General features: G+C 73.4%; 80 protein-coding genes, 1 pseudogene and 1 riboswitch (1 of these 82 running past the window's edge). Of the genes and pseudogenes, 51 read left to right on the top strand and 30 right to left on the bottom strand.

Annotation, left to right across the window (positions count from 1 at the left end):
* Positions 1–1,023 precede the first annotated feature (1,023 nt).
* A complete protein-coding gene (locus AC3CHW_RS07525; protein WP_488469972.1) occupies positions 1,024–1,896 on the bottom strand; it encodes an Fpg/Nei family DNA glycosylase in 873 nt (290 codons plus the stop codon).
* 140 nt (positions 1,897–2,036) lie between these two features.
* On the bottom strand, positions 2,037–7,010 hold the full coding sequence (locus AC3CHW_RS07520) for an Lhr family ATP-dependent helicase (RefSeq protein WP_488469971.1): 4,974 nt from the start codon (positions 7,008–7,010) through the stop codon (positions 2,037–2,039).
* 136 nt (positions 7,011–7,146) lie between these two features.
* On the opposite strand from AC3CHW_RS07520, the gene AC3CHW_RS07515 reads away from it, so the two are divergent.
* The 3 genes from AC3CHW_RS07515 to AC3CHW_RS07505 all read left to right on the top strand — a co-directional run bounded on the left by AC3CHW_RS07515 (position 7,147) and on the right by AC3CHW_RS07505 (position 9,565).
* Complete coding sequence (locus tag AC3CHW_RS07515; RefSeq protein ID WP_488469970.1) at positions 7,147–7,986, top strand: AraC family transcriptional regulator; 840 nt, start codon at positions 7,147–7,149, stop codon at positions 7,984–7,986.
* 428 nt (positions 7,987–8,414) lie between these two features.
* On the top strand, positions 8,415–9,260 hold the full coding sequence (locus AC3CHW_RS07510) for an AzlC family ABC transporter permease (protein WP_488470992.1): 846 nt from the start codon (positions 8,415–8,417) through the stop codon (positions 9,258–9,260).
* Complete coding sequence (locus AC3CHW_RS07505; protein WP_398612107.1) at positions 9,257–9,565, top strand: AzlD domain-containing protein; 309 nt, start codon at positions 9,257–9,259, stop codon at positions 9,563–9,565. The genes AC3CHW_RS07510 and AC3CHW_RS07505 overlap by 4 nt, the downstream gene beginning before the upstream one ends.
* A 303-nt stretch (positions 9,566–9,868) precedes the next feature.
* Here the strand turns inward: AC3CHW_RS07505 and AC3CHW_RS07500 are convergent, their stop codons facing one another.
* On the bottom strand, positions 9,869–10,810 hold the full coding sequence (locus tag AC3CHW_RS07500; RefSeq protein ID WP_466297163.1) for a hypothetical protein: 942 nt from the start codon (positions 10,808–10,810) through the stop codon (positions 9,869–9,871).
* An 80-nt stretch (positions 10,811–10,890) separates the two neighbouring features.
* Between AC3CHW_RS07500 and AC3CHW_RS07495 the strand changes: the two genes are divergently transcribed.
* From AC3CHW_RS07495 to recX, 4 genes are all read left to right on the top strand, one after another.
* Entirely contained in the window at positions 10,891–11,085 is a 195-nt protein-coding gene (locus AC3CHW_RS07495) for a DUF3046 domain-containing protein (RefSeq protein ID WP_187060964.1), read from the top strand.
* 290 nt (positions 11,086–11,375) lie between these two features.
* The gene (locus AC3CHW_RS07490) at positions 11,376–12,809 is read left to right on the top strand and encodes an AI-2E family transporter (protein WP_488469969.1); all 1,434 of its coding nucleotides are present in this window, start codon (positions 11,376–11,378) and stop codon (positions 12,807–12,809) included.
* A 363-nt stretch (positions 12,810–13,172) separates the two neighbouring features.
* A complete protein-coding gene (recA, locus tag AC3CHW_RS07485; RefSeq protein ID WP_459250498.1) occupies positions 13,173–14,303 on the top strand; it encodes a recombinase RecA in 1,131 nt (376 codons plus the stop codon).
* 3 nt (positions 14,304–14,306) lie between these two features.
* Entirely contained in the window at positions 14,307–14,933 is a 627-nt protein-coding gene (gene recX / locus AC3CHW_RS07480; protein WP_488469968.1) for a recombination regulator RecX, read from the top strand.
* 275 nt (positions 14,934–15,208) lie between these two features.
* On the opposite strand, the gene AC3CHW_RS07475 is transcribed toward recX, so the two are convergent.
* The 8 genes from AC3CHW_RS07475 to AC3CHW_RS07440 all read right to left on the bottom strand — a co-directional run bounded on the left by AC3CHW_RS07475 (position 15,209) and on the right by AC3CHW_RS07440 (position 23,150).
* Positions 15,209–15,640: a rhodanese-like domain-containing protein gene (locus tag AC3CHW_RS07475; protein WP_488469967.1), complete on the bottom strand. Its 432-nt coding sequence runs from the start codon at positions 15,638–15,640 to the stop codon at positions 15,209–15,211.
* Positions 15,637–16,119, bottom strand: coding sequence for a cupin domain-containing protein (locus AC3CHW_RS07470; protein ID WP_187088291.1), 483 nt, complete (start codon positions 16,117–16,119; stop codon positions 15,637–15,639). The genes AC3CHW_RS07475 and AC3CHW_RS07470 overlap by 4 nt, the downstream gene beginning before the upstream one ends.
* Positions 16,120–16,455: 336 nt before the next feature.
* Positions 16,456–16,542, bottom strand: a complete 87-nt coding sequence (locus tag AC3CHW_RS07465) for a putative leader peptide (RefSeq protein WP_315971046.1) — start codon at positions 16,540–16,542, stop codon at positions 16,456–16,458.
* Between the two features lie 491 nt (positions 16,543–17,033).
* Positions 17,034–18,827, bottom strand: coding sequence for an FAD-dependent monooxygenase (locus AC3CHW_RS07460; RefSeq protein ID WP_488469966.1), 1,794 nt, complete (start codon positions 18,825–18,827; stop codon positions 17,034–17,036).
* Between the two features lie 919 nt (positions 18,828–19,746).
* On the bottom strand, positions 19,747–20,670 hold the full coding sequence (locus tag AC3CHW_RS07455; protein WP_398612099.1) for an amino acid ABC transporter permease: 924 nt from the start codon (positions 20,668–20,670) through the stop codon (positions 19,747–19,749).
* Positions 20,667–21,317, bottom strand: coding sequence for an amino acid ABC transporter permease (locus AC3CHW_RS07450; RefSeq protein WP_187061433.1), 651 nt, complete (start codon positions 21,315–21,317; stop codon positions 20,667–20,669). The genes AC3CHW_RS07455 and AC3CHW_RS07450 overlap by 4 nt, the downstream gene beginning before the upstream one ends.
* A gap of 118 nt (positions 21,318–21,435) precedes the next feature.
* On the bottom strand, positions 21,436–22,338 hold the full coding sequence (locus AC3CHW_RS07445; protein ID WP_398612098.1) for a glutamate ABC transporter substrate-binding protein: 903 nt from the start codon (positions 22,336–22,338) through the stop codon (positions 21,436–21,438).
* Between the two features lie 35 nt (positions 22,339–22,373).
* Positions 22,374–23,150, bottom strand: a complete 777-nt coding sequence (locus tag AC3CHW_RS07440) for an amino acid ABC transporter ATP-binding protein (protein ID WP_488469965.1) — start codon at positions 23,148–23,150, stop codon at positions 22,374–22,376.
* Between the two features lie 961 nt (positions 23,151–24,111).
* Here AC3CHW_RS07440 and AC3CHW_RS07435 point away from each other — a divergent pair.
* The gene (locus AC3CHW_RS07435; RefSeq protein ID WP_398612097.1) at positions 24,112–24,816 is read left to right on the top strand and encodes a response regulator transcription factor; all 705 of its coding nucleotides are present in this window, start codon (positions 24,112–24,114) and stop codon (positions 24,814–24,816) included.
* A gap of 27 nt (positions 24,817–24,843) precedes the next feature.
* Entirely contained in the window at positions 24,844–26,259 is a 1,416-nt protein-coding gene (locus tag AC3CHW_RS07430) for a sensor histidine kinase (protein ID WP_488469964.1), read from the top strand.
* A gap of 44 nt (positions 26,260–26,303) precedes the next feature.
* Here AC3CHW_RS07430 and AC3CHW_RS07425 read toward each other — a convergent pair whose 3' ends face one another.
* A complete protein-coding gene (locus AC3CHW_RS07425) occupies positions 26,304–29,339 on the bottom strand; it encodes an alpha-mannosidase (RefSeq protein ID WP_459248550.1) in 3,036 nt (1,011 codons plus the stop codon).
* 928 nt (positions 29,340–30,267) lie between these two features.
* Between AC3CHW_RS07425 and AC3CHW_RS07420 the strand changes: the two genes are divergently transcribed.
* Positions 30,268–31,434 (top strand): ROK family protein, encoded by a 1,167-nt coding sequence (locus AC3CHW_RS07420; protein ID WP_488469963.1) that lies wholly within the window; start codon positions 30,268–30,270, stop codon positions 31,432–31,434.
* 303 nt (positions 31,435–31,737) lie between these two features.
* Here AC3CHW_RS07420 and AC3CHW_RS07415 read toward each other — a convergent pair whose 3' ends face one another.
* On the bottom strand, positions 31,738–32,793 hold the full coding sequence (locus tag AC3CHW_RS07415; protein ID WP_398612093.1) for a TAXI family TRAP transporter solute-binding subunit: 1,056 nt from the start codon (positions 32,791–32,793) through the stop codon (positions 31,738–31,740).
* A gap of 125 nt (positions 32,794–32,918) precedes the next feature.
* Between AC3CHW_RS07415 and miaB the strand changes: the two genes are divergently transcribed.
* The 3 genes from miaB (at position 32,919) to AC3CHW_RS07400 (ending at position 35,948) form a co-directional block, all read left to right on the top strand.
* Entirely contained in the window at positions 32,919–34,439 is a 1,521-nt protein-coding gene (gene miaB / locus AC3CHW_RS07410) for a tRNA (N6-isopentenyl adenosine(37)-C2)-methylthiotransferase MiaB (RefSeq protein ID WP_359326968.1), read from the top strand.
* A gap of 392 nt (positions 34,440–34,831) precedes the next feature.
* On the top strand, positions 34,832–35,116 hold the full coding sequence (locus AC3CHW_RS07405) for a hypothetical protein (protein WP_488469962.1): 285 nt from the start codon (positions 34,832–34,834) through the stop codon (positions 35,114–35,116).
* Positions 35,117–35,132: 16 nt separating this feature from the next.
* Entirely contained in the window at positions 35,133–35,948 is an 816-nt protein-coding gene (locus AC3CHW_RS07400; RefSeq protein WP_488469961.1) for a class III extradiol dioxygenase subunit B-like domain-containing protein, read from the top strand.
* A 375-nt stretch (positions 35,949–36,323) separates the two neighbouring features.
* Here AC3CHW_RS07400 and AC3CHW_RS07395 read toward each other — a convergent pair whose 3' ends face one another.
* Complete coding sequence (locus AC3CHW_RS07395) at positions 36,324–36,563, bottom strand: antitoxin (RefSeq protein ID WP_187059785.1); 240 nt, start codon at positions 36,561–36,563, stop codon at positions 36,324–36,326.
* A gap of 489 nt (positions 36,564–37,052) precedes the next feature.
* Between AC3CHW_RS07395 and miaA the strand changes: the two genes are divergently transcribed.
* The 5 genes from miaA to hflX all read left to right on the top strand — a co-directional run bounded on the left by miaA (position 37,053) and on the right by hflX (position 45,207).
* The gene (gene miaA, locus AC3CHW_RS07390) at positions 37,053–38,003 is read left to right on the top strand and encodes a tRNA (adenosine(37)-N6)-dimethylallyltransferase MiaA (RefSeq protein WP_398612089.1); all 951 of its coding nucleotides are present in this window, start codon (positions 37,053–37,055) and stop codon (positions 38,001–38,003) included.
* Between the two features lie 108 nt (positions 38,004–38,111).
* Positions 38,112–38,582 (top strand): hypothetical protein, encoded by a 471-nt coding sequence (locus AC3CHW_RS07385; RefSeq protein ID WP_176164479.1) that lies wholly within the window; start codon positions 38,112–38,114, stop codon positions 38,580–38,582.
* 325 nt (positions 38,583–38,907) lie between these two features.
* Positions 38,908–39,843 carry a diaminopimelate epimerase gene (gene dapF / locus AC3CHW_RS07380; protein ID WP_488469960.1) on the top strand — a complete coding sequence of 312 codons (936 nt, stop codon included), beginning with the start codon at positions 38,908–38,910 and terminating at the stop codon, positions 39,841–39,843.
* A gap of 269 nt (positions 39,844–40,112) precedes the next feature.
* Positions 40,113–43,397, top strand: coding sequence for a RelA/SpoT family protein (locus AC3CHW_RS07375; RefSeq protein WP_488469959.1), 3,285 nt, complete (start codon positions 40,113–40,115; stop codon positions 43,395–43,397).
* Positions 43,398–43,683: 286 nt separating this feature from the next.
* A complete protein-coding gene (gene hflX, locus AC3CHW_RS07370) occupies positions 43,684–45,207 on the top strand; it encodes a GTPase HflX (protein ID WP_187060548.1) in 1,524 nt (507 codons plus the stop codon).
* Between the two features lie 322 nt (positions 45,208–45,529).
* On the opposite strand, the gene AC3CHW_RS07365 is transcribed toward hflX, so the two are convergent.
* On the bottom strand, positions 45,530–46,741 hold the full coding sequence (locus tag AC3CHW_RS07365) for a trypsin-like serine peptidase (RefSeq protein ID WP_488470991.1): 1,212 nt from the start codon (positions 46,739–46,741) through the stop codon (positions 45,530–45,532).
* Positions 46,742–47,222: 481 nt separating this feature from the next.
* Here AC3CHW_RS07365 and AC3CHW_RS07360 point away from each other — a divergent pair, with 481 nt between their 5' ends.
* The 4 genes from AC3CHW_RS07360 to AC3CHW_RS07345 are packed head-to-tail and all read left to right on the top strand — an operon-like array spanning position 47,223 to position 54,556.
* Entirely contained in the window at positions 47,223–49,532 is a 2,310-nt protein-coding gene (locus AC3CHW_RS07360) for an IucA/IucC family protein (protein ID WP_488469958.1), read from the top strand.
* Positions 49,533–49,554: 22 nt separating this feature from the next.
* Positions 49,555–50,547, top strand: coding sequence for a GNAT family N-acetyltransferase (locus AC3CHW_RS07355; RefSeq protein WP_488469957.1), 993 nt, complete (start codon positions 49,555–49,557; stop codon positions 50,545–50,547).
* A 23-nt stretch (positions 50,548–50,570) separates the two neighbouring features.
* Entirely contained in the window at positions 50,571–52,460 is a 1,890-nt protein-coding gene (locus tag AC3CHW_RS07350; protein WP_488469956.1) for an IucA/IucC family protein, read from the top strand.
* 38 nt (positions 52,461–52,498) lie between these two features.
* Positions 52,499–54,556, top strand: coding sequence for an ATP-dependent DNA helicase (locus AC3CHW_RS07345; protein WP_459248562.1), 2,058 nt, complete (start codon positions 52,499–52,501; stop codon positions 54,554–54,556).
* A gap of 301 nt (positions 54,557–54,857) precedes the next feature.
* Here AC3CHW_RS07345 and lexA read toward each other — a convergent pair whose 3' ends face one another.
* Positions 54,858–55,646 carry a transcriptional repressor LexA gene (gene lexA, locus AC3CHW_RS07340; protein WP_176164485.1) on the bottom strand — a complete coding sequence of 263 codons (789 nt, stop codon included), beginning with the start codon at positions 55,644–55,646 and terminating at the stop codon, positions 54,858–54,860.
* Positions 55,647–56,282: 636 nt separating this feature from the next.
* Between lexA and nrdR the strand changes: the two genes are divergently transcribed.
* The 5 genes from nrdR (at position 56,283) to AC3CHW_RS07315 (ending at position 62,847) form a co-directional block, all read left to right on the top strand.
* Positions 56,283–56,744: a transcriptional regulator NrdR gene (nrdR, locus tag AC3CHW_RS07335; RefSeq protein ID WP_176166475.1), complete on the top strand. Its 462-nt coding sequence runs from the start codon at positions 56,283–56,285 to the stop codon at positions 56,742–56,744.
* 113 nt (positions 56,745–56,857) lie between these two features.
* Entirely contained in the window at positions 56,858–59,713 is a 2,856-nt protein-coding gene (locus AC3CHW_RS07330) for a vitamin B12-dependent ribonucleotide reductase (RefSeq protein WP_398611824.1), read from the top strand.
* 195 nt (positions 59,714–59,908) lie between these two features.
* Complete coding sequence (locus tag AC3CHW_RS07325) at positions 59,909–61,063, top strand: hypothetical protein (RefSeq protein ID WP_488469955.1); 1,155 nt, start codon at positions 59,909–59,911, stop codon at positions 61,061–61,063.
* Between the two features lie 227 nt (positions 61,064–61,290).
* Positions 61,291–62,208, top strand: a complete 918-nt coding sequence (locus AC3CHW_RS07320; RefSeq protein WP_488469954.1) for an arylamine N-acetyltransferase family protein — start codon at positions 61,291–61,293, stop codon at positions 62,206–62,208.
* A gap of 33 nt (positions 62,209–62,241) precedes the next feature.
* Positions 62,242–62,847 carry a YdbC family protein gene (locus AC3CHW_RS07315; protein WP_176164489.1) on the top strand — a complete coding sequence of 202 codons (606 nt, stop codon included), beginning with the start codon at positions 62,242–62,244 and terminating at the stop codon, positions 62,845–62,847.
* Positions 62,848–63,171: 324 nt separating this feature from the next.
* Here the strand turns inward: AC3CHW_RS07315 and AC3CHW_RS07310 are convergent.
* Positions 63,172–63,780 (bottom strand): annotated as a pseudogene (locus tag AC3CHW_RS07310) (TetR/AcrR family transcriptional regulator); the annotation flags it as partial.
* A gap of 96 nt (positions 63,781–63,876) precedes the next feature.
* On the opposite strand from AC3CHW_RS07310, the gene AC3CHW_RS07305 reads away from it, so the two are divergent.
* The 5 genes from AC3CHW_RS07305 to AC3CHW_RS07285 all read left to right on the top strand — a co-directional run bounded on the left by AC3CHW_RS07305 (position 63,877) and on the right by AC3CHW_RS07285 (position 69,103).
* Positions 63,877–65,490 carry an ABC-F family ATP-binding cassette domain-containing protein gene (locus AC3CHW_RS07305; RefSeq protein ID WP_488469953.1) on the top strand — a complete coding sequence of 538 codons (1,614 nt, stop codon included), beginning with the start codon at positions 63,877–63,879 and terminating at the stop codon, positions 65,488–65,490.
* A 78-nt stretch (positions 65,491–65,568) separates the two neighbouring features.
* The gene (locus AC3CHW_RS07300) at positions 65,569–66,249 is read left to right on the top strand and encodes a histidine phosphatase family protein (protein WP_398611828.1); all 681 of its coding nucleotides are present in this window, start codon (positions 65,569–65,571) and stop codon (positions 66,247–66,249) included.
* Entirely contained in the window at positions 66,239–67,132 is an 894-nt protein-coding gene (locus tag AC3CHW_RS07295; RefSeq protein ID WP_488469952.1) for an ADP-ribosylglycohydrolase family protein, read from the top strand. The genes AC3CHW_RS07300 and AC3CHW_RS07295 overlap by 11 nt, the downstream gene beginning before the upstream one ends.
* Before the next feature lie 578 nt (positions 67,133–67,710).
* Complete coding sequence (rnhB, locus tag AC3CHW_RS07290; protein WP_488469951.1) at positions 67,711–68,421, top strand: ribonuclease HII; 711 nt, start codon at positions 67,711–67,713, stop codon at positions 68,419–68,421.
* Between the two features lie 58 nt (positions 68,422–68,479).
* Entirely contained in the window at positions 68,480–69,103 is a 624-nt protein-coding gene (locus AC3CHW_RS07285; RefSeq protein ID WP_398611831.1) for a hypothetical protein, read from the top strand.
* 192 nt (positions 69,104–69,295) lie between these two features.
* Here AC3CHW_RS07285 and AC3CHW_RS07280 read toward each other — a convergent pair whose 3' ends face one another.
* Together AC3CHW_RS07280 and AC3CHW_RS07275 are read right to left on the bottom strand one after the other, a co-directional pair.
* Positions 69,296–69,916, bottom strand: coding sequence for a hypothetical protein (locus tag AC3CHW_RS07280; RefSeq protein WP_488469950.1), 621 nt, complete (start codon positions 69,914–69,916; stop codon positions 69,296–69,298).
* A 205-nt stretch (positions 69,917–70,121) separates the two neighbouring features.
* A complete protein-coding gene (locus AC3CHW_RS07275; protein WP_488469949.1) occupies positions 70,122–72,287 on the bottom strand; it encodes a RecQ family ATP-dependent DNA helicase in 2,166 nt (721 codons plus the stop codon).
* Between the two features lie 154 nt (positions 72,288–72,441).
* On the opposite strand from AC3CHW_RS07275, the gene AC3CHW_RS07270 reads away from it, so the two are divergent.
* The 6 genes from AC3CHW_RS07270 to AC3CHW_RS07245 all read left to right on the top strand — a co-directional run bounded on the left by AC3CHW_RS07270 (position 72,442) and on the right by AC3CHW_RS07245 (position 81,632).
* Positions 72,442–74,034 carry a DUF4192 domain-containing protein gene (locus AC3CHW_RS07270; RefSeq protein ID WP_488469948.1) on the top strand — a complete coding sequence of 531 codons (1,593 nt, stop codon included), beginning with the start codon at positions 72,442–72,444 and terminating at the stop codon, positions 74,032–74,034.
* Positions 74,035–74,775: 741 nt separating this feature from the next.
* Entirely contained in the window at positions 74,776–75,537 is a 762-nt protein-coding gene (locus AC3CHW_RS07265; RefSeq protein ID WP_176164499.1) for an NUDIX hydrolase, read from the top strand.
* A gap of 117 nt (positions 75,538–75,654) precedes the next feature.
* Positions 75,655–77,673: an ATP-binding cassette domain-containing protein gene (locus tag AC3CHW_RS07260; RefSeq protein WP_488469947.1), complete on the top strand. Its 2,019-nt coding sequence runs from the start codon at positions 75,655–75,657 to the stop codon at positions 77,671–77,673.
* A gap of 152 nt (positions 77,674–77,825) precedes the next feature.
* Positions 77,826–78,764 (top strand): FadR/GntR family transcriptional regulator, encoded by a 939-nt coding sequence (locus AC3CHW_RS07255; protein WP_269785623.1) that lies wholly within the window; start codon positions 77,826–77,828, stop codon positions 78,762–78,764.
* Positions 78,765–79,119: 355 nt separating this feature from the next.
* Positions 79,120–80,676, top strand: a complete 1,557-nt coding sequence (locus AC3CHW_RS07250; RefSeq protein ID WP_488469946.1) for an RNA polymerase sigma factor — start codon at positions 79,120–79,122, stop codon at positions 80,674–80,676.
* A 137-nt stretch (positions 80,677–80,813) separates the two neighbouring features.
* A complete protein-coding gene (locus AC3CHW_RS07245) occupies positions 80,814–81,632 on the top strand; it encodes a serine protease (protein WP_488469945.1) in 819 nt (272 codons plus the stop codon).
* 113 nt (positions 81,633–81,745) lie between these two features.
* Here AC3CHW_RS07245 and AC3CHW_RS07240 read toward each other — a convergent pair whose 3' ends face one another.
* Entirely contained in the window at positions 81,746–81,976 is a 231-nt protein-coding gene (locus AC3CHW_RS07240; RefSeq protein WP_176164504.1) for a DUF7455 domain-containing protein, read from the bottom strand.
* Between the two features lie 431 nt (positions 81,977–82,407).
* On the opposite strand from AC3CHW_RS07240, the gene AC3CHW_RS07235 reads away from it, so the two are divergent.
* On the top strand, positions 82,408–84,528 hold the full coding sequence (locus AC3CHW_RS07235; protein WP_176164505.1) for a DNA gyrase/topoisomerase IV subunit B: 2,121 nt from the start codon (positions 82,408–82,410) through the stop codon (positions 84,526–84,528).
* A gap of 283 nt (positions 84,529–84,811) precedes the next feature.
* Here the strand turns inward: AC3CHW_RS07235 and AC3CHW_RS07230 are convergent, their stop codons facing one another.
* The 4 genes from AC3CHW_RS07230 to AC3CHW_RS07215 form a co-directional block, all read right to left on the bottom strand.
* Positions 84,812–85,492 carry a response regulator gene (locus AC3CHW_RS07230; RefSeq protein WP_398611839.1) on the bottom strand — a complete coding sequence of 227 codons (681 nt, stop codon included), beginning with the start codon at positions 85,490–85,492 and terminating at the stop codon, positions 84,812–84,814.
* The gene (locus tag AC3CHW_RS07225; RefSeq protein WP_488469944.1) at positions 85,489–87,081 is read right to left on the bottom strand and encodes an ATP-binding protein; all 1,593 of its coding nucleotides are present in this window, start codon (positions 87,079–87,081) and stop codon (positions 85,489–85,491) included. The genes AC3CHW_RS07230 and AC3CHW_RS07225 overlap by 4 nt, the downstream gene beginning before the upstream one ends.
* Before the next feature lie 249 nt (positions 87,082–87,330).
* Positions 87,331–88,380, bottom strand: a complete 1,050-nt coding sequence (locus AC3CHW_RS07220; protein ID WP_488469943.1) for a ferredoxin family protein — start codon at positions 88,378–88,380, stop codon at positions 87,331–87,333.
* Positions 88,381–88,587: 207 nt separating this feature from the next.
* Positions 88,588–89,916: a citrate/2-methylcitrate synthase gene (locus AC3CHW_RS07215; protein WP_488469942.1), complete on the bottom strand. Its 1,329-nt coding sequence runs from the start codon at positions 89,914–89,916 to the stop codon at positions 88,588–88,590.
* A 129-nt stretch (positions 89,917–90,045) separates the two neighbouring features.
* Between AC3CHW_RS07215 and AC3CHW_RS07210 the strand changes: the two genes are divergently transcribed.
* Positions 90,046–91,284, top strand: a complete 1,239-nt coding sequence (locus tag AC3CHW_RS07210; RefSeq protein ID WP_488469941.1) for a citrate synthase — start codon at positions 90,046–90,048, stop codon at positions 91,282–91,284.
* Between the two features lie 11 nt (positions 91,285–91,295).
* Complete coding sequence (locus AC3CHW_RS07205) at positions 91,296–92,540, top strand: CobW family GTP-binding protein (RefSeq protein ID WP_488469940.1); 1,245 nt, start codon at positions 91,296–91,298, stop codon at positions 92,538–92,540.
* Between the two features lie 197 nt (positions 92,541–92,737).
* Here the strand turns inward: AC3CHW_RS07205 and AC3CHW_RS07200 are convergent, their stop codons facing one another.
* Positions 92,738–95,191, bottom strand: coding sequence for a DNA gyrase/topoisomerase IV subunit A (locus AC3CHW_RS07200; protein WP_488469939.1), 2,454 nt, complete (start codon positions 95,189–95,191; stop codon positions 92,738–92,740).
* Between the two features lie 215 nt (positions 95,192–95,406).
* Here AC3CHW_RS07200 and AC3CHW_RS07195 point away from each other — a divergent pair, with 215 nt between their 5' ends.
* From AC3CHW_RS07195 to AC3CHW_RS07185, 3 genes are all read left to right on the top strand, one after another.
* Positions 95,407–96,846, top strand: coding sequence for a M16 family metallopeptidase (locus AC3CHW_RS07195; protein WP_488469938.1), 1,440 nt, complete (start codon positions 95,407–95,409; stop codon positions 96,844–96,846).
* Between the two features lie 56 nt (positions 96,847–96,902).
* Positions 96,903–98,270 (top strand): M16 family metallopeptidase, encoded by a 1,368-nt coding sequence (locus AC3CHW_RS07190; protein WP_176166476.1) that lies wholly within the window; start codon positions 96,903–96,905, stop codon positions 98,268–98,270.
* A gap of 527 nt (positions 98,271–98,797) precedes the next feature.
* A riboswitch (cyclic di-AMP (ydaO/yuaA leader) is annotated at positions 98,798–98,960 on the top strand.
* Positions 98,961–98,973: 13 nt separating this feature from the next.
* Positions 98,974–99,879, top strand: a complete 906-nt coding sequence (locus AC3CHW_RS07185) for a M23 family metallopeptidase (protein WP_488469937.1) — start codon at positions 98,974–98,976, stop codon at positions 99,877–99,879.
* A 232-nt stretch (positions 99,880–100,111) separates the two neighbouring features.
* Here AC3CHW_RS07185 and AC3CHW_RS07180 read toward each other — a convergent pair whose 3' ends face one another.
* Positions 100,112–100,393, bottom strand: a complete 282-nt coding sequence (locus tag AC3CHW_RS07180) for an HPr family phosphocarrier protein (protein ID WP_176164515.1) — start codon at positions 100,391–100,393, stop codon at positions 100,112–100,114.
* 146 nt (positions 100,394–100,539) lie between these two features.
* Between AC3CHW_RS07180 and AC3CHW_RS07175 the strand changes: the two genes are divergently transcribed.
* The 4 genes from AC3CHW_RS07175 (at position 100,540) to AC3CHW_RS07160 (ending at position 106,722) form a co-directional block, all read left to right on the top strand.
* Complete coding sequence (locus tag AC3CHW_RS07175) at positions 100,540–103,848, top strand: bifunctional acetate--CoA ligase family protein/GNAT family N-acetyltransferase (RefSeq protein WP_488469936.1); 3,309 nt, start codon at positions 100,540–100,542, stop codon at positions 103,846–103,848.
* Between the two features lie 128 nt (positions 103,849–103,976).
* The gene (locus AC3CHW_RS07170) at positions 103,977–104,564 is read left to right on the top strand and encodes a DUF5998 family protein (protein ID WP_176164516.1); all 588 of its coding nucleotides are present in this window, start codon (positions 103,977–103,979) and stop codon (positions 104,562–104,564) included.
* Positions 104,564–105,799, top strand: a complete 1,236-nt coding sequence (locus AC3CHW_RS07165; RefSeq protein WP_488469935.1) for an alkaline phosphatase family protein — start codon at positions 104,564–104,566, stop codon at positions 105,797–105,799. Before AC3CHW_RS07170 ends, AC3CHW_RS07165 begins: the two co-directional genes overlap by 1 nt.
* A 122-nt stretch (positions 105,800–105,921) precedes the next feature.
* Positions 105,922–106,722, top strand: coding sequence for a thymidine kinase (locus AC3CHW_RS07160; RefSeq protein WP_488469934.1), 801 nt, complete (start codon positions 105,922–105,924; stop codon positions 106,720–106,722).
* Between the two features lie 308 nt (positions 106,723–107,030).
* On the opposite strand, the gene AC3CHW_RS07155 is transcribed toward AC3CHW_RS07160, so the two are convergent.
* A complete protein-coding gene (locus tag AC3CHW_RS07155; protein WP_488470990.1) occupies positions 107,031–107,750 on the bottom strand; it encodes a VOC family protein in 720 nt (239 codons plus the stop codon).
* Between the two features lie 434 nt (positions 107,751–108,184).
* On the opposite strand from AC3CHW_RS07155, the gene AC3CHW_RS07150 reads away from it, so the two are divergent.
* Positions 108,185–109,069, top strand: a complete 885-nt coding sequence (locus AC3CHW_RS07150; RefSeq protein WP_488469933.1) for a sulfurtransferase — start codon at positions 108,185–108,187, stop codon at positions 109,067–109,069.
* Positions 109,070–109,434: 365 nt separating this feature from the next.
* On the opposite strand, the gene sepH is transcribed toward AC3CHW_RS07150, so the two are convergent.
* Positions 109,435–110,505: a septation protein SepH gene (gene sepH, locus AC3CHW_RS07145; protein ID WP_398611852.1), complete on the bottom strand. Its 1,071-nt coding sequence runs from the start codon at positions 110,503–110,505 to the stop codon at positions 109,435–109,437.
* 556 nt (positions 110,506–111,061) lie between these two features.
* On the opposite strand from sepH, the gene AC3CHW_RS07140 reads away from it, so the two are divergent.
* Positions 111,062–112,306 (top strand): DNA polymerase III subunit gamma/tau domain-containing protein, encoded by a 1,245-nt coding sequence (locus AC3CHW_RS07140; protein ID WP_488469932.1) that lies wholly within the window; start codon positions 111,062–111,064, stop codon positions 112,304–112,306.
* A gap of 169 nt (positions 112,307–112,475) precedes the next feature.
* On the opposite strand, the gene AC3CHW_RS07135 is transcribed toward AC3CHW_RS07140, so the two are convergent.
* Both AC3CHW_RS07135 and AC3CHW_RS07130 read right to left on the bottom strand, forming a co-directional pair.
* Positions 112,476–113,798 carry a D-arabinono-1,4-lactone oxidase gene (locus AC3CHW_RS07135; protein ID WP_488470989.1) on the bottom strand — a complete coding sequence of 441 codons (1,323 nt, stop codon included), beginning with the start codon at positions 113,796–113,798 and terminating at the stop codon, positions 112,476–112,478.
* A complete protein-coding gene (locus AC3CHW_RS07130; protein ID WP_488469931.1) occupies positions 113,755–115,059 on the bottom strand; it encodes an MFS transporter in 1,305 nt (434 codons plus the stop codon). Before AC3CHW_RS07130 ends, AC3CHW_RS07135 begins: the two co-directional genes overlap by 44 nt.
* Before the next feature lie 139 nt (positions 115,060–115,198).
* Between AC3CHW_RS07130 and AC3CHW_RS07125 the strand changes: the two genes are divergently transcribed.
* A protein-coding gene (locus AC3CHW_RS07125; protein ID WP_488469930.1) for a ferrochelatase crosses the window boundary here: on the top strand, positions 115,199–115,343 show its 5' portion. Its footprint extends 1,031 nt past the window's final position; the window shows 145 of its 1,176 coding nt (coding positions 1–145); the start codon lies at positions 115,199–115,201; its stop codon lies beyond the right edge, outside the window.

Genomic DNA, 115,343 nt, shown 5'->3' with positions numbered 1-115,343 from the left:
ATGGCGCGTCGCAGGGGGTGTCGCACGAGGTGCCGCGCTGGACACGCTCTGGATGCGTGAGACGTGGCTCCGGGCGAGACTGGCACGACAGGACGAGACGGGGTGCGCGACGGGGCTCGACGCCCCCGAGCCCGACCGCGAGAGGTGCCCGGACATGCGAGACGAGCCGATATCCGCCCGACGTTCTCAGCCCGCCCCATCCCCGGCCGGCGAGTGGCCGGCAGGCGCCCGGCGGAGGCGTACGAGGCCGGGCCGTGGGGCGGGCCACGCGGGGCCGGGGCATCGCCGTCGCATACGGGCGAGGCATCGCGGGTTCGGGGAGTGGGCGACGGCTGGCGGTGCCTGACGCCGTGCGACTGGCCGGCGCGCTGTTGCTGAGCGTGGCCTGGGGCTGGGCCGTGCTGTGGACGGCCGCCGAGTCCGCGCCGGCGGGGCCGATAGAGGGAGTACTGCTCGCGGGCGGCTGGGGCCTGAGCCTGCTACCCGTGCACTGCGTGCCGGCCGGCCGTCGTCGGAACGGCGGTGAGCGGTCATCTGGGCGGACGCGCCACGGAGCGCGGGGGCCGACGACGCGGGCGACGGGTGTGGTGCGGGTGCGACCCGCGGCGCGGGTGGCGCGGGGGGTGGATGCGGCGGCATCGGCGCGACTCGCGGCACGCGATCCCGTACGGGTGGGCGGCGGCGGAGCGCGGTGGCGCGCGGGCTGGCGGTGGGCGCGAGGGCGTACGCGGGGTGGGCGGCGCGCTTCTTCGTAGCGCGGCTGGCTGTACGGGAGTGGGGCGCGGGGCGCGGTGGTGCTCCGGGGTTTGTAGAGGCCGGGTCGGAGGCAGAGGTCGGGGTCGAGGGCGGCCGGTCTGGGCGTTGATCCTGCCGGCCCGTGCTGGGTGTGGCGCTGGCATGGCCAGGAGAGCCGGTGCGGCCGTGGTGGGCGGTGTCGACGCCAGGGGGCCTGGCCCTGATCGCCGCGCTGCTGGGTGCGTACTCGGCCGGAGTGATCTTGGTGGCGCCCGTGGGGGTGGGGGCTTACGGCGATGGCTCGGGCGCGGGGCCCGGCTGGCAGCGGGGGCACCAGTAGGTGATGCGGGCCGGGGTGCTGGCGGGATCGTCGGGGCTGGTCTGTTCGGCCACGCGGATGGCGGTGCCGCAGCGCGCGCACGGTTTGCCCGCGCGGCCGTAGACCCACAGCCGGTGGTCGGGGTGGCGCTCGGCGGTGGTGATCCGGGTCGGGCGCGACTTGTTGACCTCCAGCAACTTCTTGGCCAGCGGCATCAGTCGCTGGCGTGCCGGGGCGCCGAGATCGGCCACCGGCGACCACGGGCTGACCCGGAGCAGGAAGCACAGCTCCGCCTTGTACACGTTGCCGATGCCCGCGAGGTTGCGCTGGTCCAGCAGCGCTTCGCCGAGCGCTCGGCGCGGGGCGGCGAGCACGCGGCGCAGTGCCTCGTCCGGGTCCCAGTCCGGGCCCAGCAGGTCGGGGCCGAGATGGCCGACGACGGTGTGCTCCTCGGCCGTGGGCAGGAGGCCGAGCACGGGCAACCGGTAGCCGACGGCCGTACGGTCCGCCACCCCGAGCACCGCCCGGATCTGGTGCCCCGGGCCCCCGCGCCAGCGCTCACCGGTGTCGTAGACGTGCCAGGCGCCGTCCATCCGCAGGTGCGAGTGGAGCGTGAGGCCCCCCTCGACGCGGGCGAGCAGGTGCTTGCCGCGTGGCACGACCTCGCGCACGTGCCGCCCGGTCAGGTCGGTGTCGGGGAGGCGGGGGCGCCGGTTGCCGCGGGCGTCGGGGCGCAGGCTGGCGCCGGTGGGAGCGCGCAGCTCCCACCGGGTCAGGGGCTTGCCCGCCAACGCGGCGTGGAGCCGGTGCGCGGCGCGCCAGACGGTGTCTCCCTCGGGCATGGGGCCATCATGCCGTTTCCTTGTGCGGCCAGGCGCCGACCATGGCGTCTGGGGCCCCGGAGCCCGGCGTGCGGTGCCCTGCGCTCCATGATCGGCGGACGCCGCCCGCCTCCGCCGCCTCCGGGGCCCGCGGGCCAGCCTCAGCGCGGGGAGCGCAGGCGCAGCCCGCGAGGGGTGGCGTGGAAACCTGCGGTCTCCAGGGCCGCTCCGAACGGTGAGGAGAGCGCCGCCACGCCGTTGATCCGTTCGACCGTGATGGTGCCGAGGGACCCGGCGTGGGCCGCGGTGGCCAGCGCTTCGAACGCCGGTATCAGTCGGGGGTCGTCGGCCGTGCCGGGGTCGGCCGCCGGCTCGCGGGTCGCGGACGGGGAGGGGGTGGTGCGCTCGGGGGAGGACGGGGGCGCGCCGGTCGAGCTGGGCCAGGCGAGGAGCGTCTTCCCGCCGCGCTCCAGGTAGAGCACCAGCTCACCGTCGACGAGGACGACCAGCGAGCCGGCCTTGCGGCCCGGCTTGTGGGTGGCGCCCGGCGGCGGGTCCGGCCAGTTGAGGGCGGCGCCGTACGCGTTGGCGGGGTCGGCGGCCGCGAGCACCAGGGCCCGTGGCGCGGAGCCCGCCCCCGGGCCGCCGTCGCGCCCCGCGCCGTCGCCGAGGCCCTGGCGGAAGGCCGGGTCGAGGGCGGCGCTCTCCGCGCGGTCGCGTGCCGTGCCCACCGCGCGGAGCCGGTCCACCGCCCCGTCCATGGCGAACTGGGCGGCCCCCAGTCCCTCCACGACGTAGCCGCGGCGCGCCTGGCCGCTCTCCTCGAAGACGGACAGCACCCGGTAGGCCGCGGCGAACCCGCCCTCGACGCCCTCCGCCGCCACGGCGCCGCGGGTCACCACGCCGTGCCGGTCGAGCAGCGTGCTGGCCAGCGCGTGCGCCCGGTGCGTGGGGTCGGCCGCCCGCTCGGGCACCAGCGACCAGCGTCCCGCCACCGTGGGCGGCCCGCCGAGCGAGGCCGTGGGGCGGGCAGTCATCCGGCCGTACCCGCGCGAGCTCGTCAGCGAGCCGTACCGGCCGCGCGGGACGGCCCGCTTGGCGCGGTGGGCGGTCGCCCCGGCGGTGCGCCCGGAACCGAGGAGGGAGCGCAGCGGGGCGACGGTGTCGTTGGTGATCCGGCCCGACCACGCCAGGTCCCAGATGACGTCGGCGATCTCGGCGTCGGCGCCCGGCGTCGGCTCGGCGAGCCCGGCGGCCCGCACCTGGTCGGCGATCTGACGGAAGAATAGCCCGTACCCGCCGGCGAGCGCGGAGAGCACCGCCTCGTGGAGCGGGGTCAGCTCCAGCGGGCGCGGCTCGGGCAGCAGCAGGGGCGCGGCCTCCGCCAGGTAGAGCGAGACCCAGCCGTCCTTGCCGGGCAGCGCGCCCGCGCCGGCCCACACCACCTCCCCGGCCACGGTCAACTCGTCGAGCAGGGCTGGGGAATACCGGGCCACCCGGGACGGCAACACCAGCTTCTCCAGCGCGGACGCGGGCACCGCCGCGCCCTGCAACTGCTCGATGGCGCGCACCAGGCCGTCCACGCCGCGCAGCCCGCCACCGCCCACGTGCTGCCACTGCGGCAGGAACGCGGCGAGCGCGGACGGCGCGACCGGCTCCAACTCGTGGCGCAGGGCGGCCAGGGACCGCCGCCGCAGCCTGCGCAGCACCGCCGTGTCGCACCACTCCTGGCCGATGCCCGAGGGGTGGAACTCGCCCTGGACGACCCGGTTGTCGGCGGCCAGACGGTGCAGCGCGCCGTCCGTGACGGCCGGGCCGAGGCCGAAGCGCGCCGCCGCGTCGGCCGAGGTGAAGGGCCCGTGCGTGCGCGCGTACCGCGCGAGGAGGTCGCCCAGCGGGTCCCGTACCGGCTCGGTGAACGCCTCCGGGACGCCGACCGGCAGCGCCGTGCCCAGCGCGTCCCGCAGTCGCCCCGCGTCCTCCACCGCGGCCCAGTGCTGGCGGCCGGCGATGCGCACCCGGATGGCGCGCCGGGCGGACTCCAGGCGCGCCGGCCACTCGGGGGCCGCGCCCCGCCGCGTCAACTCCTCGTCGGTGAGCGGCCCCAGGACGCGCAGGGCGTCGGCGACGCCCTCGGCGTCCTTGATCCGCCGATCGTCGCTGAGCCAGGCCAACTCGCGTTCCAGCTCGGCCAGCACCTCGGGGTCCAGCAACTCGCGCAGCTCCGCCTGGCCCAGCAGTTCGGCCAGGAGTCGGGAGTCCAGCGAGAGCGCGGCGGCCCGGCGCTCGGCCAGCGGCGAGTCGCCCTCGTAGAGGAACTGCGCCACGTACCCGAAGAGCAGGGAGCGCGCGAACGGCGAGGGCTCGGGCGTGGTCACCTCCACCAGCCGCACCCGGCGCGCCTCGATGTCACCCATCAGCTCGGTCAGCCCCGGCACGTCGAAGACGTCCTGAAGGCACTCGCGGACAGCCTCCAGGACGATCGGGAACGAGCCGAACTCGCTCGCTACCTGCAACAGTTGCGAGGCGCGCTGGCGCTGCTGCCACAGCGGGGTGCGCTTGCCCGGGGTGCGCCGTGGCAGGAGCAGCGCGCGGGCGGCGCACTCCCGGAAGCGGGCGGCGAACAGCGCCGAGCCGCCCACCTCGTCGGTCACCAACTGGGACACTTCGCCCTGGTCGAAGGTGACGTCGGCCGCGCCGACGGGGGACTGCTCGCTGTCGAAGGCCGTGCCGTGGTCGGGCGCCGGCCGCGTGCCGGCGGCGGGGGACCGCTCGTCGCCGCCCGGCTCGGTCGGCATCGGTACGTCGAGCAGGTCGAGGCCGAGCAGGTCCGCGTCGGGCAGCCGCAGCACGATGCCGTCGTCGGCGTGCATGACCTGGGCGTCCATCCCGTACCGCTCGGTCAGTCGGGCGCCGAGGGCCAGCGCCCAGGGGGCGTGCACCTGGGCTCCGAAGGGGGAGTGGATGACCACGCGCCAGTCGCCCAGCTCGTCCCGGAACCGCTCGACCACGATCGTGCGGTCGTCCGGGACGTGGCCGCACGCGGCGCGCTGCTCCGCCACGTACGCCAGCACGTTGTCCGCCGCCCAGCGGTCGAGCCCGGCGGCGCTCAGCCGGGCCCGGGCGGCGTCCGGGGCCAGCGCGCCGACCTCCCGCAGGAAGGCGCCCAGGGCGCGGCCCAGCTCCAGCGGTCGTCCGAGCTGGTCGCCCTTCCAGAACGGCAGCCGCCCCGGCACGCCGGGCGCGGGCGTCACCAGCACCCGGTCCCGCGTGATGTCCTCGATCCGCCACGAGGTCGTCCCGAGGGTGAACACGTCGCCCACCCGGGACTCGTACACCATCTCCTCGTCCAACTCGCCGACCCGCCGCCCGCCGCTTCGGCCGCCCCCGCCGCTGGACGGCTCGGCGCCGGCGAGGAAGACCCCGAACAGGCCGCGGTCGGGAATCGTCCCGCCGGAGGTGACCGCGAGGCGCTGCGCCCCGGGGCGGCCGGTGACCGTCCCGGCGACCCGGTCCCACACCACCCGGGGCCGCAACTCGGCGAAGGCGTCCGAGGGATAGCGACCGGCGAGCATGTCGAGCACCGCCGTGAACGCCGACTCGGGCAGCGTCGCGAAGGGCGCGGCCCGGCGCACGACGGCCAACAACTCGTCGACGTCCCAGGTGTCCATCGCCGTCATCGCGACCAGTTGCTGTGCGAGGACGTCGAGCGGGTTGGCCGGGACGCGCAGCGCCTCGATCGCGCCGGCGCGCATCCGCTCGGTGACCACCGCGGCCTGCACCAGGTCACCGCGGTACTTGGGGAAGACGACGCCGGTGGAGACGGCCCCCACCTGGTGTCCCGCGCGGCCCACCCGCTGGAGCCCGGAGGCCACCGAGGGCGGCGACTCGACCTGCACGACCAGGTCCACGGCGCCCATGTCGATGCCCAGCTCCAGGCTCGAGGTGGCGACCACGGCGGGCAGCCGGCCCGCCTTGAGGTCCTCCTCGACCAGTGCCCGCTGCTCCTTGGAGACCGAGCCGTGGTGCGCGCGGGCCAGCACCGCGGGCGCGCCCCTGGCCGCGCCCGCCTCGGCCATCACCTCGGCCGGCGCGTGGTGCTCGGGCAGCGGGTCGCCGGTGGCCCGTTCGTACGCGATCTCGTTGAGCCGATTGCACAGCCGCTCGGCCAGGCGGCGGGAGTTGGCGAAGACGATGGTCGAACGGTGGGCCTGCACCAGATCGACGATCCGCTCCTCCACATGCGGCCAGATCGACGGCCGCTCGCCCTCCTGCTCCTGCCCGTCCCGCACGGGCGAGGAGCCCAACTCGCCCAGGTCTTCCACGGGGACGACCACCGACAGGTCGAACTCCTTGCCGGACGGCGGCTGGACGATCTCCACCCGCCGTCCCGGGGAGAGATAGCGCGCCACCTCCTGCACCGGTCGCACCGTCGCGGACAGCCCGATACGACGCGCCGGACGCGCGCGCCCCGACCCGCCCTCACCCGCTCCGCGCAGGGCGTCGAGCCGCTCCAGGGAGAGCGCCAGGTGCGCGCCGCGCTTGGTGCCCGCCACCGCGTGCACCTCGTCCAGGATCACCGTCTCGACGCCGGCCAGGGCCTCCCGCGCGGCGGACGTCAGCATCAGGAACAGCGACTCGGGCGTGGTGATCAGGATGTCCGGCGGCCGGGTGGCCTGGGCGCGGCGCTCCGCCGGCGGGGTGTCGCCGGACCGGATGCCCACCCGCACCTCCGGCTCGGGCAGGCCACGCCGCACCGCCTCCTGCCGGATGCCGGTGAGCGGGCTGCGCAGATTGCGCTCCACGTCCACCGCGAGGGCCTTGAGCGGCGACACGTACAGCACGCGACAGCGCTTCTTCGACTCCGCCGGCGGCGGCGCGCTGGTGAGCTGGTCGATCGCGGCAAGGAAGGCCGCGAGGGTCTTGCCCGAACCGGTCGGCGCGACCACCAGCACGTCCGAGCCCTCGCCGATCGCCCGCCAGGCACCGGTCTGGGCGGCGGTCGGCGCCGTGAACGCCCCGGTGAACCAGCCGCGGGTGGCCGCCGAGAACCCCGCCAGCGCCGCGGCGTGCGCGCTCGCGCCGTCCGGGGCACCACCCCCCGCCGGCTCACCGCGCTGCTCGTTCCTCACCATGCCCCCATCGTGCACCGCACCACTGACAATCGACCGGAGCGGCAGGTCACCCGGGCTGTACGGGCCCTCGCGGGGCCCGGGTGCCGCCCGGGCGGCCGGCCGGAACCGCCGAACGACCGTTACGCACAATGGGGGCATGAGCGAGCGGGAGCGGGCGAGGCACTGGCAGTACGCGGAGCTGCCGGGCGTGGACCTGCTGAGCGCCCGCTACATCCGGCACGCCTTCCCGCAGCACACCCACGACGGCTACGTCATCGGCGCGATCACCGGCGGCGTCGAGGAGATCCGGCTGCCGACCGGCGTGCAGCGGGTGGGCCCGGGCGGCGTCGTCATGATCAACCCCGACGTGGCGCACACGGCACGCGCCGGAGTGCCCGAGGGCTGGGCGTACCACGTGCTCTACCCGGCCGCCGCCATGGTCGACGACATCGCCGCCGAGGTGTCCGCGTCCCGTGGGACGGCCTGGTTCCGCGAACCGGTCGTGCAGGACCCGGAGAGCGTGCGGTTGATCATGGCCGTGCACCAGGCCGCGGAGCGGGGCAACGCGCTGGCCGCCGACACGGTGCTGCGCCAGGCCATCGCGCGGCTGCTGCGCGGGCACGGCGGGACGCTCCCCGACCGCCCCGCACCGCGCGGGGCCGGCGCGCGCGCCGCCGCCCGGGCCAGGGAGATCCTGGAGGCCCGGATGGCCGCCCCGCCCACCCTCGCGAACCTGGCCGCGGAGCTCGGCACCGGCCCCTTCGCCCTGCTCCGTGCCTTCCGCGCCGCGTACGGGATGCCCCCGCACGCCTGGCTGACCGACGCCCGGGTGCGGCGCGCCCGCCGGCTCCTGGAGGACGGCACGCCACCAGCCGAGACCGCCGCCCTGGTCGGCTTCACCGACCAGCCGCACCTGGGCCGCCACTTCACCCGCATCGTCGGCGTGCCGCCGGGCGCCTACCGCAGGGAGCGCTCGAACACGCGCCAGCGCCCCTGACCGCGACCGCAAGAACGTACAAGACCGCGTCGTTCGGACACCCGTACGTTGCCGGCGTGGTCGAACAAGCGGAACGCGAGGAATGGCAGCGCCCCGTGCGGCGCGCGGAGCGTACGAACGGGGCGGCACGAGTCCCGCGCCGTGGGGACGAGGACGGAGCACGGGGCACGGGGCACGGGGCGCCGACCACGGAGCCCGGTGGGGCGCCGGCCGGCGCGCTGGACGGAGCGCCGAGCGGCGCGGCTGACGGGGCTCCGTCCAGCGCGGCCGTCGCGACCGACACGGGGCACGGGGCGGCGAAGCCGACGGGGCACGGAGCGCAGAGCCCGACGGGGCACGGAGCCGGCGGCGCCGACGAGGCGACTGGCACGGGACGCGGGCCCGCCGGCGCTGGACGGGCGTCCGGCGCGGGGAACGGGGCGGCGAGCGTGGCCGGGGACGGGGCACGGGGCACGGGGCGGCCGGCCGCTCCCGCCGGGTCGGGCGGTGCGGGGCCACGGCACCCGGCGGGTGACGGCGGTGCCGACGCGGGGGACGGGGCCGTGGTGCGGGACGCGCTCGGGGTGGGCGTCGCGGTCGGGCTCTCCGGGTTCGCCTTCGGCGTCACGTCCGCCGGCTCCGGGCTCAGCCTGCTGCAAACGTGTGTGCTCAGCCTGCTGGTGTTCACCGGGGCCTCGCAGTTCGCGCTCGTCGGCGCCCTGGCCGCCGGCGGGAACCCGTTGACGGCGGCGGCCGGCGCGTTCTTCCTCGGCATACGCAACGCCTTCTACGGGCTGCGCCTGTCCCAACTTCTGCGGCTGCCCCGGGCCCTTCGGCCGCTGGCCGCCCACTGGGTCATCGACGAGACCGCCGTCGTCGCACTGGCCCAGCGGGACCGGCGCGCCGCCCGGCTGGGCTTCGCCGTGACGGGAGCGAGCCTGTACGCGCTGTGGAACCTCACCACGTTGGTCGGCGCACTCGGCGCCGCCTCGCTGGGCGACCCCAACGACTGGGGCCTCGACGCGGCCGGCCCCGCGGTCTTCCTCGCCCTCCTGGCCCCGATGCTCCGCAGCCCACTGGAGCGCGTGGTGGCCGGCCTCGGTGTCGTCCTCGTCCTGGCCTGTGTGCCGGTCCTGCCCGCGGGGGTGCCGGTGCTGGTGGCGGCGCTCGCCGCACCGATCGTCCTGGCCGTGCACGGCCGTCGCGCCGCCACACGGCCCGCGGGGCAGCCCGAGCCCACGACCGCGACCGATGCCACGGAGCCGAGCGGTACCGCCGAAGGAGAGAACCGATGAACACGTGGATCGCCATCGCCGTGACGGCCGTCGGCTGCTACCTGGTCAAGCTGCTCGGCCTCTCCGTGCCGGCGGGCGCCCTGGAGCGCCCGCTGGTCAAGCGACTGTCCGCCCTGCTGCCCGTGGCGCTGCTGGCAGCCCTGATCGCGCAGCAGACGTTCAGCACGGAGCACACGCTCGTCATCGACGCCCGCGCGGCGGGCCTGGGCGCGGCGGCCCTCGCCCTGGTGCTGCGCGCCCCGTTCCTGCTCGTGGTGGCGGTCGCCGTGGCCGTGACGGCGCTGGTGCGGGCCGTCGCCGGCTGACGACCCGACCGCGCGCGCCGTACGGGCTCCGTTCCGCGCCCCGGCGGTCGTGCGTACGAACGCGTCGTGCGGCCGGCACTTCGCGGCCCGTGCGGCGCGCCCCGTACCCGGGGCCGCCGCTCCGTGCTCCGTGGCTCCGTGCCCCGTGCCCCGTGCCCCGTGCTATGGGGCACGGGGCAGACGGCGGGCCGGTCGGTGCGCGGAGCCCTCACGGGCCCCGTCGCCCCGTACGCCCCGTCGCCCTGCTGCCAGCGGCGCCGTAGCCGTCGTGCCCCGTCCTCCGTTCCGTGCCGTGCCGTGCCGTCAGTCGATCTCCCGGCCGTACGCGCGCAGCGTCAGCAGGGCGTCGATGGTCACCATGGGGCGGCACTCCAGCGCCGTGCCGGGTGCCCACTGGCGCCAGTTGATGGGCCAGCCGCCGTCCTCCTGCTGCGCCGCCGCGAGGTGGTCCAAGGAGGCCGACATCTCCGCGTCGGAGAACCACGGGCGGGCGACGGAGCCGGGGAGGCGGGCGAAGTCGTGCGCGAAGTGGTGCTCCCCGGGTCCGTATCCCGCCGGCACCGGATGGTCGGCCGCGTCCCACGGGTCGAGGACGACGAGTCGCTGCTCCCGTACCCGCGCGCCGAGCCGCTCCGCGACCGCGCCCGCGCGCTGGCGGTCCGGCACGCAGTCCAGGAAGGTGATCGCGGCCATGACCTCGTACGGATGCGTCGGCGCTCCGTCCGCCAGCCGCTCCACCGCCGACCAGCAGAAGTCCGTGGCCCGGAACAGCCAGGCGTGCCACACGCCACCCCGGTGCAGCAGCCCCGTGACGGGGCCGGTGGCGAGCAGGTCGCTCGGCGGGTCGTCCACCACCGGAATCCACGGCGCCGCCGGGTACCCGCGCAGCGAGGGGTGGAGCGCCGGGAGGGCGCCGGTCGGGGTGGAGATCTCGGTCAGGTACCGGCAGACCCGCTCTATCCGCTGCCCGCCGCAGCGCCCGATCTCGTCGAGCACGCGCAGGGCGTACGCCGTGTGCAGGGGCTGGCTGACGGGGCCGCGCAGGTCCGGCTCCAGGGCGTGCCCGTACCCCCCGTCGTCGTTCAGGTACGCGGCCAGCGCCCGCTCCACGGCGTCGACGGCGGGCTCCAGGCCGTCGCGCTGGGGCAGGAAGTGGTACGCGAACCTGCGCTGCTCCAGGACGCGGGCCGTGAGCCAGACGAAGTGCTCGGCACGGGCGAGGGGTGAGGTCGGTGCTGGGTCCATCCCCTGACCGTAGGACCGGAACGGGGCACGGGGCGGCCGATGCCGTACGGCTGCACTCTCAGGGGCGCGATACTGGACGTATGCGGTTGACGGTCTTCTGGCAGCGGATGGCGGACTACTTCGGAGAGGGGTACGCGGATTCGTTCGCGCGTGACCACGTGATGTCCGAGTTGGGCGGCCGGACTGTCCACGAGGCCCTGGAGGCCGGCTGGAGCGCCAAGGACGTGTGGCGCGGGGTCTGCGCGGCCGTTGACGTCCCGTACGAGAGGCGTTGACGGAACGGAGCGGAGACGACCGCGCGCGCCAGAAGCCTGCCCTCCGGGGCAGGCTTTTTTCGGAGCCACGGAGCCACGGAGCCACGGAGCCACGGAGCGGCGCGTTGTGCGGGGTGGCGGGGCCGGACGGCGTGGGGCGACAGTTGCGGGCACGGGGCACGGGGCACGGGGCACGGAGCACGGAGCCGGGTGCGTGCGTCGGTCAGCGCCTCCCGGGCGGGGGCGGCGGTCGGCCCGGGAACCGATTTGAACGCGGACATGACAGGGGTGCGCGGGGGCACGTCTGCCACATGGGCCACACTTGCTCCGTGGTAGCGACAGAAGACACCGTTCAGGAAGCGCCCCCCGTGGGCCCGCGTGACGCGGCGAGTGCGCGTATGCCCCGTTGGTTGCCCCGGGCCATGGTCCTCGCCCTGGCGCTGGTGGCCGGCTTCCAGTTCGCCAGTTGGGCGTTTCACGAGCTGACGTCGCTGCTGCTCAACATCCTGATCGCGTTCTTCCTCGCGCTGGCCATCGAGCCCGCCGTGGACTGGATGGCCGCTCGCGGGCTGCGCCGTGGGGCGGCGACCGGGCTGGTCTTCCTCGGCATCCTCATCGCCGTCGCCGGCTTCTTCACCCTGCTGGGTTCGATGCTCGCCGACCAGATCGTCACCATGGTCGAGGACTTCCCGAACTACCTGGACAAGGTGATCAGTTGGGTCAACACGACCTTCCACACGGAGCTGTCCCGGGTCGAAGTGCAGGACAGCCTGCTGCACTCCGACTGGCTTCAGAAGTACGTACAGGACAGCGCCAACAACGTGCTGGACGTGTCGGCGCAGGTGCTCGGCGGGCTGTTCAAGCTGCTGACGGTGACCCTCTTCGCGTTCTACTTCGCCGCCGACGGCCCGCGGCTGCGCCGCGCGCTGTGCTCCGTGCTGCCGCCGCACCGGCAGTCCGAGGTGCTCCGCGCCTGGGAGATCGCGGTGGCGAAGACCGGCGGCTACCTGTACTCCCGCGGCCTGATGGCCCTGATCTCCGGCATCGCGCACTACATACTGCTGGAGGTGCTGGGCGTGCCGTACGCCCCGGCGCTGGCCGTGTGGGTGGGTCTGATCTCGCAGTTCATCCCCACCATCGGCACCTACCTGGCCGGCGGCCTGCCGATGTTGATCGCCTTCACCGTCAACCCCTGGTACGCGGTGTGGGTGCTCGGCTTCGTCGTGATCTACCAGCAGTTCGAGAACTACCTGCTCCAGCCCCGCATCACCGCCAGGACCGTGGACATCCACCCGGCCGTCGCCTTCGGCTCGGTGATCGCCGGCACGGCGCTGCTCGGCGCGGTCGGCGCCCTCATCGCCATCCCGGCCACCGCGACGCTGCAGGCGTTCCTCGGTACCTACATCAAGCGGTACGAGGTGACGGACGAGGCGCGGGTGCAGGGAGGCACCCGCAGGCCCCGGGGCATGTCGCGGCTGGCGCGCGTGCGGCGTGCGCTCCGGCGGGGAGAGGACGGGGCGGCCTCGGGCGCGTCGGCGCCTGACGGGGCGGATGCCGAGCCCGCCGCGCCGGTCGCGGTTCCCGCTCGCCCCGACGGGAGCGACGGAGCCCCGCCGGCGGGGACGGTGCCCGCGCAGGCGACCGACACGGAGCGGGCGCAGGATGCCCCGGCAGGCGCCCCGACGCCGTCCCGGCCTCCCGAGCCCACGAGGCCGGCGACGGGGGAGCCGGTCCCCGAGGGCTGACCGCCGAGCGGCCACCGCGCCGCGGCGCGACAGGCGGGCCGTAGCGGTGGCCGGGCCGCAGTGGAATGGGTAACGGCGCGGCGTGCGGCGCCCCACGGGGCGGAGCGCGGCGGCGCGGAACGGAGCGCCGGCCGCGCCGCAGCGGCGACGTCGGCCCGCAGCTTCGGCACGCCGGAGCGCGGGCGCGCCGCGAGCGAGGACCTGCTTGACACCAAAATCGAACATCTATTCTCATGGGGGTGCTGGCTGGCGGTTCTGCCCCCGGTTATCCACAGGCGGAGAGGGTGTCCGGGCCGATTGTCAGTGGCAGGCGTTAGCGTCGTGGACGTGAAGCGATCGACTCAAGCAAACCGGGTGGAGCCCATGGCGGCAGGAACTGACCGCGAGAAGGCGTTGGACGCCGCGCTCGCGCAGATTGAACGGCAATTCGGCAAGGGTGCCGTAATGCGGATGGGTGACCGGCCCAACGACCCCATCGAGGTCATCTCCACAGGGTCGACCGCCCTCGACGTCGCGCTGGGCGTCGGCGGCCTGCCGCGTGGCCGTGTGGTGGAGGTGTACGGACCGGAGTCCTCCGGTAAGACCACGCTGACGCTGCACGCCGTGGCCAACGCCCAGCGGGCCGGCGGCACCGTCGCCTTCGTGGACGCCGAGCACGCCCTCGACCCCGACTACGCGCAGAAGCTCGGCGTGGACACGGACTCCCTCATCCTGTCCCAGCCGGACAACGGCGAGCAGGCGCTGGAGATCGTGGACATGCTGATCCGCTCCGGCGCGCTCGACCTCATCGTGATCGACTCCGTGGCGGCGCTCGTCCCGCGCGCGGAGATCGAGGGCGAGATGGGCGACTCGCACGTCGGCCTGCAGGCCCGACTGATGAGCCAGGCGCTCCGCAAGATCACCAGCGCGCTCAACCAGTCCAAGACGACGGCGATCTTCATCAACCAGCTCCGCGAGAAGATCGGCGTGATGTTCGGTTCGCCGGAGACCACGACCGGTGGCCGCGCGCTGAAGTTCTACGCGTCGGTCCGGATCGACATCCGCCGGATCGAGACGCTGAAGGACGGCACCGAGGCGGTGGGCAACCGCACCCGGTGCAAGGTGGTCAAGAACAAGGTCGCCCCGCCCTTCAAGCAGGCCGAGTTCGACATCCTCTACGGCCAGGGCATCAGCCGCGAGGGCGGCCTGATCGACATGGGCGTGGAGCACGGCTTCGTCCGCAAGTCCGGCGCCTGGTACACGTACGAGGGCGACCAGCTCGGCCAGGGCAAGGAGAACGCCCGCAACTTCCTCAAGGACAACCCCGACCTCGCCGACGAGATCGAGAAGAAGATCATGGAGAAGCTCGGCATCGGCGTGAAGGCCGACAAGCAGGCCGCGGAGTCCGACGGCACGGTCGCCGCCACTGCCGAGCCCGCGACCGCCGCGAAGACGGTTGCGCCGACGGCCGTGAAGGCGACCAAGGCAACCAAGGCCGCCGCGGCCAAGAGCTAGCCGATGACCCGGCGAAGTGACTGGCCGGACAGTGGCGACGCGGGACGACCGGGCAGCGACGACCTCGGCCCGTCGAGGGCCGGGCGGAGGGCGTCGCGTGGGGGCCAGGGGGAAGCCTCCAGCATGGAGCCCGGTGAGCAGGCGCGGGCGATCTGCCTGCGCCTGCTCACCGGGACGCCACGCACCCGCAAGCAACTCGCCCAGGCCCTGCGCCAGCGCGACATCCCCGATGACGTGGCGGAGGAAGTACTGTCCCGCTTCGAGGACGTCGGCCTGATCAACGACGCGGCGTTCGCCGAGGCGTGGGTCGAGTCCCGGCACCACAGCCGGGGGCTCGCCCGGCGAGCGCTGGCGCGGGAGTTGCGTACCAAGGGCGTGGACCCCGCGCTCATCGACGAGGCGGTCGGTCAGCTCGACCTGGAGCAGGAGGAGCGAACCGCCCGCGAGCTGGTGGAGCGCAAGCTGCGCTCCACCCGGGGGCTCGACCGGGACAAGCGCATCCGGCGACTGGCCGCGATGCTGGCCCGCAAGGGCTACTCCGAGGGCGTGGCCCTGCGGGCGGTGCGACGGGCGCTGGAGGAGGAGGGCGAGGACGCGGAACTGCTGGAGCACCACCTGCCCGACGCGTGACCGAGCGACAACGCGGAGCCTGCTGGACGCGGAGCCCCCTCGCTACGGCGCCGGTCACTGAGCGCCGGAGTGCGTCGATACGGCGCGCACCGGTCACGGGCCCACGATCGTCCGAGTCCTGGGTGTGCCCTGGGTGCGCCTTGGCCGCGTCCGAAGCGTGGGCCAGAGCCAGGTGAGCGGTCCCGCGCGGGACGGACCGCTGTCCGCTGCGGTGCGCCGAAGCGGGCGCGCCCACCCGTCGCGCGGACAGGCGCACCCCGCGAAAGGTGATCGCGTTAGCCCGCGATGGTCCGGGCCGGGACGGACGGCTGCTCGGAGTGCCGTACCGGCAGCCCCGCCGCCCGCCACGCCTGGAAGCCACCGACGATGTCGGTGGCCCGCGCCAGGCCGAGCTGGTGGAGGGAGAGCGCCGCGAGGCTGGAGGCGTACCCCTCGTTGCAGAACACCACGGCCCGCACGTTGTGCCCGGTGACCTCGGGCAGGCGGTGGTCGCCGTGCGGGTCGAGCCGCCACTCCAACTCGTTGCGCTCCACGATCAGCGCGCCGGGGACCAGCCCGTCCCGGTCGCGGAGGGCGGCGTAGCGGGTGTCGATGAGCAGGGCGCCGTCCCGTGCCGCCGCGGCGGCCTCGTGCGGGCTGAGTCGGTGGAGCTGGGCCCGGGCCCGTTCGAGGAGGGTGTCCACGCTGGTCGGCGGGTGGGTGCTCATGCCCACTCCCCGGGGTGCTCGACCTGCTCAAGGCGGAGTACGGGGCCCGTACGGCTGTAGCGGCGCATGAGCGGCAGCGGGGGATAGTAGGCGTGCACGGAGATGGCGTGCCGCTGGGCGGAGAGGTTCAGCACCTGGTGGACGTGGTGCGGGCCGAAGGCGCGACCGTTGCCCCGGGGCAGGGTGCGCTGGCGGTCCACGCCCTCGGCGAGTTCTAGCGTCTTCCAGCCCTCGGTGGGCAACTGAGCGGCGAGCGACTGCTCGATCAACTCACCGTCGGCGATGGCGAAGGCGCCGTGCGAGCCGCCGTGATCGTGCCATCCGGTGCCGGTACCCGGCGGCCAGCCGATGAGCCACGCCTCACTGCCTCCCGGCCCCTCCAGACGGGACCAGGTGCGGCCCTCCGGGTCGAGGGGCAGCGTGGCGACGAGGGCGGCGTCGGCCGCGACGCGGCGGACGTAGTCGAGCAGTTCGGTCAGGGAGACGCCGCTGCCCCGGGGCGCGGGAGTCGCCTCCGGGCGGCCGGGGGCGGGGAGCGGGGCCCCGCCGGGCGGCGGCGCGGCGGCGAGTCCCGGCGCCGCGCCGCGACCTGGTGGGGTAGGGGAGGGTGCGGCGATGGCCGAGGCGTACGGGGACGCGGCGGGCGGGGCCGCGACGGCGGGCGGAGGGCTCGCCGTGGCCGAGGCAGTGGCCGCCATGGCCGAGGCGGTGGCGAGGGGAGAGGCGGCAGGGCCGACCGAGTGGGTTGTCACGGAGACCGTCCTGAGGGCTCGCGAGGACGCGCGGCGGCGGGCCACGCGGAAGGGGAAGGCGGATCAGCAGGACGGTCGACACACGCAGCCCGCGTAGCGAAGGAGGTCCATGTGGACCCTCCGCCAGAGACGCAGGCTGGTGTCAGACATGGTTCGGAGTAGACCACCTCCCCTCGCCCATGGTCAACAGCGACCGGGTGTGCGCCCGCGCACTCTGCTACCCCTACCGGCCGCCCGAGATGCGCACCGTCCACGCTCCGGTCTGACGCGTCGCGCCCACTCCCGGTGCGGCGCGGCTGCCCCCGGGCCGGCCCCCCGAACGCGCCCGCCCGTGCCGCCCCGGCCCGTGGCGACGCGCCGCGCGCTCCCGATGGCGCCGGCACGGCGAGACGTGCGCGGCGGCGGTCGCTCGTGCGCGGTCGGTGACTGTGCGTAGCCGGCCTCGCCCCGAGGCGGCGGCGCGCGGAGCCCGTGAACGTACCCCCGCGCGTACGGTCCGGGCTGACGCCTCTCGACGGGACTCACCCCGCGCCGCCGTACGCGCGTCTCCCACCGTTGCCCCCGGCCGGCGTACGGGGCACGGGCGCACCGGTGGGCTGGCGTACCGGCGTACGGAGCGCGGGGGCCGGACCGTGGCGCCGTCAGGTGGGGCTGTGGGCGGGGGCCTGGAGGAGTCCGCCCCGTGCGGCGTCCGCGCAGGCGTACAGCTCGGCCTGACGGACTCCGGCCAGCGCCGCTACCAGGTAGCCGTCGGGCCGTACCAGCAGCACGGTGTGCGCGGCGGCCCCCGGGTAACCCTCCGCGACCAGGATCTCGGCCCGTACCGGCAGCGCGGCGACGGCCGCGGCGAGGCGGGGCATGAGCCCGGCGCCCACCCAGTGCCGGCGCTCCCACACGCCCGTGCCCGGGGCGACCAGGACCACGAGCAGCGCTCCACCGAGCCGGCTGCGGAGCCGGGTCAGGGAGCCGTCGGGCGCCGTCACCGGCACGTCGGCCACCGGGCTGCCGGGCGCCGTGTCCACGGCCTCCGCGCCCTCCGGGGGCGCCGGTTGCAGCGGGCTGCGCTGGTAGCTCGGGGGCGCGCCGAGTTGCCCGAGGCCCGCGTGGCCGTCGGTGAGCAGCGCGTCGTGGCCGCGCACGGAGCCCGGCAGCACCGAACGGCGCACGGCGGACCAGCCGCCCGGCGCGCGCACCTGGGACAGCAACTGGTCGGCGGTGCGCAGCCGGGCGCCGACGGCGCCGCGCCGCTCCGTCTGATAGCTGTCGAGCAGCGGGTCGCCCGCGCCGTGGTGCCAGGTCAGGGCCAGTTTCCAGGCCAGGTTGTCGACGTCGCGCAGCCCCTCGTCGAGCCCCTGCGTACCGAGCGCCCCTATCAGGTGCGCGGCGTCCCCGGCGAGGAACGCCCGCCCCACCCGCCAGCGGCGGGCGAGCCGGTGGTGCGCCACGTACACGCCGGTGTCCAGCAGTTCGTACGGGGGCAGGGTGCCGCACCAGCCGGTGAGGGTGTCGCGCACGCGGCTGAGCAGGGCCTCGGGGGTGACCAGGTCGCCACCGGGCGGCAGCAGCCAGTCGAGCCGCCAGGCACCACCCGGCAGCGGGCGCGCGGTCACCTCCGCGTCGGCGCCGCGCCACGGCGGCAGCCGGTGCAGCAGGCCCTCGCCGGGGAACGGGAGATCAGCCCTGAGCGCCGCCACGGCATGGCGTTCCACCGCCGTCCGGCCGGGAAACCGCACGCGCAGCAACTTGCGGACGGTGGACCGCGGACCGTCGCAGCCGATCACGTAACTCCCGCGCCACCAGATGCCCTTGGCCTCCGGTCCGCTCGCGGGACCCGACGCGCCCGCGGCCGGCCCCTCGCCCGGATCGGCGGCGTCCGCCTCGTCCGCCGGCTCCGTGTCGAGTACGGGCCTGGTGTGGACGCTGACGCCGGCCTCGTCCTGCTCTATGGCGTCCAGCCGGCCGCCCGTGGCGATCCGCACCAGCCCGCCGCCGGGCTGCTGGCAGAACGGGGCCAACGCGGCGCGCAGCGATCGGGTGAGCACGTGCTGGGGGAGGTGCAGCGGCGAGGCGATGCCCGACGGTTCGTCCGGCGCGGTCGCGTCGCGCGGGGCCGGGAGCGCCGGCGGGGCGTCCGCGACACCGCTCCGTGGCGCCCGCGGGTCGTCGAAGGTCACCTGACGCACCGTCTGGCGCCGGCGCATGGTGCGCCACCCCGTCCAGCGGGCACCCCCGTCGGTGGCGACGGCGCATCCGAGGCGGCTCAGCATCTGGGCGGTGTCCGGCCGGAGCACGGCGGTACGGGCTGGGCGCTGCTCGTCTATGCGTGGTCGGCCGGGCCCCTCGTCGAGCAGGATGACGGGAACATCGCGGCGGGCGAGAGCCAGCGTCAGCGCGAGGCCGACGGGGCCCGCACCCACGACGATCACCGGGTCCACGGCGCGGTTCCCCCGTCCCTGCGGCAGGTAGGAGAACTGACAATAGGAGCCCGGTACGCGATCACAGAACGTATGCAACCCATTGCGCGTGCCCCCGTCAAGTGACGGTCGGGGGCACGCGGGAGCACGTACGCACCCAACCCGGCCGAGGATATACGCCCAGTACAGGGCCGGATACGCCAGCGTCGCACTCCGGTCGCCGCCCCGGTGTGGAATGGCCCTACGGCCTGGCCGCACCGTCACCGCCCGCTCGCACGCCTCCCGTTGGCGGCCCCGCCCCGCCACGGACCCGGCATCCGCGCCCACCTTCGGCCCCGTGCCCCGTTCCCCAGCGCGACACCCGCTCGTTGCCCCGTGCCCCGTGCCCCGTGCCCCGTGCCCCGTGCCCCGTGCCCCGTGCCCCGTGCCCCGTGCCCCGTGCCCCGTGCCCCGTGCCCCGTGCCCCGTGCCCGGTACGGGGCGCGGCGTGGCCGAGGCGTCCCGTGGGCGGAGGCCGCAGGGCGGTCGGGCCTCACGGTCGCCTGACGCCCCGTCGGGCACCGCCGACTCCCGCGGGGCGCGCTCCCGTGTGCTCCCGTGCCCCGCCGCCCGCGGGCATACGTGCGCCGCGCGCGGCGCAGGCGACGGGGCAGCCCGCCCCCGCGCCTCGCCCCACCGCCCTTCGCCACGTACCGCCCCGGTCGCCGCCCCCGCGCCTCGCCCCCGTACCGCCCCGGTGCACCGCACCCCCGCCCAACCACATCCCGCCCCCGCCGCACCTCGCCCCCTACCGGCCGCCCCCGGCACGCCGGGTGGTGCGCCGGGCGGGTCGCCGACGTGCGAGCGCCCCGTGTTCCCGCCGTGGGGCGGGGACACGGGGCGCGGGGTGCGCCGTCGCGCGCGGGGCCCGTGCGGGCGCCGGGGCGCGACGGGCGCGGGGTCAGTCGGCCTTCGGGCCGCCTCCTCGCGCGTCGCCGCCCCGGGAGCCGGCGTCCGCGCTGTGCGAGGGGTCGGCCATGGCGGTGGCCGCGCCGGCCGGCACCGCCGCCGGGGCGCCCTTGCGGCTGCGCTGGGTGCTCCGCTCGATCCAGGTGGCCAGCGACGAGAGCGCCAGGCACAACAGGATGTAGATGGAGCCGAAGACGATGACCATCGGGATGAAGGCGTAGACGCCGTTCTCCGGAGGGGTCCGCTCCGCGAACGCCTTGCCGACGTAGAGCAACTCCTCGTAGAGGATGATGAAGCCGAGCGAGGTGTCCTTGAGCGTGACCACGAGCTGGCTGATGATCGACGGCAGCATGGAGCGCACGGCCTGCGGGATGAGGACGCTCGTCATCACCTGGGTCTTGCGCAACCCGAGCGCGTACGCGGCCTCGCTCTGCCCCTTGGGCACGGCGTTGATGCCGGCGCGGAAGATCTCCGACTGCACCGACCCGTTGTACAGCGTCAGCCCGATGACCAGCGCCCACATGGGCTGGGTGTCGAAGTACGCGTAGTACAGCAGGAAGATCATGATCAGCAGCGGCATGGCGCGGAAGAACTCCACGAGCACCGCCGTCGGCCACCGCACCCACCGGTGGTCGGAGAGGCGTCCCGCGGCCAGCACGGCGCCCAGGGCGAGCGAGAAGACCGCCGCGAGCGCGAACGTCTTCAGCGTCGTCAGCAGACCTTCGAGGATGCGGTCCTGGGTGTTCGCGTACTGGTAGTCGTCCCACAGGCCGGCCTGGAACTGCCCCGTGTCGTCCAGCCGGTAGATGACGAAGGCGATCAGGCCGAGGAGGGCGAGCGTGGAGACCACGCCGTAGACGCGATTGCGTCGGCGGGCCTTGGGGCCCGGGACGTCGTAGAGGACACTGGCACTCATCGGGCCACCGCCAGCCGGTTCTCCAGCAGCCGGAACAGGCCGCTGAGGGTGAGCGTGATGATCAGGTAGCAGACCGCGATCCAGAGGAAGATCACCAGGATGTCGTAGCCCGCGTCCGCGTTGAGCTGCTTCTGCAGCGCTCCGAGCTCCATGACGTCGAAGCCGGAGGCGATGGCGGAGTTCTTGGTGAGGGCGATGATCAGGCTCCCGACCGGGGGTATCGCCGTGCGCGCGGCCTGCGGCAGCACGATCTGGCTCAGTGTCTGCGTGAAGGTCATGCCGATGCTGCGCGCCGCCTCGGCCTGCCCGACCGGCACCGTGTTGATGCCGGAGCGGACGGCCTCGCAGATGAAGGCCGACGTGTAGCAGCCGAGGGCCATGACCGCGAGCCAGAAGGAGTCCCAGCCCTTGAGCCCGAGCGCGGGTAGGCCCAGCGTGACGATGAGGAACAGGAGCACCAGGGGCGTGTTGCGCAGCAGCGTTACCCATACGGTGCCGAAGACCCGCAGCGCGGGCACCGGAGACACCCGGAAGCCCGCGATCAGGATACCGAGCACGAGGGCCAACAGCGAGCTGTAAGCGGTCAGTTCGACGGTCTTGAGGAAGCCGTCGCGGAATGCCGCGAAGTTGTCCGTCAGTACGTTCAAGTCAAGTCTCCGGTGGTGAGCACGGCGGCCGGGGCGCCCGCGGCGGGTGGGCCCTCACGGGGCCCGGGCCGCGCCGTGGACGCCCGGCCGCTCAGGCGTCAGCCGTCGTGGCGGCGGCTCAGTAGCGGTCGACCTTCGGCGGCGTCGGGGCCGGGATGCCGGACTTGCCGAGCGTGGCGTCGTACGCCTTCTTCCAGTTGCCGTTCTTCTGGTGCGTCTCGATGGCGTCGTTGATCGCGTCGCGCAGCGCCTTGTCGCCCTTCTTGAGGCCGACGCCGTACGGCTCCTCCGAGAACGGCTTGCCGAGCACCCGCAGCCCGTCGTTCTGGGCCGCGTAGCCCTTGAGGATCGTGTCGTCCGTGGTGACCGCGTCCACCTGACCGTTGTTCAGGTCCTGCACGCACAGTTGGTAGCCCTGCTGCGCCTTGGCCTTGGCGACCCCGTACTTCTTCTCCTTGATCCGCTTCAGCGGCGTGGAGCCGGTGACGGAGCAGACCTTCTTGCCCTTGATGTCCTCCGGGGTCTTGATGTCGCTGTCCTTGTCGACCAGCAGGTCCTGGCCGGCGAGGTAGTACGGGCCGCCGAAGTCGACCTGCTTCTTGCGCTCGTCGTTGATCGTGTACGTGCCGACGTAGAAGTCGACGCCACCGCTGGAGAGCTGCGTCTCGCGGGCCTCGGTCGGCACCGTCTTCCACTCGATGTGCTGCTCGTCGAAGCCGAGTTCGGCGGCGATCATGCGCGCGATCTCGACGTCGAAGCCGGAGCGCTTCCCGGTGCTCGGGTCCTCGTAGCCGAGGTTCGGCTGGTCGGCCTTGGTGCCGATCTTGATCTTCTTGCCCTTGACCTTCGACCAGACCGGCGAGTCCTTGACGTCCGCCGCGGTGTTGACCTCGTAGGAGAGCTTCGGGGCGTCCTTGTCCTGCTTGTCGTCGTCCGGGCTGCCCTCCTTGCCACACGCCGTCGCCGTCACGGCCATGGCCAGTACGACGGCCGCCGCCGCTGCAGTCCTGCGGAGCTTCATGGTGAATGTCCTTTACGTCGTCGAGCGGGAGGCGGTCAGTGGTGCAGGATCTTCGACAGGAAGTCCTTGGCCCGGTCGCTGCGGGGGTTGCTGAAGAACTGGTCCGGCGCCGCCTCTTCGACGATGCGGCCGTCGGCCATGAACACCACGCGGTTCGCGGCGGAGCGCGCGAAGCCCATCTCATGGGTGACGACGATCATCGTCATCCCCTCCTGGGCGAGCTGCTGCATGACCTCGAGGACCTCGTTGATCATCTCCGGGTCGAGGGCCGAGGTCGGCTCGTCGAAGAGCATCACCTTCGGGTCCATGGCCAGTGCGCGGGCGATGGCCACGCGCTGCTGCTGGCCGCCGGAGAGCTGCGCGGGGTACTTGTCGGCCTGGCTGCCGACGCCGACCCGGTCGAGCAGGGCCCGCGCCTTGGTCTCGGCGGCCTTCCGCTCGACCTTGCGGACCTTGATCTGGCCCAGCGTCACGTTCTCCAACACGGTCTTGTGGGCGAAGAGATTGAAGGACTGGAAGACCATGCCGACGTCCGAGCGCAGCCGGGCCAGTTCCCTGCCCTCCTGCGGCAGCGGCTTCCCGTCGATGGTGATGGTGCCGGAGTCGATGGTCTCCAGTCGGTTGATGGCGCGGCACAGCGTGGACTTGCCGGACCCGGACGGCCCGATGACGACGACGACTTCGCCGCGGGCGATGGTCAGGTCGATGTCCTGGAGCACATGCAGCGCGCCGAAGTGCTTGTTGACTCCTGCCAGCGCGACCAAGTCGCCCGCCACAGCCGTGGCGCCCTTGGTCACCGATACTTCGCTCATCGGCGTCTCGCTCCGTCCTCCTCGGTTGGGAGGACCCTAATGAGCCGCCACGACCAGCGTCATTACATCTGAGCTGAAATTGAGCATAACGATCCGGCCGCAAAGCGACACTCTGCGTGAACGGGGCGCGGAGCATGGTCGCCGTACGGCCTGGGAAACAACGCGATGCCCATACCGGCTACGTAACGGAAACAACTGGGTGGTCGCATTCCCTTGACGCGCCCCGCGGGTATCGGCGTTCATGCCTGTGGCCCCGGTGGGGGGACACGCTGCCTGGCGCCGACGAACGGCGCGGGTCGGCGCGAGGAACAGCGAGGGAACACACCAGGTGAGCGATCCGCGCCCCGGCACGCACCGGCGCGGGCGGGGGCCGGGGCGGCGCCGGCCGGCCAGGGCTCGCGCGTTGCGGAGTACGGAGCGAGAAGGGCCCCGAAGCGCCGGCGCGTCCCGCGTCATCGCGCGCCCGTCCACACGCCACGGGGCGCGGACGGCCCGGGGCGGCGGCGGTACGGAGCGCGGCCTCGGCCGCACAGAGCGCGGCGCCGCCACGGGGGCCGGGTCTCGCTCCGACACGGGGCACGGGGCGGGTACGGGGCGCGGGACACGGCGTACGGGGCGCGGGACACGGGGGCACGGGCCTCCGGGCATGGAGCAGGACGGGCGTGGCACGGTGCCGTGGGGGCGCGGCGTGGGGGCCCCGCCGAGACGGAGCACGGTGCGCGGAGCACCGGGAACACACGAGCGTACGGAGCAGGCAGTGGCGCACGCGGGGCACGGCGCGGTGGGACGCGCGGATGGAGGCGGGGCGCCCTTGGCGGCGCTGCGGACGGGCCCCGCGCCCCGGGCCGGCGGCGCCCCCGGGAACGCCCCGCGGGACCCGGCGCCCGGCGGGCACGAGGGGCGCGCGTCCGGAGCGGAGTCGGGGCGCGTGAGGGAGCACCACCGAGGGAGGGCGGGGCTGATGAGACTGCTGCTGGTCGAGGACGACAACCACGTGGCCGCCGCGCTGTCCGCGGTGCTGGCCCGGCACGGCTTCCAGGTCACGCACGCCCGCAACGGGGAGGAGGCGCTGCGGGCCCTGCTGCCGGGAGAGAGCGACCCGTTCAGCGTGGTCCTGCTCGACCTCGGGCTGCCCGATCAGGACGGGTTCGAGGTGTGCGGGCGCATCCGCAAGCTCACCAGCACGCCCGTGATCATGGTGACGGCGCGCGCCGACGTGCGCTCCCGCATACACGGGCTCAACCTGGGCGCCGACGACTACGTCGTCAAGCCGTACGACCCGATGGAACTGCTCGCCCGCATCCACGCCGTCAGCCGGCGCACCGTGCCCGCCGACGGTGCGGCCGACGAGCACCCCGAGGAGTCCACGGGGCCGCTGCTGATCGGCCCCGTCAGCATCGAACTGTCCACCCGCCAGGTCCGCGTGGACGGCGCCGTCGTCTCGCTCACCCGCAAGGAGTTCGACCTGCTGGCCCTGCTCGCCAAGCGGCCGGGGGTGGTCTTCCGCCGCGAGCAGATCATCAGCGACGTGTGGCGCACGAGTTGGGAGGGCACCGGCCGCACCCTTGAGGTGCACGTGGCCTCGCTCCGCTCGAAGCTGCGGATGCCCGCGCTGATCGAGACGGTGCGCGGCGTCGGCTACCGTCTCGTCGCCCCGGCCGTCTGAGCGGCCGACCCCGTCCCTGGGAGCATCGTGCGCACTCGCCTCCTCCCGCTGCTGATCGTCCTGATGGCGGGCGTGCTGCTGGCCCTCGGGCTCCCGCTCGGCGCGAGCCTGGCGGCGGCGGAGCAGCAGCGCGTGGTCGTGGACCGGATCGACGACACGGCGCGGTTCGCGGCCCTGGCCCAGTACGTCACGACGCGGCCGGTGGCGAACCCGGCCTACCCCCAGGAAGGCGACGAGCGGCAGGCCACGCTGCAGGTGGAACTGGCCCGCTACCACGAGCTGTACGGCATCCAGGTCGGCGTCTTCTACCGCGACGGCGAGCCGATGGGCTCGGCCCCCGCCGGCTGGTCGCTGACCAAGCACAGCGAGCCGTGGCGGGCCTTCACGGAGGCGCTGGCCGGCCGCCGCAGCCACGACCCGGAACAGGTCTGGCCCTGGGAACGGGGCCGCCTCGCGGTCGCCTCACCCGTGGTGCGCGACGGCGACGTGGTGGCGGTCGTCGTCACCGACTCGCCCACCGGCCAGATGCGCTCGCGCGTCGTGCGCGGCTGGCTGCTGATCGCCGCGGGCGAAGCGGCGGCGATGCTGCTCGCCGTCGCCGCCGCGGTGCGCCTGACCGGCTGGGTGCTGCGCCCCGTACGCGTACTCGACGCCGCCACGCACGACATCGCCACGGGGCGGCTGGCCTCCCGGGTCGCCGCCTCGGGCGGACCGCCCGAACTGCGCCGGCTGGCCCGCTCGTTCAACGAGATGGCCGACCACGTGGTGGACGTGCTCGAACAGCAGCGGGCGTTCGTCGCCGACGCCTCGCACCAGCTCCGTAACCCGCTCTCCGCGCTGCTCCTGCGGATCGAGCTGCTGGCCCTGGAACTGCCCGAGGGGAACGAGGAGGTTGCCTCCGTCCGCGCCGAGGGCAAGCGGCTGACCCAGGTTCTCGACGACCTGCTCGCCCTGGCCCTGGCCGAACACGCCGCCGCCGACCTGCGCCTCAGCGACATCGCCGAGGTCACGGAGGAACGGGTCGGCGCCTGGCGCCCCGTCGCCGACCGCGCGGGCGTCACGCTCGACTACGTGGGCCCGGGCGGGGCCACCGCGTGGGCCGACCCGGTGGCGCTCTCCAGCGCGTTGGACGCCGTGATCGACAACGCGCTGAAGTTCACGCCGGAGGGCGAGCGGGTGATCGTGGACGTGCGCACGTCCGGTGAGACGGTGCGGATCACCATCGCGGACGGCGGCCCCGGCCTGACCGAGGAGGAGCTGGAGCGCGTCGGCGACCGCTTCTGGCGCAGCAACCGGCACCAGAACGTCTCCGGCTCCGGCCTCGGCCTGTCCATCAGCCGCGCCCTGCTGGCCGCGGGCGGGTCCTCGATCGCGTACGCCCCGAACAAGCCTCGCGGCCTGCGGGTGACCATCGCCGTGCCGCGCACGGCGCCCCAGGGGTGAGTACGGGGCGACGGGGCGACGGGGCGCCGTGCGCGGGGCGCGGCTCAGCCGCGTGGGGTCAGCCGCAGGGTCAGGATCTGGAACGGGCGCAGGGTCAGCTCCAGCGCGCCCTCGGGGGAGAACGCGCGCTTCGGGGCGTCGGCCAACGGACGCTCCAGCAGGTCGGTCTCGACCACCTCCGCGACCGGTACGGAGGCGGTCAGCGTCGTGGTGGCCCGGCCACCGCCGGACTCGTACAGCCGCACCACGATGTCCCCGCCGCGGTCCTCCGCGAGCTTGACCGCCTCCACGATCACCTGGTCGCCGGCAACGGAGACCAGCGGTTCGACGGCCCGGCCGCCGGTGACGGTGCGTTCGGGGAGGTTGATCCGGTGCCCCTCGCGCACCGCGTCGGCCACGGTCGCGCCGGGCGCGAGGGCGTACCGCAGCCGGTGGTGGCCGTGGTCGGTCTCCGGGTCCGGGTAGCGCGGGGCACGGAGCAGCGAGAGCCGCACCGTGGTGGTCTGCCCGCCGTCCGCGCGCACGTCGCGGGTGACGTCGTGGCCGTACGTCGAGTCGTTGACCACGGCGGCGCCCCAGCCGGGCTCCTCGACCTGCACCCAACGGTGCGCGCAGATCTCGAACTTGGCCGCCTCCCACGAGGTGTTGGTGTGCGTGGCCCGGTACACGTGCCCGAACTGCGTCTCGGACGCGGACCGGTCCGCCTTCACGTCCAGCGGGAAGGCCGCCTTGAGGAACTTCTCCGTCTCCCGCCAGTCCACCTCGGTGTCGATGTCGAGCACCTTGGCGCCGGCGCGCAACGCGAGCCGCTGCCGGACGGTGGAGCCCGCGTCGCCGAAGGAGCGCGCGACCGTGACCACCGCGCGCTCGTCGGTCGACTCGGTCAGGTCCAGCTCGTCGACGTCGACCAGGTCGGTCACGTTGTGCCGGTAGAAGTGGTCGACGTCCCAGGCGTCCCACATGTTCGGGAAGTCCGGGTGGATCTGGAGCAGGTTGCCGGCCAGGCCGGGAGCGATGGCCTCGCGCCCGGCGGTCAGGTCGTACGCGGAGACCACGAGGCCGCGCTCGTCCACCTCGACCCGCAGCAGCCCGTTGGTGAGCACGTAGCCGCCGCCGTCCCGCTCGGCCGCCGTGACCGGGGCGCTCGCCGGCGGCGGGGCCAGGGCCGCGCCGCCGGCGGGGACGCCGCGCCGGGCGTGCGGCGCGGCGTTGAAGACGACCGGCTCCTCGCCCGGGCCGGCCAACGCCGCCTGCGCGGCGGACACCAGCTCCGTCAACTCGGCGCGCACCCGGGCGTAGGTCTCGCGCGCCTCGCGGTGTACCCAGGCGATCGACGAGCCGGGCAGGATGTCGTGGAACTGGTGCAGCAACACCGTCTTCCAGACGCGCTCCAGCTCCTCGTACGGGTAGCGGAAGCCGGGCACCGTGCTGGCCGCGGTGGCCGCCCACAGCTCGGCCTCGCGCAGCAGCGACTCGCTGTGCCGGTTGCCCTGCTTCGTCTTGGCCTGCGAGGTGTAGGTGCCGCGGTGCAGCTCCAGGTACAGCTCGCCCGCCCACACCGGCGCGTCGGGGTACTCGGCCCGCGCCGCCGCGAAGAACGCCGACGGGCGCTCGATCGTCACCCGGGGCGAGCCCTCCAGGTCGCCGAGGCGCCGCGCGCGGGCCAGCATCTCGCGGGTGGGGCCGCCACCGCCGTCGCCCCAGCCGAACGGGGCCAGCGACCGGGTGCCGCGGCCCTTCTCCTGGTAGTTGCGGGCCGCGTGGGCCAGTTCGGCGCCACCGAGGTCGGAGTTGTAGGTGTCGATCGGTGGGAAGTGCGTGAAGACGCGGGTTCCGTCGATGCCCTCCCACCAGAAGGTGTGGTGCGGGAACTTGTTGGTCCGGCTCCAGGAGATCTTCTGCGTGAGGAACCAGTCGGAGCCCGAGAGCTTCACCAACTGGGGCATCGCCGCCGTGTACCCGAACGAATCCGGTAGCCACACCTCCTTCGTCTCGATGCCGAACTCGTCCAGGAAGAACTTCTTGCCGTAGAGGAACTGGCGGGCCATCGCCTCGCCGCCCACCATGTTGGTGTCGGACTCCACCCACATGCCGCCCACCGGGACGAACTGGCCGCTGGCCACCTTCTCCTTCACCCTGGCGAAGACCTCGGGCCGGTGCTCCTTGATCCACGCGAGCTGCTGGGCCTGCGACATGGCGAAGACGAACTCGGGGTGGTCGTCCATCAGGTGCACCACGTTCGACGAGGTGCGGGCGACCTTGCGCACCGTCTCGCGCAGCGGCCACAGCCATGCCGAGTCGATGTGGGCGTGTCCGACGGCGCTGACGCGGTGCGCGGAGGCGTTGGCCGGGGCGGCGAGCACGCCCGCCAGCGCGCCCCGGGCCCGGCCGGCGCTGCCGGGGACGTCGGCGAGGTCCAGGGCGTCGAGACAGCGCTCGACGGCGCGCAGCAGCTCGAAGCGGCGCGCGTCGCCGGTGGAGAGCTGCGTCATCAGGCTGCCGACCACCTCGAGGTCCTGGACCAGCTCCCACACCTCCGGCTCGAAGACGGCGAGCTCCATCCGGGTGAGCCGGTACAGCGGCTCGTCGCTCGCGGTGAGGCGGTCACCCTCCCGAGTCGGCGACTGGCCGACCAGGATCGGGTTGGACGCGGCCTCCACGTACCACTCGACCTCCTCGCCACCCTCGACCGGGGCGCCGACGCGCACCCAGGCGTTGTGCGGGTTGAGCGCCTTCACGGCCTCCCCGTCGGCCCGGTAGACCAGTCCCTCGCACTGGAAGCCGGGGAGTTGGCGGTCGAAGCCGAGGTCGAGTACGGCCTCGACGGTGCGGCCCGCCCACGCCGCGGGCACCCGCCCCGTCACCCTGAACCAGGTCGTCCCCCACGCCGGGCCCCACCGGTCCCCGACGGCGGCCGGGCCGTACTCCGCGGCCAACCCCTCGGCCACCGGCACCGGTTCGCCGGGCGCCTCCCACCGCCCGAGGGTGAGCGGTTCGGTGGCGCCGTAGACGGCGGGTCGGACGCGCTCGGTGAGGACACGGCGCAGACGGTCTTCGACGATGCTGCGGTCGTCATGCATGGCGGCGGCTCCGATGGTTCGTGGGGCGGAACGGCTGACGGTGTGTGCTGATGACGTGCGCGGTGCGGATACGGGAGCGCGCGCCGGGGCGAGGTCCGCCCCGATCGCGCGGTGCTCAGGTGGCATTACCACTGATCGGCGAGGAAAACCGGGACGGCACCGCGGACCGCCCCACCGCCGCGCCACGGCCCCCGTCGGCTGTCGCGTACGGGGCGGGGGAGGGGCATACGGAGCGCGGGGCGGCGAGCGCGGGGCGTGGGCAGTGAACTCCCGGCACGGCGCTACGGGGCGCGGAGCCCGGGGCACATGGTGCGGCGAACGCATGGGCACGGGGCACGGAGCGTGGAGCGGCGACCACGGGGACGGAGCACGGGGCGCGGAGCGGCGACCACGGGGTACGGGGCACGGGGCACGGGGCACGGAGCACGGAGCACGGAGCGGCGACCACGGGGCACGGGGTACGGAGCGGCGACCACGGGGCACGGAGCGCGGAGCACGGGGCAGCGACCACGGAGCAGGAGGCACGGGGCACGGGGCACGAGGCCGCACGAGCACTGGGGTGGGGTTGGGGTCGCGCGCGGCGTACGGCGCCTGGCGGCGGGAGCGGAGACCCGAGTCCACGCGCACCCCGGGGCCGGCACCGGGCACCTCGGCCTGAACCCCCGTACGGCCGGAACCGGGGTCGCCGCGGCTGCGCCGTATCTCCGTGGCGGCGTGGCCCGTTCCGTAAGGAGTCCCCCTCCGCACGGGGCGCTCGCGCCGCCGGCACGGCGCGCCGCGGGCCGCTGGTTCGGGAGCGGTCCGCGCGCTCGTCGCGAGCCTTCGGCCCGGGCCCCGGGCCCGCACCGAGGCCGAGCCCCGGTGCGGTGGGCCGCGCGCCCACGGGGCCAGCAGAGCCACAGCCGTATCGACCGAGAGGCAGACCGCCATGACCGCAGCCGACGCACTGACGCCAGCCGACGCGCCCCCGCCCCACCCGGCCACCCGTACGCGCGCGCCGGCCGCGCCCGCCACCAGGGGAGCGTCGGGCCACGGCGCCGGCAGCGCCGCGCTGAGCGTGGCCATCGACATCGGCGTGACCAAGATCGCGGGTGCGTTGGTGGACCGACGGGGCACGTTGCACGCCACGGCCAGGCGGCCCACGCCGCTCAGTACGGGGCGGGGCCACGGCGCCGCGCCGGCCGGCGCCGTGGGCGCGGCCTGCGCTTCGCCCGGGGCGGCGGCCGAGGCGATCATGGCCGCCGTCACCGAGGTCATCGCCACCCTGGCGCGCTCGCCCGAGTGGGCCCGCGTCACCCGGTGCGGCCTCGCCAGCGCGGGGCCGGTCGACGCCGCGCGCGGCACCGTCAGCCCGGTCAACATCACGGCCTGGCGCGACTTCCCGGTCCGCGCCCGCACCGAGGCCACTCTCACGCGCCACGGGGCGCCGGTGCCGGTCGTGCTCGTGGGCGACGGGGTGGCCATGGCCGCCGCCGAACACTGGCTGGGGGCGGCCCGTGGCCGCCGGAACGCGCTGTGCATGGTGGTCTCCACCGGCGTCGGCGGCGGCCTGATCCTGGACGGGCGACTGTGCCCCGGGCCCACGGGTAACGCGGGACACATCGGCCACATCAGCGTGGAGGTGGACGGCCCCCCGTGCCCGTGCGGCTCCCGGGGATGCGTCGAAGCCCTCGCGTCGGGCCCGGCCATCGCCCGCCGTGCCGCCGCGATGGGCTGGCGGCCGACCGGGACCGACCGCTCGGCGGCGGCGGTCGCCGCCGCGGCACGCGACGGAGACCCGGTGGCCCTGGCCGCCTTCGACCGGGCCGGGCGGGCCCTGGCCGCGGCGATCGCCGGCACCGCGACCCTGCTGGAGGTCGAGGCGGCGGTGATCGGCGGCGGCGTGGCCGCGGCCGGCGAGGTGCTGTTCGCGCCGCTGCGACGGCACCTGGCGACGTACGCCGCGCTCTCGTTCGTACGGGGCATCGAGGCGCTGCCGGCCTCACTGGGCACCGACGCGGGGCTCGTTGGGGCGGCTGCCGCCGCGTTCGAGCTGCTCCCCGACCCGGCCCTGGACGCCGCCGACCCCGCCCCCACCCCGCCCCGCCGCGGCTGAGCCCCGCCAGAGCGTGCCCGTACGCGCACACCCGGCCGCCGGCGCGTGCGGCGACGCGGCGGTGCGTCGGCGGATCGACGCGCCGGCGGATCGACACGTCGGTGGATCGATGCGGTGGTGGATCGATGCGGTGGTGGATCAGCGCGCCGAGGGGATCGGCGAGGCGCACGAACGGATCGACGCGTTGACGGGCCGGTGCGGTGACGGATCAGTGCGCTGACGGATCGGGTCGGCAACGGGGTGCGCAGGCGGATGTGGGCGTCCCGGAGGCGGCGGCGCGGGCCCGCCGCGGGCGGGCGGGCCTCAGGGCTTGACCGACCGGTAGTAGCGCTTGGCACCCTCGTGGAGGGTCAGCGGGTCGGTGTAGATGGCCGTGCGGAGATCGACGCGCTGCGCCGCGTGCACTCTCTTGCCGATCTCGTCGCGGCTTTTGATCACCGTCCGCGTGACGCTCTCCGTCAGCGTCCGGTCCGTCCCGTCCGTCGTCACCAACAGGTTGGCCACCGCGATGGTCTTGATGGCCTGGCCCCGTTGCACCATGGGGTAGGCGTCGGCGGGCATCACGGCGGCCCGGTAGTAGTGCTTGGCGCCGCCGAGCTTGTGTACGCGATCCACCAGGTCACCGAGTTGCACGAGCCGGATCGGATAGCGCTGCGCGAGATCGAGCACGGCGCCCGTCGGCAGGCCACCGGACCAGAAGAAGGCGTCGATCTTCCCCTTCCGCATCAGGGTGGTCATCTCACTGATCCCCACCGGCACCGGCGTCAGGTCCTTCTCCGGGTCGAGCCCCGCCGCCGTCAGGAGCCGCTCCGCGATCAGGCTGACGCCGGAGCCGGGTTGTCCGATCGCCACGCGCTTGCCGGCGAGGTCCGCGGTGCGGCGCACCGTCGAACCGGCGGGTACGACCAACTGCAGGTAGTCGTCGTACAGCCGGGCGCACGCCCGCAGCCGGTGTGCGCCGTCGCCGCCCTCGTCGCGGTAGGTCGCCACGGCGTCGGCGGTGGCGATCGTGAAGGACGCCTCGCCGGCGACGAGCCGCCTGATGTTCTGCACCGACCCCTCGCTCGGCATGAGGTTCACCCGCAGCCGCGGCAGGTCCTCGTCGAGGTGTTCCTTGAGCAGTTCGCCGTATCGCGCGTACACGCCCGTACGCACCCCGGTCGTCACGGTCACGCTCCCGCTCGGGGACGCGTCGTCGCCCACCGGCAGCAGCCACCACAGCAGCAGCCCGAGCACCACGACGGCCGTCACGGCGAGCCGCCACAGCCGCCGGGTCCGCCCGATGCCGGGGCCGCCCGCGATGCCGGTGGCACGGAGCGCGCGCCACGCTCCCGGCCGTTCGGTCAGGGTCTTGAGCATGGGCCGGATACTGCCAGCATCGCGGCGCGGAAGGGAGGGGCGGGGAACGGAGTCGAACACGTACCCTGGGCAACCGAGATGAGTGCGAGGACGTACGAGACGCGCATCCGTCTACCCTGATGTTCATGAGCAGCAGTGACCGGAGCAGTGCAGTGGGCGTGAATCGAAGCTACGAAGTACGCACCTACGGGTGCCAGATGAACGTCCACGACTCCGAGCGGCTGTCCGGCCTCCTGGAGGACGCCGGTTACGTGCGGGCGCCCGAGGGCTCCGCTGAGGGCGATGCCGACATCGTCGTCTTCAACACCTGTGCGGTGCGGGAGAACGCCGACAACCGGCTCTACGGCAACCTCGGCCGGCTCGCCCCGATGAAGGCGCGGCGGCCGGGCATGCAGATCGCGGTCGGCGGCTGCCTGGCCCAGAAGGACCGCGACACGATCGTCAAGAAGGCCCCGTGGGTGGACGTGGTCTTCGGCACGCACAACATCGGCAGCCTCCCGGTCCTGCTGGAGCGCGCGCGGGTCCAGGAAGAGGCGCAGGTCGAGATCGCCGAGTCGCTGGAGGCGTTCCCCTCGACGCTGCCCACCCGCCGCGAGTCCGCCTACGCGGCGTGGGTGTCCATCTCGGTCGGCTGCAACAACACCTGCACCTTCTGCATCGTGCCCGCCCTGCGCGGCAAGGAGAAGGACCGCCGTCCCGGCGACATCCTCGCCGAGGTCGAGGCGCTGGTCGCCGAGGGCGTCACCGAGATCACGCTGCTCGGCCAGAACGTCAACGCGTACGGCTCGGACATCGGCGACCGCGAGGCGTTCAGCAAGCTGCTGCGCGCCTGCGGCGCCATCGAGGGTCTTGAGCGGGTGCGTTTCACCTCGCCGCACCCGCGCGACTTCACGGACGACGTGATCGCCGCCATGGCCGAGACGCCGAACGTCATGCCGCAACTGCACATGCCGCTCCAGTCCGGCTCCGACACGGTGCTCAAGGCCATGCGCCGTTCGTACCGGCAGGAGCGCTTCCTGGGGATCATCGAGAAGGTGCGCGCCGCCATGCCGGACGCGGCGATCTCCACCGACATCATCGTCGGCTTCCCCGGCGAGACCGAGGCCGACTTCGAGCAGACGCTGCACGTGGTCCGCGAGGCGCGGTTCGCCCAGGCGTTCACCTTCCAGTACTCCAAGCGCCCCGGCACCCCGGCCGCCGAGATGGACGACCAGATTCCGAAGGCGGTCGTCCAGGACCGCTACGAGCGCCTGGTCGCCGTCCAGGAAGAGATCAGTTGGGCGGAGAACAAGCGCCAGGTCGGCCGCACCGTGGAGGTCCTGGTCGCGGAGGGCGAGGGCCGCAAGGACGACGCCACCCGCCGCCTCTCCGGCCGGGCCCCCGACAACCGCCTGGTGCACTTCACCCGCCCCGACGAGCCGGTTCGCCCCGGCGACGTGGTCACGGTGGACATCACCTACGCCGCACCGCACCACCTCCTCGCGGAGGGCGCCCCACGGGGCGTACGGCGCACGCGGGCGGGCGACGCGTGGGAGAAGCGCAACGCCGCGCCGGAGCCGAAGCCCGCGGGCGTCATGCTCGGCCTACCCACGGTGGGCGCCCCCGCGCCGCTGCCCGCGGAGCCCGGCGGCTGCTCCGTCCGCTGACCGAGCAGCACCGTCGGCCGGCAACCCGCGACGGCCGGCCCCGTCGCACGCCCTGGCCCGCCGCTCCGCCGGTGCCACCGAACCCGCGGCCCACGCGGCGGCCGGCCGGTTCGGCCGCCGGGGCCGCCCGCCGGCCCTTCGTCCAGCCATACGTGACGGGAGCGGCGCGCCGCTCCCGAGCGGGAACCGTAGGCGGCCGGCGCGACGTGTGAGCAGTCGTGCGCCGCACGGTGCGTACGCCGGGGCCGCCGGGGCGCGTGACCCGCGCGTCCCCGACGTGGGTCGCGCCGGGCCGTGCCGAACTCGCCGTGCCGGGTGAACGGGGCGGGCCGCGACGGCCGGACCGGCCCCGACGGCGCACGCGGCGCGAGACGAGGCGGGGGGGGAGCGCTATGCCACGGTGGGGACTGCTCGTCGAGCCATCCATGGGCCAGAACGACATCGACACGATCGAGGTACTGGCCGAAGTTGACGGCACGCGCGAGGAAGCGCTCAGGCTGCTGGCCGAGAAGGTGGAGACGTACCAGCCGAGACACCCACGGAGCCCGCGCGGCAGGCGGCTGTACCGCACTGACGACGGTTGGCTGCTCGTCATCGCGAGTTCCTGGAGCAGCAGGCTGTACCCGTGCCGTTTCCGCGTCTGCGAACTGGTCTGGGATTCGGGCGACGGAGCCTGACGTTAGGCTGCCGATCATGCTTGTCGCTGCCGCCGTGTGCCCGTGCCCGCCCCTGCTCGTGCCCGAGATCGCCGCTGGAGCCGCACCCGAACTGGCGCCGCTGCGGGACGCCTGCTCGGACGCGATCAGCGTGCTGGCCGCGGCCCGCCCCGACCGCCTCATCGTGCTCGGCCCAGCCGCCCCGGACGCCGACGGCACCTACCCGAGCGGCAGCGCCGGCTCGTTCCGCGGCTACGGCGTGGACATGACGGTACGGCTCGGCGCGCTACCGGGAGCGGACGGCGCCACGGGGCACGGCGCCGCTACGGAGCACGGGGCACGGAGCGCCGAGGCGGACGACACGGAGCACGGGGCGGACGCGGGGCACGGGGCGGGCTGGCTGGCGGAGCGCGAACTGCCGTCCTCGCTGGCCGTCGCGGCATGGCTGCTGGAGCGCGCCCGCTGGAGCGCGGCGCCCGTCGAGGGCTTCGGCCTCGCCGAGACGCTCGCCGTCGACCGCTGCACCGCACTGGGCCGCGAGCTGGCGCGGTCTGCCGACCGGGTGGCCCTCCTGATCTCCGGCGACGGCAGCGCACGCCGCACGCTCAAGGCGCCCGGCTACCTCGACGAGCGGGCCGCCGCGTGTGACGCGGAGGTGGCGCGCGCCCTGGGCGCGGCCGACACCGCGGCCCTGTCGGATCTCGATCCCCACCTGGCCCAGGACCTGCTGATGTCGGGCCGGGCCTCCTGGCAGGTGCTCGCCGGCGCGGGCGACGGAGCGGGCCTGCGCGGCGCGCTGCTGTACGACGAGGCGCCGTACGGCGTGGGCTACTTCGTCGCCACCTGGTCGTAGCGGACACACGGGGCGCGAGCCGTCGCCGATCCTGCCCGGGGGCACGGGGCACGGGGCACGGGGCACGGGGCACGGGGCACGGGGCACGGGGCACGGGGCACGGGGCACGGGGCACGGGGCACGGGGCACGGGGCACGGGGCACGGAGCACGGAGCACGGGGCGACGTCCTACGGAGGCGCGGAGCCGTGTCCCGCGTGGAGGCGGCTGGTGTGGGTGGGGCTCGTAGCGTGGGGCCCCACCGGGACGCGGAGCGACGGGGTACGTGGCGCCGCCGCGTCGAGGGCCGGTGTGGGGCGCGCACCGTGCCGGGCGTCGCCGACACGACCACGGCCGCGGAGCCAGGAGGCTCCGCGGCCGTGGGAGACGATCAGGCGTCAGCGGCCCTGCGGGCCCTTGCCCTCGTCGTCCTTCTGCGCGAGGCGGTCGAGGGCGCCCTTGGCCTTGCCCGTACCGGTGTCGATCTTGTCGCTGTACTTGCCCTTGGTCTTCTCGTCGACCGTCTTGGCGGCCTTGTCCAGACCGCGCTCGATCTTGTCGCCGTGCTGATTCGCGAGGTCCCCGGCCTTGCCCTTGAGCTGACCGGCCTTCGCCTTGAGATTGTCCAGCAGGCCCATGGGCCACCTTCCCTCGTCGGAGGACTACTGTCGGGCGTCTTCCCCGGCCTCGCTGTCCGCGGCCTGCGCGGCGGACTGTTGCTTGGGAATCGTGGCGCCGCCTGCCGCCGCGCCGTCCTGCTCGGCGTCATCGACGGTGGAGGCAGCCGCCGACGAGGCCACCGGCGGCGCGTCACGTTCCTCCGGAGCCGGGGATTCCGCGGCTGATTCCCCGGTCAGGCTACCGCCCTCATCGCTCCGCGCCGCCTCCGCGGGGGTTGCGCCAACCGAACGCGACGAACGGCGAAACCTTGAAAAAACGCCCATAATCACTCCATAGATTAACCCGCGAGGCGGCAGCCTGGACGGAGCGGGACGTTCTCTGGCGCCACTGCCGCAACCCGGCTCGCTCGGCGGTGTGCCGAAACCTCGCAACGGGCAACGACCACCGCGCCCCCTTGTCACGTCGCTCGTTCGAGGAGTGGCCCGCGGATTTGCGAGACTGGCCCGGTGAACAGCGCAGTCCCCGCTCCGCGGGTCATCGCCATCGTCGGCCCCACCGCGGCGGGCAAGTCCGATCTCGGGGTCGCCCTGGCCCGGCACCTCGGCGGCGAGGTCATCAACGCCGACTCCATGCAGCTCTACCGCGGCATGGACATCGGCACCGCCAAGCTGCCCGTGGCCGAGCGGCAGGGCGTGCCGCACCGCCTGCTGGACGTCTGGGACGTCACCGAGACGGCCAGCGTCGCCGAGTACCAGCGGCTGGCCCGCGCGGAGATCGACCGCCTGCTCGCCGAGGGGCGTACGCCGGTGCTCGTCGGGGGCTCCGGGCTCTACGTACGGGGCGCGATCGACGCCCTGGAGTTCCCGGGCACCGACCCCGCAGTCCGCGCCCGCCTGGAGGCGGAGCTGCTGGAACGGGGCAGCGGGCCGCTGCACGCCCGGCTCGCCGTGGCCGACCCCCGCGCCGCCGAGGCGATCCTCCCCAGCAACGGCCGCCGCATCGTCCGGGCCCTCGAAGTCATCGAGATCACCGGCCGCCCCTTCACCGCCAACCTGCCCGAAGCGGACTCGGCCCACAGCGCCGTCTACGACACGGTGCAGATCGGCGTGGACGTCGCCCGCCCCGAGCTGGACGAGCGGATCGCCCGCCGGGTGGACCGGATGTGGGAGGCCGGCCTGGTGGACGAGGTGGAGCGACTGGAGCGCACGGGGCTACGCGAGGGGCGCACGGCCTCCCGTGCCCTGGGCTACCAGCAGGTGCTCGCGGTGCTGGCGGGGGAGTGCGACGAAGCGGAGGCACGCGTCGAGACCGTACGAGCCACCAAGCGCTTCGCGCGCCGCCAGGATTCGTGGTTTCGACGAGATGGGCGAGTTCACTGGCTCAGCGGCGCCGCCGGTCACAGCGGGGAACTCCAGGCGCACGCGCTGACGTTGGTCGAACGAGCGGTCACAGCCTGATCACGTGATGGCATCGGGACGCTCCGTGCGTCCTGGAGGCCGCTGCGATCGTGCCATCATCGAGCTTCGATCGTGCCGTGATGTCGAATGTGGGGAGGGCGTACGGCGATGGAGGCCAGCCCTCGGGACACAGCGGAGACGCCGCCGCGCGACGAAGCGGAGCCGCTCGCGTCGGAGGAGTCCGAGGCGCTGACCCCGGACGGACCGGACGCGCTGGGCGACGACGCACCGCTGGGCGAACCGGAGTCCTTCCGCGACCTGCGTCCGCCGCGCCGGCTGAGGGTCTGGCAGATCGCGCCCATCGTCGGGCTCGCCACCCTCGGTTCGCTGATGTTCGCCTTCCCGCTCGCCTTCGAGTTCGGCGATGGCGGCGCGGTGGTCTCCATGCTCGGCCTGCTGCTGAGCTGCTGCGCGGCCGGCTGGGGCCTGATGGCCGCCCGCCGCGTCGGCTACACGTGGCCCGGCCTGCCGCCGCGCGGCTCGGGCCGCAAGGCCGACTGGCGTTACGTGATCGCCTACGTCGCCATCGTCGCCCTCCTCGCCGCGCTGGCCATCTGGCGCGTCGCCCGCCTGCGCTAGCCGCCGCTCCACCGGTTCGCTCCCGCGCTCCGCCCCGTACGCCCGACGCCATGCGGACCGCGAGGCCCGAGGGCCGCCCCGTGCCCCATGCCCCAGGCCCCGTGGCCGCCGACGGCGCCGCTGCCCCGTGCCCCATGCGCCGTGCCCCGTGCCTACGCGCATCGCTTCCCCGTGCCCCGCGCCTGCGCGCGAGACCACCGCTCCGTGCCCCGTGCCCGGGGTACGGGGGCGCCGCCCCGTGCGCTCGGGCGACGTGGACGCTCCGTGCTCCGTCGGGGCCTCCGTGGCGCCGGCGCGGGTGACGGCGGCGCCGTAGGATCGAAGGATGAGTACCGCAGAGCGGCTTCCGTTCCTCAAGGGGCACGGCACCGAGAACGACTTCGTGATCGTCCCTGACCCGGACAACCGGCTGGAGCTGTCGGCGGCGGCCGTGGCGCGCCTGTGTGACCGGCGCGCGGGCATCGGGGGCGACGGGGTGCTGCACGTCGTACGGTCGGCCGCGCACCCCGAGGCGCGGTCGATGGCCGCCGACGCCGAGTGGTTCATGGACTACCGCAACGGGGACGGCAGCATCGCCGAGATGTGCGGCAACGGCGTGCGGGTCTTCGCGCGCTACCTGCGGCACGCCGGGCTGGTCGACGCGGGGGACCTGGCCATCGCCACCCGCGCGGGCGTGCGCCGGGCGCACATCGCCAAGGCCGCACCCGCCTCCGACCCGCGCGGCCAGGAGGGTACCGAGGGTGGCATCACGGTGGCGATGGGGCGGGCCCTGCTGCCGGACGGGCCGGACGCGGAGGTCACCGTCTCGGTGGGCGGGCTGAGTTGGCCGGCGCGCAACGTGAACATGGGCAACCCGCACGCCGTCGCGTTCGTCGGCGACCTCGCCGACGCCGGCAACCTGTTCACCGCGCCGGACGTGCAGCCCGCCTCGGTGTACCCGGACGGTGTCAACGTCGAGTTCGTGGTGGAGCGCGGCCCGCGCCACGTGGCCATGCGCGTGCACGAACGGGGCGCGGGGGAGACCCGGTCCTGCGGCACCGGTGCCTGCGCCGTCATGGTGGCCGCCGCCCGCCGCGACGGCCTGGACCCCGCGGTGCTCGGCCACCCCGTCACGTACACCGTGGACGTCCCCGGTGGGCGGCTGACGATCGCCGAGCTGCCGGACGGCAGCGTGGAGATGACGGGGCCCGCCGTGATCGTGGGCGAGGGAACCCTGGAGCCCGGGTGGCTGCGGGGCGCCCTTGAGGACGGCGTCGCGTAGTCACCGCGGCGGTGGCGGCGGGGCTACGGGGCGAGTCGCCCCGTAGCCGGGGCAACCTCGCAGACTTCCCGTCGCCACCCATGGGCGAAACATCGCCTCATTCCGCTCGCTCGAATGGGTGATCTGGTTCACGCTCGACGAGAGCGGTTCGGTGGCGCGTGATGGGCTCGATAGCATCAAGCACCGGCACGGGCGCCCACTCGGGGCCTGGGGGCCGACCGCCCCGGCAGTCGCGCTGCCATCGCCGGTCGATGCCGCCGGAGGTGCCCATGAGCGCAGAGGCCACTAACCCAGCAGAACAGGGTTCGTTCGGCCGGAGGCGTGGCCGCCCGCTCATCGACCTACGCAACCTCCGCCGATTCGGCCGCGCGGCCCTGTTGGGACCGGCACCGCGCGGCCGGGTGCCGGACGCCATCGAGCACGTGGCCAAGGTGCACCGGGCCCACCACCCCGGGGCGGATCTGGACGTGTTGCGGCGGGCGTACGTGCTCGCCGAGTCCTCGCACCGCGGGCAGATGCGCAAGAGCGGCGAGCCGTACATCACACACCCCCTGGCCGTGACCCTCATCCTGGCCGAACTCGGCGCCGAGACCACGACCTTGACCGCCTCCCTCCTGCACGACACGGTCGAGGACACCGAGGTGACGCTCGATCAGGTGCGGGAGGAGTTCGGCGAGGAGGTCCGCTACCTCGTCGACGGCGTCACGAAGCTGGAGAAGGTCGACTACGGCGCCGCGGCCGAGCCCGAAACGTTTCGCAAGATGCTCGTCGCCACCGGGAACGACGTGCGCGTCATGTCGATCAAGCTCGCCGACCGGCTGCACAACATGCGCACGCTCGGCGTCATGCGCCCGGAGAAGCAGGCCCGCATCGCCAAGGTCACCCGCGACGTGCTGATTCCGCTGGCCGAGCGGCTCGGGGTGCAGGCCCTCAAGACCGAGCTGGAGGACCTGGTCTTCGCGATCCTGCACCCGGACGAGTACGCCCGCACCCGCGACCTCGTCGCCGAGCACGCCACCCGCCCCGACCTGCTGGCCGAGACCGCACGCGGCGTCCGCACGGTGCTGAACGACGCGGGCATCGCGGCCGAGGTGCTGGTACGCCCGCGGCACATCGTCTCCGTGTACCGGGTGCGCCGCAAACGCGGCGAGCTGTCCGGGGCCGACCTGGGGCGGCTGTTGGTGCTCGTCGGCGAGGACGCCGACTGTTACGCGGTCCTGGGCGAACTGCACACGTGTTTCACGCCGGTCATCTCGGAGTTCAAGGACTTCATCGCCGTACCGAAGTTCAACCTCTACCAGTCGCTGCACACCGCCGTCGCGGGCGAGGGCGGCAAGGTCATCGAGGTGCTCATCCGCACCCAGCAGATGCACAAGGTCGCCGAGGCGGGAGTGGTGGCACTCGGCAACCCGTACGCCGCCGCGGCGGACGGGGCGGAGGCGGACGTCACGGAACCAGGCGCGGCCCAGGCCGCGGACGGGGCGGGCGGCGCCGGGGCGCCCAGTGGTCTCGGCGAGGGCGTGGACGGGGAGCGGGCGGACCCGACGCGGCCGGGCTGGCTGTCCCGGCTGTTGGACTGGCAGCGCGCCGTCTCGGACACGGACGCCTTCTGGTCCTCGCTCCGTGACGACCTCGCCCAGGACCGGGAGATCACCGTGTTCGCGGCCGACGGCACCGTCCTCAGCGTCCCGGACGGGGCGAGCTGCGTGGACGCCGTGTACGCCCGGTACGGGGCGGTCGGCCACTCCTGCGTGGGCGCCCGGGTCAACGGCCGTCTCGTCACGCTCAGCACGACGCTGCGCGACGGGGACAGCGTGCAGTTCCTCATGGCGACGGGGCGCGACGCCGCGTCGTCCGGACCCTCGCCGGAATGGCTCACCCACGCGCGTACGCCCGCCGCACGCATCGCCATCACGCACTGGCTCGCCGCCCACGCCGCCTCGTCGGACCGGCCGACGCCTCCCACCCCGCCGACCGAGCCCCACCCCGTCCACGGTGCCGCCGCCCCCGTCCCCGACGCGCCGGATGCGGGCAGCACACAGGCGGACGGCACACGGGCAGACGCGCACTTCCCGGGCACCACGGCCCCCGGCGTGGGGAAGCTGTCCGTAGCGCGGCGGGACACCAAGGAGCAGGCGACGGCGGCCCACGGGCCGGACAGCGGCCCCGCGACGGACGAGGCCCAGCGGCCTGGCATCCAGCCACCCACGGAGCGCGGGGCGACGGAAGGCGCCGCAACGGAGCGCGCGGCAGGGGGCACGGCGCACGGGGCGCGGAGCGCCGACGACGACACGGGGCACGGAGCGGGGGGCACGGCGCACGGGGCACGGAGCGCCAGCGACGACACGGGGCACGGGGCACGGGGCACGGGGCGCGGGGCACGGGGCCGCGCAGCGGCGGTCCGCGCCGCGCAGGCCGACCCGTCGGCCGCCGGTGCGCCGCCCGGCGGTGCCGACGGCGCACCAGGCGCCGCCCCCGGCACGCCGGCCAGCTCCGAGCCCCGGTCGCCCGGCACCGACCTCGTGCCGCCGCCCGCCGCGCGCGCCGAGCAGCCAGCCGGTTCGACCGCCGGCGACGACACGGCCCCGGGCGTCGGTTCACGCTCCGTACCGGGCGCCGACGGGCCACCGGGCGGCCCCGTCGCGGTGACCGACACCGCCACCTCCCACGCCCCAGCCACTGGCCCCGCCACGCCTGCCCTGCCCGCGATTCCCGTCAGCGGCTCTCCGCTGAACGAGACGGAGCCACCGCCCGCGAACGCGCCCGTAGCGGCCGAGCAGCCCGGGGCCGCCGCCGTCGAGTCGCGTGACCGAGGCGGCGACCGGGAGACCGCCGACGCGCGGCCCGCACCCGAGGCGCAACGGTTCGCCACGGCACCACACGGGGCAGGAGCGGCCGAGTCGGCAACCGATGCCGACGCCCGTGACGAGGCCGATGCTCCAGCGGACACGAACACGAACACGAACACGAACACGGACGCAGGCGCGGACGCGGATGCCGACGCCACGGTGCGGACGGTCACCTCGCCCGATCGGCCCGCTGCGGACGCGCCGCCGGGCACGTCCCCCGCCAGGCGGCGGAGCGTCGGTGTGGTCGTGGACCAGCCCGGCGCGACGGTGCGGTTGGCCGGGTGTTGTACGCCGGTGCCGCCCGACGAGGTCACGGGGTTCGCGGTACGGGGCCGGGCGGTGACGGTGCACCGGGTGCCGTGCCCGGCCGTGGCGCGGATGACCGAGGCCGGGCGGCAACCGGTCGCCGTGCGCTGGCAGACCGACGCCGACGCGGCGCCGGTCGGGTACCGCGTGACGCTGTGCGCCGAGGCGTTCAGCCGACCGCACCTGCTCGCCGACCTCACCGAGGTCATCGCGGCACAGGGCGCCGAGGTCATCTCCGCGGCCGTCGAGCCGCCGTACGAGCAACGGGTGCGGCACACGTACACGCTGCAACTCCCCGATGCCGGCCGGCTGCCGGTCCTGATGCGCGCGATGCGCCAGGTGCCGAGCGTGTACGACGTCGTGCGCGCGGGACACGAGCTCGCGGCGGCGGGGCTCTAGCGAGCGTCCCCCGCTCGGGCGGGAGCGTCGCGCACCGTAGTCGCCAGTAACGTTTCGTCGGCGCTGCCGTCGCCGGCGCCGTCGACCGGCCAGCCGCGCGGCCCGCCCCGGCGCCCCGTGTGGCCCGGCGGCCTCGCCCCGTGTACCGGGACAGCGGACAAAACCCGGGTGACCCTCGCGACGGTGCGTGGGACCATCGATGTGTCGGCGCGGTGGCGGCCCGGGAATCGTTCGGGCCGGTCGAGCGTTATCGACACTGACCGTTCTCACACGACGTAAGGATCCAATGACAACCCCTTCCCAGCAGCAGTCGTTCCCCGCCGCGGATTCCTCGGACCGGCAGCGCCTTCCCGAGAACCTTCGGGCCGACGCCCTGATGGAAGAGGACGTTGCCTGGAGCTACGAGATCGACGAGGAGCGCGACGGCGAGCAGTACGACCGCTCCGAGCGGGCCGCTCTGCGTCGCGTGGCGGGCCTGTCCACCGAGCTGGAAGACGTCACCGAGGTCGAGTACCGGCAGCTCCGACTGGAGCGCGTGGTGCTGGTCGGTGTCTGGACCTCCGGCACCATGCAGGACGCCGAGAACTCCCTCGCGGAGCTCGCGGCGCTCGCCGAGACGGCGGGTGCGTTGGTTCTCGACGGCGTCATCCAGCGCCGCCCCAAGCCCGACCCGGCCACCTACATCGGCTCCGGCAAGGCCCAGGAGCTGCGGGACATCGTGCTCGAGTCGGGCGCGGACACCGTCGTCTGCGACGGTGAACTCAGCCCCGGTCAGCTCATCCACCTCGAAGACGTCGTGAAGGTCAAGGTCGTCGACCGTACGGCGCTCATCCTCGACATCTTCGCCCAGCACGCCAAGTCGCGTGAGGGCAAGGCGCAGGTCGCGCTCGCGCAGATGCAGTACATGCTGCCGCGGCTGCGCGGCTGGGGTCAGTCGCTCTCCCGGCAGATGGGTGGCGGCGGCGGTGGCGGTATGGCCACCCGTGGCCCCGGTGAGACGAAGATCGAGACCGACCGGCGTCGCATCCGCGAGAAGATGGCGAAGATGCGCCGTGAGATCGCCGAGATGAAGACCGGCCGCGACATCAAGCGGCAGGAGCGCAAGCGCCACAAGGTGCCGTCCGTCGCGATCGCCGGCTACACCAACGCGGGCAAGTCGTCGCTGCTCAACCGCCTCACCGGCGCCGGTGTGCTGGTGGAGAACGCCCTGTTCGCCACCCTCGACCCGACGGTGCGCCGGGCCGAGACGCCCAGCGGCCGGCTCTACACCCTCGCCGACACCGTGGGATTCGTACGGCACCTGCCGCACCACCTCGTCGAGGCGTTCCGCTCCACGATGGAGGAGGTCGCGGACTCCGACCTGATCCTGCACGTGGTGGACGGTTCGCACCCGGCGCCGGAGGAGCAGTTGGCGGCCGTGCGCGAGGTGATCCGGGACGTGGGCGCCGTCGACGTGCCGGAGATCGTGGTGGTCAACAAGGCGGACGCCGCGGACCCGGTGGTGCTGCAACGGCTGCTGCGCATCGAGCCGCACGCGATCGCCGTGTCGGCGCGGTCCGGGCAGGGCCTCGCGGAGTTGCTGGCGCTCATCGACGCGGAGCTGCCCAGGCCGAGCGTCGAGATCGAGGTGCTGGTGCCGTACACGCGCGGTGGCCTGGTCTCGCGCACGCACGCCGAGGGCGAGGTGATCTCCGAGGAGCACACGTCGGAGGGCACGTTGCTCAAGGCCCGGGTGCACGCGGAACTGGCGGCGGAACTGCAGCCGTACGTGCCCGTGGGCTCCGCCGGCAACCCGGCGATCACCGCCTGACCCGCCCGCCCCGGTCTCCTCGGCTGAACCGCGTCACCGCCTCGGCCGGCTGGTGCCCTGAGCCGTAGCGCCGCGGCCTGAACCGTCATGGCCCGCCCGCTGCGGCCCGCGGAAGTCCGAAAGCACGTCGAGGGCCCGTTCCCTCCCCCTTCCGTGGGGAGGGAACGGGCCCTCTGTCGTACCCGTACGGCACTCAGCGGCTCGGCCGCGCCGGCCCGTGACGCGCTCGGCTCAGAACGCGCTCGGCCCGGCGCCGTGCGCCCAGGCGCCGGGCCAAGCGCGCCGGGCGCTCACCACTGGGGTGCGCGCCCGGCGGTCACGCTCACCGGTTGGCGAACTTCTTGCTCACCGCGTTGTAGACGCCCTTCGCCTCGTCGCCCAGGTGCGGGCCGGCCAGCCAGGCGGCGTTGGCCGGGCCGATCGAGGTGTTGGACACCAGGGCCGGCTGGCCGTCCTGGCCCTTGGCGACCCAGCCGCCACCGGACGAACCGGCGGTCATCCGGCAGCCGATGCGGTACATCGTCGGCTGTGCGGTGTCCAGTGAGAGCCGGCCCGGCTTGTCCGTGCACTGGTGCAGGGACTGGCCGTCGAACGGCGGGGCCGCCGGGTAGCCGGTGGCCGTCATGTCCTCGATCGACTTCACCGGCGGAGCGTTGAACTCGACCGGCAGCGCCCCGCCGACGGTCTCCTCAAGCGACTTGCCGCTGCCGTCCTCCGGCTTGACCTTCAACACGGCGAAGTCGTACGGCGCGCCCTGGCCACCCACCTTGGCGCCCCGCTCGATCCACTGGTCGGAGGTCTGCGCCCACTCGGCCCACCACAGGCCCTTCGGCGCTATCTGCTCCTTGGGGGCGTTCTCCAACTCCGCCACCGACAGGCCGCTGTCGTTGTACGAGGGCACGAACATGACGTTGCGGTACCAGCCGCCGCCCTTGCCCGCGTGCACACAGTGGCCCGCGGTCCACACCATGTTGGACTTGCCGGGGTTCGCCGGGTCCTTCACCACGGTCGCCGAGCAGACCATCGAGCCCTCGGGGCCGTCGAAGAAGACCTTCCCCGCCTCCGGCGCGTTCGCGCTGTACGGGGTCTGCACCTGCTGCGCGTTCACCGGCTGCGGCTCGGGGTCGGTCACGCCCTGGTCGTCGGCGATGTCGTCCTCGACGGGCTGGTCCGGCTCCTCGGCGTCCTTCATCCGGTCCGAGTCCCACAGGTCCTCGATGATGGGGTTGATGAAGTCGCCTGCCTCGCGCAGCCACTCCTTGTCGAAGTCCTTCCAGGCCCCGTCCTTCCACTTGTCCAGGTCGAGGCCGAGGTCCTTGAGCTTGTCGTTCAGATCGGTCGGCAGCGCCAACTCGTTCGACCCCTGCTCGGCGGACGAGCTCGGGGTGGAGCTGCCCCCGTCGTCCGAGGGACCACAGGAGGCGACGGTGAGCGCCATGACGGCGGTCAGCGCCGCCACGGTCAGCGCGGACGAGGAGTTCCGGGCGCGCGATGGCCGCCGCTTGCCGCGCTGGCGAGAGCTGGATGGACGCATGGATGGCATGGGTGGAACTCCCCCTGGAATGTTCGGGCTGCTCGGTAAGCGACTACAAGCGATCTGTAGGTGTCATGTACCGCCCTGGCGGAGGGCGGTCCCCCACTATGCCGGTGCCGCGTACGACGGCCGAACGCGGGTCCCTGGTTCCGCGACGTCAGGGATCTGCCTCCGGACCGTGATTCGGCGCCGCCCGCGTCGTTGGTACGTACGGCGCGCCCCGCCCACCGTCCAAGGCCGGCATCGCCCGACACCGGCGCCACCTCGAACACCCCGCCACGCCCGCGGCCCCCGCACCGCGCCGTCGCCGCGACGGTGCGCCGGCGGCCCGTGGCCCGGACCCCGACGGCGCGACGGTGCGCCGAGCAAGCCCCCGCACACCCGCGATGCCCAGGCCCTGGGCGCATCCCGCACGGTCAGCCGATGAAGGAGGAAGGCGCATCCCGCGGGCCCAGCGCCCCCACCACGCGCCGCACATCGTATGAATCCAGTTTCCGGAGCCGACGCGCTGTCGGGCGCTCTCGTCCCGTTCGTCCCCGAACAGGCCCACCGCGGCCACGGGGCCGCTTCCGCCGGGCGCGTCTTCCCCTCCTCCGACCCGCTGGACCACGCTGACCCGCACACCGCGGCCGACGTGTCGGCCGTCGAGAACCTGCTGCGGTGCTGGGTGCGCGAGACGAACACGGTGGCGCCCGAAGGCGACGTGCTGTGGCTCCCGCTCGCGGCCAGCGGCCTCGCCCTCCTCGTCCCCGTGACCTACTGGTCGGCGACCGGCTGGCACCGCTTCGGCCGCCCCGCCCTGGTGGGCGGCCCGACCGACGCCCCAGCCGTGGACGCCCCCACCCTGGCCGCGCTGCTCAGCCGGGAGGCCGCCTACGGGGCCGCCCGCCGCGCCGCTCCGCCGCGTGGCGGCGCGCCGCTCGTCGGCGCCGGCCCACGGTTCGGCTCGGAGGTCGGCCCCGTACCGGTCGCCCCGTCACCGTGGACCACGAGCCCGCCGGACCTGGCGGAGGTGGCGCGCCCCGGGGACGGTCCGAGCGAAGCCGACCGCGCCCACCGCGAAACGACGCCGGGCGACGCGCTGGACCCGGAGGAGGAGGTCTACCCGGTCGAGGGCGCGCAGGGCAGCGCGTACGGCGGCGATGGCGCGCCCCCCGGCGCGTACGACACGACCGGCGCGCTGGACAGCGCCTACGGCGCCACCGACGGCGTCGCCGACGCCACGGCCGCCCTCGCGGACGCGTTCAGCGCCGAGCACGCAGCGGGGTACGGGGCGGGGGAGGAGGCCGACGGGGCGGCGTACGGGGCGCCGGAGGGCGCGGCCGGGGGCAGCGCCGAACTCGTGGGCCGGGTCGCGGACTCGGTGCGGCGCACCGCCGTCTTCCTCGTCGGTCGCCGCGCCGCCCCGGGCGACCCCGCCGCGAACGGTGCCTTCCTCAGCGGCGAGCAGTCGCTCCTGTTCGGCCACCCGCTTCACCCGACGCCCAAGAGCCGCGACGGGCTCTCCGAGGCGGAGGCCCGGGCCTACTCGCCCGAGCTGCGCGGCTCGTTCCCGCTGCACTGGCTGGCCGTGCGACCCTCCGTGCTCGCCGCCGACTCGGCCTGGACCGAGCGTGGCCGCACCGTGCCCGCCGAGCGGCTCGTCACCATGGTCGCCGGCGCGGTGCCGACGCTGCCCGACGGCATGATCCCCCTGCCGCTGCACCCGTGGCAGGCGCACGAGATCCGTCACCGCAGCGCCGTGCGGGCCCTGACCGACGCGGGACTGGTACGCGACCTCGGCCCGGCCGGCGAGCCCTGGCACCCCACGTCGTCGGTGCGCACCGTCTACCGCCCCACGGGACGCGCCATGCTCAAGCTCTCCCTCGGGCTGCGCATCACCAACTCCCGCCGTGAGAACCTCCGCAAGGAATTGCTGCGCGGCGTCGAGGTGCACCGGTTGCTACGGAGCGGCCTGGCCAAGGAGTGGCGGGCCGCCTGCCCGGGCAAGCCGGGCTTCGACATCGTCCGCGACCCCGCCTGGCTCGCCGTCGACGGGCTCGACGGCGAGCCGGTGACCGGCGTGGACGTCATCATCCGACACAACCCCATCGCCGTCGGCGACGACGTGGTGTGCCTCGCGGGGCTCGTCTCGCCCCGCCCGTGGCCGGGCCAGCGGGCGCTGCGCTCGCGGCTGGCCTCCCTCGTCACGCGACTGGCCGCCCGCACCGGCCGCTCCCTCGGCGCCGTGTCGACGGAGTGGTTCCTGCGCTACCTGCACACCGTCGTCCGGCCGCTCCTGTGGCTGGACGGGGCGGCCGGCGTCGCGCTCGAAGCCCACCAGCAGAACACCCTCGTCCACCTCGACGCCGACGGCTGGCCCGTCGGCGGGCGCTACCGCGACAACCAGGGCTACTACTTCCGCGAGTCCCGGCGTACGCAACTCGACCACCGGCTGCCCGGCATCGGCGCGGCGAGCGACACGTTCGTCTCCGACGCGGTCGCCGACGAGCGCTTCGCCTACTACCTGGGCGTCAACAACGTGTTCGGCCTCATCGGCGCGTTCGGCGCCCAGCGGCTCGGCGACGAGCCCGTGCTGCTCGCGGCCTTCCGCCGCTTCCTGCGCGAGGCCAGCCGCGAACCAGCCGTGTCCCGCTCCTCCTTGCCCGCCCGACTCCTGGACGCGCCCACCCTGCGCTGCAAGGCCAACCTGCTCACCCGGCTGCACGGCCTGGACGAACTGGTCGGGCCGGTGGACACGCAGTCCGTCTACGTCACCATCGCCAACCCCGTCGTCACCTCCGCTCCCTGACCCCCGCGAACCGGGAACCACCATGCCCCCCACCGATCCCGCGCCCGATCCCGACGCCACCACCGGCCCCGGCGGCGGGCGCGGAACCACCCCCACCGCAGCCCCCGCCCCAGCCCCCTGCGCATCCGGTCCCGCAGCCGACGCGGCCCCCGGTGGGGAAGGCCCACCCGCCCCGCAGTGCGATGCCCCTCCGCGGCGCGACGCCCCTCCGGAGCACGCCTGCGACGACACCGTCGACCTCTGGCTCTCCGCGCTGCACGACACTCCGCAGCCCGCCGGGGCCGCGCCCCCCGCCCCGCACCCCCGACCCGTCGACGGTCTCCGGGCGGGAGGTGCCGCGGCCACCCCTCCCGCGTACGAACCCGGCCCGGGGCCGGCCGCCCACGCGGTAGCGGCGCACCCCGGCCAGGCCCGGCGCACGGCGCCGTTCCCACCCCCCACCGCCGGCCTCATCGGCGACGTCGAGCGCTGGGGACCGGCCACCACGCCCTTCGGCGCCTTCCGGCTCGTACCGGTGGCCATCCAGCGGGACCTGTCGCTCCTCACCCGCTGGATGAACGATCCGTCGGTGGCCGCCTTCTGGGAACTCGCCGGGCCCGAGGACATCACCGAGCGCCACCTGCGGGCCCAACTCGACGGGGACGGGCGCAGCCTGCCCTGCCTCGGCATGCTCGACGGCGTGCCCATCGGCTACTGGGAGGTCTACCGCGCCGACCTGGACCCGCTGGCCCGCCACTACCCGGCCCGCCCGCACGACACCGGCCTGCACCTGTTGATCGGCGGCGTGGCGGACCGGGGCCGGGGCATCGGCACGGCCCTGCTGCGCGCGGTCGCCGACCTGGTGCTGGACCACCGGCCCGACTGCGGTCGCGTCGTCGCCGAGCCCGACCTCCGCAACCCCCCCTCCATCGCGGCCTTCCTCGGCGCCGGATTCCGCTTCGGCGCCGAGGTGGCCCTCCCCGGCAAACGCGCGGCCCTGATGGTTCGGGACCGGGCGCTACGCCACCTCCTGTGACCTCCGGCACCGAGGAGCCCACCATGCGACCTTCACCGCAGCCGCAGCCGCAGCCGCAGCCGCAATCGCGGTCCGCGCAGCCGCCCCGCCCCCGCCCGGCCTCGGGACCGCCTGGCCGGCCCGAACCGGCCCAGCCCGCGGCGTCACCGCAGGCCGACGCCTGGCAGCGCGCCGGCCGGCGCATGCTGGCCAAGATGCTCGCCGAGTTCGCCTACGAGGGCGTGCTGACCCCCGAGCCCGACACCGAGGCCCCCGCCCCGCCCCCTGCCGGGGCGGAGCCGGTCGCGTATCGCCTCCCGGAGGTGGACGGCGTGACCTATCGCTTCCGCGCCCGCCGCGGCGCGTACGGCCACTGGATCGTGGACCCCGCCTCCGTCACCCCCTGCGCCGACCCCCTGCGCTTCCTCGCCCGCGCTCACCACGAACTGCTCGGCCTGAGCGGAGACACCACCGGGCACCTGCTGCGCGAGCTCACCGCGACCCTGGCCGCCGACGTACGGCTCGACACGGACGCCCTGACCGCCGCCGACCTGGCCGACCTCGACTACGCCGACCTCGAAGGCCACCAGACCGGCCATCCGTGGTTGGTGGCCAACAAGGGCCGCCTGGGGTTCTCGGCCGCCGACGCCGCCCACTGGGCCCCCGAAGCCCGTCATGCCCACCTCCTTCCCTGGCTGGCCGTCCGGCGCGGCCTGGCCCACTACCGAGGGGTGCCCGCACTCGCCACCCCCGACCAGCTCTACCGCGAAGAACTCGACGCCCCCACGCGCGCCACCTTCCGCCGCACCCTCACCGAACACGGCCGGGACTCGGCCGACTACCTCCTGCTCCCCGTCCACCCCTGGCAGTGGGACGAGGTGGTCGCCCCCCTCTTCGCCCCGCAGATCGCCGACGGGAGCATCATCCCCCTCCCCACTGACAACGCCCGCCGACTGCCCCAGCAGTCCATCCGGACCTTCCTCAACGTCACCCGCCCCGAGGCGCGCACCGTCAAGCTCCCGCTCTCCGTCCTCAACACCCTGGTCTGGCGGGGGCTTCCCACCGAACGCACGCTCGCCGCACCGGCCGTCACCGCGTGGGTGCACGGCCTCCGCGACGCCGATCCGTTCCTGCGCGACGAGACCCGGGTGATCCTGCTCGGCGAGACCGCGTCCGTGACCGTCGAGCACCCGCTCTACGACCACCTGCCCGGAGTGCCCTACCAGTACCGGGAGTTGCTGGGCTGTATCTGGCGCGAACCGCTGGCGCCCCGGCTCGACCCGGGGGAGCGCGCACGCACCCTGGCCGCGCTGTTGCACACCGATGCGCGGGGGCGCGCCTTCACCGCCGAACTGGTCGCACGCTCCGGGCTCGCCCCGAGTACCTGGCTGCGCCGTCTGCTCGCCGCCCTGCTGCCGCCGTTACTGCGGTTCCTGTACCGCTACGGAACGGTGTTCTCGCCGCACGGCGAGAACACCGTCGTCGTCTTCGACGAGCGGGACGTACCGGTCCGTCTCGCGATCAAGGACTTCGTCGACGACATCAACGTCAGCGCCCAGCCGCTCCCCGAGCTCGCCTCCATGCCGGCTGACGTGCGGCGGGTGCTGCTCAGCGAGCCGCCAGGGTTCCTCACCCAGTTCATCCACTCCGGTCTCTTCGTGGGCGTCTTCCGCTACCTGGCGCCCCTGTGCGCGGACCAACTCGGCGTACCCGAGCGGCGGTTCTGGTCGCTGGTGCGGCGCGAGATCCTCCGCCACCACCGGCGCTTCCCCGAGCTCGCGGCGCGGTACCGGATGTTCGACCTGCTCACCCCGTCCATCGAGCGGCTGTGCCTGAACCGCAACCGACTGCACCTGGACGGTTACCGAGACAGCCCCCACCGCCCCCACGCCGCCGTGCACGGCTTCGTGCCCAACCCGCTGCACGGTTCGTGACCGGCGCTGTCAGTGGCGCCCCTTAGGCTGGCTTCCCTATGACTCCTTCGCCTTCACCGTCTCTCACCGACCTGCTGCACGCCGCCGTGACCGCCGTCGGCGGCGCGGAGCGTCCCGGGCAGGTCAGCATGGCCCAAGCCGTCGCCGAGGCCATCGGCGCGACCCGGTTCATCGACCAGGACGACGGTGGAGGTGAGACGAAGGGCGAGCACGCGCACCTGCTCGTTCAAGCGGGCACGGGGACGGGAAAGTCGCTCGGCTACCTGGTGCCCGCCATCGCCCACGGCGAGCGCGTGGTGATCGCCACCGCGACCCTCGCGCTCCAGCGTCAGCTCGTGGAGCGCGACCTGCCGCGCACGGTCGACGCGCTGCACCCGCTGCTCCGCCGCCGCCCCGAGTTCGCCATGCTCAAGGGCCGGTCCAACTACCTGTGCCTGCACCGACTGCACGAGGGCGTGCCCCACGAGGAGGAGGACGGGCTCTTCGACCCGTTCGAGGCCGCCGCGTCCCTCCCCGGCCAGGCCACCAGCAAGCTGGGCAAGGACCTGCTGCGGCTGCGCGACTGGGCGGACGAGACGGAGACCGGTGATCGGGACGACATGACGCCCGGCGTCTCGGACCGCGCCTGGGGCCAGGTCTCCGTCTCCTCGCGGGAGTGCCTGGGCGCGTCGAAGTGCACGTACGGAGCGGACTGCTTCGCCGAGGCGGCCCGCGAGCGCGCCAAGCTCTCCGACGTCATCGTCACCAACCACGCGCTGCTGGCCATCGACGCCATCGAGGGCGCCCCCGTGCTGCCCGGGCACGAGGTGTTGATCATCGACGAGGCGCACGAGCTGGTGTCCCGGGTTACCGGCGCGGCGACCGGCGAGCTCACCCCCGGCCAGGTCAACCGCGCCGTCCGGCGGGCCGCGAAGCTCGTCAACGAGAAGGCGGCGGACGCCCTCCAGACGGCCGCCGAGAGCTTCGAGCGGCTCATGGAGCTGGCCCTTCCGGGCCGCCTGGAAGAGATCCCCGAGGACCTCGGTTACGCGCTGATGGCGCTGCGTGACGCGTCCCGCACGGTGATCTCGGCCATCGGCAGCACCCGCGACAAGTCGGTGCAGGACGAGGACGCGGTCCGCAAGCAGGCCCTGGCCTCGGTGGAGAACGTGCACGCGGTCGCGGAGCGCATCGTGGAGGGCTCCGAGTACGACGTGGTGTGGTATGAGCGGCACGACAGGTTCGGCGCGTCGCTGCGGGTCGCGCCGATGTCCGTATCCGGGCTGCTGCGCGAGAAGCTGTTCACCGAGCGTTCCGTGGTGCTCACGTCGGCGACGCTCAAGCTGGGCGGCGACTTCAACGGCGTGGGCGCCTCGCTCGGCCTCGCCCCCGAGGGCATGGCGGAGAAGGCCGGCGCGAACGACCCGACCATGCCGCGCTGGAAGGGCCTGGACGTCGGCTCGCCGTTCGACTACCGCAAGCAGGGCATTCTCTACGTGGCCCAGCACCTCGCCCAGCCGGGGCGGGAGGCCGGGCGGGCCGACATGCTCGACGAGCTGACCGAACTGGTCCAGGCGGCCGGCGGGCGCACGCTGGGCCTCTTCTCGTCCATGCGGGCAGCGCAGACGGCCGCCGAGGAACTGCGTGGCCGGTTGGACACGCCGATCCTGCTGCAGGGCGAGGAGACGCTGGGCGAGCTGATCCGTACCTTCGCCGCCGACCCGCAGACCTGTCTGTTCGGCACGCTGTCCCTCTGGCAGGGCGTCGACGTGCCGGGGCCGAGCTGTCAGTTGGTCGTGATGGACCGGATTCCCTTCCCGCGCCCCGACGACCCGCTGATGAGCGCCCGCCAGAAGGCGGTCGAGGAGGCCGGCGGCAACGGCTTCATGGCGGTCGCGGCGACGCACGCGGCGCTCCTGATGGCGCAGGGGGCCGGCCGCCTGGTCCGCGCCTCGGGGGACCGCGGCGTGGTGGCGGTCCTCGACCCCCGGCTGGCCAAGGCCAGGTACGGAAGCTTCCTGCGGGCCTCGATGCCGGACTTCTGGTACACCACCGACCGCAACCAGGCCCGCCGCTCGCTGGCCGCCATCGACGCCGCGGCGAAGGCAAGCGAGTAGGACGCCGGCCCACACACCACAGTCGGGTGGTGGTGGGACCCTGGTGCGGGCCCCACCACCACCCGAGCGGTGTACGTACGTCGCGAAGTCCGGCCTCGTCGTGGGCGGCATGCCCGGGGCCGTGGAACCGAGGCCCTACGGAGGGCCCGGGCTACGCGGGCCCGGCCTGACCGCGCGTGCCGGCGCCCCCGTCACCACACGGCCGGTCCACGTCACGACCTATGAGCGCAGCACAGGGAGAACCGGGGCGAGGCAGCCCCGGAACCGGCGCAGTGGTCCCGGGGCCGGTCGTGAGAGGCGGTCAGACCCGGCGCAGGACCGCCACTACCTTGCCGAGAATCGTGGCCTCGTCGCCGGGAATCGGCTGGTACGCGGCGTTGTGCGGGAGCAACCAGACGTGACCGTCCTCGCGCTTGAACCGCTTGACCGTGGCTTCGCCGTCCAGCATGGCGGCCACGATGTCCCCGTTCTCGGCTACCGGCTGCCGGCGGACGGTGACCCAGTCCCCGTCGCAGATGGCCGCCTCGACCATGGAGTCACCGACCACCTTGAGCACGAAGAGCTCGCCGTCGCCGACGAGTTGCCGGGGGAGCGGGAAGACGTCCTCAACCGACTCCTCGGCGAGGATCGGCCCACCGGCGGCGATGCGCCCCACGAGCGGTACGTACGAGGCGGCGGGCTTGCCCGCGGTGTCCGCGGGCGGCGTCGCGCTGGGCTGGTCGGAGCCGCGGACCTCGTAGGCGCGCGGCCGGTGCGGGTCTCGGCGCAGAAACCCCTTGCGTTCGAGCGCCATGAGTTGGTGGGCGACGGACGAGGTGCTGGAGAGCCCCACGGCCTGCCCGATCTCCCGCATGGACGGCGGGTAACCCCGTCGCTGCACGGAGTCGCGAATCACCTCGATGACACGCCGCTGCCGATCGGTCAGCCCTGAGCTGTCCGCGCGAATTCCGGGAGGTCGGCCGGGGAGCGAGCGGCCTGGCCGCTGCCCCTCTGGATGTGTGATGGCGTCATTCATCGTGTGTGCCGATTCGAGTCGGTTCCGGGAGCGGTCCTGGGCGGTGATGGTCGCGCTGTCGGCAGTGGTGGTCACGTCGGCCCCTCTCGATATGTTCTCCCTAGTTAGCCAACGGTAGTTGCTTTCGAAAGGTTGCGCCAAACACACGTTCGAGTGAAAATCCGCAGATTAGCTGACGTGATCACGAAGCTTCGTGTATGAGACGGGGAGTGATTTCGAGCCATCACGGTACCGCTCCCCGTGGCGCCGCCCCCTGGCGGGGCGGCATTCCCCGCGCGCCGTGGGTGTGACCGTAGGTAATCGCGGTGAGTGCCGTTCGGCTCCACCGGTGTCGGCTTCGCCTGCGCGTGTGGCGGGCGCGGTGCCGTGCCCCGACGGGTCGCGGGCTCTCGCGCGCGGGAGCGCGCCGGCGCGGGCCTGTAGTGGCGCCCCATGTGCCACTCGCGCCCCCGTGGCCTCGCGCCCGCCCGTCTTCCCGTACCCTCATGGCTGCCGCCGTGCTGTGACACGCCGCGCCGAAGGTTGACGGTCCGCCACCAGATCTAGTGTTTGATGGGTGCCGGTTGCCCATAGGTTGTGGTCCCGGGTGAATCACCGCGGAAGTCTTCGCCTATGCTGGGGGCCGCGTCGACAGCCCCGCCAGCGGGCCCGTCGAAACCATTGACGCTGGGATTCGTACGCCGTTTTCAGGGCGAGAAGGGTGAGGGAGTCATGCACTGCCCCTTCTGTAGGCATCCCGATAGTCGCGTGGTCGACAGTCGCACTACCGATGACGGCTGCTCGATCCGTAGGCGCCGGCAGTGCCCCGACTGCTCCCGCCGGTTCACCACCGTGGAGACGGCGTCACTCATGGTGATCAAGCGCAGCGGGGTCACCGAGCCCTTCCGGCGCGACAAGGTCATCTCCGGCGTGCGCAAGGCGTGCCAGGGGCGGCCCGTCACCGAGGATGCCCTCGCCCAACTCGGCCAGCGGGTCGAGGAGGCGGTTCGCGCCACCGGCAGTGCCGAGTTGACCACGCACGACGTCGGGCTGGCCATACTCGGGCCGCTGCGCGAGCTGGACCTCGTCGCCTATCTGCGCTTCGCCAGCGTGTACCAGGCATTCGAGTCGCTTGAGGACTTCGAGGCCGCGGTCGCCGAACTGCGCGACGGGGCGGCCCGCGCCGCTGACTGAGCGGCCACACACATACGTACCCGGGGCGCTCCGCGTGTCCGGGTGACAGACAGGCATTGCGCCATGGAACAAACTGGCGTAATAGGGCGTTTTGCCCGTATCAGGGAGGCGGAATGACAGAGACGACGAGCGGTCCGGCACGAGGTTCCCGCTCCAAGGGAAGCAAGGCCAGCAAGGGCCTGCGTATCGAGCGCGTCCACACCGTCCCCGGGGTGCACCCGTACGACGAGGTGGTGTGGGAGCGCCGAGACGTCGTCATGACCAACTGGCGCGACGGCTCGGTCAACTTCGAGCAGCGTGGCGTCGAGTTCCCCGACTTCTGGTCGGTGAACGCGGTCAACATCGTCACCAGCAAGTACTTCCGCGGCGCGGTCGGCTCTCCTGGCCGCGAGTCGAGCCTGAAGCAGCTCATCGACCGCGTGGTCCACACGTACCGCAAGGCCGGTGAGGACCACGGCTACTTCGCCTCCCCGGCCGACGCCGAGATCTTCGACCACGAGCTGACGTACGCCCTGCTGCACCAGGTGTTCTCGTTCAACTCGCCGGTCTGGTTCAACGTCGGGACCAAGCAGCCGCAGCAGGTCAGCGCCTGCTTCATCCTCTCCGTCGACGACTCCATGGAGTCGATCCTCGACTGGTACAAGGAAGAGGGGATGATCTTCAAGGGCGGTTCCGGCGCGGGCCTGAACCTCAGCCGCATCCGCTCCAGCAAGGAACTGCTCTCCTCGGGCGGCAACGCGTCGGGCCCCGTCTCGTTCATGCGCGGCGCGGACGCCTCGGCGGGAACGATCAAGTCGGGCGGCGCCACCCGACGCGCGGCCAAGATGGTCGTCCTGGACGTCGACCACCCCGACGTCGAAGCCTTCATCGAGACCAAGGTGAAGGAAGAGGAGAAGGTCCGCGCGCTGCGGGACGCCGGCTTCGACATGGACCTGGGCGGCGACGACATCACGTCCGTCCAGTACCAGAACGCCAACAACTCGGTCCGGGTCAACGACGAGTTCATGCGCGCCGTCGAGGCGGGCAGCTCGTTCGGGCTGCGGGCCCGGATGACCGGCGAGGTCATCGACGAGGTCGACGCCAAGGGGCTGTTCCGGAAGATGGCGGAGGCCGCCTGGGCCTGCGCCGACCCCGGCATCCAGTACGACGACACCATCAACCACTGGCACACCTCCCCGGAGTCGGGTCGGATCACCGCCTCCAACCCGTGCAGCGAGTACATGCACCTGGACAACTCCTCGTGCAACCTCGCCTCGCTCAACCTCATGAAGTTCCTGCGCGACGACGACCAGGGCAACCAGTCCTTCGACGCCGAGCGCTTCGCGAAGGTCGTCGAGCTCGTCATCACCGCGATGGACATCTCCATCTGCTTCGCGGACTTCCCGACCCAGAAGATCGGCGAGACGACGCGGGCCTTCCGCCAGCTCGGCATCGGCTACGCCAACCTCGGCGCGCTCCTCATGGCCACCGGCCACGCGTACGACAGCGACGGCGGTCGCGCCCTGGCCGGCGCCATCACCTCCCTGATGACCGGCACCTCCTACCGCCGCTCCGCGGAGCTGGCCGCGGTCGTGGGTCCGTACGAGGGGTACGCGCGCAACGCCGACGCCCACAAGCGCGTCATGAAGCAGCACTCCGACGCCAACGGCGCCGCCAAGCGCGTGGACGACCTGGACACGCCGGTGTGGGCCGCGGCGACGGAGACGTGGCAGGACGTCCTCCGGCTCGGCGACAAGAACGGTTTCCGCAACGCCCAGGCGTCGGTGCTCGCCCCGACCGGCACCATCGGCCTGATGATGGACTGCGACACCACGGGTGTCGAGCCCGACCTGGCGCTGGTCAAGTTCAAGAAGCTGGTCGGCGGCGGCTCCATGCAGATCGTGAACAACACGGTCCCCAAGGCGCTGAAGCGGCTCGGCTACCAGCCGGAGCAGGTCGAGGCGATCGTGAGCTACATCGCCGAGCACGGCAACGTCATCGACGCCCCGGGGCTGCGCCACGAGCACTACGAGGTGTTCGACTGCGCGATGGGCGAGCGGGCCATCTCGGCCATGGGACACGTCCGGATGATGGCGGCGGCCCAGCCGTTCCTGTCCGGCGCGATCTCCAAGACCGTGAACCTGCCCGAGTCGGCCACGGTCGAAGAGGTCGAGGAGGTGTACTTCGAGGGCTGGAAGCTCGGCCTGAAGGCGCTGGCGATCTACCGCGACAACTGCAAGGTCGGCCAGCCGCTGTCGGCGAAGAAGAAGGAAGAGAAGGCCAAGGCCGAGCCGGAGCCGGAGAAGGTCGTCGAGTACCGCCCGGTGCGCAACCGCCTTCCCAAGGGGCGTCCCGGCATCACGACCTCCTTCACGGTCGGCGGCGCCGAGGGCTACATGACCGCCAACTCCTACCCGGACGACGGGCTGGGCGAGGTCTTCCTCAAGATGTCCAAGCAGGGCTCGACCCTCGCTGGAATGATGGACGCCTTCTCCATCGCCGTGTCGGTCGGCCTGCAGTACGGCGTGCCGCTGGAGACCTACGTCTCCAAGTTCACCAACATGCGTTTCGAGCCCGCCGGCATGACCGACGACCCGGACGTGCGGATGGCGCAGTCGATCGTTGACTACATCTTCCGCCGCCTGGCGCTGGACTTCCTGCCGTTCGAGACCCGCTCGGCGCTCGGCATCCACTCCGCCGAGGAGCGCCAGCGCCACCTGGACACCGGCTCGTACGAGGCCAGCGACGACGAGGTGGACGTGGAAGGACTGGCGCAGTCTGCTCCGCGTCAGCTCGCCGCCCCGAAGCAGACCGAGCGCAAGGTGGAGGTGCCGGCACCCAAGCAGGCGCACAACTCCACCGAGCTGGTGGAGATGCAGCTCGGGCTTAACGCGGACGCCCCGCTGTGCTTCTCCTGCGGGACGAAGATGCGCCGCGCGGGGAGCTGCTACCTGTGCGAGGGCTGCGGCTCGACGAGCGGTTGCAGCTGACCCTGGGCCTCGCTGAGGCGTAGGTTGCCTGACCATGGCGGTGGAGCCGGCTTGCGGCTCCACCGCCTTCGGCGATCCCGACGCTTGGTTGATGCGCTTGACGCAACGTGTTGGCGCGCAAAGGGCTTGTCGCCGCGACTGCCGCCGTGGCACTCTCCGGGCCATGATCAAGAGAATCGAGACCTCCGTCCGCCGATGAGCGGGACGACCGGGACGGGACTGCCCGGATCGCCGACAACCCTGTTCGACCACGCCCTCCGGCTGCATGAACTGGCTCCCGAGAAGCCGCTGCACCGTGACGGGGAGCCGTACCCCGACGACGGGTCGCACCGTCGCCGGAGGGGCCTGCGGGCACGGGAGGGCCGGCGCTCGGCCGGCAAGGGCGCGGCGCTCATCCTCGACAGGCATTTCGCGCGGGCTTCCTCCCTTCCCGCTGAATTGGCCGACGCCTTTCACGACGTCTACGTCCCGATACACCCCAACGAGCACATCGCCGCCGTGGCCGGGCGGGCGGACAGAGAACGCGTTCGCCGTACGGGCCGCTGGCTGGTCCGACATGGCGTCGACCGGTGCTCGGCCACCGTGGGACTGGCCCTGCTCGCTGCCGTGGGAGCAGCCGACCACGACATCCCGTTGATTCAGACGATCGGCCTGCTGTCCGACCGCTTCGGGCCACTGGCGGCGCACGCACTCGAGCGTCAACCGGGCGGTGCCGAGGCCCTGCTCTGGCTCGCTGAGCGAGTCACCGGCTGGGGGCGTGTCTATGTCGTAGAGGCTCTCTGCCGACTCGACGACCCGGCAGCACGACCGTGGTTGCTCCGCAGGGCCTGCGACGGCGACTTCCTCAACGGATACTTCGCCGGCAAGGTCGCCACGGTCGCCAGACTCCATGAGGCGCTCGCAGACCCCGAAACCGACAGCGAGATGATCGACCACACCGGTCGGCTGCTCCACTGCATGAGCGACTGCGAGAGCATGGGACTCACCCTCGCTCACTACCCCCATGCGAAGGCGGTCCTGGAAGCTCATGCTCGCCACGTGGGTTCGCTCAGCCCGACCACGGAGCGCTACTTCACGGTCGCGCTGCTCACTCAGCACCTGACGACGGAGCCTCCCGAAGCCGCGGGGTGCTCTGCGACCCAGCAGGAAGCGATCCGGGCGAGCTACCGCGAAATCCTGGACCGAGCGGAGTGGACCCGGACGGCACGCGCCGGTCTCGCGGCGGATGACAACCGGATGCGGTGGCTCGTCGACCACCGGGCGCCGCAGCTCAGGCTGCGTGCGTTCCCCGATCGAGCGCCGGATATCGGGGAACAGCTCACGCCAGGAGGAAGCGATCCCGGCCGGTAGCGCGCGACAGCGCGGACAGCTCGCGGTGCCGATCGGCGCCCGGACTGAGGTTGCCTACGCCTGAGGTGGCGGGGGTCGGCGGCGCGTCGGCCCCCGCCGCGGCGTTTCTCGACCGCCGTGCTTGAAGAGAGTGCGCCTTCTGGCCGCTCGGTTACCTTTGGGAAGATGCGTACCGTGCATCGGACAAGCGCAGGTCGGACGGCCGCGTCAGGGGAAAGAGAAGGCTCGTGAGCGAATCCACGTGGGGCGGCGACCGGCTGGACCTGGACGCGTACCTGGCACGCATCGGCCTCGCGGCGTCGGCGGGCGACGGCGACAGCACGGACGGGGTCGCACCGCCGGCCCTCGCGGCCGCGGGGCAGCGTGAGCCCGCGGTTGTCGGCGCGAAGCTCGCCGCTGACGTGAGCACGCTGCGTGCGCTGCACCGGGCGCACGTGGCGGCCATCCCCTTCGAGAACCTGGAGATCGTGCTCGGGCGGCCCATCCTGCTGGACATCGAGGCGCTCCAGGCCAAGCTGGTGCGCCAGCGGCGCGGAGGTTACTGCTACGAGCAGAACCTGCTCTTCGCCGCCGCACTGGAACGGCTGGGCTTCTCGGTCACGGGACTCGGAGCACGGGTGCGGATGGGGACCGACAAGCTGACCGCCGAGACGCACATGCTGCTGCGGGTCTCGATCGACGGCGATGACTGGATCGCGGACGTGGGCTTCGGCGGCGAGGGACTCCTGGAGCCGCTGCCGTGGGTCGCCGGTGGTCAGCACCGGCAGGGCGACTGGACCTTCGGACTGGCGAGTGAGGCCGATGGGGTCTGGACGCTGCGTTCGCTGCACTCCGATGGTTGGTTCGACCTCTACGCCTTCACCTCGGAGCAGCGCTACCCGATCGACTACGAGGTCCGTAACTACTACATCTCCACGCACGAACGGTCTCCCTTCGTCTCCCGGCCGGTGGTCCAGCGGACCGACCCCGGCGTGCGGCATCGCTTGGTCGGCGCGCGGCTGTCCCTCGCACGCCCCGACGGCACAACTGAAGAGCGCGAGGTCGCCCCCCAGGAGCTGATTGAGGTGCTGCTCAGCGAGTTCGGCGTCGAACTGGGCGACGCCGATGCGGAAAAGCTTGTCCAGGGGTATGCCTCCGGTTCGTGACGGTGGCGGTCTCGTGGGCCGTACGATGGCGCGGTGCTGGTCAAGTGGATTCGCTGCTCCGTGACGGACCGTCCTGGGTTCGAGCGTGGGCAGCGGAAATGGGCGGGGTTGCTCGGCGAGCCGGGTTTCCGTGGGCAGGGCGGCGGATGGAGCCGTAAGCGTCCGGAGGTGGCGCACGTCTTCGGCTTTTGGGAGAGCAGGGCGTTCTACGACTCCTTCATGGCACGAGCACATGATCGCCTCGCGGCGGGCCAGACGGGGACGTACACGGACATGCAAGTGCTGCTCTTCGAGCGGCAGTTCGACGTCAAGGTCGGCTTCGAGCCGCGCTTTGGCGATGTCGACGTGGTGCGGGTGGCGCACTGCCAGGTGCACGCGGACCGGGTCGAGCACTTCACCTTGATGCAGGAGAAGGTGTGGAACCCGGCGATGGCCGGCTCGCCAGGCATGCTCAGGGGCGTATTCGGTCAGGCCCCCGGCCACGAGTTCCTCGTATTGTCCATGTGGAATTCGGCGGCAGAGCACGGCAAGTACCGCGAGGAGCGAGTGCGACGGCTCGGTACCCGGGCCGAAGTGGACACGGACATCGCCGCGCTGGCGGGCGACGTCGTCGCCATAGAGCCGTCCTGGACCGTGTGACGGGCAGCATCGTCGACCGGGCGTACGTCGTCCGCGCCCTCGCTCTGTGCGGGGCGTGAGCCGAGGGTCCCCGGCTCACGACTCTCGCCGCCTGGCGTGCTCGTCAGCGCTTGGGCCTGAGTGATCGGAGCGCCCCGCACCGCCGTGGCTGTCTCCGACTCGGTCGCGGACAGTGGCGGACGCGGCCGGTTCGCGCACCGTTCCTGTCGATACGGCCGCGGAGGCGTCTCCCCGCGGATCGGCGTGGCGTGGATCGGTCGCCTGTGCGGTCGCGGCCTTCGGGTCGCCTGCCGCGTCGGCTGGCGAGGCTGAGTCGGTGTCGTCCGTATACGCCCCGGCCCGGATCGCGGCCAACACGGCAAGGGCGCTCTGCCGCGCGTGCGTGGCGTCAATCGGCTCACGGGTCACGAGGACCCGGAAGTACAGGGGGGCGGAAACGGCCCGGGCGACGGCGCCCGCGTCCGTCCCGGGTGGAGCCTCGCCGCGCTCTATGGCGCGGCTGATCAGCGGGCCACACCGGGCGAAGCGCTCGCGGTAGAAGTCGCGCAGCCCCTGCGCGGCGCGCTCCGACTGGAACGCCGCCGCGATGAACGCGGTGGGCGCGGCAGCCGTCGCGCGGTCGCCGAAGGTAGCCGCCACCTCATCGGCCAACGCGCACAGGTCGCCTTCGAGCGTTCCCGTGTCGGGCGGCGACCAGGAATCTTCCCCCGCGAGGTCGAGCGCATCCACGAGCAGCCCGTCGACACCACCCCAGCGTCTGTAGAGCGTGGTCTTGTGCACCCCCGAATGTTCCGCGACGTACTCGACGGTCAGGCCCGGATACCCGTGGTCGGCGAGCCCGGTGAGGACGGCATCACGGACGGCCGCGCGAGTGCGGGCCGTCCGCCCACCGGGGCGCACCGTCCCTGGTGCGGCGGCGGAGTCACGAGCCATGTGCAACTCCCGTTGCGTTAGAAGGGCCAGGCGTGTCATGCTGAGCGTAACGCAACTCAAGGTGCATTTGAAGCCCGACTGCGAACTGGGGGTCACTTGCCTACACAAATCTCGCTACGGGACGTCACCGTCTCTCGTGGGGATCGACTGCTCCTCGACGACGTGTCGTTCTCCGCGCGGCCGGGAGAGCGCGTCGGCATCGTGGGGGAGAACGGTGCGGGCAAGTCCACGCTGCTGCGGCTGATCGCCGGCATGGACCGTCCCGACGAGGGCGAGGTCGTCACCATCGCCGACGGCGAGATCGGGTATCTCGCCCAGGCTCCACAGCTATCCCAGGACCACACGGTCGGAGACGCCATAGACCGCGCGTTGGAAGGGCTGCGGCGCATGGAGCGCAGGCTCCGCGTGCTGGAGTCCACCCTCGGCGATGCCCGTAGCGAAGTCCTGGAGGAGTACGGAGAGTTGCTCACCGCGTTCGAGGCCCGCGGTGGGTACGAGGCAGACGTGCGCGTCGACAAGGCCCTGCAAGCCCTGAAGCTCGCGCACGTCGGCCGCGAGCGACAGCTCGGCGAGCTCTCCGGTGGTGAGCAGGCCCGCCTCGGCCTCGCCTGCCTGATCGCCGCGGCTCCCGAGGTGATGCTCCTCGATGAGCCCACCAACCACCTCGATGCCCCAGCCCTGACCTGGCTGGAGGACGCCCTTCGGGCTCACCCGGGCACGGTGCTCGCCATCTCTCACGATCGCGTGTTCCTGGAGCGGGTGGCCACCGCGATCCTGGAGGTGGACGCCGACCGACGGGCACTCGTGCGCTACGGGGGCGGGTACCCGGGTTTCGTGGCGGAGCGCGCCGCGGCGCGGCAGCGCTGGGAGGAGGCGTACAAGCAATGGTGCGCCGACACCGCCGAGTTGTCGGAGTTCGCCGCCACGACCGCACCGCGCGTCGCTCCCGGCCGGGCGAGAAAGGACGGCAACAAGATGGCCTACGGCCGGGACAAGGGGCGTGTCCAGGCGTCGGTCTCCAGCCGAGTGCGCAACGCCCAGGAGCGGCTGAGAAGGCTCCAGGCCGACCCGGTACCCAGGCCACCTGACATGCTGCGATTCGCTGCCCGACCCGCGCAGGGGGCCGCCGGCGGCCAACTGGTCGCCCTGGACGAAGTCCGGGTCGCGGGCCGGCTTTCGGTGCACGCGCTGTCCGTCCGGGCCGGAGAGCGCCTGCTGATCCACGGTGACAACGGGGCTGGCAAGACGACGCTGCTCCGCCTGATGGCCGGAGTGGCGACGCCCGACAGCGGCCGGGTCCACCGCCGAGGACGCATCGGCTACCTCGCTCAGGAGATACCAGTGGACAACCCCCGAGAGCGGCTGCTCGCGGTCTTCGGCCGAGGACTGCCGGACGGGCCCGATGAGCATGCCCAGCGTCTCCTGTCGTACGGGCTGTTTCGCGAGCGCGATCTGCACGTCCCGGTGGGCTCGCTCTCCGTCGGGCAGCGCCGCCGACTCGCCCTGGCTCGCCTGCTGGCCAGGCCGATGGATCTGCTGCTGCTGGACGAGCCCACCAATCACCTCGCCCTGGGCCTCGTCGAAGAACTGGAGGCTGCCCTGGCCCGGTGGCAGGGCGCCCTGGTCGTCGTCACCCACGATCGATCGCTGCGCGCGCGATTCGCCGGCGAACACCGAGAGCTGCGCCGCGGACGCCTCGTCCCCGGCTGATCACCGCCCGTGCCCTTGGGCCTGCGCGAGGCGGGTGAGTGTCACGGCGGCGGCCGGCGGTCGATCTAGGGTGTCCGAATGGCACGACCTCAGCGCATCGTCCTCATCCGCCACGGCGAGTCCGAGGGAAACGTCGACGACACCGTCTACGAAAGGGAGCCCGATCATGCGCTGGCCCTGACACCACGCGGGCAACGGCAGGCCGTCGAAGCGGGCAACGCGCTACGGAGCACCTTCGGAGACGAACCGATCTCCGCCTACGTCTCCCCCTACCGCCGCACCCATGAGACGTTCCACCTGCTGGGCCTGAACCCCTCGCGTACCCGGGTCCGGGAGGAGCCGCGGCTACGCGAGCAGGACTGGGGAAACTGGCAGGACCGTGAGGACGTGCGCAAGCAGAAGGCGTACCGCGACGCGTACGGCCATTTCTTCTACCGCTTCGCACAGGGAGAGTCCGGCGCGGACGTCTACGACCGGGTGGGTGCCTTCCTGGAAAGCCTGTGGCGCAGCTTCGAGGACCCCGACCACCCACGGAACGTCCTGCTCGTGACCCACGGTCTGACCATGCGCCTGTTCTGCATGCGCTGGTTCCACTGGAGCGTCGCGGAATTCGAGTCGCTCTCCAACCCGGGCAACGCCGAATATCGCACCTTGCTACTCGGAGACGACGGTCGCTACCGATTGGACCGACCGTTCGAGCGCTGGTGCACCCCGGAACCGTATCCACTACCGGTTAGAGTTCGCTGCGATGACCGCTGACCGCTTTCAACGCGCCCACGCGAGCCTGCGTGGTCTGGCCGTGGGCGATGCCCTCGGCTCCCAGTTCTTCGTTCCCGCTAACTACGCCCGCCTGCAAGCACGCGCACTGCCTCCCGGCTCCTGGCAGTGGACCGACGACACGGAGATGGCGTGCTCGGTGCTCGCCGTGTTGGCCACGCACGGTCGCATCGACCAGGACGCGCTCGCCACCTCTTTCGCCGAGCACCACGACTTCGACCGCGGGTACGGGCCCGCGGTGAACCGGATGCTGAGGCTGGTGAGGGAGGGAGCCGACTGGCGGGAACTGGCCGCGGCGCTCTTCAACGGCCAGGGCTCGTGGGGCAACGGCGCCGCGATGCGGATCGCCCCACTAGGCGCCTGGTACGCGGGCGACGCCGAGCAGGCGACACACCAGGCGGAGATCTCCGCCTACACCACCCACCAACATCGCGAGGCGGTAGCCGGGGCCATGGCGGTGGCGGCAGCAGCGGCCCTGGTCGCCGCCCCCGGCGGGCCGGGCGACCCCGCGCGACTGCTGGGTGACGTGGTGGCGCTGGTACCGCGCAGTGCGGTTCAGGCCGGGCTGCGCCGCGCCCGCGACATGCTCGACTTCGCCGACCCGGTCACCGTCGCCGCCGTCCTCGGCTGCGGTCGCCGTACCAGCGCGCACGACACCGTGCCCTTCGCGCTGTGGGCCGCAGCCGGAAACCTCGCCTCCTTCGAGCGGGCGTTCTGGGTAACCGCGCAGGCAGGCGGTGATGTGGACACCACCTGCGCCATCGTCGGCGGCGTCCTCGCTGCCAGCCCGGCGGGCGCCCCGCCGGCCGAGTGGCAGGACCGTACCGAAGCGCTCCCCGACTGGCTGCCGAGCCAGCCGCACTGAGCGGGAGTCGCGCCTTCCGCCAGGGCCGGCCCTGACGACGCATCGAGGCCAAGATCCCGGCCCAGCGTGCCGCGGAGCCTGCCGACGCACGCGCCGACCGGGTGAGGCCCGAGCGTCCGCGGTCGCGCGAGGGGGACTACACCCCACCCATGCGGTGCGCACGCGACTACGCACCCAGCGCGAGTGTCCGGCCTCGGGCACCGGAGCGCGAGGCCGCTCAGGCCGGGATGCCCGCCCCGCGATGACATGAGAAACCGGCGGGGCGGGACAGGGCAGTGGACATCCGAGACCGGTCGCCAGAGGCGGCGGGGACGAATCGCGCGCTGAACCAACCGGTAGCAAGGTGCTCGACTTCGGCACTCGGGGCGGCCACCCCACCCCGCGGGAAGTGGTCGACCACGCCCACGTACCCGCTGACGCCACCGCCGTTGACGTCGCCTACGCCCTGACGGCGCACCGCTCGCGGGCGCCCCGACTGCTGACACGTGCCGTGCATGGCGGAGATCACGAGTCACATAGCGCTGAAACGGCTCCGGGTGCACAACCCCTCATCCGGGCGGCGTAGTCTTAGCTTCGCCATGCCCTACGAACCGCCCACTCACACCGTCGAGCGCTCGCTACGCGCCACGACCGGAGCCAAGATCGTCGCCGGAGTCGATGAGGTCGGCCGTGGTGCATGGGCTGGCCCGGTCACGGTCTGCGCCGCGGTCACCGGGCTGCGACGCCCGCCTGCCGGGCTGACCGACTCGAAGCTGCTCACGCGCGAGCGCCGCACGACCCTCGCCGCGGAGCTGACGACGTGGGTCACGGCTCACGGCCTCGGCCACTCCTCGCCGGAGGAGATCGACAAGCTGGGCATGACCGAGGCGCTCCGCTTGGCCGCGACCCGCGCCCTGGACGCACTACCGGTGCGACCCGACGCGGTGATCCTCGACGGCAAGCATGACTACCTCGGCGCCCCCTGGCAGGTGCGTACGGTGATCAAGGGCGACCAGTCGTGCATCGCCGTGGCCGCCGCCTCCGTACTGGCCAAGGTGCAACGAGACGCGATGATGGCGGAATTGGGCGCGGGGTGCTCGGAGTTCTCCTTCGAGGACAACGTGGGCTATCCGTCGCCCGCGCACCGCGCAGCCCTGGAGGAACTGGGCCCCACCCCGCATCACCGACTGTCGTGGGCGTATCTCGATTCACTGCCGCGCTGGCAGCACCTCAAGCGGCCCCGAATCGCACCGGACGTCGTCGACTTGGAGAGCGAAGGCCAACTCGGCTTCGACTTCACCGGGGCCTGAGTAGCCCAACTAGCCACCCGCCGGCGCGCTCCGCGTCGGCGTTTGATAGACATCACATATGCCTCTCATCCCCGAGGAGCCTCAGATTCACGAGAGTGTCCCGGGTCCCCGCGTAGCGCCGGCCTCCGGCCATGCCGCGTCGACCCCTCGTCCTGTTCCCGGTCCCCGGCCCGTTCCGATGCGGCCTGGCCGCCCCGGACCGAAGCGAGGGCCGGCGGCCCCGGCCCAGCGCACGCCAGCGGATGCCGCGCGGCCCACGCCCGCCGTTCCCCCTGTCCCGTCCAAGACGTCGGCCAAGGCGCAACTCCAGCTCATCCCCGCTTCTGAGCAGGGCGCGCTGGACGCTGCGGACGAGGCCGTCGATCTGCTGCTGGAATCCGGTCGCGCCCCTGGCGATGTGCTGGTGCTCACGACGGGTGACCCGCACCCGTGGGCCGCGCACGAACTGTCCTTCGGTGAGGCGTCGTACTGGGCCCAGCACGACGCGGGCGACGACGTCTTCTACGCCGCCGCCGACGCGGGCCGGGCCACCGGACGCCCGGTGGTGGTCGTGGCCGTCAACGGCGGCGCGGACCCAGACGTGGCCCGGCTGCTGCCTCAGGCGATGGCCCGCGCCGGCGTGCTGCTCATCGTCTGCGGTGACCCGCAGCGGATCAACACCATGCTGACCGCGAGCGTCTAGCCTCCAGCGGCCCGCGGCACCGGCCGACATGACGTACCCCGAGCCGGGCGTTTCCTCAACGGGAGGACGCCCGGCTAACGGCGTTCCCTTCCGGCTTGGTCCGCGTTTCGCGCTCGGGGTGGTTGGCGCGGGCGTAGCAGCCGAGCTGACCCATGGGCAACAACACCCGTGACAGCCCCGGCCGCGGGACAGTCAGCACGCCGCCGTCGGTCGCAGGTTGTCGGTGGCAGCGCCGCCCGTTCCGCGGGAAGGGGCGACGTTGCTCGGCGTCTCCGCCTCCTCCGATATGAGCTTGTCAACTGGCGAGCCCACGTACGGACGTCGTCCCCCGCGCCCGTCGCCCAGCACCTGCCAGCCGTGAGGCGTCATCGTGATGTAGGCACCGCAGCGCAGGCCGTGCAGGGTGCACGCGTCCCGCAGCCCCCACATCCAGGCCCCGTCCTCTTCCGTCCAGCCGCCGTCGCCGCCACGGCAGTACATCAGGACCGCCGTACGCACCGGACTCCGCAGCCGCAGGTCGTGCGGGATGATGCGGCGTAGCCGTGCCAGCAGCCCGTTACGCAACTCCCAGCCGTCCGCGACGTCGGCGCGCTGGCGGAACGAAGCGCTGGCCGCCAGCCGCCCGTCCTGCTGTAGTACGCCCACGACCGCGGTGGACAACGTGGGCGCGTGCCGGGCGTACAGGCCGCTGACCAGCTCGCGAGGATTGGAGAGTAGGGGGATGCCGGCGGCAGCCCACTCGGCGGATTCGAGTATGCGTCCCAGTCGGTGGGAGGGGTCGGACGCGGGGGGCGGAGCGAAGCCGAAGGCCACGGTCCTCCCTTCGTTGTGTGCCCGAGCCGGGCGGCGAGCATGGTTCACACGGCAGCACCCAGCCCTGGGGACGCCACGACCGAAGAGCCAGTTCAATTCTCGCGGTCGCGTTGAACGGCGGCAACGAACAGCCGAGGTCGGTGACCGCTATCTAGCTATATGCCCCTCATGTTTCTGGCTGACGCGCCGCTCGGCGCGCCATGCGTCACCCCTGCACCGCGAGAACCAGCGGAAACACCGCTCCCGCGCCGGCTTGGCGAAGCAGTCGAGCCGCGACCGCGAGGGTCCAGCCGGTGTCCGTGTAGTCGTCCACGAGAAGCACCGGGCCATCGGACGAGGACAGTGCCTGGGCCAGGGCCGGGGGTACGGTCAACGCGCCGTCCAGGGCCCGCAGCCGTTGGGCGCTGTTGGTGCGTGGCACGCGCGTGTCGACCCCGTCGTCCCGATAGGCGACGGTGCCCAGCAACGGCATGCGGCCGACGGTCGCGATCCGTTCGCCGAGGGACTGGATGAGCTGTGGCCTGCTCCGCGAGGCCACGGTGACCACGCCTATCGGCCGGCTTGGCGCATCGGGAGCATTGGAGGCCCAACCTCCCGGCCCGCGGGCCCAGTCAGCGATCACCGTGACCACCGCGTTGGCGACGTCGTCGGGCACCTTGCCGTCCGGCGACTGCGGCGCGAGCAGGGGGCGAAGGCGATTGCCCCATCCGATGTCGGACAACCGGCCGAGGGCCCGGCCGGGGGCGGCCTGCTCACCGGCGGGAATCCTGCCCTTGAGGCTGACCCCGATGGCGGGCAGGCCCGTGGGCCACATGCGACGCGACTCCACCTCCACTCCCGGCCGGCCAAGCTCGCCCTGCGCCGTCTGGAGCGCGGCGGCGGAAACGTCAACGGAGAACCTGGCGCCTGCGCAGTTGTCGCAACGACCACACGGCTGCGCTGTCTCGTCGTCCAGTTGCCGGCGTAGGAACTCCATGCGGCACTCCGTCGTGGACGCGTACGCGCGCATCGCCTCCTGCTCGGCCGCGCGCTGTCGCGCCACCCAGGCGTACCGCTCCGCGTCGTACGTCCACGGTTGTCCGGTGGACGTCCAGCCTCCGCGTACTCGACGCACCGCGCCATCCACGTCGAGCACCTTCAACATCGTCTCCAACCGGGAGCGACGCAGCTCGACTTGGGGTTCCAGGGCGGGCAGGGACAACGGGCGGTCGGCCGCCGCCAGCACGTCGAGGGTGCGGCGCACCTGCTCCTCGGAGGGGAAGGCCAGGGAAGCGAAGTACCGCCAGATCGCCTCGTCCTCGCGGCCCGGCAACAGAAGCACCTCGGCGTGCTCAACTCCTCGGCCCGCTCGGCCTACCTGTTGGTAATAGGCGATCGGTGACGCGGGCGAACCTAGGTGCACCACGAATCCGAGGTCCGGTTTGTCGAATCCCATGCCGAGCGCGGACGTGGCCACCAGTGCCTTGACGCGGTTCGCCAGGAGATCCGCCTCCGCGGCCCGGCGATCCGCGTCCTCCGTCTTGCCTGAGTACGAGGCCACGTGGTGCCCGCTGCGGCGCAGGTACGTGGTCACCTCGTCCGCTGCCGCGACGGTGAGGGTGTAGATGATGCCGGAGCCCGTCAACTCGTCGAGGTGGTCAGCGAGCCAGGCCAGGCGATGTGCCGCGTCCGGGAGGTTCAGCACGCCAAGACTCAGACTCTCCCGATCCAGCGAACCCCGCAGCACCAACGTCTGCGTCAACCCGCCTCCCGTGCCCAACTGCTCGGCGACATCGGCGGTGACGCGGGCGTTGGCCGTCGCCGTGGTGGCCAGCACGGGCACGTCAGGTGGTAGGTCGGCCAGCATGGTGCGCAGGCGGCGGTAGTCGGGGCGGAAGTCATGGCCCCAGTCGGAGATGCAGTGCGCCTCGTCGACGACGAGCAGACCCGTCGACGCGGAGAGTGCGGGCAGCACCTGATCACGGAAGTCGGGGTTGTTGAGGCGCTCAGGACTCACGAGAAGGACGTCCACCGCCCCCGCGGCGACCTCCTCCTGGACGGTCTCCCATTCCTCGGTGTTCGCGGAGTTGATGGTGCGCGCCCGAATCCCCGCGCGCTCGGCGGCCTCGACCTGGTTACGCATCAGCGCGAGGAGCGGCGAGACGATCACCGTGGGCCCGCTACCGCGCTCTCGCAGCAGTGCGGTCGCCACGAAGTAGACCGCGGACTTCCCCCAACCGGTGCGCTGGACGACCAGTGCCCTGCGGTGGTCGGCTACCAGGGCCTCGATGGCTCGCCACTGGTCCTCGCGCAGCCTGGCCGTACCCGTCGTGTCACCGACGAGGCGGGCCAGGACGCGGTCGGCTGAGACGCGGAGTTCGTCGTTGGTCATGCCCCCATGCAACCCGATGCCACTGACATCGCGCGAATGAGTCCTGCCGACCTGTGGATAACTTCGCTGGAAGTTTAATTAGTACGACAATCTTCCAATCTGCGAGTTATCCACAGGGCTGGTGGGATCTTGTCGCCCACGCGACTCTCGTGCCATGACGAACCGCAACGAACCCTTCGGTCCCGCCGGCTCCTCCGACTCCTCACCCTCGCGTCATCCCTCGCTCGCCTCTGACCTGGAGCAAGTCACTCTCCGTAGCCCGGCGGAGCTCGCTGACGCCCTTCCGTATCTCCTGGGCTTCTATCCCACTGACAGCGTGGTCATGATCGCGCTGCACGGTGAGAAGGGACGCTTCGGGGGCAGGCTGCGCCTGGGCATTCCGGCCATCCCCGAGGACTGGCCGGACATGTGCGACCAACTCGCCGACTGCCTGATCACCGGCTGCCGTGGACGAGGCCACCAGGTCACCGGCGTCATCATCTTCGTCTGCCAGGACCCTGAGCAGGGGGACAGCGGACGCCAGGTGATGGAACGGCTCCGCCCACTCGTCCAGCGCCTGCGTGTGGCGTGCGGAAAGCTGGAGGCCCCCGTTCTGGAGGCACTCTGCATTTCCGCGGGGACCTTCTGGTCGTACTGCTGCCCTGGCGAGCGTTGCTGCCCTCACGAGGGGACGCCGCTCGTCATGCCCGGCACGACCGCGATGGCTGCCGCCGCCACTTACGCGGGAATCCAGGTGCGTGGCTCGCTGCGACAAATGGAGGCCCGGCTGACGCCGCTGCCCACCACGCGCCTACCCGAGCAGGAGCGGGCGCTGGACGCTGCCGCAGGCACCCTCGTCTCCAAAATGCTCGGAGACTCCGCCCTCGCCGTGCGCGGGCGGACGCTGGACCTGGCGGCAGATGCGCTCAAGCGTTTCCAAGAGGCGGACCCGGTCTCCGGACGCGCGGCGGCGGACGACCGCGACGACGACCTTCTCGCACAGGACGAAGCGGCCGAGATGATCCTCGGCCTCCAAGACCGCGTCACGCGCGACCGAGCCGCGGAGTGGATGGAAGGACCGGTGGCGGAGCCCGCGCTGCGACTGTGGCGAGCCCTCGCGCGCCGTTGCGTGGGCGCCTACGCGGAGCACGCTGCCGCGCCGCTCACCCTGGCGGGCTGGGTCGCCTGGTCGCTGGGGGACGAGCCCGAGGCCCGGGTCGCTCTCAGCCGAGCCCTGCACGCCGATCCCGACTACGTCTTCGCCCGGCTGTTGCACCAGGCCTGCAACGAGGGGATCGACCCCGAGCTGCTCCGCCGGTCGCTACGAAAGGAGCGGGCGGGACGCTCGGCGGACGGCGCACTGCGCAGCGCGGTCCGGGAGGAGCTGCGCCGGATCGACACGCGGAATGGCCGGCAGACTCGGCCACGGCAGAGCGGTCCGCGATCCGCGGCGCAGTGCGCGAGCCTCCAGAAGCCCGATCCCGAGACATCGAAGCGAGACGCTCAGGCCGCGACGGCGAGCGGGCAGAAATGCGAGCAGGGCGCCACTCCTCCCGCGACCAGGGCCCCCGGAGACCAAGAGGCGACCACACCGGCGTCGGCCCTCCGGCCGACGGTGCCCCGCCAGCGACGGCGTAGCGCACCGCCGCGGCCTGCCAGGGGAAGCCGCCCCGCTACGCGACGCGATGTGGGGGAGACCCGTGGGCCAGCGGGTAGGCCCCGGGCGCGCCGCCACGGCGGGCCGCGCGACACCAACGGCACCAGCTAGCCCAGTGCGGGCAACCGCCGCGGCCGGCGCCTGCCTCGCGGAGCGCCTGAGCCCGTCCCGCAGGAAACCAGTACGTCGCCGCAAGCAGCAGGGGCGGGAGCGATGGACCTCGCCTCGGCCCGCGGCAGGCGCCTCGCCAGGTCGACCGCACCACGACCGTGAGTCGACCTCACCGCGACCGTGACAGGCGCCGTGCGCAGCGCAACCGCCTCTGCGCCATGCCGTGTTGATCACGTGGATCGTTTACGCAGACACAGGTTGAGCCGAAGGGGGCGCACGCTGGGCTCGCCGCTCGCCGCTCGCCGCTCGCCGCTCGCCGCTCGCCGCTCGCCGCTCGTGGCAGAGCAAAGGGCCCTCGTGACGCTTCGGGGCCCGGCCTGGCGCCCTTTTTGTCTGGCGGCAGGCGCCGACATCCCCATGCGTCACGCGAGGAGGGCTCGATGCATCGCCTGATCGGGGGACCGCGCCGGCGCCGCGCGCCGCACAGGCTATGCGGCGGGGCTCGGCGCCGTGAGTCGAGCGCCCTGTTTGAGCAGCGAAAGGCGGGATGCGGGCGAGAGGGGACCTGGTCGGGGAGCAGGGCAGTCGGCAGTGGTGGGGCGGCAGTTGGGAGACATCCGTGAGTGAGCGACGATCCGTGGTGGCGTGGGTGGTGGCGATGTTGTGCGCGCTCGCTCGGTGGGTTGTGCCAAGACAATGCAGCGGCCTTTTTATCGTCAGGCAGACGACTATGATCCCCTCATGCCCTACGACCCGTCGGCCTTTCCGCCCTTCGCCGTCACTGTCGATCTGGTCGTGCTCACCGTGCGACAGCACGCGCTCTGCGCACTCGTCGTCCGCCGTGGCGAGCAGCCGCACCAGGGGCGTTGGGCCCTACCAGGTGGGTTCGTGCGCGGAGATGAGGACCTGTCAGCCGCCGCCGCGCGCGAGCTCACCGAGGAAACCGGCCTCCTCGCTCACGACCCGACACACCCCGCGCCGCCGAACGCCGCGCATCTGGAGCAGTTGGCCACCTACGGTGACCCGAAACGCGACCCTCGGATGCGTGTGGTCAGCGTGGCGCACCTGGCGCTCGCTCCCGACCTCCCGGCTCCTCGGGCGGGCGGCGACGCGCACAGCGCGCGCTGGGCTCCCGTCGAGTCGTTGCTCAAACAGGAGGACGCGTTCGGGCGCGAGACCGGGCATGGCGAGCCGCTCGCCTTCGACCACGCTCGGATTCTCGCGGACGGCGTGGAGCGAGCGCGTTCGAAGATCGAGTACTCCTCGCTCGCCACCGCGTTCTGCCCGCGCGAGTTCACCGTCGGCGAGCTGCGCCGCGTGTACGAGGCGGTGTGGGGTGTGGCGCTCGACCCGCGGAACTTTCACCGCAAGGTCACCGGTACGCCTGGGTTTCTCGTACCCACCGGGGGCACGACGACGCGCCAGGGTGGTCGGCCCGCGCAACTGTTCAGGGCCGGCGGTGCGACCCTCCTGAACCCGCCGATGTTGCGTCCCGAGGTGTGACACTACGGCGTTGCAAAGGCTGCGTATGCGGAGAAGATAGGACAGATGGGGTTACGGTGCTGCGATAGCCCATATCCCACGTGCCGCAGTGCGGTCTCATGCCTCGCGAGAGAAGCCATGATCCAGGCCATCGGGCTGACCAGTGCCCCCCGCCGCAACCAGCCGCCCGTCGTCGATGACCTCACCTTCGAAGCGCGTCCAGGACTCGTCACCGTCCTGTTCGGGGCGCCAGGTGCCGGGAAGAGCACCGCGCTGCGTCTGTTGTTGCAACTGGAGTCCGGGCGCGGTCTCGCACTCTTCCGTGGCCGCCCCCTGCACCGGGTGCCGCACCCCGCGCGCGAGGTCGGAGTGGTGCTCGGCGATGTTCCGGGCCACCCCGCGCGGACCGCGCGGCGGCACCTCGGGATGCTCACGGCGGCCGCCGGGGTGCCGGTCGGGCGCGCGGACGAGGTGCTGGAGCTGGTGGGCTTGAGCAGCCTTGCCGAGCAGCGGCTGGGCGACTACTCGCGTGGCATGGACCGCCGCCTTGGCCTGGCGTCCGCACTGCTCGGGGACCCGCACGCGCTGGTTCTCGACGAGCCCGTGCGTGACCTGTCGCCCCGCGAGACCGCCTGGCTACAGGGCCTGCTGCGTGGCTACGCGGACCAGGGCGGCGCGGTGCTCGTCACCACGAGCGAACCCCGGGGCCTGGATCGCTTCGCCGACCGGGTGATCAGCATCGAGGGCGGGCGACTGGCCGCTGATCAGAGCGCCGCCGACTTCGCTCGTACCCGGTTGCGGCCACGCGTCGTGGTGCGCTCGCCGTTCGCCGACCGCCTTGCCGCCCTGTTGGCACAGGAGGCGCGTGCCACCGGGGAGCGGATCGAGGTGGTGCCCGAGGGGAGTGGTCGCATCGCCGTGTACGGCAGCAGTTGCGCGGCCGTAGGCGAGCTCGCCTACCGCAACGGCATCCTCGTGCACCGCCTCGCGGACGAGTTCGGGGTTCCGAGCCTGACCACACCGGTGAGTCGGGACACCGACCGTCGTCAGGCCCCGGCTCCGGCGCCGGAACACGTCACGCTTCTGACTCGTGCTGGCGATTCACCCGAGCACGGCACCGCCCCGGTCGAGGCGCTCCCCGAGGTCGCGCGGCTCGGTGTCGCGGACGAGCCGGCGTGCGCCGCGCAGCCCGACGGCCTCGTCGTGGCCGGTAGCGGCTCGTGGGTGGGGTTCGGCGGCGCCGGGGGAGCGGTCGGCCGCGCCGGCGCGCCCTGGCCCACGCCGGCGGACGAACCGACCTCCCAAGGGCGCGGGGTGCCGGCCTCGCGGGCCTTGGCGCTCACCCGGTTCCCCCCGCCGGGGCCGGCCTGGCCAGTGCGCTACGAGCTACGTCGCGCGTTCGGCGTGAGCACTGCCTGGTACGTCGCTGCCGCGACGCTCGTCGCCTCGCTCCTCACCGGTGTGCTGCTTGCCCGTACGGGGGACGCGGCGGCGGCCCGACTGTTCACCGGGTGGCCGAGGTCGCTCCCCCTGCCGCCCGTGGCCGTGGGCGCCGGGCTGCTCGGCGCGCTCGCCTTCGGGCAGGAGTACCGCTACCCCGCCCTGGCCCCGACACAGGGCGCCGTTCCGCGACGGCTGGCCCTCCTCGGCGCGAAGTCGCTGGTCTGGTCGGGCGGCGCGGTGCTGCTCGCGACCACCGCGGCGCTGGCCAACGGGGTGGCGCTGTGGGTCCTGTACGGCCCGGACGTGGCCAGACCGCCAGCGGACTGGCCCGCACTGCTGGGCGGCTGGTGCCTGCTGGCGGTCGGCTGCGCGTGGGTGGGACTACTGGCCGCGGCGGTGCTCCGCTCCACGCTGCTGGGGCTCGGAGCGGCCCTGACCGTGCCGCTGCTCGCGCTGACATTCCTGCGACGGGCGGTGGACGAGCCGTCCGCGAGGTCGTTGGCCGGCATGTCGGACCGGGTGCGCGCGGCGACGTTGGTCGAATGGCCGTCCCTGCCGGACCGGGGCCTGGACCTGGCCGCGCGACTGGCCAGCGAACCCGTGGCGCACGTGATGGCGCTCTCGATCTCCGTACTGTTGTGCGCTTATGTGCTCACGGCGCTCCGTGGCCGTCCGCGCCCCGTCCGCGCCATGCGCTGGCAGCGCGCGAAATGAGCACCGGCGGTCGATCTCGGTCGCGCAGGGGCCCGACCAGGGCGTACGCGGACGCACTCATGGGCGCGTGAACTGTGCGCAACTCCCCACAGCCCGCTCACTTCTGTCCGATTGGACGTCAATTATGAGGTAATGGGCGATCACCCTTTCGTGTGCTTTTCACCAAAGACCTTAAGGGCCTTCGGGGCGTCGCCGACAAAGGATGCGTGAGTACCCTTGCGCACACCACCACGACCGCGGCTCGCCCCGCCGACTCCGGCCTCGCAGGCTCGGGCGAGCTTGACCGCTACCCCTACGCCGAGGCCCCCGGCGCCGAACGTGTCGCCCTCCCCGCCTGGGACGCGGACGCAGAGCTGGGCCGAGTGGGCAGGCGCTCCACCGGCAACCGTGGCCGCGGCCTGCACGGCCAACTCGTCCAGCAGCTAGGACAGATGATCGTTTCCGGCGACCTGGGGGCCGACAGGCCACTTGTCCCGGAGGAGATCGGCCAGCGCTTCGAGGTCTCGCGCACGGTCGTGCGCGAATCCCTGCGAGTGCTGGAGGCCAAGGGCCTGGTCAGCGCCCGGCCCAACGTCGGCACCCGGGTCCGCCCGGTCAGCGACTGGAACCTGCTCGACCCCGACATCATCGAGTGGCGGGCGTTCGGGCCGCAGCGCGATGACCAGCGACGAGAGCTGTGCCAGTTGCGCTGGACCATCGAGCCGCTCGCCGCCCGGCTCGCCGCGGGCAACGGCCGTGAGGAAGGTAAGGAGCGGCTCGCCGAGGTCGTCGAGATCATGAGCCACGCGCTGGGGCAGGGTGACGCCCTGACCTACTCGCGGGCGGACGCCGAGTTCCACGCGGTGCTGCTCCAGGTCGCGGGCAATCGCATGCTGGAGCACCTGGCCGGCATCGTCGGCGCCGCGCTTCAGGTCTCTGGCGGCCCGGTCACCGGCTGTGACCGTTCCACCGAGGCGAGTGTGGGGCAGCACCGTCGGATCGTCGACGCGGTGAGCTCCGGCGACGGGGCCGGCGCGGAGGCCGCGATGGCTCAACTGCTCATGGTCCACCCCGAGGTCGATCGAGTGGTGCCCGCGCCGCGTGAGCACTGACCGCACCCTTTGGCGGGGGCGCTGACCCCCGTTGCCCGGTTGCGGTGACGTCGCCGAACCCTGTCCGGCTGGCCGGGACAGACTGTGGGTTCGGCGACGCGGCGGCCTCTGTCCGCTTACATGATGTTTTGGATCGCTATGTGGTGTGACTCGGGCCACGGTGATTGGGCGTAACGCTCTTTGAGGCAGCGCGATGACTAAAGAGGTGGCAGCCGAGGAGGAATACGGGCGTCGTTCGCGGCGCTGTTGTCCTCTGCGCCTCCACCTGCGCCGTCGGTTCATCCTTGCCGGCGGTCGTCGGCTCCGGTCTACGGACGGGGCCGGAAGCCGTTTCCATCGTTCCGAGAGGTTGTTCGTGTCGGCCAGCACATCCCGTACGCTCCCGTCGGAGATCGCCGAGTCCGAGTCTGTCATGGCGCTCATCGAGCGGGGAAAGGCTGAGGGGCAGATCGCCGGCGACGATGTGCGTCGGGCCTTCGAGGCTGACCAGATTCCGCCAACCCAGTGGAAGAATGTTCTGCGCAGCCTCAACCAGGTCCTCGACGAGGAGGGTGTGACGCTGATGGTCAGTGCCGCAGAGGCGCCGAAGCGCACCCGCAAGAGCGTCGCAGCGAAGAGCCCAGCCAAGCGCACCGCCACCAAGACCGTCGCGGCCAAGACGGTCGCCGCCAAGAAGACCACTGCCGCCGCGACCGCCTCGACGGCCACGGCCGACGACCGGGTGGGCGACGAGGCCGAGGCAGCGCCCGCGAAGAAGGCCGCGGCGAAGAAGGCCGCGACCAAGAAGGCGGTGGCGAAGAAGGCGCCCGCCAAGAAGGCCGCCACGAAGAAGACGGCGTCCAAGAAGGACGCCGACGAACTCCTCGACGGCGACGAGCCTATGGAGGAGCCGCAGGCCGCGGGCAAGGCCGAGGGTGGCGAGGGGGAGCCCGAGAACCAGGGCTTCGTCCTCTCCGACGACGACGAGGACGACGCGCCGGCCCAGCAGGTCGCCGCGGCCGGCGCCACCGCCGACCCCGTCAAGGACTACCTCAAGCAGATCGGCAAGGTCCCCCTCCTCAATGCCGAGCAGGAGGTCGAGCTCGCCAAGCGGATCGAGGCGGGCCTGTTCGCCGAGGACAAGCTGGCCAACTCGGACAAGCTTGCCCCCAAGCTCAAGCGTGAGCTGGAGATCATCGCGGAGGACGGCCGCCGCGCCAAGAACCACCTCCTGGAGGCCAACCTCCGTCTGGTGGTCTCGCTGGCCAAGCGGTACACCGGCCGCGGAATGCTCTTCCTGGACCTCATCCAGGAGGGCAACCTCGGCCTGATTCGCGCGGTCGAGAAGTTCGACTACACGAAGGGCTACAAGTTCTCCACGTACGCCACGTGGTGGATTCGTCAGGCCATCACGCGCGCCATGGCCGACCAGGCCCGCACCATCCGCATCCCGGTGCACATGGTCGAGGTCATCAACAAGCTCGCCCGCGTCCAGCGACAGATGCTCCAGGACCTGGGCCGCGAGCCCACCCCGGAGGAGCTGGCCAAGGAACTCGACATGACCCCGGAGAAGGTCATCGAGGTCCAGAAGTACGGCCGCGAGCCGATCTCTCTGCACACCCCGCTCGGTGAGGACGGCGACAGCGAGTTCGGTGACCTGATCGAGGACTCCGAAGCGGTCGTGCCCGCCGACGCGGTCAGCTTCACGCTGCTGCAGGAGCAGTTGCACTCCGTTCTCGACACGCTCAGCGAGCGAGAGGCCGGCGTGGTCTCCATGCGCTTCGGCCTCACGGACGGCCAGCCGAAGACGCTGGACGAGATCGGCAAGGTCTACGGGGTGACGCGTGAGCGCATCCGCCAGATCGAGTCGAAGACCATGTCGAAGCTGCGTCACCCGTCTCGCTCCCAGGTGCTGCGCGACTACCTGGACTGATCGGCGGCCGTACGCTGCGCGTTTGCGGGCCGGGTCCTCCTCGGGAGGGCCCGGCCCGCTCGCTGTCCAGATGCGGGGCGCGCCCGTCTGGGTGACGCTGAGCGCACAGCTCACTCCGCTTGGTCAGGAGGCCCGCCATGCGTACCCCGCTCTCTTCGCTGTCCACTTCTCTGCTCGCGGCGCTCGTGACGGTCCCGGCCCTGCCGGGGTCAGCGGCTGCGGACGGGGTCGTCATCGGGGGCCAGCCGGTGCAGGCCGCGGACGCGCCGTGGGTCGTCGCGCTGGGCAGCCGCGACCGGTTCGGTGAGGCGCGCTCCGGCCAGTTCTGCGGTGGGGTGCTCGTCTCCCGGACCACGGTGATCACGGCGGCTCACTGCATGAGTCGCGAGGTGCTGGGCGTGGACCGGGGCGCGGTCGGTGACCTGCGGGCCATCGTGGGCCGTGGTGACCTGGGGAGCGGCCTGGGCGAGGAGGTCCCGCTGCGACGCGTGTGGGTCAATCCGGACTTCGATCCGGCGACGAACGCGGGGGACGTGGCCGTGCTCACGCTCGAACGGGAGCAGCCCGCGGAACGGGTGATCCCCATGGCTAAAGAGGGCGACGCCGCCTACCGGCCGGGCACGACCGCGAAGGTGTACGGCTGGGGCGACACCACGGGTACGGGCAACTACTCCGCGCAGCTCATGGCATCCGAGGTGAAGATGCTCGATGACAAGCGCTGCGAGGAGGCGTACCCGGGAACCAGCGAGGGCACCTTCGTGGCGCGGTCGATGGTGTGCGCCGGCGACCCGGGCGGCGGGCGGGACGCCTGTCAGGGGGACAGCGGCGGCCCGCTCGTGGCGCGGGGGCGGTTGGTGGGGCTGGTCTCCTGGGGGAGCGGATGCGCCCAGCCAGGCAGCCCGGGGGTCTATACGCGGATCTCGGCCGTGGCTCCGCTGGTGGAGCGACACGGGTAGTCGCGGGCCGCGGAGATACCGAGGGAGAGACGAGGAGGGCGGTCCCCCCGCGCTGCGGGGGCGACCGCCCGTCGCCGGCCAGGCCGGTCCTCGCTCGTCGTGGATGCGATGTGTCAGCGTTCCTCAGTGGACGCGGACGCCGGGGCAGCGGTCAGCCGCTCGGTCTCGTCCTGTATTTCCGCGGCGATCTTCTTGAGTTCTGGCTCAAACTTGCGCCCGTGGTGGGCGCAGAAGAGCAGTTCGCCACCGCTTGTCAGCACGACGCGCAGATATGCCTGGGCGCCGCAACGATCGCAGCGGTCAGCGGCCGTCAGCGGGCTCGCGGGGGTCAGAACAGTAGTCACGTCGCCTCTTCTCTAGCTCGACGAGCTGTCGTACCAGGGTCAACATCCAACCAGGCCGAAAACGTTCCCGTTCGTGGCTTTCCCTTGAAATTTCTTTCCGAGTCGGCTGGATGGTGCCGGTTGGCGGCGAATGAGCCGTATTTCGCTGGCTTACGGTTTCACGTCGCTTGTCGGTCTTGTCCCGCCGGCTGGGTTGCCGGGTTGTTCATCAGGACGTGCCCGGAGCCTAAATGGTTCATGCCTCGTTGGGAACGTGATGTACGCGTCACCCCATCGAGGGATCGAACGTACGAGCGACTCTCGATTAGCATGGGCGTTCTCACGGGTGGCGGCACAAAGGCTCTACCAGGCATCTGTACGCTTCTGACGGCGCCCAGCCCACCCCTGAGCCCGGCCGAGGGCCAGTCGAAATTCAGCGAGGAGCGAACCGCGTGACCGCCGAGATGTCTGTGCCGTCCACTGCGCTGCTGACCGGAGCAGATCGGGGCGGCTCCAACTACACCGCGCGGCACCTGCTCGTCCTTGAGGGACTGGAAGCGGTGCGCAAGCGCCCGGGTATGTACATCGGTTCCACGGACAGCCGCGGCCTGATGCACTGCCTCTGGGAGATCATCGACAACTCCGTGGACGAGGCTCTGGGCGGGTACTGCGACCGCATCGAGGTCATCCTGCACGAGGACGGCTCGGTGGAGGTCAGGGACAACGGGCGGGGCATCCCCGTCGACGTCGAGCCCAAGACCGGCCTGTCGGGCGTCGAGGTCGTGATGACCAAGCTGCACGCGGGTGGCAAGTTCGGCGGCGGCTCGTACGCGGCCTCGGGCGGCCTGCACGGCGTCGGCGCCTCGGTGGTCAACGCCCTCTCCGCGCGGCTGGACGTCGAGGTGGACCGCGGGGGAGCCACGCACTCCATCAGCTTCCGCCGCGGCGTGCCGGGGATCTTCACCGAGTCCGGCCCGGACGCGCCCTTCGACCCGGCGAACGGCCTGCTCAAGGGCAAGCGCGTGCCGAAGAACCGGACCGGGACCCGGGTCCGGTACTGGGCGGACCGGCAGATCTTCCTCAAGGACGCGAAGCTCTCCCTGGACACGCTGCACGCCAGGGCGCGGCAGACGGCCTTCCTGGTGCCGGGGCTGACGTTGACCGTCCGGGACGAGCGGGGCGTCGAGGAGGACAAGCCGGTCGAGGAGACCTTCCGCTACGACGGCGGGATCAGCGAGTTCTGCGAGTACCTGGCGCAGGACAAGGCCGTCTGCGACACCCTGCGGCTGACCGGACAGGGCAGCTTCAAGGAGACCGTCCCCGTCCTCGACGACCGGGGACACATGACGCCCACCGAGGTCACCCGCGACCTGGGCGTGGACATCGCGCTGCGGTGGGGCACCGGCTACGACGCCACCGTGAAGTCGTTCGTCAACATCATCGCCACGCCCAAGGGCGGCACCCACGTCTCCGGTTTCGAGCGCTCGATCACCAAGACCGTCAACGAGGCGTTGCGCGCGGCCAAGGTGCTGCGCGTCTCCGAGGACGACGTGGTCAAGGACGACGCGATGGAGGGGCTCACCGCGGTCGTCACGGTCCGGCTCGCCGAGCCCCAGTTCGAGGGGCAGACCAAGGAGGTCCTCGGCACGTCGGCGGCCTCCCGGGTGGTGGCCAACGTGGTCGCCAAGGAACTGAAGGCGTTCCTGGGCTCCTCCAAGCGGGACGTCAAGCAGCAGGCCAGGGCGGTGCTGGACAAGATCGTCGCCGCGGCGCGGACCCGCATCGCCGCTCGGCAGCACAAGGACGCGCAGCGCCGCAAGACCGCCCTCGAGTCGTCCTCGCTGCCGGCCAAGCTGGCCGACTGCCGCAGCGACGCGGTCGACCGCAGCGAACTGTTCATCGTCGAGGGTGACTCGGCGCTCGGCACCGCCAAGCTCGCCCGGAACTCCGAGTTCCAGGCGCTGCTGCCGATCCGTGGCAAGATCCTCAACGTCCAGAAGTCGTCCATCACGGACATGCTGAAGAACGCCGAGTGCGGGGCGATCATCCAGGTCATAGGGGCGGGGTCGGGCCGCACCTTCGACATCGACCAGGCCCGGTACGGCAAGGTCATCTTCCTGGCCGACGCCGATGTGGACGGGGCGCACATCCGCTGCCTGCTGCTGACGCTCTTCCAGCGCTACATGCGGCCCATGGTCGAGCAGGGGCGGGTCTTCTCCGCCGTGCCGCCGCTGCACCGGGTCGAGCTGATCCAGCCCAAGAAGGGCCAGGACAAGTACCTGTACACGTACTCGGACGACGAGCTGCGCCAGACGCTGCTGGAGTTGGAGCGCAAGAAGGTCCGCTACAAGGACAGCATCCAGCGCTACAAGGGCCTGGGCGAGATGGACGCCGACCAGCTCGCCGAGACGACGATGGACCCGCGCCACCGCACCCTGCGCCGGATCAACATCAGCGACCTGGAGGCGGCCGAGCGGGCCTTCGACCTGCTGATGGGCAACGAGGTGGCGCCGCGCAAGGAGTTCATCACCAGTTCGGCGGCGACGCTCGACCGGTCGCGGATCGACGCCTAGCCGGTAGGCGCCCGGAGGGAGGGGCGCGCGAGGCCGGGGGCTCGGCGCGTGCCCGAGGGGGTCGGCGGTCGCGGGTGCCCGCGCGCCGGCCCGCGAGGGCCGTGGTGGCGCTCTATGGCCGTCCAGGGCGTCGGCGGGACCGCGTCGGGGGCCTTACGCGGTGGACGGCCCCGGAGGGCCTGGTGGGGCGGCTCAGCGCCGGCCGGGGGGCGTACGGGGTGTGTGGTCGGGTTGCCTGGACGGCCGGAGCCCGGTTGGGGGAGTGGCGGGGAGCTGGGGTTGGTCAGGGGGCGCGCCAGAGGTAGCGGTGTTCGGGGCGGCCGGTTTCGCCGTAGCGCAGGCTCAGGCGTACGCGGCCGGCGCGCTCGAGGAGCTTCAGATAGCGCTGGGCCGTCTGTCTGCTGAGCTGCGAGCGGTCGGCGACCTCCTGGGCGGACAGCGGGCCGTCGGCGCCGCGCAGGACCTGGCGTACGAGGTCCGCGGTCAGCGGGGAGTGGCCCTTGGGCAGCGCCGGGGGGCCGGCCGACGCGCCGCCGAGGGCGCCGAAGATGCGGTCGACCTGGTCCTGGCCGGCCTCCTCGTCGGTGGCCAGCGCGCGGCGCAGCGCGGCGTAGCCGTCGAGCTTGGCGCGCAGCCCGGCGAAGGTGAAGGGTTTCACGAGGTACTGCAGGGCGCCGTGGCGCATGGCGGCCTGGACGGTGGCGATGTCGCGCGCGGCCGTCACCATGATCACGTCGGTGTGGTGGCCGAGTTGGCGCAGTCGGGCCACGAGGGCGAGGCCGGTCTCGTCCGGCAGGTAGTGGTCCAGCAGCACCAGGTCCACGTGGGTGCGCTCAAGGCAGGCCAGGGCCTCGGCGGCCGTGTGGGCGCGCCCGACGACGGTGAAGCCCGGGGTCCTCGTGACGTACGCGGCGTTAATGTCGGCCACCCGGACGTCGTCGTCCACGACCAGTACGTCGATCATCGAGGCTCCTCGGTGAGTGCATCCGGCAGGATGATGGTGAACTCGGCGCCGCCGGCGGCCGGTGCGTTCACGCGCGCGCTGCCGCCCTGGCGCTCGGCGAGCCGGCGCACGAGAGCCAGCCCGATGCCGCGCTTGCCGTGGGCCGGTGGCGTCTTGGTGGACCAGCCTTCGGTGAAGACCAGTTCGCGCTGGTCGGCGGGGACGCCGGGGCCGGAGTCGGTGACGCGGACCAGGACCGTGCCGCCCTCCGCGCACAGCTCGATCTCCACCCAGGGGTCCACCGCGCCGGGTGCCGCGTCGAGCGCGTTGTCGACCAGGTTGCCCACGATGGTGACCAGCCCCGGCGGGTCCACCACCCGGTCCGGCAGCCAGGTGTCCGGGGAGACGCGCAGCGAGACGCCGCGCTCGGTGGCGACGGTGGCCTTGCCGACCAGCAGGGCGGCGAGCAGCGCGTCGTGGACGCGCTCGGTGACCTGTTCGGCCGTGGCCCGGTGCACGCCGACGGCCTCGGTGATGAACTCGGCCGCCTCCTCGTGCAGCCCGAGTTCCAGCAGCCCGAGGAGGGTGTGGAGCCGGTTGGCGTGCTCGTGGTCCTGGGCGCGCAGGGCGTCGATCAGGCCGCGGGTGCCGTCCAGTTCGCGGCCGAGCCGTTCGAGTTCGGTGCGGTCGCGGAGGGTGGCGACGGCGCCGCCGTCGTCGGTGGGCATGCGGTTGGCGACGAGCACCCGCCCGTTGCTGACGGTGAGCAGGTCGGCGCCGGTGACCCGACCGGCGAGGACGTCCGTCGTGCGGCCGAGCGGAAGCACCTCGTCCAGCGGCCGTCCGGTGTCGCTCGGGCTGAGGTCGAGCAGGCGTTGCGCCTCGTCGTTCACCAGCCGAATCCGGCCGTTCTTGTCGAGGGCGAGCACGCCCTCGCGGATGCCGTGCAGCATGGCCTCGCGCTCGGCCAACAGCGCGGAGATGTCCGAGAACGCGAGGTCGTGGGTGCGGCGCTGGAGCCGGCGGGCCACCAGGTAGGCGGCGATGGCGCCCACCGCGAGGGCGCCGCCCGCGTACGCCAGCAGCCCGGGCACGGCCGAAAGGAGTCGGTCCCGGACGTTCTCGTACGCGATGCCGACGGAGACGGCGCCGACGATGCGGCCGTGCTCGTCGCGCAGCGGGACCTTGCCGCGGGCGGAGCGGCCGAGCGTGCCGTGGTCGATCTCCATCAGCTCGCGCCCGGCGAGCACCTCGCTGGGGTCGGTGGAGACCCGCTTGCCGATCTCGCCCGGCGAGGTGTGGGACCAGCGCACCCCCCGACGGTCCATGATCACGACGTACTCGGCTCCGGTGGAGCGCCGGATCGCCTCCGCCTCGGCCTGCACCGGCCCGCGCGCCGACGGGCGTCCCGTCCGCAGCTCGTCGTCGAGGTGGGGGCGGGTGGCGGTGGTCTGCGCGATGGCCAGCGCCCGGCGCATGGCCTGGTCGTCCAGTTGCGAGCTGAGCGGTGCGAGGAAGAGGCCGGTGGCCAGGGCCGTGACGCCGGTGGCGATGGCCAACTGCATGAGCAGCACCTGTGAGAAGACGCGCCGGGGCCACCCGATCCGCATCCGTCCGCCTCCGTTCCGTCCCCCGTCGCCACCGCGGCCAACCCTGGCCCGGACCGGTGGAACCGCCCTCGCCGACCCGCTCATGGGGATGAACGTACGGGGGCGCGGCTGCCGGTGCCGTGTTCTGAGAGGTGACGAGTGTCCGTTCTAGCGTGAGCAAAAGGAGCAGAACAGAGAGCGGAACGTTTTCGCTCGGCCCCCGGCGAAGCGAGCGGCCGGGTGACGGGGCACGGGGGAGCGCCGTGGCGGTCAACCGGCGGCCGGCGGGGCGGCCGGCAGGGGGTGGATGGACACGACCTCGAAGCGGGCGGGGGTGCCGAGGGCGGCGCCGCAGCTTTCGGGGCGGGGTGGGTCGGAGGGCGACTGGGACAGGAGGACCCGCCAGGCGCGCCCGTCGGCGTGCGTGACGGTGACGGTCCAGCCGGACCCGTTCGCGGGCGCCGCGTCGTGGGTGGCGGGTGACGCGGGGAGCGCGGGCTGGGCCAGCACGTCGGAGACCGTCAACGCGTCGGCCCGGCCCTCCCCGGTGTGCCGGCGTACGGCCAGGTCGGCGGCCTGACCCGGGCGGTCCCAGGCGGAGCGGCCCCGCGCGCCGTCGGCGACGACGCGGCCCCGTCGCGCGGAGGCGAGCACCTCCTTGACGGAGTGGGCGGTGGCCCGGCCGTAGGCGTACCCGTACGGCAGCACGAGCAGGGTGGGCGAGAAGCGGTGGCCGCCGATGTGGGTGATCTCCCAGACGTCGGTAGCGCTGGCGGCCAGTTCCGCGGCGAGTGGGCGGCCGAGCAGGGCGCAGCAGCGGTCGCGCTTGCCGTTGGTGCACACGAAGGCCAGGGGCTCGCCCTCGTACGGGCTCCACCGCGCGGGCGCGGCGGGGGCGCCCGGGGGCGAGGTGGGGGGCGCCCACGGCGCGAAGGGGCGCTGGGTGGCCAGCGGGAGCGCCCGTACGTCGCCGGCGCCCAGGGCGGCGAAGTCCAGCGCGAGCAGCGCCGCCGGATCGCTGACCTGGGTCGTGCGCATCCAGGACCGGCCGGGCAGGGTGTGCGCCGCGATCACCCGCTGCCGCGTCGGCAGCCGGCGGTCGGCGTGCCGCCCGGGCCGTCGGATCAGGGCGAGGCGGACGCCGGTGCCCTCCGCGGCGCGCTCCAGCGCGCGGCCCACCTCGGGGTCGAGGTGGCTGGCGGTGAGGGCCTTGGCGCCCCAGGGGCCGGTCTGCTCGATCAGGAGCCAGGTGCGGGCAGCGGCGGCGGTGCCCGCGAGGGGCTCGGCCAGCTCCCGCGAACTGGTCGCACAGGTGCTCACGCAGGCGAGCCTAACCTGAGCTGTGGCCGCGGCCGGGCGGGACGGACCTCCGCTGCTCACTCTGTGAGCAGCGATGACGGCGGCTTCAGGCGGTCGTTGGCGCGGCGCGGGCGATGTCGCCGGTTCCGCCGTGTGGGGGACGGGAGGGCGGTGACGCGTACGGGCCGCGCGGGCCGTGCGCCGCGTGCGCCGGTTCCCGGGGGCGCGTCACGGCATCGGCTGGGGCGGCTTGGGCCCCCGGTAGTGGCCGCGGGGGCGCATGCGCAGGGGGTGTTCGGCGTACTCCTCCAGCGCGTGCGCGATCCAGCCCGCCACCCGGCCCACCGCGAACAGCGTCTCGCCGGCCTCGGGCGGCATGCCGGCCGAGACGGTCAGCACGGCGAGCGCGAGGTCCACGTTGGCGTGCGACTCGGTGCGCTGGGCGGCCGTCGCCGCCACCTCCCGCGCGGCGGCCAGGGCGTCCGCCGCGCCGGGCACCTCCGCGAGCAGCGCGAAGAGCGCCTGTGCGCGCGGGTCGTGCGCCGGGTAGAGCCGATGCCCGAGCCCCGGGACCCCGCCGCCGGCGCGCAACTGGTCCGCTACGACGGCCGCCGCGCTCCCCCGGTCCAGGACCTCCGCCAGCATGCGGTGCGTGAGCCCGCTGGCCGCGCCGTGCAGCGGTCCGTCCGCCGCGCCGAGCCCGGCGGACACGGCCGCATACGGATGGGCCCGCGCCGAGGCCGCCACCCGGACGGCCAGCGTGGACGCGGCCAGGTCGTGGTCGATGAGCAGCACGAGCGCGCTCTGGAGCGCGCGCAGAGAGGCGGGGTCGGCGGGGTGCGGCGAGAGCCGCAGCCAGAGCTGCTCGGCGATGCTCGGCGGCAGCGGGTCGGCGCTGGGGGGCGCGTCCTCGCCGGAGCGGGGCGCGTCGGCCGCCGGCACGCGCTGCCCCGGCGCCGGGGGCAGGGCGTCCACCAGCGTGGCGATCAGGGTGCGGGCACTGGCCAGCACCGTCCGCTCGGTCAGGTCGAAGCGGAGCGGGTCCGCCGCCGCGGCGGCGATGGCGGCGACCCGCAGCCCGTCCATCGGGCCGCTGTGCGCGGGGAGCGCCGAGACCGCCCGGCGCGCCGCGGCGCGGGTCTCCGGCGGGGCGGTGAACCGGACGCCGGGGCTCAGCCGCCCGGTCCACAGCCACTCGGCCACCTCCTCGTACCCGTACCGCCGCGCCAGCGCCGTGGCGTCCACGCCGCGGTAGTAGTGCCGGTCCGGCTCGATGAGGGTGATGCCGGTGCGCACGACGGTGTCCCCCGGGGCCGGTTGCCCCTGGGACTGCGTCGCGGCCTCGCGCCGTCCGCGCCGGAGCAGCGCCTCGACCTCGTCGGCGTCGAAGGTGCTGCCCCGCGCGCCCGGCGCGCGCCGGCTGGTGAGCTGGCCCCGGCTGACGTACGCGTACACCGTCTCGGGCTTGACGCCGAGTAGTTCGGCGGCCTCGCGCGTGGTCAGCCGGCGCTCGCCGCGGCCGGTCGCTGGTTCGGTGTCCGACTCCGTGTCCGCCATGTCCTCACCGTATCCATGCTGACGGACCCTCCTCCATATATTGATTTGCTTCGCCTTAATCAATATTGACAGCTCGATCATGCGTACTGGACAGTCGGAATCAATGTGAAGCGAGAAGGGGAGTCGAAGATGCCGATCCAGGAGTCCGAAGCAGTCGCCCAGGGGCCGCGGACACCACTGCCGGCCGGTGATGAGCAGCCGCCCTCCCGGGGCCGGGCGGGGGACGGCGCTCCGATCGAGGTGCCGCGCGGGCTCGCGGGGGTCGTCGTGACCGACACCGCGCTCGGTGACGTCCGCGGTCGCGAGGGCTTCTACCACTACCGCCAGTACTCCGCCGTCGAACTCGCCGAGAGCCGCACCTTCGAGGACGTGTGGCACCTGATGTTCTACGGAGAGCTGCCGGACGCCGCGCGGCGGGCCGCGTTCACCGCGCAGACCGCCGCCCTGCGGCGGCTGCCCGAGGCGCTGCGGGCCGCACTGCCCGGCATCGCCCGCGCCAGCGGGCCGTCGGGACCGCTCGCCGGACTGCGCACCGCGCTCTCCCTGCTCGGCGCGTCCGCCGGGTTCCGGCCGCTGTACGACATCGACACCGAGCGCCGGCGCGCGGACGCGCTGGCGGCGTGCGCCGCCGTACCCACCCTGCTCACCGCGCTCCACCGGCTCGGTGAGGGCCTGGAGCCGGTCGAGCCACGGGACGACCTCCCGTACGCCGCCAACTACCTCTACATGCTGAGCGGTACGGAGCCGGGGCCCGAGCGCGCCCGCGCCATCGAGCGGTACCTGATCTCCACCGTCGACCACGGGTTCAACGCCTCCACCTTCACCGCCCGCGTGATCACCTCCACCGGCGCCGATCTCGCCGCCTGCCTGGTGGGTGCGGTGGGCGCGCTGTCGGGACCGTTGCACGGGGGCGCGCCGAGCCGGGCCCTGGACACCCTCGACGCCATCGGCACCCCCGACCGGATCGACGCCTGGATCAGGGAACGGGTGCGGGCGGGGGAGCGGATCATGGGGTTCGGGCACCCCGTCTACCGCACCGAGGACCCGCGTTCGCGGATGCTGCGCGGCGTCGCCCAGAGCTTCGGCGGCCCGCTCGTGGACTTCGCCGTACAGGTGGAGGGGCGGGTGGAGGCGATCCTGGCGGAGCTGAAGCCGGGTCGCGAGCTGCACACCAACGTCGAGTTCTACGCCGGCGTCGTGATGGAGCTGTGTGGGCTGCCGCGTGCCATGTTCACGCCGACGTTCGCGGCGGCCCGCGTGGTCGGCTGGAGCGCCAATATCCTGGAGCAGGCGGAGGACTCGAAGATCATCCGCCCGGCGGCCCGCTACGTCGGTCCGCCACCGCCGCAGCCCGTGCCCACCGTGTGAGAGGTCCCCCGTTGAGCGAGCAGCAGATCCCGGTCATCGTCCTCGCGGGCTTCCTGGGGTCGGGCAAGACCACCCTGCTCAACCACCTGCTCCGGCACAGCGGCGACACCCGGATCGGCGTCATCGTCAACGACTTCGGCTCGATCGAGATCGACGCCATGAGCGTGTCGGGGCAGGTGGGGTCGACCGTCTCGCTCGGCAACGGGTGCCTGTGCTGCGCCGTGGACGTCAGCGAACTCGACGGCTACCTGGACACCCTGACCGCGCCCGCCGCCCGCCTGGACGTCATCGTCATCGAGGCGAGCGGGCTCGCCGAGCCGCAGGAACTGGTGCGCATGGTGCTGGCCAGCGACAACCGGCGGGTGGTCTACGGGGGCCTGGTCGAGGTCGCCGACGCGGCGGAGTTCGCGGCCACCCGGGAGCGCCACCCGGAGCTCGACCGGCACCTGGCCATCGCCGACCTGGTCGTGCTCAACAAGGCCGACCGGGTCTCGCCGACCGAGCTGACCGCCCTGCGGGAGACCCTCGACGAGCTGAGCCGGGGCACGGCGGTCGTCGTCGCGGAGCACGGCCGCGTCGATCCGGAACTGCTCTTCGCGTGCCGCCCGCGCGACGAGAGCGCCGGGCGACAGCTCTCCTTCGAGGACCTGCGCGACGAGTTGGACCTCGGCGACGGCGACGGCGACGGGCACGCCGGCCACCCGCACGCGGCGTACGAGAGCCTCGCGTTCACCTCGTCCGTACCGGTGCACCCGCGGCGGCTGATGGACTTCCTCGACGCGCGACCGACGGGGCTCTACCGGATCAAGGGATTCATCGACTTCGGGGCCGGCGATCCGCGCAACCGGTACGTGCTGCACGCCGTCGGGCGCTTCCTGCGCTTCTACCCGGAGCCCTGGCCGTCGGGCGAGCCCCGGCTGACCCAACTCGTGCTCATCGGCTCGGGCATCGATGCCCCCGCCCTGCGCGAACAGCTCGCCGGCTGCCGGGCGGACGACGCCCTGGTGGCGGAGGCGGCGGACGTGGCGCTGCCCGTGGCCGGGGCCGCGCTGTCGGGCGAGCCCGGCGCGAGCGCGGCCGGCTCCCCGCTGCCGGCCCAGCGCGCCGCCGAGCCCGTCGAGCCGACCGAGCCGACCCTGGTCCCGGCCGCCGAGGCCGGTTCGGGCGGGCCGACGGAGGCGGCGGCCGTGGCGCGCGCCATGTGGGGCGTGCTGCGGTACGTCCAGCACCAGGACCACGAGCAGGACGAGGAGTAGCCCCCGCGCCCCTGCGCGCCCGGGCTGCTCGCCCGGCGGCCCGGGCCTGGGGCTCGTGCACCCCCAGGCCCCGCGAGCCCCCGAGGCCGGCAGCCCCCGACGGCCCGTACCCCACACCGCTCACCGAACGGTCCGCGCGCCCGCACGTGCCGCGCCAGGGGACGAGTCCCGGCGCGGCGCGGCGACGCGCGCTCCCGCTACGCGGCCGGGCCCGCGATCGCCGCCACCGGCTTGGCCAGCGGAACGCCGGAACCGTCCCGGCGCGGGTCGGGCTCGGGCAGCGGCACCGGGACGCCGGCGTTGCTGGCGGCCCGCGGCGGGGCCGCCCCCGCCCACGCCATGACCAGGCAGTCCTCACCCTTGAGGAAGCGCTGGCAGCGCACTCCGCCGGTGGCCCGGCCCTTGCGCGGATACTGGTCGAACGGGGTGAGCTTGGCCGTTTGCAGCGCTCCGTCGAGCGTGTCCCGCGCACCCGCCACCGTGAAGACCATCGCGTCGACGGCCGGGTCCACCGCGCCGAAGGACAGCGCCCTGGCGCCGGCGCCCAGCTTCACGCCCGCCATGCCGCCCGCGGCCCGCCCCTGCGGGCGCACCTGCGCGGCCGGATAGCGCAGCAGTTGGGCCTCGCTGGTGATGAAGACCAGGTCCTCGTCGCCGGTGCGCAACTCCACGGCGCCGACGACCTCGTCGCCCTCGCGGAGTGTGATGACCTCCAACTCCCCCTTGTTCGTCGGGTAGTCGGGCACCACCCGCTTGACCACGCCCTGCGCCGTGCCCAGCGCCAGACCGGGCGACGACTCGTCCAGCGTGGTCAGGCACACCACGCGCTCACCGTCGGCCAGGGTCAGGAACTCCGTGAGCGGCGCCCCGCCCGCGACGTTGGGCGCCGACGCGGTGTCCGGCAGCGTCGGCAGGTCGATCACCGCGATCCGCAGCAGCCGCCCGGTCGAGGTCACCGCGCCCACGTCGGCGCGCGCCGTCGCCGGCACCGAGGAGACGATCACGTCGTGCTTGGCGCGCCGGGCCGCCCCGTCGTCCACCGGCGGCTCGCCGGTGGCGGTGCGGGCCAGCAGCCCCGTGGACGAGAGCAGCACGCGGCACGGGTCGTCGGGGACCTCCAGGGGCACCGACGCCACCGTGGAACCGGCCGACTCGAGGAGCACCGTGCGCCGGTCGGTGCCGAACTTCTTCGCCACCGTCGCCAGCTCGCTCGACACCAGCTTCCGCAACTCGGCGTCGGACTCCAGGATGCGGGTCAGCTCGGCGATCTCCCCGGTGAGCTTGTCCCGCTCCGACTCCAGCTCGATCCGGTCGAACTTGGTCAGCCGGCGCAGCGGCGTGTCCAGGATGTACTGCGTCTGGGTGTCCGACAGCGCGAACCGGCCCATCAGCGCTTCCTTGGCCTGCGCCGCGTTCTCGCTGGACCGGATGAGGCGAATGACCTCGTCGATGTCGAGCAGCGCCGTGAGCAGGCCCTCGACCAGGTGCAGCCGGTCCTGCCGCTTCCTGCGCCGGTACTCGCTGCGCCGCCGTACGACCTCGAAGCGGTGGTCGAGGTAGACCTCCAGGAGTTCCTTGAGGCCGAGCGTGAGCGGCTGGCCGTCCACCAGGGCGACGTTGTTGATGCCGAAGGACTCCTCCATCGGCGTCAGCTTGTACAACTGCTCGAGGACGGCCTCCGGGTTGAAGCCGTTCTTCACCTCGATGACCAGCCGCAGCCCGTGCTCGCGGTCGGTGAGGTCCTTGACGTCGGCGATGCCCTGGAGCTTCTTCGCGCCGACCAGGTCCTTGATCTTGGCGATGACCTTCTCCGGGCCGACCGCGAACGGCAGCTCCGTGACGACCAGGCCCTTGCGGCGCGGTGAAACGTTGTCCACCGTCACCGTCGCGCGGATCTTGAACGTGCCGCGCCCGCTCTCGTACGCGTCCCGCACGCCCGAGAGGCCGACGATGCGCCCGCCGGTGGGCAGGTCGGGGCCGGGCACGAAGCGCATCAGCGTGTCGAGGTCGGCGCCCGGGTGCTTGATCAGGTGCCGCGCCGCGGCGATGACCTCGCCGAGGTTGTGCGGCGGCATGTTCGTCGCCATCCCGACCGCGATCCCCGACGAGCCGTTGACCAGCAGGTTGGGGTAGGCCGCCGGGAGCGCGACGGGCTCCTGCTCGCTGCCGTCGTAGTTGGGGCTGAAGTCGACCGTGTCCTCGTCGATGGACTCGGTCATCAGCGAGGTCGCCGACGCCATCCGGCACTCGGTGTACCGCATCGCGGCCGGCGGGTCGTCGTTGCCCAGCGAACCGAAGTTGCCGTGCCCGTCGACCAGCGGCAGGCGCATCGAGAACGGCTGGGCCATGCGCACCAGCGCGTCGTAGATGGACGCGTCACCGTGCGGGTGCAGCTTGCCCATCACCTCGCCGACGACGCGGGCGCACTTGACGTACCCCCGCTCGGGGCGCAGCCCCATGTCATTCATCTGGTACAGGATGCGGCGGTGCACCGGCTTGAGGCCGTCCCTGGCGTCGGGCAGCGCACGGGAGTAGATGACCGAGTAGGCGTATTCGAGGAAGGAGCCCTGCATTTCATCGACGACGTCGATGTCGAGGATGCGCTCCTCGAAATCCTCCGGTGGCGGGGTCTTCGTGCTGCGGCGGGCCATCGCGGCTGCGGCTCCTTCTCCTGCCGGTGCGAGTTCTGACGCCGACCATTGTGGACCGCCGCACTGACAACGCTGACCACGACCCGGCTGGCGGACCCCGCACGACGCCGCCGCGCGCGGGGGCTTCGCCGGGAACTTCGCCAGATGTCAGCCCGCTTGCATACAGTGACAGGACTGCTCAACCCGCGATAGATCGCGCGATCGAAGGGACGTACATGCCCATGGGTCACACGGCCACGCAACAGGCCGGCTCCGGCGGCCTGACAGCGACCGAGCACCGCCTGGCGAACGGTCTGCGTGTGGTGCTCTCCGAGGACCACCTGACCCCGGTCGCCGCGGTCTGCCTCTGGTACGACGTCGGCTCCCGCCACGAGGTCAAGGGGCGTACGGGGCTCGCCCACCTCTTCGAGCACCTGATGTTCCAGGGTTCGAAGCAGGTCCCGGGCAACGGCCACTTCGAGCTGGTGCAGGGGGCCGGCGGCTCGCTGAACGGCACCACGAGCTTCGAGCGCACCAACTACTTCGAGACCATGCCCACCCACCAGGTGGAGCTGGCCCTGTGGCTGGAGGCCGACCGCATGGGCTCGCTGCTCTCCGCGCTCGACGAGGAGAGCATGGAGAACCAGCGGGACGTGGTGAAGAACGAGCGCCGCCAGCGGTACGACAACGTGCCCTACGGCACCGCCTTCGAGCGGCTGACCGCGATGGTCTACCCGGAGGGCCACCCGTACCACCACACCCCCATCGGCTCGATGGCGGACCTGGACGCGGCCTCGCTGGAGGACGCGCGGCAGTTCTTCCGCACGTACTACGCGCCGAACAACGCCGTACTCGCCGTCGTCGGGGACATCGACCCCGAGCAGACCCTGGCCTGGGTCGAGAAGTACTTCGGCAGCATCCCGGCGCACGACGGCAAGCCCACCCCGCGGGACGGCGCGTTGCCCGACATCATCGGCGCGCAGTTGCGCGAGGAGGTGCGCGAGGAGGTGCCCGCGCGCGCCTTGATGGCCGCCTACCGGCTGCCGCACGACGGCACCCGGGAGGCCGACGCCGCCGACCTGGCGCTGACCGTGCTCGGCGGCGGCGAGTCCTCGCGCCTGCACAACCGGCTGGTGCGGCGCGACCGCACGGCCGTCGCGGCCGGCTTCGGACTGCTGCGACTGGCCGGCGCGCCCTCGCTGGGCTGGCTGGACGTCAAGACCTCGGGCGGCGTGGAGGTGCCCGCCATCGAGGCCGCGGTGGACGAGGAACTCGCGCGCTTCGCCGCCGAGGGTCCGAGCCCGGAGGAGATGGAGCGGGCCCAGGCGCAGCTCGAGCGCGAGTGGCTGGACCGGCTGGCCACGGTCGGCGGCCGGGCCGACGAACTGTGCCGGTACGCGGTGCTCTTCGGCGACCCGCAGCTCGCGCTGAGCGCCGTGGGCCGGGTCCTGGACATCACCGCCGACGAGGTGCGGGCCGTCGCCGCGGCCCGACTGCGCCCCGACAACCGCGCGGTCCTCGTCTACGAGCCGATCGAGGCCGCCGACAACGGCGAGAGCGACGAGGGCGCGCAGCCCACCCAGCCGACCGACGTCGTGCGGGCGGCACCCGATGCGCCCGCGGCCGACGCGGCCAACGCAGCGACCGAGGACAACGACGAAGGGGCCGGCCGGTGAGCGACGCCGCAACCACGACCGCGACGCAGACGAACGCGACGGACACCGTGACGAGCATGCAGTTCCACCCGCAGCCGCAGCCGGGCCAGGCCAGGCCGTGGGCCTTCCCCGCACCCGAGCGCGGCCAGTTGCCCAACGGCCTGACCGTGCTGCGCTGCCACCGCCCCGGCCAGCAGGTCGTCGCGGTCGAGGTCAGCCTCGCCGCGCCGCTGGAGGCCGAGCCGCAGGGGCTCGAAGGCGTGGCGACCATCATGGCGCGGGCGCTGTCGGAGGGCACCGACCGGCACTCGGCCGAGGAGTTCGCCGCCGAGCTGGAGCGCTGCGGCGCCACCCTGGACGCGTACGCGGACCACCCCGGCGTGCGCGTCTCCCTGGAGGTCCCCGCCTCCCGGCTGACGAAGGCGCTCGGGCTGCTCGCCGACGCCCTGCGCGCCCCGGCCTTCCCGGAGGGCGAGGTCGAGCGGCTGGTGCGCAACCGGCTCGACGAGATCCCGCACGAGCTGGCCAACCCCGCCCGGCGGGCCGCGATGACGCTCTCCAAGGAGCTCTTCCCGGCCGACTCCCGGATGTCCCGGCCGCGCCAGGGCACCGAGGAGTCGGTCGCGCGCGTGGACGCCGCCGCCGTGCGCGCCTTCTACGCGGCCCACGTGCGCCCCGCCACGGCCACCGCCGTCGTCGTCGGCGACCTCACCGGCGTCGACCTCGACCAGGCGCTGGCCGACACGCTGGGCGCCTGGAGCGGCGACACGGCCGCGCCCCGCCCGGTGCCCACCGTCACCGCCGACGACACCGGCCGGGTCGTCATCGTGGACCGGCCGGGCGCGGTGCAGACCCAACTGCTCATCGGCCGGGTCGGCGCCGACCGGCACGACCAGGTCTGGCCCGCGCAGACGCTCGGCACCTACTGCCTGGGCGGCACCCTCACCTCCCGGCTCGACCGGGTGCTGCGCGAGGAGAAGGGCTACACGTACGGCGTGCGGGCCTTCGCCCAGGTCCTGCGCTCCACGCCGGAGGGCACGGGCCTCTCCCTCCTGGCCATCAGCGGCTCGGTGGCCACCGAGGTGACGGGGCCGGCCCTCGAGGACGCGTGGAAGGTGCTGCGCACGCTGGCCGCCGACGGGCTGACGGACGACGAGCGCGACGTGGCCGTGCAGAACCTGGTGGGGATCGCCCCGCTGAAGTACGAGACGGCCGCCTCGGTCGCGGGCACCCTCGCGGACCAGGTCGAGCAGCACCTGCCGGACGACTTCCAGGCCCACCTCTACCGGCGGCTCGCGGAGACCGGCACGGTCGAGGCGACCGCCGCGGCCGTCGCCGCCTTCCCCACCGACCGGCTGGTGACCGTGCTGGTCGGCGACGCCTCGGTGATCGCCGAGCCGGTGAAGGCGCTGGGCATCGGGGACGTACGGGTGGTGAGCGGCTAGCGGCGGGAGGTCCCGGCGGCCCGAGCCGGGCTGGCGAGCCGTCAGGCGCCGTCCGGCCCGGGCTCGCCCCGCACCGCCCGCGCTGCCGCGCCGCCCGCCCTGCCCGTGGTGCCCGCTCCCGGAGCGCCGGGCGGCGCGTCGAGTGGTCCACGGGGCCGGGGCGGCTGCCGCGGTCCCGAGAGGCCGGGAGGTGCGGGCGAGCACGCGAGCGCTGGAGCGGGTGGCGTACGCGGGAACGTAGCGGAGCGCCGCCCGGTATCTGACCGTCCCCCAGAGAGCGGCATGGGCGCCCGGATTGCCCCGGGTGTCCGGGGCGGAGGCAGGGGCTCCTGTTACTGATGAGCCGTTAAGAGGCCCTGGTGTCAAGTGGGATGCCAGGGCCTCTCGGTTTGTCTGTTTTGCGGGAGAGATTGCCTGTCTGCCGTGTGGCGTGCGCAACAAACGGCCGGTTCTGTTTGCCGATCAAAAGACGTCCCGCTTAGCGTCAGCCCCGTTGTCCGTCACACCTTCGCCACACCCGTGGCACCGGGCAACCATCGCCGAGTCCCTTATGGCGCGAGCCAGGGGAGCCGGGGACCCAAGTCCCCTGGGGTGAATCGGCCGCCATCCTCGCGAGAGGCGTGGTGACCGTAGGAGACCTTCCTGCTCCGAACCCGTCAGCTAACCCGGTAGGCGAGAAGGAAGGAAAGGAGTACGCCTCCCCATGGCGTTCACCCGTGCCACTGGGCGGCACCGTCGCCCCAGCCGCTTTGTCCGTACCAGCGCGAACGCGGCGGGCATGGCCACCCTCGCGGCCACCGGCGTCGTCGCCGGCATAGCCGCCCCCGCGATGGCCGCCCCGGGCGCCGACGGCGTCCCCGAGCTCCAGGACACCGGCCTGCGTCAGGCCGCGACTCTGAACGAGGACATCGCGGACAAGATCGGCGCTCAGGCCGACGCCCAGTACTCCGCCGCCGAGCAGGCCGCGGCCGAGCAGCAGGCTGAGGAAGAGGCGCGTCAGCAGGCCGCCGAGCACGCCGCCGAGATGAAGAAGAAGGCGGAGGAGGCCAAGCGCAAGGCCGCCGCCGAGGCCGCGAAGAAGAAGGCCGCCGCGAAGAAGGCGGCCGAGGCACGGGCCGCCGCCGAGCGCGAGGCCGAGGAGACCCGCGCCAGCGAGGTCGTCGACACGCGCGCGTCGCGCACCGCCGAGCGTCCGGCGGCGGGCTCCTACGTCCTGCCGGTCGCGGGCTCGTACGTCTCGACGCAGTACCAGGCGTCCGGTGGCGCCTGGTCCTCCGGCAGCCACACCGGCGTCGACTTCCACGCCAGCACCGGCACCTCGGTGCGCGCCGTGGGCGCCGGCACCATCGTCGAGGCCGGCTGGGGCGGCGCCTACGGCAACAACGTCGTGATCAAGATGAACGACGGCACCTACACCCAGTACGGGCACCTCGACTCGATCTCCGTCTCGGTCGGCCAGAGCGTCGCCCCCGGCCAGCAGATCGGCCTCGCCGGCAACACGGGCAACTCCTTCGGCGCGCACCTGCACTTCGAGGCCCGCACGTCGCCCGAGTACGGCTCGGACATCAACCCCGTCGCCTACCTGCGCTCCCACGGCGTCAACATCTGAGGCGACACCGGGCCACCCCGCCCGGCCCCCGCACGTCACATGCCGAAGGCCCCGCCCTGTGCGCGGGGCCTTCGGCGCGTCTCGGCCCGCGCGCGGCCAGCGGGAGCCGGCGCGCGGTCTCGCGCCACGGCGCCCGCACGGCGGTCCCCGCCCCTTCCCGGAGCGGAGACGACGAAGCCGCGGTGACGTCCCAGGGGGATCACCGCGGCTTCGCAGGGTGCTGAAAAGCGAGTCAGACCGTCTCCGGGAGCTCCTCAAGCCCCTCGGCGACGAGCTTGGCCAGCCGGTCGAGCGCGACCTCGGCGCCGTCGGCCTCCGAGGCCAGCACGATCTCCTCGCCGCCCTGCGCGCCGAGCCCGAGCACGGCGAGCATCGAGGCGGCGTTGACCGGGGTGCCGTCCGGCTTGGCGATCGTCACGGGGACGCCGGAGGCCGTCGCGGCGCGGACGAAGATGGACGCGGGGCGAGCGTGCAGGCCCTCTGCCCAGCCGACGGTGACGCGGCGCTCAACCATGGTGTTGCCCTTCAGGTGGTTGCTGTTGTCTAGACCAGTCTCTCACGGGGTGCGGAGTGCTCTGGCGGAGCCCTTCCACAGCCTGCCCCGCCGCAACGCTGTGCGCGAGTCGGACCGTTGTCGGTGCCCCCGCCTAGGCTGGAGCCATGGAAACGCCGCCCGAGCACGCCTATCCGACGCACTGGGAAGCGGACGTGGTGCTCCGTGACGGCGGCACCGCCCAGATCCGCCCCATCACGCCCGACGACGGCCAGCGCCTGGTCGACTTCTACGAGCGGGTCTCGGACGAGTCCAAGTACTACCGCTTCTTCGCCCCCTATCCCCGGCTCTCCGACCGCGATGTGCACCGCTTCACCCACCACGACTACGTGAACCGGGTCGGCCTGGCGGCGACGGTCGGGGACGAGTTCATCGCCACGGTGCGGTACGACCGCATCGACGAGCGCGGTCGCCCCTCGTCGGCGCCGGCGGACGAGGCCGAGGTCGCCTTCCTCGTGCAGGACGCCCACCAGGGGCGCGGCGTCGCCTCCGCCCTGCTCGAACACATCGCCGCCGTCGCCAGGGAGCGCGCCATCCGCCGCTTCGCCGCCGAGGTGCTCCCCGCCAACACCAAGATGATCAAGGTGTTCACGGACGCGGGCTACACCCAGCAGCGCAGCTTCGAGGACGGCGTCGTCCGCCTGGAATTCGACCTCGAACCCACGGCCCGGTCGCTGGCCGTCATGCGCGCCCGGGAGCAGCGCGCCGAGGCCCGCTCCGTGCAGCGGCTGCTCGCGCCCGGCTCGGTGGCGGTCGTCGGGGCCAGCCGCCGGCCCGGCGGCGCCGGCCGGGCCGTCCTCGTGGACCTGCTGAGCGGCGGCTACACGGGCCGGGTGTGCGCGGTCAACCACGCCTTCGCTCCCGGGCGCTCGTGGCTGACGGGCGCCGACCTGGCCCAGGCCCGACGCGCCGCCGACGCCGCGCCACCACCGGGGGCGAGCGCGCCCGGCGCACCCAGCACACCCGGTGCGGGCGGTGCGGTGCCGGAGCGCGCCGGCGCGGGCCCGCTGACCCGTCCCGACGCGGAGCCGGCCGGGCCGCCCGGCCAGGCACCGCCCGCCGAGGACACCGCCGAACCGCCGGGCGTCGCCGCCTACCGCTCGCTGCACGACATCGAGGACCCGGTGGACCTGGCCGTCATCGCGGTCCCGGCCGAGCAGGTGCCCGCCGTCGTCGCCGACTGTGGCGAGCGCGGCGTGCAGGGCCTGGTCGTGGTCTCCTCCGGGTACGCCGAGAGCGGGCCGGCGGGCCTGGAGCGGCAGCGGGAGCTGGTCCGGCAGGTCAGGTCGCACGGGATGCGGCTGATCGGCCCCGGCGCCCTGGGGATCATCAACACGGCCAACGGTGTGCGGATGAACGCCTCCCTGTCGCCCCAGATGCCGCCGGCCGGCAACCTGGGCCTGTTCACCCAGTCCGGCGCGATCGGCATCGCCCTGTTGTCGGGGCTGCACCGGCGCGGCTCCGGCCTCTTCGGCATCTCCACCTTCGTCTCGGCCGGCAACCGGGCCGACGTCTCCGGCAACGACCTGCTCCAGTACTGGCACGACGACCCCGACACCCACGTCGCGCTGCTGTACCTGGAGTCCATCGGCAACCCCCGTAAGTTCACCCGGCTCGCCAAGCGCACCGCGGCCCTCAAGCCGGTCGTGGTCGTCAAGGGCGCCCGGCACAGCGGCAGCGAGCCCCCCGGGCACGCGGTGCCCACCACGCGCATCCCCGACGCCACGGTCTCCGCGCTGTTCCGGCAGGCGGGCGTCATCCGCGTGGACACGGTCACCGAGCTGGCCGACGTGGGCCTGTTCCTGGCCGCGCAACCCCTGCCGCGCGGCCCCCGGGTGGCGATCCTCGGCAACTCGGAGTCGCTCGGCCTGATCAGCTACGACGCGTGCCTGACCGAGGGCCTGCGCCCGCTGCCCCCGCTCGACCTGACCACGGCGGCCCAGCCCGCCGACTTCCGCGCGGCCCTCGACCGGGCCCTGGCCGACGACCTCTGCGACGCCGTCGTCGTCACGGCCATCCCCTCGGTCGACGAGGAGCCCGCCACGGAGCTGGCGCGGGTGATCCGGCAGTCGGCCGCCGCGAGCGGCGTGGCGAAGCCGGTGGTCGTGGTCCACCTGGAGATCCCGGGCCTGGCCGCCGCGCTGGCCCAGCCAGGCCCCCCGGACGCGGGCCGGGACCACCCGTCCGCGACCGGCGTGCCCCCGGCCGCACACCCCGCGGGCACCCCCGCCGCCGGTGACGAGCCCGCGGCCTGGCCGCCCGCGGCGTCGGACGGCCCGGCGGCCGAGTGCCGCGTGCCGGCGTATCCGGCGGCCGAGCGCGCGGTGCGCGCGCTGGCCGAGGCCGTGCGGTACGCGCACTGGCGGCGCCAGGCGGCCGAGCCAGGCCGGGTGCCCGAGTACGACGACATCGACGAGGCGGGCGCCGGGGCCGACATCGACGTACTGCTCGCCGCGCACGCCCACGAGGACGCCGAGCAGGCCCCGCCCCCGCCCCCGAGCACGCCCCCGTACCCGGTCGCGCCGCCGCCCCCCACCACCCCTCCGGCCCCGGCCGCGCCCCCGACGCCCCCGACCTCCGACGCTCCTCCCGCCGCGACGGGGGCCGCGCCCCCGCCACCCGCCGGGGCGCCCCAGCAGCCCGCCCACCCCACCGGGCCCGCCGCCCCCGACACCGCGCGGGTCGCCCGGCCCGCCGGGGAGCGCGGGCGTGCCCGCCAGCCGGCGCGTAGCTTCGCGCTCTCCGCGCCGGACACCCAGCGCCTGCTGGCCCGCTACGGCATCAGCGTGCTGCCCGCCCTGCCCGCGCCGGACCCCGACAGCGCGACGCGGGCCGCCGCCCGCCTCGGCTACCCGGTGGCCCTCAAGCCCACCGCCCCCCACCTGCGCCACCGCGCCGACCTCGGCGCCTTCCGGCTCGACCTCGGCGGTGAGCGGGAACTGCGCCGGGCCTACGCCGAGTTGACCAGCCTGCTCGGCGGCCCCGACGAGCTGCGCCTGGTCGTCCAGCGGATGGCCCCGCGCGGCGTGGACACGGTGGTCCGAGCCGCCATCGACCCCGCCGCCGGAGCCGTGCTCTCCTTCGGCCTGGCCGGTGCCCCCTCCGAACTGCTCGGCGACACCGCCCACCGGCTCATACCGGCCACCGACCGTGACGTCGCCGAGCTGATCAGGTCGGTGCGCACCGCCCCCCTGCTGTTCGGCTGGCGCGGCTCACGACCGGTGGACACCGCCGCCCTGGAGGAACTGCTGCTCCGCGTCTCCCGGCTGGTCGGCGACCACCCCGAGGTGGTGGCCGTGCACCTGGAGCCGGTGGTCGTAGCCCCGCACGGGCTGTCCGTGCTGGGCGCGTCCCTGCGGCTGGCCCCGCCCCCGGTCCGTACGGACCTCGGCCCGCGCCACCTCCCCGCGTACTGAGCCCGGGCCGTCCCGGGCCCGGCGCGGGCGCGCGGCGGCCCGGCCGCGGCCGGGCGGCAGGGGTGACTCGACGCGGGTGGCGACAGGGGAGGGGATGGGGACCGGCCTGGGCCCGTAGGATGGGAGGCATGGCGAAGACCGGTACGACGACCCAGGGGCTGCGCGCGGCGATCGAGCGCAGCGGCTACTACCCGGCCCTCGTTGCCGAGGCGGTCGAGGCCGCCGTGGGCGGCGAACCGGTGGTGGCGTTCCTGGTTCACCAGGAGACGACCTTCGACTCCAACGAGGTCCGCCGCCACGTCACGGTCCTCGTGCTCACCGCCACCCGCTTCATCGTGAGCCACACCGACGAGCAGGCCGCCGACGACAGCTCCGCGACCCCGTACGCCACGACCTCCACCGAGTCCGTGAAGCTCAACCGGATCTCCTCGGTGGTGCTCAGCCGCGTCGTCGCCAACCCCGAGTCGTACGCGCCCGGCACGCTGCCCCGCGAGGTGGTGCTCACCATCGGCTGGGGCGCGGTGAGCAGGCTCGACCTGGAGCCCGCGAGCTGTGGGGACCCCAACTGCGAGGCGGACCACGGCTACACCGGCTCGTCCACCGCCGACGACCTGTCGCTGCGCGTGAGCGAGGCGGGCGACGGGCCTGACAGCGTGCGCCAGACGTTGGCGTTCGCGCAGGCGCTGTCCGAGGCGACCACGGCGACCAGCCGCTGATGTCCGACTCCAGCGCGGGCCCCGCCACCAGTGCGGCCTGGCCCGAGTGGCAGCCCCAGGGCGCGACCCTCGACCCCGCGACCGCCCCGCTGCCGCAGTACGGCACGGGCTCGCTCAGCGACCTGCTGCCCGCCGTCGTGGTCGGCCAGGAGGTGCCGGGCCTCACCGGCACGCCGGGCCTGGACCTGGCGCCGGCCGACCGGGTGTGCGTCTTCCTCATCGACGGGCTCGGCTGGGAGCTGCTGCGGGCGCACCCCGCCGAGGCGCCGTTCCTGACCTCGCTCCTCGCCAGCTCCCGGAACGGCACGGGCCGCCCGCTGACCGCCGGATTCCCCTCCACCACCGCGACCTCGCTGGCCTCGGTGGGCACGGGGTTGCCCCCCGGCGCGCACGGCCTGCCCGGCTACACGGTCGCCGACCCGGCCACCGGGGCGCTGATGAACCAGCTCCGCTGGCAGCCGTGGACCGACCCGCACGCCTGGCAGCCGTACCCGACGGTCTTCCAACTCGCCGACGCCGCCGGCGTGCACACCTGCCAGGTGTCCGCGCCCGCCTTCCAGCACACCCCGCTCACCAAGATCGCGCTCAGCGGCGGCACCTTCCACGGCCGGCTCTCCGGCGAGGAGCGGATGGACTTCGCCGCGACCCAGACCGGCGCCGCCGGCCGCACCCTGGTCTACACGTACTACAGCGAGGTGGACGGCAAGGGGCACCGGTTCGGCGTGGACTCCGACGACTGGCGCGGCCAGTTGATGTACGTGGACGGCCTCGCGCAGCGGCTCGCCGAACAGTTGCCGCCGCGCTCCGCGCTCTACGTCACCGCCGACCACGGCATGATCGACCTGCCCTTCGACCCGGACTCGCGCATCGACTTCGACGAGGACTGGGAGCTACGCGCGGGCGTCGCCCTGCTCGGCGGCGAGGGCCGGGCCCGCCATGTGTACGCCGTGCCGGGAGCGGCCGGGGACGTGCTCGCCGTCTGGCGCGAGGTGCTCGGCGACCGGATGTGGGTGGCCAGCCGGGACGAGGCGATCGCGGCCGGCTGGTTCGGCCGGCCCGGGGACGGCGTGGACGAGCGGGTGTACGGGCGCATCGGGGACGTGGTCGCCGCCGCCCGCGACGACGTCGCCATCGTGGCCAGCCGCACCGAGCCGAACGAGTCGGCCATGGTCGGCCTGCACGGCTCCATGACCCCCGTCGAACAACTCGTGCCGCTCCTTGAGGTACGCACGTAAGTCGTCGGCCGCGCGCCCGGCGCCCCCGCCCGCGTACGGCACCCCCGCGCGCCCCGGAGCGGGCGACGCAGCGCGGGGCGGCGCCGCGAGACCCACAACGACCGAAAGGCCCGTGTTCCCCCATGCCCGAGCTGGTTTTCTTCAGCGGAACGATGGACTGCGGAAAGTCCACGCTCGCTCTGCAGATCGAGCACAACCGCTCGGCACGCGGCCTCCAGGGCATGATCTTCACCCGGGACGACCGGGCGGGGGAGGGCCGCCTCTCCTCGCGGCTCGGACTGGAGACCGACGCGATCGAGGCGCACGAGGGCTTCGACTTCTACGCCTACCTCGTCGCGCAGTTGAGCGCGGGCAGCCGGGCCGACTACGTGATCGCCGACGAGGCCCAGTTCCTCGCCGCGGAACAGATCGACCAACTCGCCCGCATCGTCGACGACCTGGGCCTCGACGTCTTCGCCTTCGGCATCACCACCGACTTCCGCAGCCGGCTCTTCCCCGGCTCGCAACGGCTGGTCGAACTCGCCGACCGGATCGAGGTGCTCCAGGTCGAGGCGCTGTGCTGGTGTGGCGCCCGCGCCACGCACAACGCGCGCACCGTGGGCGGCCGGATGGTCGTCGAGGGGGCGCAGGTCGTCGTCGGCGACGTGCGTAAGCCGGCCCACGGCGAGGGGGCCGACGCCGCCGCCCCGGCGAGCGAACCGGACGCCACGCGGGACGGGACCGAGGACGGTGCGGCCGGCGCCGACGGCGCGGCCGAGGTGGGCTACGAGGTGCTGTGCCGACGCCACCACCGGCGCCGCATGACGGCCTCCGCCGCCCGCGCCGCCGCGCTCTCCCCCGAAGTGCTGCCCGTGGACGGCGCCCAGCCCACCACCCGGACCCGCGCCGTCGTCGCGGCGCCCGCCAACGGGCTCCATCCGTAGCGCACCACCTGTAGCGCACCGCCCGTAGCGAACGGCGTCCCCCGTGACGGCTCGTCGCTGGCCGTCCGTCGCCGTTCGCGCCGCCGCGGTCGCTGCGCCTCGCCCGCGCGGCCTCTTCTCCCACCCGCGTGCCCCTGGCACGGACTACCCCGGTCGGCGCTCCGCGCCCACCACCCGCGTCCCGTGGGCTCGCGCCCCATCTCCCGGCGCACCGGCTGGCCGTAGCCGTAGCCGTAGCCGTAGCGTGCGCCGCGCGCCGTACGCGCGCCGGGTGCGCTCGGCCGGTTGGCCGCGCGCCCGTGCCGCGGTCAGTGCTCCGTCCGCACCAGGGTGAGCGCCGCGCCCTCCGGGTCGGTGACCTGCACGCAGTCGCCGGTCGCCGTGGCCCGCGGGCCGCTCATCACGCGCCCGCCCAGCTCCGTGACCCGGCTGGCCGCCTGCTCGGGGTCCGCGACCTCGAAGTACGTCACCCAGTGCGGGCCCCGGCCACGAGGGAGGGACTGCCCGACGCCGTGCACCCCCGCGACCGGCCGACCGCGCACCGTCAGCGTCACGTAGTCCTCGTCGGACGCCGCGAGCTGCTCGCCCTCACAGCCGAAGACCGTCTGGTAGAACTTGTCGACGCTCGCCGTCTCCGGCGTCAGCAACTCCGTCCACACGGGCGTCCCCGGCGCGCCGCCCCCCTCGCTGCCGAGGTGGCCGCGCGCCTGCCAGACGCCGAACACCGCGCCCAGCGGATCGGAGGCGATGGCCATCCGGCCCTCGTCCCCGGAGTCCAGCGGACCGACCGCCACCGTGCCGCCGCAGCAACGGATCTGCTCGGCCGTGGCGTCCGCGTCGTCGCTGGCCAGGAACGTCGTCCAGGCCACGGGAAGCCGCAGCCCCGGCGCCAGCTCACCGATCCCGGCGACCGGGCGCCCGTCGAGCAACGCCCGCACGTACGGGCCGAACTGGGAGGGCCCCGGCTGGAACTCCCAGCCGAACAAGCCCTGGTAGAACTTCTGCGTCGCGGCCAGGCCGTGCACCATCAGGCTCGTCCAGCAGGGCGTGCCGGGCGTGCGCCGGGCGGGTTCGCGCCCGCTCAGGCCGACCTCGCCACCGGAGCCTTCCCGGACGCCGCGTACGGGGGGAGCACCCGGGCTGACCCCGGGGTGGTGCCACTCGGGGGACCGCCGTGCCTCGGTCATCGTCTTCGTCTCCTTGGAACGTCGTCGTGTGGCTTGAATACCCCCGTGCCGACGCGGCACGCGAGGTTGTTACGGAACGGGACTTCCCAGATGCTCGCAGTAGCGGTCGCGGCGCGCTCTCCGGCCGCGCCGCACTGCCCGGGTTCCCCTCGAACCATGCCCGCTTCGGCATGGCGCACCTCGTGCACCGAGGTAGCGGGCCGGTGTCGATCGGTCGTACGCCGGGTTCGGCGCGATTCGTACGGCGCGGGCGCGATTACGCGAGGATGAGAGCCATGAACGTCACCATCACGCCTCGCGACCTCGCCGCCGAACTGGCCGCTCCCCGGCCCCCGCTGCTGCTCGACATCCGCTGGCAGATGACGCCACCCGGCGGTCGCGCCGACCAGGAGAAGTCCGGTCGCGCCGCGTACGAGGCGGGGCACCTGCCCGGTGCCGTCTTCGTCGACCTGGAGGCCGAACTCGCCGGCCCGCCCGGCCCCGCGGGCCGCCACCCGCTGCCCGACCTGGAGGTCTTTGGCGCGGCGATGCGCCGGGCCGGGGTGCGTGCCCAGCATCCGGTGGTCGTCTACGACGGCGGGGCGGGTGACCCGCCGTCGCCTTCCGGTGGTTGGGCCGCCGCCCGCGCCTGGTGGCTGCTGCGCTGGGCCGGCCACCCCTCGGTGCGTGTCCTGGACGGGGGGCTGAGCGCGTGGCTCGCCGCCGACGGGCCGGTCAGCACCGAGGTTCCGGAGCCGGCCGTAGGCGACTTCACGCCACGCCCAGGCGGGTTGCCGCTGCTCGACGCGGACGGGGCGGCCGAACTGGCCCGCCGTGGGGTGCTGCTGGACGCGCGGGCGGGGAACCGCTACCGGGGCGAGGTGGAGCCCATCGACCGGGTGGCGGGCCACATCCCGGGCGCGCTCTCCGCGCCCACCACCGAGAACGTGGGCGGGGACGGCCGCTTCCTGCCGCCCGCCCAACTCGCCGAGCGCTTCGCGGCGCTCGGCGCCACGGAGGCGGCCGAGGTCGGCGTCTACTGCGGCTCCGGCGTCTCCGGCGCCCACGAGGTGCTGGCCCTGGCGGTGGCCGGGGTGCCGGCGGCGCTGTACGTCGGCTCGTGGAGCGAGTGGTCCGGCGACCCGTCCCGCCCGGTGGCCACCGGCGCCGAACCGGGCTAGCGGCCCGACCGCCTGGGCCGGGTCCCGCCGGGTGGCTAACGGGACGAGGGAGCCACCGTCCGTACGCGCCGGGGCCCTGGCCCGACCGGTCGGCAGGTCACGAGCCCGGCGTCGGGCGCCGCCCGCGCCGCGCCGGGCACCGCCCCGTACGGCGAGCGTGCGAGGCGGCCAGCGCACGGCGGCCCGCCGGCCGGTCGGCCAGCGGGCCCAGCCGGTGCGACAACAGCGCCGGCGCGCCAGCGGGGCCTGGCCGACGGATCGGGGCAGGGCGAAGGCGCGCGGGCGGGCGGTGGCCAGGCGCGGGACGGCACGGTGGCGCGCGGTGGTCATCGTCGCACCTCCGCCCATGCCCGCGCCCGTCGCCGCTATTCCTGCTTCTTGCGCCGGGTGCCGAAAACGATCTCGTCCCAGCTCGGCACGGCCGCGCGGCGACCCGGCCGCACGCCGTCCGCCTCGGCCTGACGGTCTGTCGTCCCCGTCAGCCGATCGCGGTGGCCGGCGACCGCCCGGGGCATCAGCACGTCCGCGTACGCCGAACCGGCGCTCGCCGCGGGGGCCGGCTCCACCGGCTCCGCCTCCTCGACGGGCTCGTCCGGCGGGTGGGGCGCCTGCACGGGTTCCGGCACGACCATGTCGCCCCGGAAGCTGGGCACGGCCTCCAACAGGCTGGTCAGCGAGTCCCGCTCGGCCGGCGCCTCATCGAGCACGGCGGGTGCCGACTCCGCCTCGTCGGCCGCGCCCGGCGCCTGCCGCTGCGGGGTGCGGTCCAGCGGCCGGTCACGCGGCAGCCGCGCGATGCGCGGTACGAACGGGAAGCTCGGCTCCGGGGTGTCGTCGGCCTCGCCGATCAGCGACCTGGCCTCTTCGTCCACGGCCTGCACCAGGCGGCGCGGCGGGTCGTAGGTCCAGCTCGCCGTGTGGGTCTCGCCCGCGACGCGGTAGACGAGCAGCACCTCCCAGGTGCCGTCGTCGCGCCGCCAGGAGTCCCACTGCGTGGCGTCCTTGTCCGCCCCGCGCAGCAACAGCCGCTCGGTGACGGACTCGCCGAGCTGCGGGCCGGTGTTCTCGCCGGGGCGGCGCACGGGAGTCTTGCGAGCGCGTTCGGCCATGAACGCGCGCTCCGCCAGTACGGGGCCCTCGAACCTGCGCACGCGCTCGACGGGAATGCCCGCGAGCTGGGCGACCTCTTCGGCCGACGCGCCGGCTCGTATCCGGGCCTGGATGTCCCGGGGCCGCAGGTGGCTCTCGACCTCGATCTCGATCTGGCCGAGCCGAGCACGGTCGTTGCGCACGGCAGCGCGCAGCCGCTCGTCGATCGGAAGCGTGTACTCCGTGCTGTCCGCAGCCTTGAGCACCAGCCGTGTGCCGTCGTTGCTGACGGCCACGACACGCAGTTCGGGCATGGGAACCTCCCGGGTGGTGCCTGCCGACGTCACGTGCGTCGCTGCCGTTCTCCCGCTAGATGAGTGTGACCTGCCCAGGTGCAGCCTGCCACAACATTGCCGAGTTGCCTGGCGTGTCGAGCCTAGGCTCTGATCCGCCGTTATGGCACGGTGACGTGTTTACGACTCAAAGTGACGATAGGTCACTCTGCGCAGTACGCGCCATGCCATGTCGCGGCGCCGTTGGTCGAGTTGGCGCCGATGGCCTCTCCCGCTCGGTCCGGGCGGCCGGGCGGGATGGCGAGGCCGGGGTTCGCAACAGTACTCCATTTGGGCCATGTGAGAGGACCGCCGCGCCATCGAAGTTGTCGTGGGCCAGGGGAGTTGAAGGACCGCAAAGGCTGCCTGATCGGGCGCTCGGGTGTCGAGTTTCACAGAATCGACGGAACCGGAACTGTCAGCTTCGCCCAAATGTCACTTCTTTGTGCAAGGAGGATCGAAACGTGACCAGAGGCGGGAGATGCGCAACACAACGGAAAGTGAGGCAAAAGAGAATACGAAGCGGCTCGAACTGAGTGTCGCTCAGGTCGCCGGCAGTGCCCTGGCGGCCGTGGCCGCCGCCGTGCTCGCCTCTCGACTCGGCGTGTACGGAACCATCATCGGCGCGGGCGTGGTCAGCGTGGTGGCCACCGCGGGCGGCTCCGTATTCCAGCACTTTTTCCACCGCACGGGGGAGCAGCTCCGCGTGGTCACGGTCCACCATCGGCCGCGTGCTCGACAGGTGCCCCACACCGGCGACGGCGCGCCGGAGGCGACACGAGCCTCCGCGCCACCCTCCCGGCACGCGCACACCAGCGCGCGCCGGTCGCCGGCCCCGGGCGCCGCCCACCACGCGCCGACACCGGCCGATGGTCGCGGGGCCGACGCCCCGCGCGAGGAGGCCGCGACGCGTCCACTGCCCACGGCCGACGCCGACCGCACCCGGCCGCTGCCGCGGTCCGACCTGGAGCGCACGCGCATGATGCCCCGCGCGTCGGCCGCCGCGATGGCGGAGGAGGCGGACCGCACCCGGGCGCTGCCGCGGGTCTCCGGCGCCGGGTCGCCCGAGGCCCGACCGGGCGCCGACGCCGACCGCACCCGGGCGCTACGGCGAGTGGACCAGGCGACGCGGCGACTGCGCTGGCCCGAGGCGGCGACCACCGACGGGCCGCCGCCGGCGCGGGCCGCGGGCGACACGTCAGGGGCGCCCGCCGACGAGTTCACCGACGCCACCACGCACGGCACCCGGTGGCGGGGCGGCAGGCGCCTGGCGCTGGCCGCGCTCGGCGTGTTCCTGCTGGCCATGGCGCTGATCACGGGCATCGAGTGGGCTGCGGGCGGGCCGGTGTCCAACGTGTGGGGCGACGACAAGTCCGGCACCACGTTCGGCAACAGCGTCTCCCGGAGCGCGGACCGGCCGACCCGGCCCGACCCGGCGCCCACCACCGAGCGGCCGGCGACCGGCGAGGACGACCGACAGGACGAGCAGGGGCACGACCCCGACGCGACGCCGGACGCGACGCGGCCGGGCGGCGGCGCCACCGACCCCACCCGCACGCCGAGCACCCCGCCCGCCCCCGCCCCCACGGGCGGCGGCGCCGACCAGCGGACCCCCGCGCCCAGCACCCCGTCGAAGCCCGGCACGCCCACGACGCCGGGCACCATCGCCCCCACGCCGTCCGGCACCGGAGGCGAGAGCGGCCCGGGGACCGACGGCGGGGGCGCCACGGCGGAGGGGGACGGCACCGCCCCCGGCGGACAGCGCCCCGGTCAGAACGCGGGCCAGGGCGGGCCCGCGACGTCCCAGGCCGACTGACCCCGCCGTCCGCACGTCAGGTCCCGCACTCCCGTCCCCACCACGCGGTCGGCGCCGAACCTCGGCGCCGACCGCGTACGCATGCCGCCCGGAGCACGAGCGACGGCGCCGGCCCGCGCGGGCCGGGCGGGGCTTCGCGGCTCCGGGGCGGGCCGCTGTCGGGGCCGGCTCAGTCGCCGAGCACCCGGCGCAGGTACGCGTTGCCGAACGTGCGGTGGGGGTCGAGTCGGTCGCGGATCGCGGTGAACTCGGCGAACCGCGGATACACGCCGGCCAGGTACTCCGCGTCCCGACTGTGCAGCTTGCCCCAGTGTGGCCGGCCGTCGTGCGCCGTCATGATGCGCTCCGCCGCGCTGAAGTACGCCTCGTGCGGGGTGCCGCGGTACATGTGCACCGCCAGGTAGGCCGTGTCGCGCCCGGACGCGGTGGACAGCGGGATGTCGTCGGCGGGCGCGGTGCGCACCTCCACCGGGAAGCTGACCCGCGCCCCCGTGCGCTCGACCATCGCCCGCAGCTCGCGCAGCGCCTCGATGGCCGCCGCGCGCGGCAGCGCGTACTCGCACTCGACGAACCGGACCCGGCGCGGGCTGGTGAACACCTTGTACGGGATGTCCGTGTAGGTGCGGGCGGACAGCGCGCGGCTGGAGACCTGGGCGATGCCCGGGATGGTCGCCGGAACCGCGCGGCCCACGGCGCACGCCGCCTGGAAGAGGCCGTTGGAGAGCAGTTCGTCCTCCACCCAGGCGCTGATCCGGCCGGCCGGGGCGAGGGGGCCCGCGCTGCGGTTGTTGCGCTTGGTCAGGCAGTTCCCGGTGTGCGGGAACCAGTAGAACTCGAAGTGCTCGTTCTCGGTCACCAACTGCTCGAAGTCCTCGGTGACCTGGTCGAACGTCATCGGTTCCTCGCGGGCGGTCAGCAGGAACTCGGGCTCCACCGCGAAGGTGAGGGCCGTCACGACGCCGAGTGCCCCGAGCCCGACGCGGGCGCTGGCGAAGACGTCCGGGTTCTCGGTGGCCGAGCAGTGCAGCACCTCGCCGTCGGCCGTCACCAACTCCAGGGCGGTGAGCTGGGCCGAGAGCGAGGCGGAGGCGCGGCCGGTGCCATGCGTGCCGGTGCTGGTGGCGCCGGCGGCCGTCTGCTCCATGATGTCGCCCATGTTGGCCAGCGACAGGCCGTGCGCGGCCAGCGTCGCGTTCAGCCGTTTGAGCGAGGTGCCGGCGGCGACGGTGACGGTGCCGGCCGTCGTGTCCAGGGCGTGCACCCCGGTCAGCCGCTCCGGGCGGATGAGCAACCCGTCGGTGGCGGCCGTCGCGGTGAACGAGTGCCCTGTACCGACGGCCTTGACCGGCAGCCCCGCGTCGACCGCCGACCGCACCGCGTCGACGACCTCCGCCGTGCTGGCCGGCGTGACGACCCGGGCCGGCCGGGCCGTCACGTTGCCGGCCCAGTTACGCCACGGGCTGGGAGTGCCGCCCGTCCTCCTCGCGACCATCGTTCTCGCGCCGTTCGCCGCCGTCCTGGCCATCCGCATCAGTCCCTCCCTGTGCCGGCGGTATGGTCTCCGCCCGCTGTGCCGGTACGACATGGCGATAGCCCAGGAAGGCGAGGGCCACCGCGGCCACCCCGGCGATCCCCGGCACCGCGTACGCCACCTCGGCCCCCGCCCTGTCCACCACCCGCCCCGAGACGAACGCGCCGAGCGCGATGCCCGTCGCGATCCCCGTGCTGGCCCAGGTCATGCCCTCGGTCAGCCTGGCGCGGGGCACGTGGTGCTGGATGAGGGACATGATGGTCACGCCCGTCGGCGCGATGGCAAGGCCCGCGATGAACAGCACCCCGGTGAGCCAGCCCAGGCCCCCCACGAACGGCAGCGGCAGCACGCTCGCGGCCATCGCGCACACGCCGAGCAGCCAGCGGCGCGCCGGCGGTCCCGTGAGGTGCATCAGCCCGAAGACGGCGCCGGCCAGGCACGAGCCCGCCGCGTAGGTCGCCAGGACCAGACTCGCCGCCGACTTGTGGCCCTGCTCCTCGGCGAAGGCCACCGTGACCACGTCGACCGAGCTGAAGATCACCCCGCTGAACACGCCGGTGGTCACCAGGATGCGCAGCGCGGGGGAGCGCAGCGCCGACCGCCTGGAGTGGTCGTCGCCGCGCGGCTGCGGCGTCGGCTCGGTGGCCCGCTGCGCGGTGAGCCAGAACACGCCGCTGGCCAGGAAGCACGCGGCCACCAGCGGCCCGGCCTCCGGGAACCACGTGGTGGACAGGCCGATGGCGATGATGGGTCCGAGGATGAAGCACAGCTCGTCCACGACGGACTCGAAGGAGTACGCGGTGTGCAGCCGGCGCGGCTCGCCGCGGTAGATGTTCGCCCAGCGGGACCTGATCATGGAGCCGAGCGAGGGCACGCAGCCGCCGCAGGCCGCGCACACGAACATCAGCCAGTCCGGCCAGCCGCGCTCGGCGCTCAGCAGCAGGCCGGCGATCGCGGTGAGCGCGATGAGCACGGCCGGCCGCAGCACGCGGCGCTGGCCGTGGAGGTCCACGAGCCGGGAGACCTGCGGGCCGATCACCGCGCCCGACAGCGCCAGCGTGGCGGCGAGCGCCCCGGCCAGCCCGTACCGACCGGTGATCTCCGAGATCATCGTCACCACGCCGATGCTCATCATCGCCACCGGCATGCGGCCGAGGAACCCCGCGGCGGAGAAGCCCGCAGCGCCGGGGACGGCGAAGATCTCGCGATACGGGTTGGGCACGGGACGCACTCCGCCGATCGAGGGGCCGCTGGGGGACCTGCCGGTAAGGGATGTCTTGAGCCCATACAGCTTACGGCGCGCGGCGACGCGACGCAGGGGTATTTCCCGGCCGTCAGACCCGGGTGGCAGGATCGATCACATGTCTGCCGAGCCCCCTGCCGCACCCCCCGCTCCGACCACCTCCGCCGCCCCGTACGACGCGCTGCTCCTGTTGTCCTTCGGCGGCCCCGAAGGCCCGGACGACGTGGTGCCCTTCCTGGAGAACGTGACGCGCGGCCGGGGCA

The sequence above is a fragment of the Streptomyces sp. MGP-BFMKR1 genome, assembly GCF_057766585.1.
This window is presented reverse-complemented; position numbering and strand designations above follow the sequence as displayed.

Bases quoted from the DNA above. Each gene is read 5' to 3' on its own strand.
- AC3CHW_RS07525 (WP_488469972.1), bottom strand. From the start codon at position 1,896: ATGCCCGAGGGAGACACCGTCTGGCGCGCCGCGCACCGGCTCCACGCC.
- AC3CHW_RS07520 (WP_488469971.1), bottom strand. From the start codon at position 7,010: ATGGTGAGGAACGAGCAGCGCGGTGAGCCGGCGGGGGGTGGTGCCCCG.
- AC3CHW_RS07515 (WP_488469970.1), top strand. From the start codon at position 7,147: ATGAGCGAGCGGGAGCGGGCGAGGCACTGGCAGTACGCGGAGCTGCCG.
- AC3CHW_RS07505 (WP_398612107.1), top strand. From the start codon at position 9,257: ATGAACACGTGGATCGCCATCGCCGTGACGGCCGTCGGCTGCTACCTG.
- AC3CHW_RS07500 (WP_466297163.1), bottom strand. From the start codon at position 10,810: ATGGACCCAGCACCGACCTCACCCCTCGCCCGTGCCGAGCACTTCGTC.
- AC3CHW_RS07495 (WP_187060964.1), top strand. From the start codon at position 10,891: ATGCGGTTGACGGTCTTCTGGCAGCGGATGGCGGACTACTTCGGAGAG.
- AC3CHW_RS07490 (WP_488469969.1), top strand. From the start codon at position 11,376: ATGGGCCACACTTGCTCCGTGGTAGCGACAGAAGACACCGTTCAGGAA.
- recA (WP_459250498.1), top strand. From the start codon at position 13,173: ATGGCGGCAGGAACTGACCGCGAGAAGGCGTTGGACGCCGCGCTCGCG.
- recX (WP_488469968.1), top strand. From the start codon at position 14,307: ATGACCCGGCGAAGTGACTGGCCGGACAGTGGCGACGCGGGACGACCG.
- AC3CHW_RS07475 (WP_488469967.1), bottom strand. From the start codon at position 15,640: ATGAGCACCCACCCGCCGACCAGCGTGGACACCCTCCTCGAACGGGCC.
- AC3CHW_RS07465 (WP_315971046.1), bottom strand. From the start codon at position 16,542: ATGTCTGACACCAGCCTGCGTCTCTGGCGGAGGGTCCACATGGACCTC.
- AC3CHW_RS07455 (WP_398612099.1), bottom strand. From the start codon at position 20,670: ATGAGTGCCAGTGTCCTCTACGACGTCCCGGGCCCCAAGGCCCGCCGA.
- AC3CHW_RS07445 (WP_398612098.1), bottom strand. From the start codon at position 22,338: ATGAAGCTCCGCAGGACTGCAGCGGCGGCGGCCGTCGTACTGGCCATG.
- AC3CHW_RS07440 (WP_488469965.1), bottom strand. From the start codon at position 23,150: ATGAGCGAAGTATCGGTGACCAAGGGCGCCACGGCTGTGGCGGGCGAC.
- AC3CHW_RS07435 (WP_398612097.1), top strand. From the start codon at position 24,112: ATGAGACTGCTGCTGGTCGAGGACGACAACCACGTGGCCGCCGCGCTG.
- AC3CHW_RS07425 (WP_459248550.1), bottom strand. From the start codon at position 29,339: ATGCATGACGACCGCAGCATCGTCGAAGACCGTCTGCGCCGTGTCCTC.
- AC3CHW_RS07420 (WP_488469963.1), top strand. From the start codon at position 30,268: ATGACCGCAGCCGACGCACTGACGCCAGCCGACGCGCCCCCGCCCCAC.
- AC3CHW_RS07415 (WP_398612093.1), bottom strand. From the start codon at position 32,793: ATGCTCAAGACCCTGACCGAACGGCCGGGAGCGTGGCGCGCGCTCCGT.
- miaB (WP_359326968.1), top strand. From the start codon at position 32,919: ATGAGCAGCAGTGACCGGAGCAGTGCAGTGGGCGTGAATCGAAGCTAC.
- AC3CHW_RS07405 (WP_488469962.1), top strand. From the start codon at position 34,832: ATGCCACGGTGGGGACTGCTCGTCGAGCCATCCATGGGCCAGAACGAC.
- AC3CHW_RS07400 (WP_488469961.1), top strand. From the start codon at position 35,133: ATGCTTGTCGCTGCCGCCGTGTGCCCGTGCCCGCCCCTGCTCGTGCCC.
- AC3CHW_RS07395 (WP_187059785.1), bottom strand. From the start codon at position 36,563: ATGGGCCTGCTGGACAATCTCAAGGCGAAGGCCGGTCAGCTCAAGGGC.
- AC3CHW_RS07385 (WP_176164479.1), top strand. From the start codon at position 38,112: ATGGAGGCCAGCCCTCGGGACACAGCGGAGACGCCGCCGCGCGACGAA.
- dapF (WP_488469960.1), top strand. From the start codon at position 38,908: ATGAGTACCGCAGAGCGGCTTCCGTTCCTCAAGGGGCACGGCACCGAG.
- AC3CHW_RS07375 (WP_488469959.1), top strand. From the start codon at position 40,113: ATGAGCGCAGAGGCCACTAACCCAGCAGAACAGGGTTCGTTCGGCCGG.
- hflX (WP_187060548.1), top strand. From the start codon at position 43,684: ATGACAACCCCTTCCCAGCAGCAGTCGTTCCCCGCCGCGGATTCCTCG.
- AC3CHW_RS07365 (WP_488470991.1), bottom strand. From the start codon at position 46,741: ATGCGTCCATCCAGCTCTCGCCAGCGCGGCAAGCGGCGGCCATCGCGC.
- AC3CHW_RS07360 (WP_488469958.1), top strand. From the start codon at position 47,223: ATGAATCCAGTTTCCGGAGCCGACGCGCTGTCGGGCGCTCTCGTCCCG.
- AC3CHW_RS07355 (WP_488469957.1), top strand. From the start codon at position 49,555: ATGCCCCCCACCGATCCCGCGCCCGATCCCGACGCCACCACCGGCCCC.
- AC3CHW_RS07350 (WP_488469956.1), top strand. From the start codon at position 50,571: ATGCGACCTTCACCGCAGCCGCAGCCGCAGCCGCAGCCGCAATCGCGG.
- AC3CHW_RS07345 (WP_459248562.1), top strand. From the start codon at position 52,499: ATGACTCCTTCGCCTTCACCGTCTCTCACCGACCTGCTGCACGCCGCC.
- nrdR (WP_176166475.1), top strand. From the start codon at position 56,283: ATGCACTGCCCCTTCTGTAGGCATCCCGATAGTCGCGTGGTCGACAGT.
- AC3CHW_RS07330 (WP_398611824.1), top strand. From the start codon at position 56,858: ATGACAGAGACGACGAGCGGTCCGGCACGAGGTTCCCGCTCCAAGGGA.
- AC3CHW_RS07325 (WP_488469955.1), top strand. From the start codon at position 59,909: ATGAGCGGGACGACCGGGACGGGACTGCCCGGATCGCCGACAACCCTG.
- AC3CHW_RS07300 (WP_398611828.1), top strand. From the start codon at position 65,569: ATGGCACGACCTCAGCGCATCGTCCTCATCCGCCACGGCGAGTCCGAG.
- AC3CHW_RS07295 (WP_488469952.1), top strand. From the start codon at position 66,239: ATGACCGCTGACCGCTTTCAACGCGCCCACGCGAGCCTGCGTGGTCTG.
- rnhB (WP_488469951.1), top strand. From the start codon at position 67,711: ATGCCCTACGAACCGCCCACTCACACCGTCGAGCGCTCGCTACGCGCC.
- AC3CHW_RS07285 (WP_398611831.1), top strand. From the start codon at position 68,480: ATGCCTCTCATCCCCGAGGAGCCTCAGATTCACGAGAGTGTCCCGGGT.
- AC3CHW_RS07275 (WP_488469949.1), bottom strand. From the start codon at position 72,287: ATGACCAACGACGAACTCCGCGTCTCAGCCGACCGCGTCCTGGCCCGC.
- AC3CHW_RS07270 (WP_488469948.1), top strand. From the start codon at position 72,442: ATGACGAACCGCAACGAACCCTTCGGTCCCGCCGGCTCCTCCGACTCC.
- AC3CHW_RS07265 (WP_176164499.1), top strand. From the start codon at position 74,776: ATGCCCTACGACCCGTCGGCCTTTCCGCCCTTCGCCGTCACTGTCGAT.
- AC3CHW_RS07260 (WP_488469947.1), top strand. From the start codon at position 75,655: ATGATCCAGGCCATCGGGCTGACCAGTGCCCCCCGCCGCAACCAGCCG.
- AC3CHW_RS07245 (WP_488469945.1), top strand. From the start codon at position 80,814: ATGCGTACCCCGCTCTCTTCGCTGTCCACTTCTCTGCTCGCGGCGCTC.
- AC3CHW_RS07230 (WP_398611839.1), bottom strand. From the start codon at position 85,492: ATGATCGACGTACTGGTCGTGGACGACGACGTCCGGGTGGCCGACATT.
- AC3CHW_RS07225 (WP_488469944.1), bottom strand. From the start codon at position 87,081: ATGCGGATCGGGTGGCCCCGGCGCGTCTTCTCACAGGTGCTGCTCATG.
- AC3CHW_RS07215 (WP_488469942.1), bottom strand. From the start codon at position 89,916: ATGGCGGACACGGAGTCGGACACCGAACCAGCGACCGGCCGCGGCGAG.
- AC3CHW_RS07210 (WP_488469941.1), top strand. From the start codon at position 90,046: ATGCCGATCCAGGAGTCCGAAGCAGTCGCCCAGGGGCCGCGGACACCA.
- AC3CHW_RS07200 (WP_488469939.1), bottom strand. From the start codon at position 95,191: ATGGCCCGCCGCAGCACGAAGACCCCGCCACCGGAGGATTTCGAGGAG.
- AC3CHW_RS07195 (WP_488469938.1), top strand. From the start codon at position 95,407: ATGCCCATGGGTCACACGGCCACGCAACAGGCCGGCTCCGGCGGCCTG.
- AC3CHW_RS07190 (WP_176166476.1), top strand. From the start codon at position 96,903: ATGCAGTTCCACCCGCAGCCGCAGCCGGGCCAGGCCAGGCCGTGGGCC.
- AC3CHW_RS07185 (WP_488469937.1), top strand. From the start codon at position 98,974: ATGGCGTTCACCCGTGCCACTGGGCGGCACCGTCGCCCCAGCCGCTTT.
- AC3CHW_RS07180 (WP_176164515.1), bottom strand. From the start codon at position 100,393: ATGGTTGAGCGCCGCGTCACCGTCGGCTGGGCAGAGGGCCTGCACGCT.
- AC3CHW_RS07175 (WP_488469936.1), top strand. From the start codon at position 100,540: ATGGAAACGCCGCCCGAGCACGCCTATCCGACGCACTGGGAAGCGGAC.
- AC3CHW_RS07170 (WP_176164516.1), top strand. From the start codon at position 103,977: ATGGCGAAGACCGGTACGACGACCCAGGGGCTGCGCGCGGCGATCGAG.
- AC3CHW_RS07165 (WP_488469935.1), top strand. From the start codon at position 104,564: ATGTCCGACTCCAGCGCGGGCCCCGCCACCAGTGCGGCCTGGCCCGAG.
- AC3CHW_RS07160 (WP_488469934.1), top strand. From the start codon at position 105,922: ATGCCCGAGCTGGTTTTCTTCAGCGGAACGATGGACTGCGGAAAGTCC.
- AC3CHW_RS07155 (WP_488470990.1), bottom strand. From the start codon at position 107,750: ATGGTGCACGGCCTGGCCGCGACGCAGAAGTTCTACCAGGGCTTGTTC.
- AC3CHW_RS07150 (WP_488469933.1), top strand. From the start codon at position 108,185: ATGAACGTCACCATCACGCCTCGCGACCTCGCCGCCGAACTGGCCGCT.
- AC3CHW_RS07135 (WP_488470989.1), bottom strand. From the start codon at position 113,798: ATGGTCGCGAGGAGGACGGGCGGCACTCCCAGCCCGTGGCGTAACTGG.